The sequence below is a fragment of the Streptomyces sp. NPDC093089 genome (assembly GCF_044754405.1).
Classification (GTDB): domain Bacteria; phylum Actinomycetota; class Actinomycetes; order Streptomycetales; family Streptomycetaceae; genus Streptomyces.
In genome coordinates, this window is sequence record NZ_JBIVPA010000006.1 from 1 (window position 1) to 112,692 (window position 112,692).

The 112,692-nt window shown below is 70.7% G+C and carries 103 protein-coding genes and 13 pseudogenes (1 of these 116 only partly in view); 38 read left to right on the forward strand and 78 right to left on the reverse strand.

The features are described 5' to 3' along the window. The first annotated feature begins 79 nt into the window (after positions 1-79). From ACIQFX_RS15175 to ACIQFX_RS15190, 4 genes and pseudogenes are all read left to right on the forward strand, one after another. Positions 80-400 (forward strand): hypothetical protein, encoded by a 321-nt coding sequence (locus ACIQFX_RS15175; protein WP_402462883.1) that lies wholly within the window; start codon positions 80-82, stop codon positions 398-400. Positions 401-447: 47 nt separating this feature from the next. After that, on the forward strand, positions 448-1,140 hold the full coding sequence (locus ACIQFX_RS15180) for a hypothetical protein (protein ID WP_402462886.1): 693 nt from the start codon (positions 448-450) through the stop codon (positions 1,138-1,140). A gap of 89 nt (positions 1,141-1,229) precedes the next feature. Then, entirely contained in the window at positions 1,230-3,089 is a 1,860-nt protein-coding gene (locus ACIQFX_RS15185) for an NAD-binding protein (RefSeq protein WP_402463824.1), read from the forward strand. 278 nt (positions 3,090-3,367) lie between these two features. Next, a pseudogene (locus tag ACIQFX_RS15190) lies at positions 3,368-4,122 on the forward strand (transposase family protein). A 126-nt stretch (positions 4,123-4,248) separates the two neighbouring features. Here ACIQFX_RS15190 and ACIQFX_RS15195 read toward each other — a convergent pair. Further along, positions 4,249-5,655, reverse strand: a complete 1,407-nt coding sequence (locus ACIQFX_RS15195) for a fascin domain-containing protein (RefSeq protein WP_402462888.1) — start codon at positions 5,653-5,655, stop codon at positions 4,249-4,251. A gap of 353 nt (positions 5,656-6,008) precedes the next feature. Here ACIQFX_RS15195 and ACIQFX_RS15200 point away from each other — a divergent pair, with 353 nt between their 5' ends. After that, positions 6,009-7,385, forward strand: a complete 1,377-nt coding sequence (locus ACIQFX_RS15200) for an alpha-amylase family protein (protein ID WP_402462891.1) — start codon at positions 6,009-6,011, stop codon at positions 7,383-7,385. A gap of 493 nt (positions 7,386-7,878) precedes the next feature. Here ACIQFX_RS15200 and ACIQFX_RS15205 read toward each other — a convergent pair whose 3' ends face one another. After that, a complete protein-coding gene (locus ACIQFX_RS15205) occupies positions 7,879-9,027 on the reverse strand; it encodes a tyrosine-type recombinase/integrase (RefSeq protein ID WP_402462894.1) in 1,149 nt (382 codons plus the stop codon). 772 nt (positions 9,028-9,799) lie between these two features. On the opposite strand from ACIQFX_RS15205, the gene panB reads away from it, so the two are divergent. Further along, the gene (gene panB / locus ACIQFX_RS15210; RefSeq protein WP_402462896.1) at positions 9,800-10,648 is read left to right on the forward strand and encodes a 3-methyl-2-oxobutanoate hydroxymethyltransferase; all 849 of its coding nucleotides are present in this window, start codon (positions 9,800-9,802) and stop codon (positions 10,646-10,648) included. Positions 10,649-11,156: 508 nt separating this feature from the next. On the opposite strand, the gene ACIQFX_RS15215 is transcribed toward panB, so the two are convergent. Both ACIQFX_RS15215 and ACIQFX_RS15220 read right to left on the reverse strand, forming a co-directional pair. Continuing rightward, positions 11,157-11,534 (reverse strand): PaaI family thioesterase, encoded by a 378-nt coding sequence (locus ACIQFX_RS15215; RefSeq protein ID WP_402463826.1) that lies wholly within the window; start codon positions 11,532-11,534, stop codon positions 11,157-11,159. Between the two features lie 129 nt (positions 11,535-11,663). After that, positions 11,664-12,281, reverse strand: a complete 618-nt coding sequence (locus ACIQFX_RS15220) for a LysE family translocator (RefSeq protein ID WP_402462899.1) — start codon at positions 12,279-12,281, stop codon at positions 11,664-11,666. A 110-nt stretch (positions 12,282-12,391) separates the two neighbouring features. On the opposite strand from ACIQFX_RS15220, the gene ACIQFX_RS15225 reads away from it, so the two are divergent. Beyond that, positions 12,392-12,853: an Lrp/AsnC family transcriptional regulator gene (locus tag ACIQFX_RS15225; protein WP_402462902.1), complete on the forward strand. Its 462-nt coding sequence runs from the start codon at positions 12,392-12,394 to the stop codon at positions 12,851-12,853. A 305-nt stretch (positions 12,854-13,158) separates the two neighbouring features. On the opposite strand, the gene ACIQFX_RS15230 is transcribed toward ACIQFX_RS15225, so the two are convergent. The 8 genes from ACIQFX_RS15230 to ACIQFX_RS15265 form a co-directional block, all read right to left on the reverse strand. After that, positions 13,159-14,298, reverse strand: a complete 1,140-nt coding sequence (locus ACIQFX_RS15230; RefSeq protein WP_402462905.1) for a DUF475 domain-containing protein — start codon at positions 14,296-14,298, stop codon at positions 13,159-13,161. A 41-nt stretch (positions 14,299-14,339) separates the two neighbouring features. Further along, the gene (gene rraA / locus ACIQFX_RS15235) at positions 14,340-14,828 is read right to left on the reverse strand and encodes a ribonuclease E activity regulator RraA (RefSeq protein ID WP_402462908.1); all 489 of its coding nucleotides are present in this window, start codon (positions 14,826-14,828) and stop codon (positions 14,340-14,342) included. A gap of 57 nt (positions 14,829-14,885) precedes the next feature. Beyond that, positions 14,886-15,530 (reverse strand): 3-oxo-tetronate 4-phosphate decarboxylase, encoded by a 645-nt coding sequence (gene otnC, locus ACIQFX_RS15240; protein ID WP_402462910.1) that lies wholly within the window; start codon positions 15,528-15,530, stop codon positions 14,886-14,888. Further along, positions 15,527-16,798 (reverse strand): 3-oxo-tetronate kinase, encoded by a 1,272-nt coding sequence (gene otnK, locus ACIQFX_RS15245; protein WP_402462914.1) that lies wholly within the window; start codon positions 16,796-16,798, stop codon positions 15,527-15,529. The genes otnC and otnK overlap by 4 nt, the downstream gene beginning before the upstream one ends. Before the next feature lie 95 nt (positions 16,799-16,893). Then, on the reverse strand, positions 16,894-17,976 hold the full coding sequence (locus ACIQFX_RS15250; protein ID WP_402462916.1) for an isocitrate/isopropylmalate dehydrogenase family protein: 1,083 nt from the start codon (positions 17,974-17,976) through the stop codon (positions 16,894-16,896). 48 nt (positions 17,977-18,024) lie between these two features. Beyond that, positions 18,025-18,861: a sugar phosphate isomerase/epimerase family protein gene (locus ACIQFX_RS15255; protein WP_402462919.1), complete on the reverse strand. Its 837-nt coding sequence runs from the start codon at positions 18,859-18,861 to the stop codon at positions 18,025-18,027. Next, positions 18,858-19,556: an aspartate/glutamate racemase family protein gene (locus ACIQFX_RS15260; protein ID WP_402462923.1), complete on the reverse strand. Its 699-nt coding sequence runs from the start codon at positions 19,554-19,556 to the stop codon at positions 18,858-18,860. Before ACIQFX_RS15260 ends, ACIQFX_RS15255 begins: the two co-directional genes overlap by 4 nt. Positions 19,557-19,795: 239 nt before the next feature. Next, positions 19,796-20,509, reverse strand: a complete 714-nt coding sequence (locus ACIQFX_RS15265; RefSeq protein ID WP_402462926.1) for a FadR/GntR family transcriptional regulator — start codon at positions 20,507-20,509, stop codon at positions 19,796-19,798. 352 nt (positions 20,510-20,861) lie between these two features. Here ACIQFX_RS15265 and ACIQFX_RS15270 point away from each other — a divergent pair, with 352 nt between their 5' ends. Then, the gene (locus ACIQFX_RS15270; RefSeq protein ID WP_402462928.1) at positions 20,862-22,154 is read left to right on the forward strand and encodes a CitMHS family transporter; all 1,293 of its coding nucleotides are present in this window, start codon (positions 20,862-20,864) and stop codon (positions 22,152-22,154) included. A 460-nt stretch (positions 22,155-22,614) separates the two neighbouring features. On the opposite strand, the pseudogene ACIQFX_RS15275 reads toward ACIQFX_RS15270, so the two are convergent. Next, positions 22,615-22,925 (reverse strand): annotated as a pseudogene (locus tag ACIQFX_RS15275) (tyrosine-type recombinase/integrase); the annotation flags it as partial. Between the two features lie 949 nt (positions 22,926-23,874). Between ACIQFX_RS15275 and ACIQFX_RS15280 the strand changes: the two are divergent. The 7 genes from ACIQFX_RS15280 (at position 23,875) to ACIQFX_RS15310 (ending at position 28,225) form a co-directional block, all read left to right on the forward strand. Beyond that, positions 23,875-24,156 carry a dsRBD fold-containing protein gene (locus ACIQFX_RS15280; RefSeq protein ID WP_141297010.1) on the forward strand — a complete coding sequence of 94 codons (282 nt, stop codon included), beginning with the start codon at positions 23,875-23,877 and terminating at the stop codon, positions 24,154-24,156. A 220-nt stretch (positions 24,157-24,376) separates the two neighbouring features. Further along, positions 24,377-24,628: a hypothetical protein gene (locus ACIQFX_RS15285; RefSeq protein ID WP_402462932.1), complete on the forward strand. Its 252-nt coding sequence runs from the start codon at positions 24,377-24,379 to the stop codon at positions 24,626-24,628. 518 nt (positions 24,629-25,146) lie between these two features. Beyond that, the gene (locus ACIQFX_RS15290) at positions 25,147-25,902 is read left to right on the forward strand and encodes a PspA/IM30 family protein (RefSeq protein WP_402462935.1); all 756 of its coding nucleotides are present in this window, start codon (positions 25,147-25,149) and stop codon (positions 25,900-25,902) included. Beyond that, positions 25,899-26,177, forward strand: a complete 279-nt coding sequence (locus ACIQFX_RS15295) for a hypothetical protein (protein WP_398008757.1) — start codon at positions 25,899-25,901, stop codon at positions 26,175-26,177. Before ACIQFX_RS15290 ends, ACIQFX_RS15295 begins: the two co-directional genes overlap by 4 nt. Positions 26,178-26,184: 7 nt before the next feature. Further along, entirely contained in the window at positions 26,185-27,111 is a 927-nt protein-coding gene (htpX, locus tag ACIQFX_RS15300) for a zinc metalloprotease HtpX (protein ID WP_398008759.1), read from the forward strand. A 19-nt stretch (positions 27,112-27,130) separates the two neighbouring features. Then, entirely contained in the window at positions 27,131-27,709 is a 579-nt protein-coding gene (locus ACIQFX_RS15305; protein WP_402462938.1) for a hypothetical protein, read from the forward strand. Positions 27,710-28,018: 309 nt separating this feature from the next. Next, positions 28,019-28,225, forward strand: coding sequence for a DUF1918 domain-containing protein (locus tag ACIQFX_RS15310; RefSeq protein WP_402462940.1), 207 nt, complete (start codon positions 28,019-28,021; stop codon positions 28,223-28,225). Between the two features lie 97 nt (positions 28,226-28,322). Here ACIQFX_RS15310 and ACIQFX_RS15315 read toward each other — a convergent pair whose 3' ends face one another. Next, a complete protein-coding gene (locus ACIQFX_RS15315; RefSeq protein ID WP_402462943.1) occupies positions 28,323-28,955 on the reverse strand; it encodes a hypothetical protein in 633 nt (210 codons plus the stop codon). A gap of 99 nt (positions 28,956-29,054) precedes the next feature. Beyond that, positions 29,055-29,519 (reverse strand): Hsp20/alpha crystallin family protein, encoded by a 465-nt coding sequence (locus ACIQFX_RS15320; protein WP_402462945.1) that lies wholly within the window; start codon positions 29,517-29,519, stop codon positions 29,055-29,057. A 308-nt stretch (positions 29,520-29,827) separates the two neighbouring features. On the opposite strand from ACIQFX_RS15320, the gene ACIQFX_RS15325 reads away from it, so the two are divergent. The 4 genes from ACIQFX_RS15325 to ACIQFX_RS15340 all read left to right on the forward strand — a co-directional run bounded on the left by ACIQFX_RS15325 (position 29,828) and on the right by ACIQFX_RS15340 (position 33,025). Continuing rightward, on the forward strand, positions 29,828-30,694 hold the full coding sequence (locus tag ACIQFX_RS15325) for a universal stress protein (RefSeq protein WP_402462948.1): 867 nt from the start codon (positions 29,828-29,830) through the stop codon (positions 30,692-30,694). A 100-nt stretch (positions 30,695-30,794) separates the two neighbouring features. Next, complete coding sequence (locus ACIQFX_RS15330) at positions 30,795-32,267, forward strand: AAA family ATPase (RefSeq protein ID WP_402463828.1); 1,473 nt, start codon at positions 30,795-30,797, stop codon at positions 32,265-32,267. 93 nt (positions 32,268-32,360) lie between these two features. Then, entirely contained in the window at positions 32,361-32,555 is a 195-nt protein-coding gene (locus ACIQFX_RS15335) for a hypothetical protein (protein WP_402462951.1), read from the forward strand. A gap of 11 nt (positions 32,556-32,566) precedes the next feature. Beyond that, positions 32,567-33,025: a cyclic nucleotide-binding/CBS domain-containing protein gene (locus tag ACIQFX_RS15340; RefSeq protein ID WP_402462954.1), complete on the forward strand. Its 459-nt coding sequence runs from the start codon at positions 32,567-32,569 to the stop codon at positions 33,023-33,025. 19 nt (positions 33,026-33,044) lie between these two features. Here ACIQFX_RS15340 and ACIQFX_RS15345 read toward each other — a convergent pair. The 9 genes and pseudogenes from ACIQFX_RS15345 to ACIQFX_RS15385 all read right to left on the reverse strand — a co-directional run. Further along, positions 33,045-33,486: pseudogene (locus ACIQFX_RS15345) on the reverse strand (RtcB family protein); the annotation flags it as partial. Between the two features lie 149 nt (positions 33,487-33,635). Further along, positions 33,636-33,920 (reverse strand): annotated as a pseudogene (locus tag ACIQFX_RS15350) (RtcB family protein); the annotation flags it as partial. A 183-nt stretch (positions 33,921-34,103) separates the two neighbouring features. After that, positions 34,104-34,382 carry an archease gene (locus tag ACIQFX_RS15355; protein ID WP_402462957.1) on the reverse strand — a complete coding sequence of 93 codons (279 nt, stop codon included), beginning with the start codon at positions 34,380-34,382 and terminating at the stop codon, positions 34,104-34,106. A 192-nt stretch (positions 34,383-34,574) separates the two neighbouring features. After that, a complete protein-coding gene (locus tag ACIQFX_RS15360) occupies positions 34,575-34,808 on the reverse strand; it encodes a CBS domain-containing protein (RefSeq protein ID WP_402463831.1) in 234 nt (77 codons plus the stop codon). A 129-nt stretch (positions 34,809-34,937) separates the two neighbouring features. After that, positions 34,938-34,991 (reverse strand): annotated as a pseudogene (locus ACIQFX_RS15365) (hypothetical protein); the annotation flags it as partial. Between the two features lie 47 nt (positions 34,992-35,038). After that, a pseudogene (locus ACIQFX_RS15370) lies at positions 35,039-35,908 on the reverse strand (ATP-dependent metallopeptidase FtsH/Yme1/Tma family protein); the annotation flags it as partial. Positions 35,909-36,265: 357 nt separating this feature from the next. Then, positions 36,266-36,541: a CBS domain-containing protein gene (locus tag ACIQFX_RS15375; protein WP_402463833.1), complete on the reverse strand. Its 276-nt coding sequence runs from the start codon at positions 36,539-36,541 to the stop codon at positions 36,266-36,268. A gap of 102 nt (positions 36,542-36,643) precedes the next feature. After that, positions 36,644-36,763: pseudogene (locus ACIQFX_RS15380) on the reverse strand (CBS domain-containing protein); the annotation flags it as partial. 19 nt (positions 36,764-36,782) lie between these two features. Then, positions 36,783-37,064, reverse strand: coding sequence for a hypothetical protein (locus ACIQFX_RS15385; RefSeq protein WP_402462960.1), 282 nt, complete (start codon positions 37,062-37,064; stop codon positions 36,783-36,785). A 681-nt stretch (positions 37,065-37,745) separates the two neighbouring features. Here ACIQFX_RS15385 and ACIQFX_RS15390 point away from each other — a divergent pair. Continuing rightward, complete coding sequence (locus ACIQFX_RS15390; protein ID WP_402462963.1) at positions 37,746-38,144, forward strand: DUF302 domain-containing protein; 399 nt, start codon at positions 37,746-37,748, stop codon at positions 38,142-38,144. 62 nt (positions 38,145-38,206) lie between these two features. Here the strand turns inward: ACIQFX_RS15390 and ACIQFX_RS15395 are convergent, their stop codons facing one another. From ACIQFX_RS15395 to ACIQFX_RS15405, 3 genes are all read right to left on the reverse strand, one after another. Next, on the reverse strand, positions 38,207-38,749 hold the full coding sequence (locus tag ACIQFX_RS15395; protein ID WP_402462966.1) for a flavodoxin domain-containing protein: 543 nt from the start codon (positions 38,747-38,749) through the stop codon (positions 38,207-38,209). 264 nt (positions 38,750-39,013) lie between these two features. Next, entirely contained in the window at positions 39,014-40,168 is a 1,155-nt protein-coding gene (locus ACIQFX_RS15400; RefSeq protein ID WP_402462969.1) for a site-2 protease family protein, read from the reverse strand. 162 nt (positions 40,169-40,330) lie between these two features. After that, positions 40,331-40,609: a hypothetical protein gene (locus tag ACIQFX_RS15405; RefSeq protein ID WP_402462971.1), complete on the reverse strand. Its 279-nt coding sequence runs from the start codon at positions 40,607-40,609 to the stop codon at positions 40,331-40,333. 224 nt (positions 40,610-40,833) lie between these two features. On the opposite strand from ACIQFX_RS15405, the pseudogene ACIQFX_RS15410 reads away from it, so the two are divergent. Next, a pseudogene (locus ACIQFX_RS15410) lies at positions 40,834-41,101 on the forward strand (IS5/IS1182 family transposase); the annotation flags it as partial. Here the strand turns inward: ACIQFX_RS15410 and ACIQFX_RS15415 are convergent. The 6 genes from ACIQFX_RS15415 to ACIQFX_RS15440 form a co-directional block, all read right to left on the reverse strand. Beyond that, positions 41,049-41,876, reverse strand: a complete 828-nt coding sequence (locus ACIQFX_RS15415) for a hypothetical protein (RefSeq protein WP_402463862.1) — start codon at positions 41,874-41,876, stop codon at positions 41,049-41,051. The pseudogene ACIQFX_RS15410 and the gene ACIQFX_RS15415 overlap by 53 nt on opposite strands. Further along, positions 41,860-42,285: a hypothetical protein gene (locus ACIQFX_RS15420; protein ID WP_402462973.1), complete on the reverse strand. Its 426-nt coding sequence runs from the start codon at positions 42,283-42,285 to the stop codon at positions 41,860-41,862. The genes ACIQFX_RS15415 and ACIQFX_RS15420 overlap by 17 nt, the downstream gene beginning before the upstream one ends. Positions 42,286-42,440: 155 nt before the next feature. Continuing rightward, positions 42,441-43,325, reverse strand: coding sequence for a universal stress protein (locus tag ACIQFX_RS15425; RefSeq protein WP_402462976.1), 885 nt, complete (start codon positions 43,323-43,325; stop codon positions 42,441-42,443). Between the two features lie 318 nt (positions 43,326-43,643). After that, positions 43,644-43,856, reverse strand: a complete 213-nt coding sequence (locus ACIQFX_RS15430; RefSeq protein WP_402462979.1) for a CBS domain-containing protein — start codon at positions 43,854-43,856, stop codon at positions 43,644-43,646. A 258-nt stretch (positions 43,857-44,114) separates the two neighbouring features. Next, positions 44,115-45,635, reverse strand: a complete 1,521-nt coding sequence (locus ACIQFX_RS15435) for an ATP-binding protein (protein ID WP_402462981.1) — start codon at positions 45,633-45,635, stop codon at positions 44,115-44,117. A gap of 198 nt (positions 45,636-45,833) precedes the next feature. Then, complete coding sequence (locus ACIQFX_RS15440; protein WP_402462984.1) at positions 45,834-46,115, reverse strand: STAS domain-containing protein; 282 nt, start codon at positions 46,113-46,115, stop codon at positions 45,834-45,836. 381 nt (positions 46,116-46,496) lie between these two features. Here ACIQFX_RS15440 and ACIQFX_RS15445 point away from each other — a divergent pair. The 4 genes and pseudogenes from ACIQFX_RS15445 (at position 46,497) to ACIQFX_RS15460 (ending at position 50,527) form a co-directional block, all read left to right on the forward strand. Continuing rightward, positions 46,497-47,176 (forward strand): annotated as a pseudogene (locus ACIQFX_RS15445) (response regulator). Between the two features lie 274 nt (positions 47,177-47,450). Beyond that, complete coding sequence (locus tag ACIQFX_RS15450) at positions 47,451-48,446, forward strand: Acg family FMN-binding oxidoreductase (RefSeq protein WP_402462986.1); 996 nt, start codon at positions 47,451-47,453, stop codon at positions 48,444-48,446. 156 nt (positions 48,447-48,602) lie between these two features. Beyond that, positions 48,603-49,940, forward strand: coding sequence for a nicotinate phosphoribosyltransferase (locus ACIQFX_RS15455; protein WP_402462989.1), 1,338 nt, complete (start codon positions 48,603-48,605; stop codon positions 49,938-49,940). Beyond that, positions 49,937-50,527, forward strand: a complete 591-nt coding sequence (locus ACIQFX_RS15460; RefSeq protein ID WP_402462992.1) for a CBS domain-containing protein — start codon at positions 49,937-49,939, stop codon at positions 50,525-50,527. The genes ACIQFX_RS15455 and ACIQFX_RS15460 overlap by 4 nt, the downstream gene beginning before the upstream one ends. Positions 50,528-50,689: 162 nt before the next feature. On the opposite strand, the gene ACIQFX_RS15465 is transcribed toward ACIQFX_RS15460, so the two are convergent. The 8 genes and pseudogenes from ACIQFX_RS15465 to ACIQFX_RS15500 all read right to left on the reverse strand — a co-directional run bounded on the left by ACIQFX_RS15465 (position 50,690) and on the right by ACIQFX_RS15500 (position 55,798). Beyond that, positions 50,690-50,803 (reverse strand): PEP/pyruvate-binding domain-containing protein, encoded by a 114-nt coding sequence (locus tag ACIQFX_RS15465; RefSeq protein ID WP_402462995.1) that lies wholly within the window; start codon positions 50,801-50,803, stop codon positions 50,690-50,692. Positions 50,804-50,888: 85 nt separating this feature from the next. Next, a pseudogene (locus ACIQFX_RS15470) lies at positions 50,889-51,059 on the reverse strand (hypothetical protein); the annotation flags it as partial. A 180-nt stretch (positions 51,060-51,239) separates the two neighbouring features. After that, positions 51,240-51,398, reverse strand: a complete 159-nt coding sequence (locus tag ACIQFX_RS15475; protein ID WP_402462998.1) for a hypothetical protein — start codon at positions 51,396-51,398, stop codon at positions 51,240-51,242. Further along, positions 51,395-52,306 carry a universal stress protein gene (locus tag ACIQFX_RS15480; protein ID WP_402463000.1) on the reverse strand — a complete coding sequence of 304 codons (912 nt, stop codon included), beginning with the start codon at positions 52,304-52,306 and terminating at the stop codon, positions 51,395-51,397. The genes ACIQFX_RS15475 and ACIQFX_RS15480 overlap by 4 nt, the downstream gene beginning before the upstream one ends. A 471-nt stretch (positions 52,307-52,777) precedes the next feature. Continuing rightward, complete coding sequence (locus tag ACIQFX_RS15485) at positions 52,778-53,473, reverse strand: helix-turn-helix domain-containing protein (RefSeq protein ID WP_402463003.1); 696 nt, start codon at positions 53,471-53,473, stop codon at positions 52,778-52,780. Further along, positions 53,473-54,372: a universal stress protein gene (locus ACIQFX_RS15490; RefSeq protein WP_402463005.1), complete on the reverse strand. Its 900-nt coding sequence runs from the start codon at positions 54,370-54,372 to the stop codon at positions 53,473-53,475. The genes ACIQFX_RS15485 and ACIQFX_RS15490 overlap by 1 nt, the downstream gene beginning before the upstream one ends. A gap of 560 nt (positions 54,373-54,932) precedes the next feature. Beyond that, positions 54,933-55,205, reverse strand: coding sequence for a hypothetical protein (locus ACIQFX_RS15495; protein WP_402463008.1), 273 nt, complete (start codon positions 55,203-55,205; stop codon positions 54,933-54,935). A 302-nt stretch (positions 55,206-55,507) separates the two neighbouring features. Further along, positions 55,508-55,798, reverse strand: a complete 291-nt coding sequence (locus tag ACIQFX_RS15500; protein WP_402463011.1) for a DUF1540 domain-containing protein — start codon at positions 55,796-55,798, stop codon at positions 55,508-55,510. Between the two features lie 271 nt (positions 55,799-56,069). On the opposite strand from ACIQFX_RS15500, the gene ACIQFX_RS15505 reads away from it, so the two are divergent. The 3 genes from ACIQFX_RS15505 to ACIQFX_RS15515 all read left to right on the forward strand — a co-directional run bounded on the left by ACIQFX_RS15505 (position 56,070) and on the right by ACIQFX_RS15515 (position 57,968). Further along, positions 56,070-56,213, forward strand: a complete 144-nt coding sequence (locus ACIQFX_RS15505) for a hypothetical protein (protein WP_402463014.1) — start codon at positions 56,070-56,072, stop codon at positions 56,211-56,213. Between the two features lie 287 nt (positions 56,214-56,500). Further along, the gene (locus ACIQFX_RS15510) at positions 56,501-57,445 is read left to right on the forward strand and encodes a 1-phosphofructokinase family hexose kinase (protein WP_402463017.1); all 945 of its coding nucleotides are present in this window, start codon (positions 56,501-56,503) and stop codon (positions 57,443-57,445) included. 274 nt (positions 57,446-57,719) lie between these two features. Beyond that, complete coding sequence (locus tag ACIQFX_RS15515; protein ID WP_402463020.1) at positions 57,720-57,968, forward strand: winged helix-turn-helix domain-containing protein; 249 nt, start codon at positions 57,720-57,722, stop codon at positions 57,966-57,968. Between the two features lie 6 nt (positions 57,969-57,974). Here the strand turns inward: ACIQFX_RS15515 and ACIQFX_RS15520 are convergent, their stop codons facing one another. Further along, positions 57,975-58,829, reverse strand: a complete 855-nt coding sequence (locus ACIQFX_RS15520) for a DMT family transporter (RefSeq protein WP_402463023.1) — start codon at positions 58,827-58,829, stop codon at positions 57,975-57,977. 24 nt (positions 58,830-58,853) lie between these two features. After that, entirely contained in the window at positions 58,854-59,729 is an 876-nt protein-coding gene (locus ACIQFX_RS15525) for a universal stress protein (protein WP_402463026.1), read from the reverse strand. A 299-nt stretch (positions 59,730-60,028) separates the two neighbouring features. On the opposite strand from ACIQFX_RS15525, the gene ACIQFX_RS15530 reads away from it, so the two are divergent. Further along, complete coding sequence (locus ACIQFX_RS15530; RefSeq protein ID WP_402463028.1) at positions 60,029-60,895, forward strand: hypothetical protein; 867 nt, start codon at positions 60,029-60,031, stop codon at positions 60,893-60,895. Positions 60,896-61,087: 192 nt separating this feature from the next. Continuing rightward, entirely contained in the window at positions 61,088-62,233 is a 1,146-nt protein-coding gene (locus ACIQFX_RS15535; protein WP_402463031.1) for a CapA family protein, read from the forward strand. Between the two features lie 286 nt (positions 62,234-62,519). On the opposite strand, the gene ACIQFX_RS15540 is transcribed toward ACIQFX_RS15535, so the two are convergent. From ACIQFX_RS15540 to ACIQFX_RS15555, 4 genes and pseudogenes are all read right to left on the reverse strand, one after another. Further along, the gene (locus tag ACIQFX_RS15540; RefSeq protein ID WP_402463034.1) at positions 62,520-62,765 is read right to left on the reverse strand and encodes a tyrosine-type recombinase/integrase; all 246 of its coding nucleotides are present in this window, start codon (positions 62,763-62,765) and stop codon (positions 62,520-62,522) included. 323 nt (positions 62,766-63,088) lie between these two features. Next, entirely contained in the window at positions 63,089-63,748 is a 660-nt protein-coding gene (locus ACIQFX_RS15545) for a nucleotidyl transferase AbiEii/AbiGii toxin family protein (RefSeq protein WP_402463037.1), read from the reverse strand. Then, complete coding sequence (locus ACIQFX_RS15550; protein ID WP_402463039.1) at positions 63,745-64,107, reverse strand: hypothetical protein; 363 nt, start codon at positions 64,105-64,107, stop codon at positions 63,745-63,747. The genes ACIQFX_RS15545 and ACIQFX_RS15550 overlap by 4 nt, the downstream gene beginning before the upstream one ends. Positions 64,108-64,637: 530 nt before the next feature. Beyond that, a pseudogene (locus ACIQFX_RS15555) lies at positions 64,638-65,457 on the reverse strand (IS5 family transposase). Positions 65,458-65,737: 280 nt separating this feature from the next. Here ACIQFX_RS15555 and ACIQFX_RS15560 point away from each other — a divergent pair. Next, entirely contained in the window at positions 65,738-68,098 is a 2,361-nt protein-coding gene (locus tag ACIQFX_RS15560) for an arylsulfatase (RefSeq protein WP_402463042.1), read from the forward strand. Between the two features lie 27 nt (positions 68,099-68,125). Here ACIQFX_RS15560 and ACIQFX_RS15565 read toward each other — a convergent pair whose 3' ends face one another. The 6 genes from ACIQFX_RS15565 to ACIQFX_RS15590 form a co-directional block, all read right to left on the reverse strand. Continuing rightward, positions 68,126-68,467, reverse strand: coding sequence for a hypothetical protein (locus tag ACIQFX_RS15565; RefSeq protein ID WP_402463045.1), 342 nt, complete (start codon positions 68,465-68,467; stop codon positions 68,126-68,128). A gap of 145 nt (positions 68,468-68,612) precedes the next feature. Further along, positions 68,613-69,920, reverse strand: a complete 1,308-nt coding sequence (locus tag ACIQFX_RS15570; protein WP_402463048.1) for a cation:proton antiporter — start codon at positions 69,918-69,920, stop codon at positions 68,613-68,615. Positions 69,921-70,305: 385 nt separating this feature from the next. Then, entirely contained in the window at positions 70,306-70,770 is a 465-nt protein-coding gene (locus tag ACIQFX_RS15575; RefSeq protein ID WP_402463051.1) for a hypothetical protein, read from the reverse strand. Positions 70,771-70,905: 135 nt separating this feature from the next. Next, positions 70,906-71,118 (reverse strand): hypothetical protein, encoded by a 213-nt coding sequence (locus ACIQFX_RS15580; RefSeq protein WP_402463054.1) that lies wholly within the window; start codon positions 71,116-71,118, stop codon positions 70,906-70,908. Between the two features lie 85 nt (positions 71,119-71,203). Continuing rightward, a complete protein-coding gene (locus ACIQFX_RS15585) occupies positions 71,204-72,388 on the reverse strand; it encodes an FAD-dependent oxidoreductase (protein ID WP_402463057.1) in 1,185 nt (394 codons plus the stop codon). Beyond that, positions 72,385-72,951 (reverse strand): glycoside hydrolase family 15 protein, encoded by a 567-nt coding sequence (locus ACIQFX_RS15590; protein WP_402463061.1) that lies wholly within the window; start codon positions 72,949-72,951, stop codon positions 72,385-72,387. Before ACIQFX_RS15590 ends, ACIQFX_RS15585 begins: the two co-directional genes overlap by 4 nt. A gap of 504 nt (positions 72,952-73,455) precedes the next feature. Between ACIQFX_RS15590 and ACIQFX_RS15595 the strand changes: the two genes are divergently transcribed. Both ACIQFX_RS15595 and gntH read left to right on the forward strand, forming a co-directional pair. Continuing rightward, the gene (locus ACIQFX_RS15595) at positions 73,456-73,686 is read left to right on the forward strand and encodes a hypothetical protein (RefSeq protein ID WP_402463065.1); all 231 of its coding nucleotides are present in this window, start codon (positions 73,456-73,458) and stop codon (positions 73,684-73,686) included. A 50-nt stretch (positions 73,687-73,736) separates the two neighbouring features. Then, positions 73,737-74,894, forward strand: a complete 1,158-nt coding sequence (gntH, locus tag ACIQFX_RS15600; protein WP_402463068.1) for a guanitoxin biosynthesis MBL fold metallo-hydrolase GntH — start codon at positions 73,737-73,739, stop codon at positions 74,892-74,894. A 297-nt stretch (positions 74,895-75,191) separates the two neighbouring features. On the opposite strand, the gene ACIQFX_RS15605 is transcribed toward gntH, so the two are convergent. The 17 genes and pseudogenes from ACIQFX_RS15605 to ACIQFX_RS15685 all read right to left on the reverse strand — a co-directional run bounded on the left by ACIQFX_RS15605 (position 75,192) and on the right by ACIQFX_RS15685 (position 93,762). Further along, a complete protein-coding gene (locus ACIQFX_RS15605) occupies positions 75,192-75,623 on the reverse strand; it encodes a hypothetical protein (protein WP_402463071.1) in 432 nt (143 codons plus the stop codon). A gap of 415 nt (positions 75,624-76,038) precedes the next feature. Beyond that, positions 76,039-76,896 carry a slipin family protein gene (locus ACIQFX_RS15610; protein WP_402463074.1) on the reverse strand — a complete coding sequence of 286 codons (858 nt, stop codon included), beginning with the start codon at positions 76,894-76,896 and terminating at the stop codon, positions 76,039-76,041. A gap of 189 nt (positions 76,897-77,085) precedes the next feature. Further along, positions 77,086-77,337: pseudogene (locus ACIQFX_RS15615) on the reverse strand (ATP-dependent helicase); the annotation flags it as partial. Positions 77,338-77,378: 41 nt separating this feature from the next. Next, entirely contained in the window at positions 77,379-78,818 is a 1,440-nt protein-coding gene (locus tag ACIQFX_RS15620; protein ID WP_402463077.1) for an aldehyde dehydrogenase (NADP(+)), read from the reverse strand. A gap of 65 nt (positions 78,819-78,883) precedes the next feature. Next, positions 78,884-80,005 carry a (Fe-S)-binding protein gene (locus ACIQFX_RS15625; protein ID WP_402463080.1) on the reverse strand — a complete coding sequence of 374 codons (1,122 nt, stop codon included), beginning with the start codon at positions 80,003-80,005 and terminating at the stop codon, positions 78,884-78,886. Next, positions 80,002-81,381: an FAD-binding oxidoreductase gene (locus tag ACIQFX_RS15630; protein WP_402463083.1), complete on the reverse strand. Its 1,380-nt coding sequence runs from the start codon at positions 81,379-81,381 to the stop codon at positions 80,002-80,004. Before ACIQFX_RS15630 ends, ACIQFX_RS15625 begins: the two co-directional genes overlap by 4 nt. Positions 81,382-81,436: 55 nt before the next feature. After that, positions 81,437-83,431 carry a hypothetical protein gene (locus ACIQFX_RS15635; RefSeq protein WP_402463086.1) on the reverse strand — a complete coding sequence of 665 codons (1,995 nt, stop codon included), beginning with the start codon at positions 83,429-83,431 and terminating at the stop codon, positions 81,437-81,439. A gap of 132 nt (positions 83,432-83,563) precedes the next feature. Next, the gene (locus ACIQFX_RS15640; protein WP_402463089.1) at positions 83,564-84,301 is read right to left on the reverse strand and encodes a ribonuclease activity regulator RraA; all 738 of its coding nucleotides are present in this window, start codon (positions 84,299-84,301) and stop codon (positions 83,564-83,566) included. Positions 84,302-84,381: 80 nt separating this feature from the next. Next, positions 84,382-85,212, reverse strand: a complete 831-nt coding sequence (locus ACIQFX_RS15645) for an SDR family NAD(P)-dependent oxidoreductase (RefSeq protein WP_402463093.1) — start codon at positions 85,210-85,212, stop codon at positions 84,382-84,384. Continuing rightward, a complete protein-coding gene (locus tag ACIQFX_RS15650) occupies positions 85,209-86,372 on the reverse strand; it encodes a mandelate racemase/muconate lactonizing enzyme family protein (RefSeq protein WP_402463096.1) in 1,164 nt (387 codons plus the stop codon). The genes ACIQFX_RS15645 and ACIQFX_RS15650 overlap by 4 nt, the downstream gene beginning before the upstream one ends. Beyond that, positions 86,360-88,249: a dipeptide ABC transporter ATP-binding protein gene (locus ACIQFX_RS15655; RefSeq protein ID WP_402463099.1), complete on the reverse strand. Its 1,890-nt coding sequence runs from the start codon at positions 88,247-88,249 to the stop codon at positions 86,360-86,362. The genes ACIQFX_RS15650 and ACIQFX_RS15655 overlap by 13 nt, the downstream gene beginning before the upstream one ends. Positions 88,250-88,259: 10 nt before the next feature. Beyond that, on the reverse strand, positions 88,260-88,601 hold the full coding sequence (locus ACIQFX_RS15660; protein WP_402463102.1) for a hypothetical protein: 342 nt from the start codon (positions 88,599-88,601) through the stop codon (positions 88,260-88,262). Next, complete coding sequence (locus ACIQFX_RS15665) at positions 88,484-89,824, reverse strand: ABC transporter substrate-binding protein (protein WP_402463106.1); 1,341 nt, start codon at positions 89,822-89,824, stop codon at positions 88,484-88,486. The genes ACIQFX_RS15660 and ACIQFX_RS15665 overlap by 118 nt, the downstream gene beginning before the upstream one ends. A 54-nt stretch (positions 89,825-89,878) precedes the next feature. Then, complete coding sequence (locus ACIQFX_RS15670; protein ID WP_402463110.1) at positions 89,879-90,751, reverse strand: ABC transporter permease; 873 nt, start codon at positions 90,749-90,751, stop codon at positions 89,879-89,881. Positions 90,752-90,902: 151 nt separating this feature from the next. Further along, a complete protein-coding gene (locus ACIQFX_RS15675; RefSeq protein ID WP_402463113.1) occupies positions 90,903-91,844 on the reverse strand; it encodes an ABC transporter permease in 942 nt (313 codons plus the stop codon). Then, a complete protein-coding gene (locus tag ACIQFX_RS15680) occupies positions 91,841-93,040 on the reverse strand; it encodes a hypothetical protein (protein ID WP_402463116.1) in 1,200 nt (399 codons plus the stop codon). Before ACIQFX_RS15680 ends, ACIQFX_RS15675 begins: the two co-directional genes overlap by 4 nt. After that, entirely contained in the window at positions 93,037-93,762 is a 726-nt protein-coding gene (locus tag ACIQFX_RS15685) for a GntR family transcriptional regulator (protein WP_402463119.1), read from the reverse strand. Before ACIQFX_RS15685 ends, ACIQFX_RS15680 begins: the two co-directional genes overlap by 4 nt. Positions 93,763-94,141: 379 nt before the next feature. On the opposite strand from ACIQFX_RS15685, the gene ACIQFX_RS15690 reads away from it, so the two are divergent. Together ACIQFX_RS15690 and ACIQFX_RS15695 are read left to right on the forward strand one after the other, a co-directional pair. Then, positions 94,142-95,767 (forward strand): right-handed parallel beta-helix repeat-containing protein, encoded by a 1,626-nt coding sequence (locus tag ACIQFX_RS15690; protein ID WP_402463122.1) that lies wholly within the window; start codon positions 94,142-94,144, stop codon positions 95,765-95,767. Positions 95,768-95,910: 143 nt separating this feature from the next. Then, a complete protein-coding gene (locus ACIQFX_RS15695; protein WP_402463124.1) occupies positions 95,911-96,576 on the forward strand; it encodes a TetR family transcriptional regulator in 666 nt (221 codons plus the stop codon). Between the two features lie 590 nt (positions 96,577-97,166). Here ACIQFX_RS15695 and ACIQFX_RS15700 read toward each other — a convergent pair. Continuing rightward, positions 97,167-97,958, reverse strand: a pseudogene (locus ACIQFX_RS15700) (amino acid permease); the annotation flags it as partial. A 30-nt stretch (positions 97,959-97,988) separates the two neighbouring features. Here ACIQFX_RS15700 and ACIQFX_RS15705 point away from each other — a divergent pair. Continuing rightward, complete coding sequence (locus ACIQFX_RS15705; protein ID WP_402463127.1) at positions 97,989-98,132, forward strand: hypothetical protein; 144 nt, start codon at positions 97,989-97,991, stop codon at positions 98,130-98,132. Between the two features lie 30 nt (positions 98,133-98,162). On the opposite strand, the gene ACIQFX_RS15710 is transcribed toward ACIQFX_RS15705, so the two are convergent. After that, positions 98,163-99,361 (reverse strand): IS3 family transposase gene (locus ACIQFX_RS15710; RefSeq protein ID WP_402463130.1). Its coding sequence is split into 2 segments (ribosomal slippage): positions 98,163-99,076 and positions 99,076-99,361, totalling 1,200 coding nucleotides; the frame shifts between segments, so codons are not numbered across the junction. A gap of 265 nt (positions 99,362-99,626) precedes the next feature. Between ACIQFX_RS15710 and ACIQFX_RS15715 the strand changes: the two genes are divergently transcribed. Further along, positions 99,627-99,974, forward strand: a complete 348-nt coding sequence (locus ACIQFX_RS15715) for a hypothetical protein (RefSeq protein WP_402463133.1) — start codon at positions 99,627-99,629, stop codon at positions 99,972-99,974. A 381-nt stretch (positions 99,975-100,355) separates the two neighbouring features. Here the strand turns inward: ACIQFX_RS15715 and atzF are convergent, their stop codons facing one another. From atzF to ACIQFX_RS15735, 4 genes are read right to left on the reverse strand one after another with little or no spacing between them, the layout of a single operon-like run. Then, the gene (gene atzF, locus ACIQFX_RS15720; RefSeq protein ID WP_402463136.1) at positions 100,356-102,050 is read right to left on the reverse strand and encodes an allophanate hydrolase; all 1,695 of its coding nucleotides are present in this window, start codon (positions 102,048-102,050) and stop codon (positions 100,356-100,358) included. Then, on the reverse strand, positions 102,047-105,634 hold the full coding sequence (uca, locus tag ACIQFX_RS15725) for an urea carboxylase (protein WP_402463139.1): 3,588 nt from the start codon (positions 105,632-105,634) through the stop codon (positions 102,047-102,049). Before uca ends, atzF begins: the two co-directional genes overlap by 4 nt. Before the next feature lie 5 nt (positions 105,635-105,639). Further along, positions 105,640-106,284: an urea amidolyase associated protein UAAP2 gene (locus ACIQFX_RS15730; RefSeq protein ID WP_402463142.1), complete on the reverse strand. Its 645-nt coding sequence runs from the start codon at positions 106,282-106,284 to the stop codon at positions 105,640-105,642. Further along, on the reverse strand, positions 106,281-107,123 hold the full coding sequence (locus ACIQFX_RS15735) for an urea amidolyase associated protein UAAP1 (RefSeq protein ID WP_402463145.1): 843 nt from the start codon (positions 107,121-107,123) through the stop codon (positions 106,281-106,283). Before ACIQFX_RS15735 ends, ACIQFX_RS15730 begins: the two co-directional genes overlap by 4 nt. 156 nt (positions 107,124-107,279) lie before the next feature. On the opposite strand from ACIQFX_RS15735, the gene ACIQFX_RS15740 reads away from it, so the two are divergent. Then, on the forward strand, positions 107,280-107,966 hold the full coding sequence (locus ACIQFX_RS15740; protein ID WP_402463148.1) for a TetR/AcrR family transcriptional regulator: 687 nt from the start codon (positions 107,280-107,282) through the stop codon (positions 107,964-107,966). Positions 107,967-107,985: 19 nt separating this feature from the next. Here ACIQFX_RS15740 and ACIQFX_RS15745 read toward each other — a convergent pair whose 3' ends face one another. Together ACIQFX_RS15745 and ACIQFX_RS15750 are read right to left on the reverse strand one after the other, a co-directional pair. Further along, positions 107,986-109,545, reverse strand: a complete 1,560-nt coding sequence (locus tag ACIQFX_RS15745; protein ID WP_402463151.1) for an amino acid permease — start codon at positions 109,543-109,545, stop codon at positions 107,986-107,988. Between the two features lie 242 nt (positions 109,546-109,787). Then, a protein-coding gene (locus ACIQFX_RS15750) for a S8 family serine peptidase (RefSeq protein WP_402463154.1) crosses the window boundary here: on the reverse strand, positions 109,788-112,692 show its 3' portion. The gene runs 425 nt beyond the window's last position; the window shows 2,905 of its 3,330 coding nt (coding positions 426-3,330); the start codon falls outside the window, past its right edge — the gene reads right to left on this strand; the stop codon is at positions 109,788-109,790.

A 112,692-nucleotide genomic window follows, 5' to 3' on the forward strand; every position in this document is an offset into this window, starting at 1 on the left:
GGGAACGACGCGACGACATCCACGAAGCCTTCCTCGGCCTCGCGACCTGCCTGATCACCTACCGACACGTCCAACGCCTTTGTTAGGACCTCTAAAGGCCCTGCCGCACCGGGTGCACGCCCTGCTCGCCGTCCTGTGTCTGGCCGGAGGGCTGCTGCTCTCCGGCCTCTTCTCGGACGACTCGGGGCTCCAGGCCACCGACGCCTCCCGGGGACGGTATTTCGCCGTCGACACCACCGATCCGCTGCGCCCGGACATCGAGGTCACGAGGAGCCAGTACGAGGAGCTGAGCAAGCAGGGCCAGCGCACCATGCTCGCGATCTGCGGTCTCATCGCCGCCGGCGGCGGCGCCGTGACGCTCGTCTTCGGAAAGCTGGACGACTGGGCGGGCCGACCATGACGCGGGTCCCGCGGCACGGCAGGCCCTACGAGAGGTGGCGGCTGCGCGTGCGGGCCGCCCTCATCGGGCTCGGCGGGCTGACCGCCCTCACCGCCGGCGCGCTGTTGCTCGTGACACTCCCCCAGGCAGCGGCCGATGAGGGGGCGTTCCAGGGAGCGACCGTGTGCCGCGGTTCTGCGACGCGGGAGTGTGTGCGGGCGGCGTGGTTCGCCGTCGAGTCCGTTCGGGTCCACCGCGGAAAGGGGTCCGGCGGCTGGGTGGTGGTCTCAGGTACCGACGAGGCAGCCGGCAAGACTACGTTCACCGGCATCACCGACTTCCTTGACCAGGTACAGCCCGGCGACCGGGTCGTCGGCACCGTCTGGCGCGGCCGGATCGTCGTTCTCGGAAACGACCGGTCAGCGCAGCGCACCGATTCCCATCCGGTCGGCGACGCGCAGTTCGCCGCCGGTACCGGCACCGCGCTCCTGCTGCTGGGAGGCCTTGGTGTCCATGTGTCGCAGTGGTCGCTCCGACACCAGGAGACCTCTGCGTGGCGGCGCTCCACCGCGCTCAGCAGAAGCGCTTGGGCTGTCAGTCTGCTGAGTGCGTGGTCCTTCTTCCTGCCCATGCTCCTGCAGGGGCGGAGCACGGATCTCGACGTCTACTTCGCGCTGTGGACGCCCGCAGCACTGGCCGCGGCGACGTTCCTGGCCCGTGGGCGCCCCGGTAGCCGTACGGCGACGCGCCGCGGTGGATGATCAGGCAGAGTCACGCATCGAGTCACGGGGGCGGGAACATGGTCGCAGTGCCGAGTCAGGGGCGGACTCCGCCGGGCGCCGCCGGGCACATGGTGGTCTGCGGTGACGACGGGCTCGCACGCCGGCTCGCGGTCGAGCTGCGCGAGGTGTACCGCCGACGGGTGACCCTCGTGGTCCCCGCCGACGAGGCGGAAGAGCAGGTGGCCGACCGGAACACGGCCGAGCCCGACACCGTGAGTGGTGCCGCCGTCCTTCCCCTACAGGTGGAGACCGCCGCGTCCCCCACGACAGCGGCACTTCTCCGTGCCGGCGTGGACAGGGCCGCCGCGCTGGCCCTGCTGTACGAGGACGACGAGACGAACCTGCGGGCCGCGCTCGCCGCACGTCGGCTCAACCCGGGACTGCGCCTCGTCGTCCGCATGTACAACCGCAAGCTAGGCCACCATCTTGAGGAACTCCTCGACCAGGCCGCCCTCGTGGCCGCGCCAGGCGGCGACCGCACCGTCCTCGACGCGTCCACGACCGTCCTCTCCGACGCGGACACCGCCGCCCCCGCGCTCGTGGCCACGGCGATCGCCGGCACCAGCAAGGTCGTGCAGGCCGACGGGCTGCTCCTGCGCGCCGCCGAACGCTCGGCGCCCGGCCGGGGCGAAGTCCCCGACCCGGGCCTGTGCACCCTGGCGTTGCTCTCGTCCACCACTACCGACCCGGTCGGCAGCGAGGGCTCGGACGCGAGCGGCACGCAGGGTCCGGAACTGCTGCCCGACGACCGGGCAGTCCGGGGCTCGGCGGGTCGCGGCACCGTCGTCCTCGAAGCCGTCCGGCGCGCGAGGCGCGCGCTCCCGCCCCGCCGCCTCGCCCGGCGCGGCGCCCCACTCGGTGAGCTGTTCTCCGCCCGCCTGCGCTGGTCGCTCGCCGGGATCGTCGCCGCCGTGCTCGCCCTCACGGCCACCACGGCCGTGCTGACCGAGGCCGACCCCGTCCACGCGGCGTACCTGACCCTGCTCGACCTGTTCTCGATCAACGACCCCGCCTTGGAGGAGTCCTCCACCCGGCAGATCCTCCAGCTCCTTTCCGGCCTGGTCGGCCTCGCCCTGCTCCCCCTCCTCGTCGCCGGCGCCCTGGAAGCACTGGGCACTTTCCGCGCGACCGGCGCGCTGCGCCGCCCGCCGCGCGGCCTGTCCGGGCACATCGTGCTCCTCGGCCTCGGCAAGGTCGGCGCCCGCGTCCTCGCCCGGCTGCGGGAACTCGACATCCCCGTCGTCTGCGTCGAACAAGACCCCGACGCCCGCGGCGTCCCGCTCGCCCGCGACCTCGGCGTCCCTGTGGTCCTCGGCGACGTCACCGAGGACGGCGTCCTCGACGCGGCGCGCGTGCACCGGGCCGACGCCCTGCTCGCCCTCACCAGCTCCGACACCACCAACCTGGAAGCCACCCTCGCCGCCCGCGCCCTCAAGAACGACCTCCGCGTCGCGCTGCGCCTCTACGACGACGACTTCGCCACCGCCGTCTACCGCACCCTGCGCTCCGCCCACCCCGACGCCGTCACCCGCAGCCGCAGCGTCACCCACCTCGCCGCCCCCGCCTTCGCCGGCGCCATGATGGGCCGCCAGATCCTCGGCGCCATCTCCGTCGAACGCAAGGTCCTCCTCTTCGCCGTCCTCCTCGTCGCCGGACACCCCCAGCTAGAAGGCCGCACGGTCGCCGAGGCCTTCCGCCCCGGCGCCTGGCGCGTCCTCGCCCTCGACACCGCCCGCCCGGAATCCCGCTCCCCCGACCTCGCCAACACCGGCCACGACGGCGACCACCAGTCCCTCCTCTGGGACCTCCACCCCGGCCACGTCCTGCACCCCGCCGACCGCGTCGTCGTCGCCGCCACCCGCCGCGGACTGGCCGAACTCCTCGGCAACTCGCCGGACGGCCACACAGCGGGCACCGGGCCTCGATAACGGCGCTCGCGAACACCGCCGCGTCCTTCGGCATCTTGCCCAGGTCGGGGCACCCGTGGTTGCCAGCGCGCATGCGGTCGCTGGAGGAGGCGCGTGTTCTGAACTTGTACGGCCTGAGACATGGAAACCGATCTCGTGTCACCGGCACCGAAGCGCCAGACCTTGAGCCTTTTCCAAGCTGGCGGTGCTGGGAGCGAGTTGGACAGTCCTGCGCAACGACGAAGCTCCTGGTAGACGGGTTCTCTGCCAAGATCACCCGTGTCCACCAGGAGCTTCGCGTGCTTGTCCACCCCTCCTCGATTGATCTGTCCAGCCGTATCTTGCGGTTCCTGACCGAACGGCTGACGGCCATGCGGCAGGACGTCGGGACGCGGTGGCGGCGCCTTCCCGCCTCGCGACAGGCTCTGCTCGCCCTGGCTCACCTGCGGTGCGGTGACACCTATGCTCAGCCGGCCGCCGGGTTCGGCATCGGGATCGCAACCGTCCACCGCTACATACGTGGAGCCGTTGAGGCCCTGTCCACCCTCGCCCCGTCCCTGGCCGAAGCGATGCGGACGATCCGGGAGAAGGCGTTCGTCATCCTTGACGGCACCCTGTTGCCGATCGACCGCATCGCAGCCGACACCCCCTACTGCTCCGGGAACACAAGCGTCACGGCATGAACGTGCAGGTCCTGACCGATCCGTTCGGACGGCTGCTGTGGGCTTCGCCCGCGCTCCCCGGCTCCACTCACGACCTGACCGCCGCCCGTACCCACGGCATCGTCGACGCACTTGCCGAGGCCGGACTGAAGTGCTGGGCCGACAAGGCTTATCAGGGCGCCGGCGGTTCCATCCGGGTACCGTTTCGCGGCCGTCGCCTCAAGCGATGGAAGCGTCGTCACAACAGTACCCACGCCAAGATCCGCTGCCTCGGCGAGCAGGCCATGGCCACCCTGAAGGGCTGGCGCCTGCTCCGGAAGATCCGCTGCAGCACCAACCGCATCACCGACCTGGTGAAGGCCGTCCTCGTCCTTCACCACGCATCAGCGTGAGGTGGGAAAACGCTCCGCGCATAGGCCAGGCCAGGCCGGCGCCCGTCGCAGAAGCAGAACGTCCGACTGCTGGCACAGAGTCGCCCCGCCGGCAAGTCCCGGCGGGGCAGAAGTCCTTCAGCTGTTTCAGAGGATGGTGAGCCTGTACCGGCCCATGGAGCAGTAGACGCAGTTGCTCCAGGTGTCGCCCCACTCGATGTCGACGAAGTCGAATCCGCCGGTGTTGCCGGCAGTGAAGGTGGACCAGGAGGAGCAGGAGCCGCCGGTGTCCTTGTAGGGGCCGCGGATGACGTAGTTGGTGGTGTTGACCGTGGTGCCCGCGTCGGCCTTGTGGAAGTCGAGCTGAGCTTTCACGCCCCGCCCGTTGGCCCAGGTGTCCGTCACGCACGCCGATCCGCTCACGGATGTCCAGCGACCCGAGGAGCGGCCGCTCCAGTCGAGCCACACGTGGGTGGTGCCCGTGGTGCCGGTGGCGCCGGTTCCCGATGCGCCGGTGGTTTGGACCTGACAGTAGGTGGTGTCGGGGTCGGTCTCCTGACAGTACGACGCGAACTGCGAGGTGGGGCTCTTGCGGAACGTCTCCCACGGCCCGATGGAGGTCGCGCGAGCCCGCAGCAGGGCGTAGCGGTCGCCGGGGTAGCCGAGCTCCGCAGTCACATACCGGCCGTTCGCCCACGAGCGCAGGGCGAAGTCTCCGCCGCCCAGGTCGTGGAGCGTGAACTTCTCCCACGCCCCGATACCGGTGGCGCGCGCCCGCAGCGCGCCCGAGGTGCCTCCACGCCAGCTCGCCTCGGTGGAGACGTATCGCTGCTTGTCGATGGACCAGAGCGCGTACACCGAGCAGTTGGCGTCCACGACGTCGAAGCGGAACTGCTCCCACGGTCCGGCGCTGCCGCTTGCCGTACGGGCCCGCAACACGCCGGGGGCGTCGACGCGTGACTCCGCGGACAACAGCTGGCCGCTGGCTGCGGGCATGCCGAGGACCCCGGAGCCGGCGAAGCTGGTCGGGGTGTGGGTGCAGCGGTTGTCGGAGACCTGCGACAGCGCGGACGCGCAGGTGACCGTGTAGATGCCGCGGTCCACGCCGTCGTCGACCTTGACCCACCGGTCGCCGAGGAGGTCGGTGTTGTCGTACAGACCGCCGCTTGAGCTGGCCGCGTCCGTATCGGCCTTACAGCCCTGGTCGACCCGGAAGGCGTCCCAGTCCTCGTCGTCGGGGGTCTCCGAGCCGGGGGCCAGGTCGCTCTTCTGGCTGAACGTGTTAGCCGCGTCCGCGCAGTCGGTCTTGCCGTCGCCGTTGCGGTCCGCGGGCATCCGGGAGGAGGACGATTCCAGCGAGACCTCGAGGTCGTCGCCGCACCAGCTCCTGGCCGCCCTGACGACGGCTCCCGAAGAGCCGCTGTTGATGACCTGCCCGCACCAGCCGGGCGGGAAGCACTCCTCGCCGGCCAGCGCCGGTGACGCGTCGAGGCCGATCAGGGCGGTGGCGAGCAGCAGGAGGCTCGCCAGTCGCGCGGTGAGTGTGCGCGGCAAGGAGCGTCTTCGACGCCGCGACGGATCAGAGGACGTCGTCCGGTTCTGCATGCGCGTGCTCCTCCAACGAGAAGGGTCAGGAGAGGAAGGCCCCTCGGTGGGCAGGGGCAGCTGAGGATGCTGGCCGACCTTGAGCAGTGTCAATACGTTCGGCTGCACAAGAGCCCTGGCCGGTATCTGACTCCAGGACGCGCCCGCTCGCCGGGGCCATCTCCACAACTACTAGCGAAATCAATTGTGTTGATTGCTCCAGAGGGTTGACCGGCCCCCTGGGCGCTCGTACGGTCACGTCTGAAAACAGTTGCTGTCATTTTCGGCAACATCTTGCTAAATCGAAGCCGGCAGGAGAAGACATGGCCAGAAAGCTCGTGGCCGCTGCACTCGCCCTTGTGGCGGGAGCCGCTGTGGCCGTCACGGGACCCGCCCCGGCCCAGGCCGTACCGCCCGGGGTCAAAGACGTCACCGCGGTCCTCTTCGAGTGGAAGTTCAGCTCTGTCGCCAAGGAGTGCACCAATGTCCTCGGCCCCGCCGGCTACGGACTCGTCCAGGTCTCCCCACCCCAGGAACACATCCAGGGCAGTCAATGGTGGACCTCGTACCAGCCCGTCAGCTACAAGATCGCCGGGCGACTCGGCAGCCGCACCGACTTCCAGAACATGGTCAACACCTGCCACGCCGCTGGAGTCAAGGTCGTGGCCGATTCCGTCATCAACCACATGTCAGCGGGCTCCGGCACCGGCACCGGCGGCTCCTCGTACAACAAGTACACCTACCCGGGGGTCTATTCCGACCCCGACTTCGACAACTGCAAGTCCCAGGTAGGCAACTACCAGGACCGCTGGAACGTCCAGAACTGCGAGCTCGTCGGCCTCGCCGACCTCGACACCGGCGAGGACTACGTCCGCGGCCGTATCGCCGCGTATCTGAACGACCTGCTCTCCCTCGGCGTCGACGGCTTCCGCATCGACGCTTCCAAGCACATGGCCGCCACCGACCTCGCCAACATCAAGTCCCGACTGAGCAACCCGAACGTCTACTGGAAGCACGAAGCCATCTACGGCGCCGGCGAGACCGTCCAGCCCAGCGAGTACCTGGGCTCCGGCGACGTCCAGGAGTTCCGCTACGCGTACGATCTCAAGCGCGTCTTCAACAACGAGCGCCTCGCCTACCTGAACAACTTCGGCGAGAGCTGGGGCTACATGTCCTCCGGCAAGTCCTCCGTGTTCGTCGACAACCACGACACCGAGCGCAACGGCTCCACACTCACCTACAAGTCCGGCGCCAACTACGCCCTCGCCAACGCCTTCATGCTCGCCTGGCCCTACGGCTCTCCGGACATCCACTCCGGCTACGAGTGGAGCAGCATCGATGCCGGACCCCCCAACGGGGGTACAGTCAACGCCTGTTGGCAGGACGGCTGGAAGTGCCAGCACGCCTGGCAGGAGATCAAGGCCATGGTGGCGTTCCGCAACACCACCCGCGGCCAAGCAGTGGTCAACTGGTGGGACAACGGCTACCAGGCCATTGCTTTCGGTCGCGGCACCAAGGGCTACGTCGTGATCAACCACGAGTCCTCCGGCGTCAACCGCTCCTTCCACAGCCAGCTGCCCGCCGGCAACTACCGCAACATCCAGAACGGTGCCTGCGTGACGGTGGACGGCAACGGCTGGTTCACCGCCAACGTCGCCCCCCAAACGGCACTCGCGCTGCGCGCCGGCGCGACCTGCTGAGCAATCGCCGATCGCCTGTCGTCACCGCTCCGAACCGGCCGCCCGGGTTCCCACCGGGCGGCCGCCCCGTGGCAGCGCTTCCCCCGCCAGAGGAGCCACACCTAGAGACCTGCCCCGCAACAGCCGGTCGCAGGCGGAAGGTCCCGGCTTCGGCACGAAGTCACCCCGCAGACTTCCGACCTTCCCGGTCCCACCGCTCACGAACGGGAAATCCTCGCACCAATCAGAGGGTCCGGCCAACCGGCAGACCGGACCTGCGCAGCTCGGCCAGGAGACTCTCGTACAGCCGAAGGTCCACCGCAATCAACGATCAAGCGACCCCGCTCCGTCATCAAGCCTGGCCGGCGCACTTCCATGTCCACGGCCTTCCGTCAAACTCCGCACACGCGACCTCGGCGGCCACAAGCAGTCGAGGGTGCGCCCAGAGACCCACAAGATGATGCCGGACCACTACCAGCAGACGAAGAACCCACAGTTCTCTCGAGGTCAGAAATCAGGCGGCTTCCCAGAGGCCGGCGTCCAGGATCCGGGCAGCCTTGGTGATGCTGCCCGGCATCAGATGCCGGTACGTGCGGTACGTCTCCTCGATGGACTTGTGGCCCATCCACTCCGCCACGTCAGTGATCGGGATGCCGTTTCCCAGGGCGTTGGAGGCGAAGTAGTGCCGGAAGCCGTACATCCCGACGCCCTTCTCCGGAGGGATGTCCGTGAAGAGCTTCCTCACCCGGCGCCGCTCCATGCCTTCGGTGAAGTAGCCGCCCGGGCCGCGCAGCAGGTAGCCGTCCTTCGTGGTGCCGTGCTTCTTCGCATACCGCTCGATCGCCCCCCGCACCGACCGCGGCAGAGGCACCTCCCGGAACTCCCCCGCCTTGCGGTGCTTCAGCTTCGCCGGCCTCAGCGTGTTGGAGTGGATCTGCTCCCCCACCCGGTACACGTCCTGGGCCACGACGTTGTTGACGTTCACCGCCCGCGCCTCACCATTGCGCAGGCCACACCCCGCCATCATCACGATCTCCAGCGCCAGATCCTCATCGGCGACGGCCAGCGCTTTCGTCACGTAGGCGAGCGACGGAATGGCAACCATCGCCCGAACGTATTCGGGTTCCTGGACCCCCTTCACCGGGTCGTCCGCCATGGCCCCCTTGGTGTAGGCGTCCCGCAGGATGGTCTTGAGGACCCGGAAGATGTTGACCTGGTTCCCTCGGCCGACCCCGTCGCTCTCCATCTCGTCCAGGAAGCGTTCGACCACCATCGGCGTGACCGAGTTCAGCTCCCGCGATCCCAGGCGCGGGACGATGTGCATGTTGATCGTGCACGTTGATCGGGCTGTCGACATGCTCCCCGTGGAGTAATCCGTCATCCTGCGCTGCCGGGGCCGCCACTGCTTCGCGTACTCCTCGACCGTCAGCTGTCCCAGCTCGCGGCGGGCCGCCGCCACGGACGGCGCCGTGGTCTTCTTCTCCGCATACAGCTGCGTGAGGCGCTCGATCGCATCGTCCTGCGTGCCGTATCCGGACTCCTCGCGCTGCCTGCCGAGCGCGTCGCGGAAGCGGATCGAGGAGGGGTGAGGGCAGCGGGTGGGCTTGGCGCAGCCGCAGTCCTTGAAGAAGGACCCCATGCCGCGGGCGAGCTGTCGGGCCATGTACGCACCATCCGTTCCAGCCCAAGAACCTGCTCAGGCGCCGCACTGTCAGTCGCAAGTCAGCACGCGGGGACACGTCCGGGACGCATGCTGACCGTTTGCTGACCTGAGGGGGGCACATGATGCCCCTGACCTGTGGCGACGCCAAAGAGTCAGATCTTGGACTTGAACAGAGTACGCAGCACTTTGGACTCCTCTGAGACGGCTCCCTGCCTGCTTCGTGCAGGTCAAGGGCGGTCTCGACTGTACACCGGCACGCGCCGAACGATGTTTGCGAGGAACATCGCTCCGGTCAGACGAACGGGCCCCCACCTGGGCTTTCGCTCCGTCGCCGACGCCTGTTCAGGCAATTCTCCGGGAACGCCCGGCGGCTCATGCTGACCAGATGCTGACTTGACTGATAAGCCGTCAAGAATGCGGGAGACACCTCTGCACCCGACGCAATACAGTAGAAGGGACCGCCTCGCAGCCTTCTGCAACCCGTTTGAGGCGGGCTCGACTCCCCGCGACCCTCACTGTTGTGTCGGTGGTGGTCAGCGCCTGCCGAGGTGCTTTGAGCACCGGCATGACGTGATGGTTCCGTCAGGATCAGCCGGCTGACAAGAGGCGCAAAGTTCTTCGTCCTACCGGGCCTTCCGTAGAAGGATCTTCTCTGCATCGCAGGTGATCGGGGCTGAGTCGGCAACACCTTCGGTGTCAAGCCGCCTAACGTCTGGTGGTGAGTCCGGGGACTCCTACAGGGAGCCTCGAGAGGTGTGTCCGGAGGACATCAATGAGTGAGCAGCCCACCCCGTACGGCATCGGCGCGACCACCACCGCGCAGCCGCCGTTGAAGCGGATCCGAATCCCGCACCTGCGTGAGATGAAAGAGCGCGGGGAGAAGTGGGCGATGCTGACGGCGTACGACATGTACACCGCGGCGACCTTCGACGAGGCCGGCATTCCGGTGCTGCTGGTCGGGGACTCGGCGTCGAACAACGTGCTCGGCAACAAGACGTCGTTGCCGGTGACGGTTGACGAGCTGCTCCCGCTCGTGCGCGCGGTGTCCGGGGCCGCCCGGCGTGCGCTGGTGGTCGCGGACCTGCCGTTCGGTTCCTACGAGGCGTCCGCGGAGCAGTGTTTCCACACTGCGGTGCGGTTCATGAAGGAGGCGGGCGCGCACGCGGTGAAGCTGGAGGGTGAGCATATGGTGCCACAGGTCGAACTGCTGACCCGCTCCGGGATCCCGGTGATGGCGCACATCGGGTTCACCCCGCAGGCCGAGCACAGCATCGGTGGCTACCGAGTGCAGGGGCGCGGTGAGGACGCGCAGCGGCTGGTGTCCGCAGCGAAGTCGCTGGAGGCGGCGGGCGCGTTCGCCGTGCTGGTCGAGATGGTGCCCGGGGGCGTCGGTGCGCAGATCACGCGGAGCGTCGCGGTCCCGACCGTCGGCATCGGTGCCGGGAACGGGTGTGACGCTCAGGTGCTGGTCTGGCAGGACATGGCCGGCCTGCGCACGGGGCGGCTGCCGAGGTTCGTGAAGCAGTACGCCGATGTGCACGGCGTACTCCGCGAAGCGGCCGGGGACTTCGCGGCTGAGGTGGCGGCGGGGGCGTTCCCGGCACCGGAGCACTCCTTCTAGAACACCGCGTCGCCCGTATCACCGAGATCGCCGAAGACGCCGGGTTGCGCGCGATGTGCGACGAGGTCCACCAGGGCGTCGACGAGAACGGCTACGGCTTCACCGCCTCGATCGCCGGTCTGTACGAGCGCGGCGTCCCGTCGGCACCATGTCCAAGCCCTACTCACTCTCCGGACCGCGCCTGGGCCGGACCGTCGGCCCCGCCGACCTCCTGGCCGAGGCCACCACCGACCGGGACGTCAACACCATCACCGTCGGGCGCGTCGACGATCTCCTGGCCTGCCTTGGACGCGATTCTCGGGGGTCGGAGTGCCCGTGGGTGTTGACGACCAGGTCGATGCTTCCGGCATGCGCGCGGGACCAAGCGGCGGTCTCCTCGGCATGGCCGACGCACCCGCTGTCGGCCAACGCGGGGCGGCGGCCGTGCATGAGCAGGTGCTGGCGTTCGGGAACGGCCGTTGCCACCACGTCAGCCAGGACGGCAGCACAGGCAGGGTGGGGTGGGGTGTCACTGGGCGGGCCTGGTCACACGGATCAGGGTCTGCTGCCCGTTGGCGACGAGTTTGCGCGCCCCGTCGCTCTGGACACCGTGAACCTCCAGGTGACAGACGGTCAGGGTGCGTCCGGGCTTGAGGACGGTACCGATGGCCTCCAGGTGCTCGCCGGCGGCGGGCGCGAGGAGGTTGATCTTGTACTCGACGGTGAGGACTTCGGAGTCCTCGTCGAAGAGCGACAGCGCCGCGTAGCCGCCGGCGCTGTCCGCGATGGCGCTGGTGGCACCGGCGTGGACGTAGCCGTGCTGCTGGGTCACCTCGGGCCGGGTTGGGAGGACGATGTGGACACGGCCTGGACCGATGTGGGTGAGACGGGCTCTGAGGTGGGTCATCAGGCCCTGTCGGTCGAAGCTGTCCCGAACGCGCTTCTGGACCGACGGACTGGCCTGCTCCTGGGTCTGCTCTGCCACGTGTGTGCTCTCCTTCGTTTCCGTGCCGGTCGGAACGAGGCCGAAACCCACTCAGGCTGCCAGGCGTTCCACCAGGAGGAAGGCGCCGATGACGATCATCATGACACCGCTGGCGCGGGTGACGGCCCGGGCGGCCGAGGGCCGGGTGCTCAGCACCGTGCGCGCCAGGACACCGACGGCGAGGTAGACGACGGCGCAGGCGGTCAGGTGCACCGTGCTGAGCAGTCCGGTCTGCGCGGCGACCGGCCAGCCCGTGGACGGGTCGATGAACTGCGGGAACAGCGCGAAGTAGAGCAAAAGCGCCTTCGGGTTCAGACCGCTGATCCCGAACCCCTTGAGCATGACCTGCAGCCGAGAGGTGTCCGCGCCCTCTCCCCCGGTCGCCGGGACGGCCGGCTGCCGCAGCATCCCGCACCCCAGCCACAGCAGGTATCCGGCGCCCACCACCGTCAGACCGGTGAGCGCGGCCGGCGAGCTCGCCACGATCACCGCCAGGCCCGCGACGGCAACCAGCGCGTACGCCGCATGCCCGGCGATCAGACCGGTGACCGCCGGGCCGACCGAACGCCCCCGCACACCGGCGGAGATCGCGAAGGCCCAGTCCGCGCCCGGCGTGAAGACCAGCAGCAGGTCCACTGCCAGGAAGGCCGCCAACGTCGTCGTGTCCATCGATCTTCCCTTTCGCATTCCTTGTTCCACAGGGAAGGCTAGGCAGGATGTGCCCAAAAGTGTTTGCGTATTTGCTTCATGATCGCGATATTCAGGGGAGAATCTTCTCCATGGACACGTTGGACCGGAAAATTCTTACCGAGCTACAGCTCGACGGTCGCCTGACCGTCACCGAACTGGCTGCCCGGGTGCAGCTCAGCGTCTCGCCATGCCACCGCCGGCTGCGCGACCTCGAACGCGAAGGAGTGATCCGGGGCTACCGCGCCGTCGTCGACCCCGCTGCCGTCGGCCTGAACTTCGAGGCCGTCGTCTTCGCCACCCTGCGCTGGGAAACCCCTGACACCGTAAGCGCCTTCGAAGAAGCCGTGACCGCCGTCCCTCATGTGCTGGAGGCGCAGCGTCTCTTCGGCGAACCCGACTATCTCCTGCGGGTCGCCACCACCGACCTGGCCGCGTTCCAGCAGCTCTACGACCAGCAGCTCGCCCGCCTGCCCGGGGTCCAGCGCCTGACCTCCACCCTCGTCATGAAGAACGTCGTCCAGGACAGGCCGCTGCCCGAACAGCCTCTCTGATCACCACCGCGTACGGCACCCGGCAGGCTGATCCGACGCCTCCTGCCCCTGCGCCTGTGCCGCGACGTGGGTGTGGGCGAAGCCGCCCGGGAGCCTGGACGCCGGTGAGAACGAGCGCCGGGCACTCACGGGTCTCGCTGGGTTCTGTCCCCCTGACACTCGTCACCTACGAGGCGGCTCCTGCCTGATCGACGTTCAGCAGTTTCGTCGGCATCGCAGCGGTCGCCTTGTCCGGCCGTCACATGGCTGCGGGCGGCCGGACTCGCCGGCCGCCCGCGGGGAAGCTCTCCTCGTTGTCCCCGGCGTCACACCCCGGAGCTCACCTCGGCCTTGTCGTACGAGGAAGCGCCCTCGGCCTCTGCCAGCCGCCTGTTGCGGCGGACGGAGGACCAGAAGGACCAGGCGATCAGGGCCACGCCGATGGAACCCGTGATGATCTCGGGGATCTCGTACTGGATGGTGACCAGGAGGAGGGCGGCGAGGGCGCCGATCGCGTAGTGCGCGCCGTGCTCCAGGTAGACGTAGTCGTCGAGGGTGCCCTGGCGGACCAGGTAGACCGTCAGCGAACGGACGTACATGGCGCCGACGCCGAGGCCGAGGGCCATCAGGACGATGTCGTTGGTGATGGCGAAGGCGCCGATGACGCCGTCGAAGGAGAAGGAGGCGTCGAGGACCTCCAGGTAGAGGAACATGAAGAAGGCGGCCTTGCCGGCCAGCTGGACCGCGGAGACCTTCTTGCCGGTGCGCTTGGCCTCTTCCTCGGCCTCGTGCTCGCGCTCCTCCTCCTCCAGCTTGTTCTCGAAGTAGCCGGAGAGACCGCCGACGACGAGGTACGTGATGAGGCCGGCGATGCCGGAGATCAGGACCGTCTGGGCCTTGTCGACGTGCGTGCCGCCGTGCTGGTGGGCGTGGGTCGCGAAGGTCATGGCGCTGACGAGCAGGACGATCAGCGCGATGCAGACCGACAGCATGTCGATCTTGCCGAGCTTGGCCAGCGGGCGCTCCAGCCAGCCGAGCCACTTGATGTCACGGTCCTCGAAGATGAAGTCGAGGAAGATCATCAGCAGGAACATGCCACCGAACGCGGCGATGGACGGGTGCGCGTCCGTGACCAGTTCCTGGTAGCGGTCGGCGTCGTTCAGCGCGAGGTCGACGGCCTCGATGGGGCCGATCTTCGCGCTGACGGCGACGATGAGGACGGGGAAGACGAGCCGCATGCCGAAGACGGCGATGAGCACGCCGATCGTGAGGAAGATCTTCTGCCAGAAGGCATTCATCTTCTGCAGGATTCCGGCGTTGACCACCGCGTTGTCGAACGACAGCGAGATCTCGAGGACGCAGAGGATCGCGACGATCCCGAACGCCTCCCACCCCCCGTAGAGGACGGCTGCGACCAAGCCGAGCACAGTGATCGCGAACGACCAGCCGAAGGTTTTCAGGATCACGTGCTGCCCAATCGTCGGTGGGGATGGTGGTGCGGTGGCGGTCAGGTGGGGTCGGGAAGAAGGGCGATGCCGTCGTCGTCGGCGTGCAGGACGTCACCGGCGTGGATGGTGATGCCGCCGAAGGTCACGGGGAGGTCGATGGCTCCGGCGGAGTCCTTGGCGCTCTTGCGGGGTGTGGTGCCGAGGGCTTTGATGCCGAGCGGCAGTCCGGCGAGGGTGGCGCTGTCGCGTACGGCGCCGTTCAGGACGAGGCCGGCCCAGCCGTTGTCGTGGGCGGCGCCGGCTATGAGGTCTCCGACAAGGGCGGTGCGCAGCGATCCGCGGCCGTCGACGACGAGAACGCTGCCGTTGCCGGGGGTGCGCAGGAGGTCGCGGAGCAGTCCGTTGTCCTCGTGGCAGGTGATGGTGCGTACGGGGCCGGCGAAGGCGCGGTGTCCGCCGAACTGGCGGAATTGCAGGTCGCAGACGCGCAGGTCGGTGCCGTGCTGGTCGACGAGGTCGGCGGTGGGGATGGGGCTGTGTCCGGGCACGGGTGGCCTCTCGTGAAGAAGGGGGGGCTGCCGCGCTCGCGTTTCCTCTTCCGGCCGTCAAGCGGTTGGGGGTGCGAGCGCGGCAGCCTGCTCGGGGGTGAGGGGCCGGGTCGTGTGCCCCTGGAGCAGGAGGTGGAGCTTGGCGGTCTCTTCGAGTTCTTCGATGGCGTCCGCTGCCTGCTCGATGGAGGTTCCGGCGACGATCGGTCCGTGGTTGGCGAGCAGTACGGCGTGATGGGTACGCGCGGTGTGCTCGGCGAGCGGTTCCAGGGCGTGGTCGCCGGGGGCGTGGTAGGGCAGCAGGGGCAGGCGGCCGACGCGCATGGCGTAGTACGCGGTCAGCGGCGGAAGGACGTCGCTGGTGTCGGGTACGGCGAGGCAGGAGACGGCGGCCGCATGGGTGGAGTGCAGGTGCACGACCGCTGTCGCCGCGGGGCGGGCGCGGTAGAAAGCGGCGTGCAGGAAGGCTTCCTTGGTGGGGCGGGGGCCGTCTAGGTGGCGGCCGTGGATGTCGGTACGCGAGAGGCCGGCCGCGGTGACGGTGCCGAGGCTGGATCCGGTGGGGGTGAGCAGGAGGGCGCCGTCGGCGAGGCGCAGGGAGAGGTTGCCGGTGGAGCCGTGGGTCAGTCCGCGGGTGAACAGGGAGCGGGCGGTGCGCACGAGGAGTTCGCGAGCGGCCCGTTCGTCGGTGTAGGCGCTCACTGGTCGCCTGCGGGGTGGGTCAGGGCGCGGGTGAAGAGGTCGGGGGCGCCGAAGTTGCCGGACTTGAGCATGAGGGCGAGGGGTCCGGTCTTGGTGTCGGCGGTGGTCCAGGGGACGCCGGGGTCGGCTTCGTCCCCGACGAGGACGGCGCGGATGTCGAGTGCGGTGGTGACGGCTCCGGAGGTTTCGCCGCCGGCGACGAGGAGGCGGTTGACCCCGCGGTCGACGAGGTGGACGGCGAGGGCGCCGAGGAGTTCCTCGACCTGGGCTGCGGCTTCGGCTACGCCGAGCTGTGCCTGGACGGCGGCGAGTTCTTCGGGGGAGGCGGAGGCGTAGATCAGGACGGGGGAGGCGGGGTCCTGCGCGTCGTACCAGGTGAGGGCCTCGGTGACGATGTCGCGGCCGGTGGCGCCGGCGAGGACGTCGAGGTGGAGGGAGGGCAGCCCGGCGGCGTAGAACTGTGCGATCTGTTCGAGGGTGCGTGCCGAGCAGCTGCCGGCCAGGACGGCGGCGCGTCCTTCGGCGGGCAGCGGGACGGAGGCTGCGGTGCCGGTGGCGTGGTAGGCGTGTCCGAGTCCTTCGGCGAGGCCGGCGGCGCCGGCGACGACGGGGAGTTCGAGGGCGGCGGCACCGAGGACGGCGAGGTCGTCGTCGCTGAGGGCGTCGGCGATGACGTGGCGGACGCCGTTGCGCTGGTGGGTCAGGAGGGCGTCGCGCACGGCGGCGGGGCCGGAGCGGACGGTCGCCCAGTCGATGAGGGCCACCGGGTGGCTGGTCTGGGGGGTGAGGAGGCGGACCAGGGAGGCGTCCGTCATGGGGTTGAGGGGGTGGTGGCGCAGCGGAGAGTCGGACAGCAGCTGGTCGTGGACGAAGAGGTGGCCCTGGTAGACGGTGCGGCCGTTGGCCGGGGAAGCCGGGGTGTGCAGGGTGACGGTGGCGCCGGCGCCGTCCAGGAGGGCGTCGGTGACGGGTCCGATGTTGCCGTGGGCGGTGGAGTCGAAGGTGGAGCAGTACTTGAAGTAGATCTGTGCGGCGCCCTGGGCCCAGAGCCAGCTTTGGGCGGTGGTGGAGTCGGCGACGGCTTCGGCGGCGGGGGTGGAGCGGGACTTGAGGGCGACGACGGCGGCGTCGCAGTCCGGCGGGAGGGTGGTGGCCGCGTCCGGGGTGCCGAAGACCAGGGCGGTGCGCAGGCCGGCCCGCCGGAAGGCGGCGGCGACGTCGGTGCCGCCGGTGAAGTCGTCGGCTATGCAGCCGATGCGCAGGGTCATGGTCGGGCTTCTCCTTGGGCGCGTGCGGGTGGTACGGGGTGGGGGTCCGGGGACGGGAAGGGTCGGGGCTCTCCGTCCCCGGACGGTCTGTGGGGTCAGCCCTGGCGGGAGCCGATGGCCTTGATGACGGCGGCGGTGAAATCGGTGGTGGTCGCGGTGCCGCCGAGGTCGCGGGTGGAGGTGCCGGCGGCGATGGTGTCGGCGACGCCCTGCTCGATGATCTGCGCGGTGTTGATGAGTGCGTCGTCGCCGTGCTTGGCGCCGAGCCACTGGAAGAGCATGGCGCCGGAGAGGATCATGGCGACGGGGTTGGCGATGTCGCGGCCGGCGATGTCGGGGGCGGAGCCGTGGGACGCCTGGGCCATGGCGGTGGTGGCGGAGGCGTTGATGGACGGCGCGGTGCCCAGCGAGCCGGAGATCTCGCCGGCGAGGTCGGACAGGATGTCGCCGAACATGTTCTCGGTGACGATGACGTCGAAGTCCTGGGCGCGGCGGACCAGGTGGACGGTCATGGCGTCGATGTGGAAGTCGTCGACCTGGACGTCGGGGTAGTCCTGGGCGACTTCCTGGCACACGGTGCGGAACAGGCCCGTGGTGAGCTTGAGGACGTTGGCCTTGTGAACGATGGTGAGCTTCTTGCGGCGGGATCGGGCCAGGTCGAAGGCGACGCGGGCGACGCGCTCGGTGGCCTCGCGGGTGATGATGCCCAGCATGATCGCGGTGTCGGGGGTGGGCATGAATTCGCCGGTGCCGGCGAAGGTGTTGCGGTCGGCGTAGAAGCCCTCGGTGTTCTCGCGGACGATGACCAGGTCGGCGTTGTCGCAGACGGCCTTGGCGCCGGGGAAGGACTTGGCGGGGCGGATGTTGGCGAAGAGCTGGAAGTGCTTGCGCAGGGTGCCCGAAGGGTTGAGCGCGGACTTGTGCGGCTCGGGGTAGCTGACGGAGTCGTGCGGGCCGAGGAACCAGCCGTCCAGGTCGGCGAGGGCGTCCTTGGTCTCGTCGGGGACGGGGGTGCCGTGGCTGGTGATCGCCTCGGCGCCGAGCGGGAGGGTGACCCAGTCGATGGAGGCCCCGGCGGCCTGGGCGGCGGCGGTGGCGATCTCCACGGAGGAGGGAACGATCTCGGGGCCGATGCCGTCGCCCTGGAGGACGCCGAGACGGTAGGTGGTGGTGCTCATGGAGGGTTCCTTTCAGAACGGGGGGTGAGGATCTTCGCGGGCGACGGGTCAGGTCAGATGGGCGGCGGCGTCGGTGAGTGCGGTCCATGACCGGGCGGCGGCCTTGCGGCTGTCGCCGTCCTGGGTGTGTTCCAGCGTCAGCCAGCCGGTGAACCCGCTCGCCGCGAGGGTCTGGAGCAGCGGGACCAGGCGGTGGTCGCCGACCTGGAGTGGGCCGCGGGTGCTCGGGCCTGCCAGCTGGACGCTGCCGGTGACGGCTGCATGCTCGGCGACGCTCTGGAGCAGGTTGGTTCCCTCGGCCTCCAAATGGTGGCTGTCCAGGACGAGTCCGGCAGGGATCGCGAGGGAGTCGATCATGTCGAGGGCCTGCTCGGGGGTGTGCCACAGCGAGGTGTTGGCGCGGGACTGGGGTTCGATCAGCAGCCGGGTGCCGCCGGCTGCGGCCTCCTCTGCCAGTCGGGCGACGGCCCGTTCGGCCCAGGTCCGCTGCAGTTCCTCCAGTCCGGTCAGGAAGGTGCCGCGGGTCTGCCCGAGGGTGATCGGCACGCCGATCGCGCCGGCCAGGCGGGCGGCGCCGAGCAGCCGGTCGAGGGCGTGGCGGCGCACGTCCGGCGCCGGGTCTGTGAGTGTCAGCCCGTCCTGCGCGGCGACGGGACCGGTACCGATCCCGAGAATCTTCAGTCCGCCTGCCTCGACGGTGCGGGCAAGGTCTTCGGCGTCGCGGTCCGTGCTGTCGCGGACCTGGACCTCGACGCCGTCATAGCCGAGCTCTGCCAGGTCGCGCACGGCTCCGGCGAGCGGGGCCGCGTAGCCGAGCGGCATCAGCGCCGTGCAGTCGTCGGCGGAGACGGTGTAGGCCAGCGGCCAGGGCAGCCGGCCCGTCACGGCGTGCCGCCTGTACAGGCCGGGGCGGCGGCCAGGAGGTCGCGCAGCTCGCGGGCGGCGGCACCGGCGCCGTCGAGGACGGGCAGCCCGGTCTGTGCGGCCAGGTGGTCGCGGGCCGGGGACAGGGAGTACTGGGCGAGCAGCACCACGTCGGCGTCGGCCCCGCCGGAGGCCCGCAGGGCCTCGGCGAGGTGGTCGGCGATCGCGGCCGGGTCGTGCTCGGCCGCGGCGGCCTCGCTGAGCGCGGTGACGATCTCGACCGGGCGTTCCTGCCGGACGGCGGGGATGAGGGCTTCGAGCTGGGCGAGGGCGGCCGGGACGGCCGGCGGAGTCGAGGCGACGACGGCGATGCGCTCGTAGGGGCCGGCGAGCGCGGCTTTGAACATCGCCTCGTCGGATTTGAGCACCGGCGCCGGCCACAGGACGCGGGCGGTGTCGACGACTTCGCCGTAGGAGGAGCAGGTCAGCAGCAGACCCTGCGCTCCGCCGTCCATGGTGTGCTCGATCAGGCGGAGCATGCGGCGTCTGAGGACGTCGGTGAGGCCACCGGCGTCGCGGGCGTCGTCCAGGAGACGGTCGTCGAGGACGTTCCAGACAGTGGCCTGGGGAAACTCTCGGGCGAACGCCTCCTGCGCGATGCGGGCTCCGGCCGGCACGGCGTGGATCATGGCGACCAGGGGTCGGGGTTCGATCACCGGGGTTCTTTCCTTTTCCGGTAACGGGGCCGGCAGGGGCCCCGGCCCCCCGCGCCCGCATCGTTCCAGGTGCGGGGACGGCCTTCGCCGACAGGGCGGAAGAGCCTCGGGGGTGGGCTGGGCAGCGGGTTGTTGCGTTGCCGCGCCGCCACTGTAGGACCAACCGGTCAACCGGTCAACCGGTTGCGGGTGCGAGAGGTCCGAGGCCGCCGGGGACGCGCCCCGGCGGCCAGGGTCACTCAGGACTCGCGCTGGTCGAGGGCTTCCATCAGGCGGCGCGAGGCACCCTGCATGTGCTGCGCCATGGCTGCGCGGGCCGCGGCGGAGTCACCCTTCACGACTGCTTCGAAGATCGGGACATGGTCGGCGTAGGCGACCTCGCGGGACCGCACCGCCCCGGTGCGCTCCACCCAGCCGCGCTGGATCATCGCCCGCATGCCCTTGAGCATGTCGCGCAGCACCGCGTTGCCGGCCATCTCGCCGAGCGCGGCATGGAAGGCGGTGTCCGCCTCGGGGAACTCCTCGTCCGAGCAGTCACGCATGGCCGCCAGCCGGGTGCGCAGCAGCTCCACTCCCGCCTCGTCGCGGGCTTCGGCGGCGAGGCCTGCGACGACGACCTCCAGCTCGGCGCGCGCCTGGACCATGTCCCGCGCCCCCCGCTCACCCAGGACCAGACCCAGTTCGAAGAGCCGGTAGAGCACGTCGGAGTCGGCACCCCGGAAGTAGGTCCCGCTGGACTGGCGGATCTCCAGCAGGCCCAGGAAGCCCAGCGACTTGATCGCCTCACGCACGGTCGGCCGGTTCACCCCGAGCATCTCGGTGAGCTGCCGCTCGGAGGGGATCCGGTCGCCGGGCTGCACCTCGCCGGACATCAGGTAATCGATCAGGCGGCGGGAGACCTCCGCGGCCATCGGTTCACGCGGCTCGACCGTGATCCTGGCGAGTTCGGCCATCGAAATCCTCTTCTCGGTATTGACGTAATGGCTGGATTCTAGTTACCTACCGGCAATCCGGTTAACCGGTTGTCCGGTTCCGAAGAGCCGCCCCACCCCCGGTACATCCCGCTGGTGATTCCGGCCACGCCAGGCCCGCCTCCTGATGCATCGCACCAGGTCAAAGCCCGCCTGCCCGTGCACACCGAGCCCAGCCGTACAGGAGCCGCACGTACCATGACCGACCAGATGCGCGAGCCGAGAACCGCGGCGTGCCTGCCTGGTCGCCTCCCGACCTGACACGCCCCGCACCGAGCCGCACCGGGCCGCCCGCACGCCGGCGGCCCCCAGAGCCCTGCCCCAAGGAGCAACGATGCTCGCCGTCCTCGGCTTCGCCACCCTGGCCAGCTTCATGCTGCTGGTGATGCGCAAGTACCTCTCCGCGTTCACCGCCATCATGCTCACGCCGATCGCCGCCGCCCTCATAGCCGGCAAAGGATCCCGGCTCGGCGACATGATCATGAGCGGCCTCGAAACGGTCGCCCCCACCGCCGCCCTCCTGCTCTTCGCCGTCCTCTACTTCGGCCTGATGATGGAGATGAAGCTCTTCGAGCCCGTCTGCCAGGCCATCGTCCGCGCGTCCAAGGGCGACCCCGTCCGTATCGTCGTCGGCACAGCCATCCTGTCCATCTGCATCGCACTCGACGGCGACGGCACCACCAGCTACATGATCGTCTGCTCCGCTTTCCTGCCCATCTACCGGCGCCTGGGCATGAACCCGCTGATCCTCGCCACCCTCGCCGCCATGGCACTCGGCACCGTCTCCGGCACCACTCCCTGGGGTGGCGCCGCCACCCGCGGCATCAGCGTCCTGCACCTGAACGCCACCGAGTACTTCGTCCACATGATCGGCCCCATGGCCCTCACCAGCCTGGCCATCATCACCGTCGCCTACTGGCTCGGCCTGCGCGAACGCCGCAAGATCGACAACGACAAGCTCGCCGCCTACAAGCTGGAGATCGCTTCCGGCAACGCCTTCGAGCCCGTCAAGGCCGACTGGCGCATGTGGTTCAACGCCGCCCTCACCGCTGTCCTCATGGTCCTGCTGGTCCTGGAGATCGCCGACCTTCTCGTCCTGTTCATGGTCGGCTTCGTCATCGCGCTCCTCGTGAACGTCCGCGTGATCGCCGACCAGCAGGAACTCATCAAGCGGCAGGCCGTCAACGCCGTCCCGGTCGTCATCCTCGTCCTCGCCGCAGGCGTCTTCACCGGCATCATGACCGACTCCGGCATGATCAAGGCCATGGCGAACGCAGCCCTCGCCGTGGTCCCCGAGGGCATGGGCAACCTCATCCCCCTGGTCACCGCCATCCTCGCCCTGCCGCTCGGCTTCTTCATGTCCAACGACGCCTACTGGTTCGGTGTCATACCCGTCCTCGCCGAATCCGCCGGCCACTACGGCATCGACCCCAACGAGATCGCCCGCGCCGGCGCCATCGGCCAGATCCTCCACATGATGGGTCCGACCAGCGCCCCCCTCTGGGTCCTCCTCGGACTCATCAAGACCGAACTCGGCGACTTCCAGAAGCACGCCCTGCGCTGGGGAATCCCCGTCTCCCTCGCCTACATCGGCTTCGCCCTCATCACCGGAGCCATCAGCATCTGACCGACGACTCACCCGCGCCACGCCGTGGGCCACACGAGGTTCGTGTGGCCCACGGCCCTTGAGTTCCCAGGGCGGCGGAACTCGACCTGCCAGTGGGTATCGGGCCTGCTTGGGCAGGGGCGCGTGATGACGCGCAATCTCCTGGGCACCGCCTGAACGATGGACCTCCTGCCTCGGGGACATCGATCAGCCGTGGATGCCAAGAACGATCATCGGCGTCGGCGCACCGCCGGGGCGTCGCTGAGGTTCGTGGAAAGATCGTTGAGCGGGTCTCTGGTCATGCCGAGGAAACACCAGACCTGTCGTTGAACGGTTCCTGACATGCAAACGGCCCCCAGGGCGCCTCGATCAGAACCTCACCGCGAGAGATCAGCGACCGAGTGATCCGTAGAGCGATTCACCCAGGTCAGCCCGTTGAGGGTGACGACTTCAAGGAGATCTCCTCCCTCAGCCATTCCCCTCAGGCCGCTCTCCAAAGGCCGGCGTCCAGGATCCGGGCGGCCTTGGTGATGCTGCCCGGCATCAGATGCCGGTAGGTCCGGTACGTCTCCTCGATGGACTTGTGGCCCATCCACTCCGCGACGTCGGTGATGGGGATGCCGTTCCCGAGGGCGTTCGAAGCGAAGTAGTGCCGGAAGCCATACATTCCGACGCCGTCCTCCGGGGGAGGTTCGTGAAGAGTTTCCTCACCCGGCGTCGCTCCACGCCTTCGGTGAAGTAGCCGCCCGGGCCACGGAACAGGTAGCCGTCCTTCGTGGCACCGTGCTTCTGGTGGCCGGCTACCTGGGCGACACTCTGGACGGCGGCCCGTCCTTCTTCGACGGCAACAGCCGCGCGTTCTACGTCCCCACCCCGTTGAGCGCCCCGCTCCGGCCGGATGCCCCCGACACCGAGGTCCCGGCCTTGACTGCTTCCTCAGCGTCCCGAGACGACCATCGACAAGCCCGACCTGCAGTACGCCGCCTACTGGGCCAGCCACGACCGAAGCGGCATGCGCTCGCGTTGGGCGAGGCCCTTCGGACGCTCCGCCGTCCCTTGTCGCCGTCCCGTCGCTGATCGCGACTCACAGCAATGTCGTGGGGGCAGACGGAAACCTGCAAGGTGGGCTCCCTGCGCCGGCATTGTCCGGATCAGGTGATGGAGGTCGCCTTCCGGTCTCACAGACCTTCCAGCCTCTCAGCCCGACCGTCGACAAACGCCCCGCGCGGAGCCTCCGCCCGTCGCCCGGGGCCATCCGGCCGAACTCCCTCGCTCGCCCTGCAGGCCAATTTCCACGATACTCCCGCCACCACCCCGCACCAAGGCCGAACGGCCCCGTCACTGCCCCGACGACCAGGCTGAATGCGCCTCGGCGAATCCGCCATGTCCCCGACTGCCCGCTCGCGGTGGCCCCGGTGGCCGCTGTCCCACCGTTCCTCCGCGAGCGGGCGGAACGGGACGGGAGCGCCACTGCCGGGCCACAGCGGACGGCGGCGACCGAGTCGGCGGCGCCCACGGACCGTGTCCGACCGCCGCCCCGTGTTAGGCCGGGCGGCCCATGTCCAACAGTCTCGGCCTCGTTCACGCTGGAGATACGGACCCCGGACGAAGAAGGTGGTTCCCGTCCCCACCAGAGGTCACCACACCGACGGGCCCGGACAGCAGGCGGCTGTTCCGGCCTGACTCGTCCATCCCCCCGGGACGAAAACCTCACCGTCCCCCTCAGAGGACAGGACCGGACATGAACGATGAGACGACGAACACGCCGACGCGTACCAAGACGTGGACCCTGCGCGTGGACCTCTTCGAGGAAGGCGACGTCACGAAGGTGCACGCCGTCCTCGACACCGGTGACAACCGGCTGGAGAGCCGCACCGAAGCCCACCGCAACCCGCACGACCCTCCCGCGCCGGAGATCGGCGACGAATACGCGGCCGGACGCGCCCTGGTCGACCTCGGCCACCAGCTGCTGCGCTTCGGCACGGCCGATGCCGCCGCCAACGAACCGCCGCTACAAGGATGACCGCCATGGCTGCGCCCCTCGGCGGCCGCCTGTCCGCTCATCGCGGCGGCGTCCGGCCCTCACGGAGGGAACGGTGCTCATGAAGCACGCAGGCGGCGGGGACTGCCGATCACCGCCGGACCCGACTCGGAGACATCGGCCGACGAGTGGCCCGGCGCAGGCAACCGCCCGTCTTACTCGCAGGGACCCTGCAGACCGGGCAGCCACGGCACCAGGGGGCGTGGACTACGTGGAGTCGTCGTCCCGTGCCGTCGACGCCGTGACTCTCACCCGGCTGGCCACGGCACGCGGCGCGTCCGCTGGGGAACCGCCGGGCGGCGAGCCGCAGGTGCTGCGGTTGCTCCTGGTCCAGGCGGCTGCGCCAGTCGGCGACCTCACTGATCGCAGCGGGAAAAGGTGGATCGATCCCGTCTACGGCGAAATGCTGATCGCTGTGGCGACATCGACGAGGAGGACTACCGGCGCCGCATGAGCGGCATCGCCCGTGGGCGGCGCAGGCCAGCCGCCGGGCGGGCAGCCTCAAGGAGGACCGTCTTCACCGCCGGCTTCTTCCCCCCGAAGACAATGCGGGACTGGCAGGCCATGGGCGCCTCCAACGCCTTCCTGGTGGCACTGTTCACCGAGATACACGGCATCCCACTCACCGTGTCTTTGCTGGGCAGCTGGCTCGGGCTCCCCGTTCCCGCTGCTCATGGACACCCACGCCGACGGCCACCTGTGGAACGACCTGACCGGCTGGAGCGGCGGCCCCTGCCTGAGCGCCTTCCGCCTGGCCGGCCACGTCGCACTCGGCGTCGGCTCCTGGCTGATCGCCGTCTCCTGGAAGGTCCTCCACGAGGCCGCAGGCCGTCCCCCGGGCCGGGGGTGGGCCATGACCACCCACGACAGCCCGCACGGAACACGATCAGGCTGCCGGGACGGTGAAGCGCCCGGACAATGGAAGAGGCGTGTGCCGATGGTTGACCCGCGGCAGCGAGGAAGGCGGTCGCCATGACCAGCATCACCCAACGCATCGCCGCCCTGTTCCGGATCAAGGCGAACAAGGCGCTGGACAAGGCCGAGGACCCACGCGAGGTTCTGGACTACTCCTACGAGCAGCAGCGCGAGATGCTGCAGAGAGTGCGACGTGGCGTGGCCGATGTGGCGACCAGCCGCAAGCGGGTCGAGCTGCAGGTGAACCAGTTGCGGCAGTCCACGGGCAGGCTCCAGGGCCAGGCGGAACAGGCACTTGCCGTGGGGCGTGAGGATCTGGCCCGTGAGGCGCTGACCCGGCGTACGGCAGTGGACTCGCAGATCACCGATCTGGAGGGACAGCAGGCGTCGCTGAAGGACCAGGAGGAGAAGCTGACGCTGGCGGCGCAGCGTCTGGAGGCGAAGGTGGACGCGTTCCGTACCCGTAAGGAGACGATCAAGGCCACCTACACCGCCGCCGAGGCCCAGGCCAGCATCACCGAGGCCGTCACCGGCATCGGCGAGGAGATGGGCGATGTGGGCCTGGCCATGCAACGCGCGCAGGACAAGACCGAGCAGCTCCAGGCGCGCGCCGGTGCGCTGGACGAACTGCTCGCCTCCGGCGCGCTGGACGACGCCACGCTGCCGGCCGGCCGTGACGACATCCAGGCCGAACTCGAGCGCGTCACCGCGGGAAGCGACGTGGAGACCGAGCTGGCCCGGATGAAGGCGCAGCTCCCGGCGGCCACCGGCCCCGCAGCCGTAGAGGGCCCCGAGGGGAAGGAGAGGTCATGATCATGCGGATTCTCGGCGAGGGCCAGTACGAGATCGCCGAAGAACACCTCGATCACCTCAATGAACTGGACTCCACCCTGCAGGCGGCCGCTACCGCGGGCGACGAGGCGGCGTTCGCCTCCGCCCTGTCTGCCCTGCTGGACGCGGTGCACAGCCTCGGCACACGGGTGCCGGACGAGCGGATCACTCCGTCGGAACTGGTACTTCCCGATGAGGGCACCAGCCTCGCGCAGGTGAGCGAGTTGCTCTCCGCCGAGGGTCTGATCCCAGGGTGAGTGTGTGATGCGAAGCCGCTTCGAGCCCGACCGGCAGCTGACCGCCCGCATGGTGGTCACGATGTTCCTGCTCGGGCTGGTGTACGTGGCGTTCATCGCCGCGCTGATCGTGCTGCTCAAGTCCGTCGTCCTGGTGGTCCTCATCGCCGCGGCGCTGCTGGGCGCGCAGTTCTGGTACTCCGACCGGATCGCCCTGTACGCCATGCACGGCCGCCTCGTCACACCTGAGGAGCAGCCACGGCTGCACGGGGTCATCGACCGGCTGTGCGCCACCGCGGACATGCCCAAACCCCGGGTCGCCGTCTCCGACATGGACCTCCCCAACGCGTTCGCCACCGGCCGCAACGCCGACAACGCCGTCGTCTGCGTGACCACCGGCCTCATGCGCCGTCTGGAGACCGAAGAACTCGAGGGCGTCCTCGCCCACGAGCTCTCCCACGTCGCACACCGCGATGTCGCCGTGATCACCATCGCCTCGTTCCTGGGCGTGATCGCCGGACTCGTCGTCCGCTTCGCCTTCTACTCCCAGCTGTTCGGAGGACGCGACCAGCGCGACCAGAACACCGCCGTCGTCTTCATGGCCGTGATGACGGTCTCCGCCCTCGTCTACGCCATCAGCTTCCTGCTCATCCGGGCCCTGTCCCGGTATCGCGAACTGGCCGCCGACCGCGCCGCGGCGATGCTGACCGGAAAGCCGTCCGTCCTGGCGTCGGCGCTGACCAAGGTCAGCGGCGACATCGCCCGCATCCCCACCCGGGACCTGCGCACCGCGCAGGCGTTCAACGCGTTCTTCTTCACCCCCGCCCTCGGGCCCGGCACGACCGTGGCGCACCTGTTCTCCACCCACCCCACCCTGGAACGCCGTATCGAGGCACTCGCGGAGATCTCCGCGCAGCTGGGCGAGGCAGGCGGCGAACCGCACGCCGGGGCGTGAGGAGAAGGAGCTGGTACCCATGGGATTCCTGGACGTCCTGTTCGGCCGGTCCAAGCCGGTCAAGCCCGACCTGGACCAGCTCTTCGGCCTTCCCTCAGCGGCGATCACCCTTCAGGCAGCCGTCGGCTTCACCCCGACCGGAGCGGGCTCGGTCTGCTTCGCCGCCATCGAGGGCGGGGCGTTCGCACAGGTCCAGCAGGAGGTACGTGCCCTCCTCGGTGCGGACTTCGAACGCGGAGGCGCGCCGGTGGAGTTCAGCCGCGACGCCTACGGATATTCGTGGCTGCTCTCCCGCCGCGACCCCGGCGACCTGACCAGCCTGGTCAACGATCTGCACGCGGTGAACACCGCCCTTCAGGACAGCGGCTTCGGCCCACAACTGCTCTGCTCCCTGGTGACCTTCCACGACGCCGAGCTGCGTTCCCTCGCGCTCGTCTATCTCTACAAGCGCGGCACCTTCTACCCGTTCGCTCCGCTGCCCGGAGACAGGCGCGACAATCCGCTGGAACTCCAGGTCAAGGCCGTGGTCAAAGACGATCTACGGATCGAGAAGGACCTGACCCGCTGGTTCCCGCTCTGGGGCGCCCCCGGCCTATGAGGAGCGAGCCTGTCCGATCGAGGAAGGTGCCCACAAGGAAAGTCGCATGGTCGCTCCCGAGAGGGGCTCTCGGCGCCACCTGCCACCATGCCCGTGATGCCGCCGCACCGAGGCACGTTCGGGTTGGCGTCGCGGTTCGTTCCAACTCCAGGGTGCGCCTGCTTCACGAGCCCCGCCCGCCCTGCGGAACGAGCCGTTCGCGCCCCCCTCGTCCCCTGGAGGTACCCGAGCGGCCCTTCACCACGAGCTGCCTGCCGGGGTCGTCCTGATCAAAGACAAGGACTGCGGCAACGAACGAGGTGAGCGTTGGTGAAAGCGCACGAAGGTGACGTGCTGCGATTCACCGGCCGAACCGTAGGCACGCCCGAACACCGTGCCACCGTCGTGAAAGGGCTCGGCCCCGACGGCGAAGCGCCCCATCGAGCGCGCTACGAGGACGGCCACGACGCAGAGATCCGTCCCGGCCCAGCATGCGTGATCGAGACCCGTCCGGTACGCGATCCCTCATCCGGGTAGCCCCACCGCGAGCGGCGGTGGCCGGCTTCACCGACTGCGGCTATCAGGGTTGTCGGCTGTCGAGGACACCACACGATGGCCATGGCTCCGGCCCGGTTCAGGTACGTCGACGGTGGGTCCACAGCGGCTCCACGACCGCCCACTCGCTGTCCCATTCGTCCAGGGTGGCGGCCTCGGTGCGCCGCAGGCGCAGGCCGACCACGCCGGCGGCGGTCAGGGCGAGCGTCCCGGCGACGAGGGTGCCGCCGGCGACGGCGCTGAACTGTCCTTCGGCCGTACTGCGCGGGGCGCGGGTGACCGCCCCGGCGTCGTCGACCCAGATCGTCTTCGTGGTGCCTTCGGCGGTACGGGGCTGGACGGCGACCTTGCCGGTGCGCGGTGTGCCGTCGGGGGCGCGCCAGGAGGCGTCGACGAGCACGGGGGGTGTGGCGAAGCGGGCCGCCGTCGACGAGCCGTTGGCGCGGGCAAGGGTGGTCGCGGTGGTCTCGTGGCGGTGGCCTGCCTCGTCGCGGGCGGTTCGTGCCGCGTCGCTCCACATGCGGGCACCCGCGATCACGCCGCAGGTCAAGGGGATGAGCATGGCGAGGGCGAGGCCGACGTGCCAGCGGGTGCGGGTCCGGTCGCAGGGGCGGCGCAGGGGGTTGACGTCCGGACCGGCAGGGTCGCCGTTGCGGCCGTCGTGCCAGGGCCGCTGCGGCTGCCCGGGGGGCGGTGTCGCTCCGTCGCGCATGACGGGCCTCCAGGTGGGACGGCCCCACCGGGCCCGCACGGGCTCAGCGGGGTGCGGTGGTTTCGGCCCCGAGGGGTGGATCCGGGACCTGGCCGGGCTTCATCTGGCGGATTCCGCTTCGTCGGATCCCCCTGCACGGGTCACGGGAACGGTGCGGGCGCGGCTCTCCTGGGGCTGCCGGACGGCGATGCTGACGGTGAGGATGCCGTCGGCGTACTCGGCCTTCACGTCCTCGGGGTCGATCACCTCCGGCAGGCGCACCGCGCGCTCGAAGGAGCCGTAGCGGAACTCGGAGTGGTCCTTCGTCTCGCTGCTCTCCTCGTGCTCGGCGCTGACCTTGAGCACGTCGCCGTCCACAGTGATCGTGACGTCCTCGTCCGGGTCCACGCCGGGCAGCTCCGCCTTCAGCACGTACCGTCCCTCACCGCTCGCCACCTCGATAGGGATGGCGTGCCGGTCGAAAGCCGTGCGCCACATCGGGAAGCGGGGTAGGTCGCCGAACCAGTCCCTGACGTCGGGGAACTCGGGGAAGAAGCTGCGGCGACGTTCCATGCCAGTTGACATGATCGTTCGCTCCTTGCGTCGTGGATCCACCTGTCATCCCCACCCTGGCGCCCGTCGGCGCGCTCTCCGAGTGCCGGACGGGCCCGAGAAGGGGCCGAACGGGGCACGGCTTCCAGGGACCTACCAGCCCCTCCGGCTCACAGCTGCAACGTCACAGCGCTCCCGAGCCGGGTCACGTCGCGGCCCACATGCGCGGCAGGACGATCTGGGGTACTCCTCGAATGAGAGGAAGGGGCGTGCTTCGGCCCTCGGTCGCCGACGCTTGCGCGTCCCTTCCTGCCGCGTCGTTCGAGAGTGAGGCAGTTGCCATGGAGCCAGTCGTCACGGTCGGCCTGGACGGCTCGCCCGAGAGCCTGGCGGCCGCTCACTGGGCCGCCGACGAGGCCGAGCGGCGCAAGGTCACGCTGCGCCTGATGCATGCCTGGCCCATGCTCGCGCCCGAGCCGGTCCGCGCCGCATCGGAGATCGATCAGAACTACTGGGCGAAGCGGCTCGTGCACCACGCGCAGGCGGAACTCCAGGCCCGCCACCCGGGCCTCCTGATCGTCGGCAACCTGGTCGCCGACGACGCGCAGGACGCCCTGCTGAAGGCGGCATCGGAGTCCGAGCTGACCGTGCTGGGTTCGCTCGGCCTGACGTCCTCCGAGAGCTACTTCCTCGGCTCCGTCAGTATGGCCGTCGTGGCTCGGGCCACGCGGCCCGTGGTCCTGGTCCGTGCCGGGGCCCGTGAACAGGGCCCGTCGCCCGCCCCGCGTGGCGTCGCGGTCGCGCTGAAACTGCACGGCCAGTGTGACGACCTGCTCGCCTTCGCCTTCGATGCTGCCGCGGCCCGCGGTGTGCCCCTCCAGGTCGTCCACGGCCGAAGTTTGCCGCTCCACGCGCACACCCCTTGGGGCGTGGATCACGACGTCGCCAAGGAGATCACGGAGGATGCGCAGAAGCAGCTGGCTCAGGTCCTCCGCCCCTGGCGCGAGAAGTTCCCCGGCGTGGAGCCGGTCGACGCGATCCGCCTCGCAAGCCCCGCCGAGGCCGTCGTGCGCGCCGCCGAGGGGGCCGAACTGCTGGTCGTCGGCCGGCGCAAGCACCGTCCCGCCCTCGCACCACGCCTCGGTCCAGTGGCCCAGGCGGCCCTGCACCACGCGCGCTGCCCTGTCGCCGTCGTCCCCCATGACTGAGCCGACCCCGTTGAACGAGCTGATCGCGACGGTGCGCCAGGAGCACGCTGCCACGCCCCGGCCGGGCGCCTCTGACATCGGCGCGCTCCTGCGGGCGGAGGTGCGCGAGACCCATACCGCGGTCGTGTTCTTCGTCGGCGACCGTGCCTACAAGTTCAAGAAGCCGGTCGACCTGACGTTCCTGGACTACACCACCGTGGAGGCACGGCGGGTCGCGTGTGAGCGGGAAGTCGCGCTCAACCGCCGCTTCGCCCCGGATGTCTATCTGGGTGTGGGCGAGATCCGGGGCCCTGGCGCGGAGGCGCCCGAGCCTCTCGTGGCGATGCGCCGCATGCCGGCGGAGCGCCGCCTGTCCCGGCTCGTACGGGAGGGCGCGACTGTCGACGATGCCCTGCGGGCCGTCGCACGACTGCTTGTCACCCGCCACACGAGCGCACCCCACACGCCGGAGGTGGACGCGCAGGGCACACGCGACGCCCTGTCGTCACGCTGGGAAGCAAGCTTCGCGCAGGTCCGTGCGGTGGACGGAGAAGGCCGCGTACCCGAGGGCGTGGCGGAGATCGAGCAGCTGGTCCGCCGCTATCTCGCCGGACGTGAGCAGTTGTTCGACATGCGCATCGAGCAGGGCCGGATCGTCGACGGACACGGCGACCTGCTCGCCGACGACATCTTCTGCCTCGACGACGGTCCCCGTGTCCTGGACTGTCTGGAGTTCGACGACCACCTGCGCTTCGTCGACGGTCTCGACGACGCCGCCTTCCTCGCCATGGACCTGGAGCAGCTCGATGCCCCGGATCTGGCGGCGTTCTTCCTCGCCTGCTACAGCGAGCACTCCGGCGATCCCGCACCGCCCTCGCTGCGGCACCACTTCGTCGCCTATCGCGCGTTCGTCCGTGCCAAGGTCTCCTTGATCCAGGCACACCAAGGCGCGCCGGACGCCGGCCTCGCCGCACGGCGACTGATCACGACGACCCTGCGTCACCTGCGCACCTCCGCCGTCGGCCTGACCCTCGTCGGAGGGCTCCCCGGCAGCGGGAAGTCCACCCTCTCCGGCGCACTCGCCGACCGCCTGGGCGTCACACTCCTCAGCAGCGACCGCCTCCGCAAAGAACTCGCGGGCATCCCGGCGGAGCAGCCCGCTTCCGCCCCCTACGGCGAGGGCCTGTACACACCCGAGTGGACCGCCACCACCTACGCGGCCCTGCTGGAACGCGCAGCCACCCTGCTGTCCCGCGGCGAGTCCGTCGTCCTGGACGCCACCTGGTCGAGCGCCGGACAGCGCGAAGCGGCCCAGCGCGTGGCTGAACGCACCCATGCCGACCTCGTGGCCCTGCATTGCCAGGTCCCGGACGAGATGACGGCGGCCCGCCTGGAACACCGTGCCGCCGGACCGTCCGACGCCGGCCTCGACGTGGCCACCGCCATCGCGGCGCGAGAGCCTCCGTGGACAGGAGCCATCACGATCGACACCAGTGGTCCCTTGGAAGCCGCGGTCTCCCAAGCGCTGACGGTCGTACGCCCGCACGACACCGGCCCCCTCGTCTTCCGCCGCCCCTACATGGAGCCGGGATAGCAGCGAAGGACGCCGATGCGACCGACCCGCAGCACGACTCACCCCATCGACCGGGAGAGCCCGCTCCCCCGTTCACCGCAAGAAGGAGACGTAATGACCGAGAACATCACCCCGAACGAGCACGAGAGGCTGCGCACCCTGGAGGCCCAGGTGCAGGTCCTGGCTCAGGCTGTCAGAGCGCTCGCCGAAGGGCTGGAGCAGATCCCCTCGGAGGACACCGACAGGGAGAAGCAGGCGTCTCGCGGCGCCCGGCTGGCACACGAGCTGCTCCTGTCCCAGGGACTGTAGGAACCAGGCCGATGAAGGTCTCCGAAGCGATGAGCCATCCGGCGGTGTCCGTGCCCACGAGGACACCGCTGAGACAAGTCGCCCGAGAGATGGCCGAGTACGGGGTCGGTTCCATGATCGTCACCGAGGGCGACACACTCCGAGGCATCGTTACCGACCGCGACCTCGCGCTGGCCGCTCTCGTAAGAAGTCTCGACGCGGACGAGATGATCGATTCGGTGATGACCTCGCCCGTGATCACGGTTGACGTCACCGACGACATCCACGTGGCCTACCGAACCTTCCGCAGGTCCGGGTTCCGTCGCCTCCCCGTCCTGGACGGTCACCGGGTCGTGGGCGTCCTGACCGTGGACGACATGCTCATCGACGTCTTCCAACGGTTGGCCGACCTCCTGGGCCCGGTCGCCTGGAGCGTCCTGGAGGAACCACCCGGGCCGCCCTCCGCGGACCCCCGCCCACGCGGGGCCTGACAGCGGGACGCCTGGTTGCTCATCCCTTGACGACCCCGAGCGGTACCAGCCGGGCGAGCCCCGCGCCCTCCGTGGCGACGGCCACGGCGTCGACGTCCTTGTAGGCATCGGGCGCCTCCTCGGCAAGCGCACGCCAGGACTTCGGCCGTACAGCGATGCCGTGCGATTCCAGCTCCTCGTGCAGTTGCTCGCCGCGGACGCGGCGCCTGGTGGCGGCTCCAGACGCGGCCGGCGCCGTGGGCGGAGGACCAGAAGGCGGCGTTGCCGACGACGCCGGCCCTCACGTACGAGGCCGTGCCCATGGTGCCGGGCAGAAGCACGGGCTGCCCGACCTCCGCCAGGTCGTCCCGCAGGTCCGGGCGTCCGGGCGGCAGAGCCCGGGTGGCACCCTTGAGGTGGACGCACAACCGGCGCCGTACCCCGTCCACATCGTGCGTCTCGATCTTCGCCATGCTGTGGGAGACGTCGTAGACGAGGTCGAGGCCCGCCCCTGCGACGACGGTGAAGGCGTGGCGCGCGGCCTCGGTGAGCTATTGGGGGTTGGCGCGTCCCCGTAGTTGGCGGCGGCGGCCATCGCCCCCAGATGGGCGCTGCCCGGCGTGGAGACGGCGGGCGCGCAGGCCAACTGCCGGTCCGGCAGCTCGATGCCGAAGGAGCGCAGGGACTGGTCCATGACACGGACGTGATCGCTGCACACCTGGTGCCCCAGGCCGCGCGAACCACAGTGGATCATGACGCACACCTGACCTGTGTGCAGCCCGAAGGCGGTCTCGGTGGGCTCGTCGTACACCCGGTCCACGGCCTGCACCTCCAGGAAGTGGTTGGCGTAGCCCCGGGCGGGAGCGTGGACGGGCCCGACGCGTTCCTCGCTGGCTTCGACCGGGCGAGAAGTCACGGGTGAAGTTCGCCATCGGCACCGACGCCCACTCCGTCCCCGGCTCGCCTGACTCCGCTACGGCGTCGGCACGGCTCAACGCGGATGGCTCAGCCCCGACGACGTCGTCAACACCTGGCCGCTGCGGCGGCTGCGGTGATTCCCGCGCAAAGACCGGACGGACCGAGCGAGCTGAATGCGCACTCACACGTCGAGCGTCACCGAGCAGGTCCAGCCGTCCTGCCCACGGTTCAGCGCCAGTCCGTGCAGCGTGACGGCCTTCGGGGCGGCACCCGTCACCGGAGGCGACCCGGCGTCGGCCATCTGGAAGACGCCCTTCACGCCGCCGTCGACGGGGGCGAGTTCCACGTCGACCGGGACCTCGCCCTCCGTGTCCAGCCGGTAGACGACCTCGTCCAAGAGCGCGACCAGCACGCCCTCGTCCCGCTCCGCCCGTACTTCCACGTCCCGCCGGGCGGACACCCGCCGCCCCCGTCAAGTCCAGGAACGACGCGCAGACGCCTCGTACGGCCTGCGCCAGGCACTCCTCCCGGGTGGGGCCCATGCCTCCACCCGCAAATCCGTCGTATGCGGCACATCGCGAAACCCACTGCGGCCAGCCGCGGGGTCCGGTCCCTTCACGCCCCTGTCTCCCTCGCGCGTCGCGTCCGGCAGTCAGGGAAAGGCCGTGCCACGGTAGCCCCGCCGGGGCGGCAGCCCGGGCAACACCGTGCCGGTCTGGGGACGCCGGTCCGCCGGCTCCTCCCGCACCGGATGACCGGCCAGGGCCGCGACGATGTCGACCGCCGTCAGCACCCCGGCAAGATGCCCGTCCTCGGCAAGCGCCGGAAGGGCATCGGCGCCGGTGTACGTCATCATGTCGACCGCGTGGCGTACGGTCTGCTCCACGTGCACGAGCACCGGCCCGTGGCCCCGAAGGAGTTCATCCACCCGAACCTGCGACAGCGAAACGGCGGGAGCACCACACGCGACCGCCACATCAGCCCTCTCCAGCAAGCCGGCACAGCGACCGTCCGGACGCACCACCGGAAGGTGACGGCACCCCGACCGTTCCAACAGCTCCCACGCCACGACGGCTGCCGACGGCTGCCGTCGGCGTCGATCTCGTCGATCTCGTCGATCTCGTCGATCTCGTCGATGAAGATGATCGAGGGTGCCCGCTTGCGTGCCTCGGTGAACAGGTCGCGCACGCGGGAGGCGCCGACCCCGACGAGCATCTCCACGAACGCGGAACCGGTCACCGACAGGAACGGGACTTCCGCCTCACCGGCCACCGCGCGGGCGATGAGGGTCTTGCCGGTGCCCGGCGGACCGACCATGATCACACCCCGCGGTCCTTTGGCGCCCGCGGCGGCGTAGCGCTCGGGGTTGCGCAGGAAGTCGACGATCTCGCCGATCTCCTGCTTGACGCCCTCGTAGCCGGCGACGTCCTCGAAGCGAGTCGTCGGACGCCCGGTCTCGATGATCTTGGCGCGGGCCCGACCGGTCGCCCCGAGGCCCCCGGTCACCGCCCCGGCCGCCCTGCGGCCGGCCCAGAGGAACAGGCCGACGATGGCCAGCACGGGCAGGAACAGCACCAGCAGGGTCCCCCAGGGGCTGCCGCCGGTCCGGGAGGCGGTGATCTCCACTTTCCCGGACTGCAACTGCTGCTCCAGGCGGCTGTTGTCCAGGGCCGTGGGGATCCGGGTGGTGAACTTCCCGCCGTCCTTGAGGGTTCCGCTGATCGCGCCCGTCTCCTTGATGTCGACCGTCTTGACCTGGCCGGTGCCCACTCTGCCGAGGAAGTCGCTGTACGACAGCGTCGCGCCTTGCTGGGAGGGGACGCGCAGCAGGACCACGAGCAGGAGGACCAAGGTGGCGATGGGCAGCAGCCAGCGCGTCCACGAGGGCTTCGGCGAGGGCTCCGACGGCTTGGGCGGCTCACGCGGAGTGCCTGATTTCGCCGAGCGCGACAGATGCCGGCCTGAGAGAAGGACTGATGTGATCACCGGACGACTCCCTTGACGGAAAGACGGCCCCCAGGCGAGGCGGTTCCCGGATTCGAAGAGGAGGGCGGATCGCGGGTGAGCGTCCCGCTTCAAAAATCAACGCCCTCTCCGCCATCGGCACGAGCGAGCCACCACGTGGGCCGCTTCCCTCCTCGGGCTACCGCACGTTCCCGGCGGAGAGGCCGCCCGACCAGCAACAGGGGGACGGACACACATGGGAGAAGGGTGCGCGCACCGACGTGTGCAGGCCCCCCACCCACCGGTGCTCAGCCGTCGCGTACCGTCAACTCGTCGAGGACGTCGGTCATCGGGTCGAGCCCTTTCACCTCGGCGAGCAGCCGCCCCCTTCGTCGCCCGTCACGGAGCCACGAAGGCGGACCACTCCCTGCTGGACCGTGGCCTCCACCGTGTCGGCAACCTCGGGAAGACCTGCCTGATGCGGCCCCGCACGCCCTCGAGGATGGTCGCGTCGTCCCCGAGCAGGGCGTCCAGCAGGGTGTGCCGGTGAACGGAGCCCACCGGCCGCCCGTCCGGCTCCGCCACGGGAACGTGCTTGAGTCGGGACAGGGCCATCAGCCAGGCGGCCTCGGAGACCGTCGTGTCCGGCTGGACGGTGACGGCAGGGCTGGTCATGAGGGGCTCGGCCGTCTCCTCGCCCGGCTCGGCCGTGGGCCTGGTCTCCCGTACCTGGCTCGCCGCGCTGGGCCGGTGCGTCCGTGCGGCGACCGCGGCGAGCGGGTCGGCCTCGGACACGACACCCGTGACCCGGCCGTCGGCGACGGCGACGGGCAGCGACCCCGTCTCGTGCTCCGACAGCGCGCGGACGATGCCGGGCAGGGTGGTGTCCCCGGCGACCGGCGGCGGGGCGCGGTCATCAGATCGCGTACGAGGAGGGCGGTACGGGGGGCCTGGGCAGCGGGCCGAGACGTCTTGGCGGCGGACACGTTCGCGATCGCGCCGGCGTAGCGCAGCAGGGCGTCACGGGCCGCTCCATCGCCGGGTTCGCGTAGCGGGTCAGCTTCACCCGGGCGAAGAGCACCGGCCCCGGTGCCTGGCCGAACACGGCCCGCACCTTGTCCCGGGCATAGTCGGCGTCCTCGGCGGACACACCACCCCGGGTCTCCACCTGCACGTCCACGAGGGGTTGTGACGCCATTCGTTTCATGATGGCCTCCGCTGTGAGGAGGAGTTCGCGTGGCCTGCATGCCCCCACGTCTCCTGGTCGAGCAGGGGTTCATCAGCCGGCCGGAACGCCGGGGCTGCTTGCCCCGGGGACTTTTCATGCCATGTGCAGAGGGCCAGTGGCCCGTCGTACGCGGGTCCCTTCGATGCCACCAGGCCGGGGAGCTCGGTTCCAGCCACCAGCCCTCACTCGTCATCCGGTCTTTCTTCGATCCACGAGACTCGCAGCGGGCCGAACGGTCCTTCCCGGGGGCTACAGGTCCGCCTATCGGATCGGTGCGACGACGACTCGCAGCACGATCAGTCCTGAGAATCATCGTTTCGCGGAGGTGAACCGCGACCCGTACATCGCGGGTCCGCCGGCGGGGAAGGCGTGCGGCGGCGGTCCGGCACATCGAAAGCGGCAGCGCCGGACCACACCGTACGCCACCGATGTGCGACGCCCCTGTCGAGTCCGCGTACGGGCAGGCGGCGAACAGAAGAGCCGGAGCGAACCGCATGGCCACCGCCGGGGTGGTTCGCCTCCGGACGAGTGCGGTCAGGGCATCATGCTGTTGGTCGCGGCCCGGCCCGGGCCGCCCGTACAGCAGCACGACGACCGGGGCCGGACATGTGCCGACGAGGTCGTCATCATCGGAACAGTGAGGTGGAGAGCATGCCGTACGACCGCACCGTCAAGCCGGCAGGGACCTTCGAGGCGACCGTGGAGGCCGTTCGCCGTGCACTGGCGGAGCAGGGCTTCGGCATCCTGACCGAGATCGACGTCCAGGCCACGCTCAAGGCGAAGCTCGACCACGACATGGAGCCCTACCTGATCCTCGGGGCGTGCAATCCCCCGCTCGCCCGACAGGCGCTGGACGCCGACCGCTCGGTCGGGCTGCTCCTGCCCTGCAATGTCGTGGTCCGCACCGACGGCGACCAGGTGATCGTGCAGGCGATCGACCCCTCCACCATGGTCGCTCTCACCGGCGTCGACGCCATGGCCCCGGTCGCGGACGAGGCTACCCGCCGCCTCGACGCCGCACTCGCCTCCCTCGCGGAAGGCGGTGCGTGAGCGGGCGAACACCGTGCCGGCCGACCTGCCCTCCGCGAGGGCCTGTCGGCCGTGGGAGGCCGTCAGTCTGCGGGGCCGCGTGCGGGCAGGGCCGTGAGTTGCCTTGCGATGTCGTCCGCCCATGCCTCGACCGCCGCCCAGTCCCGGTGGTCTCCGTAACGACAGCCGAGCAGACGGAAGAGCACAGCCCCCTTGCGGTCCAGGTGTTCGCGCCGGATCACGCCCGAGAAGCGCCGATGCTCCCGGGGACGGACGACGTCGACGAGCGCGGCGACACGCGGCTGCACGGCACGGTCGGCCAGCAGGCGCAAGAGCCTGGGCAGGGCGGCGGACATCCCGACGCTGAACATCCACACCGGCTGCTCACGCAACCCCTCGGCGCCGACCCGGACGGCGGCTTCCGCCGTCGGCAGCCAGGCTCCGTCATGAACCGCGCTTCCCATGACGAACGCGTCAGCCCGCGGGAGCCCCTGCCCGCCGAGGGCGGAGGCCAGCTCCCGCACGTCGACATGGTGACCGTGAGTTCTCAGGCGAGCGCCGATCCGTGAGGCGATCTCCTGCGTGGAGTGATGCTCGGAGGCGTACAGGACGCGTACAAATACCATGGTTCTGCCTCCGTGTCTGGGATCCGCCGCGAAGGCGGCGGCACTAAGCGGAAGAAGTAGGACCCGGGAAGTCCTCTCCGGAGGGCCGCGCAGGCGGCCGCCGCATCAGCCCGGACTGCCTGCGGCTCTTCCATGATCGCCTCCTAGGTCGCATGAGTCCGGACACGCAGAGGCGGACGTCCCACGTGCGGGATCGGCGTTTCCTGATCCATCGGCAGGACAGTGCACGCGTTCGCCGGACCTCTGCACGCCGACGTAGGGGCATTACGCACCCCGGCCTCCACCGCGGCCGCGCGGGACGCTCGTCATCAGCCACGTGACCGTGCGGCTGACGTCCGACGCGGAGACGATGCCGACCAGCCTCTTCCGGTCGAGCACCAGGGCCCGATGCTCGGCGCCCGGCTGCATGCGCGGCAGCAGATCCGCCAGGGGATCGTCCGCGCCGACGACCGTGACCTCCGTCAGCGGCAGCATGACCCGCTCCACCGTCACGGCGTGCTGCCGGTCCTCCGGCACCTTCCTGGCCAAGTCCAGAGTCATGAGGCCGACGGGCGCGGAGCCGTCGCCGGTCACCGGAAAGGCCGAATGGCGAAACCGGTAGTGCGGGTCGGCCAGGAAGGCCGCCACCGTGAGGCCGACGGGAACCGTGACCGGATCCGGTGTCATGGCCTGCCGTACCGGAATGCCGGCGAGAACGGCACGCAGCTGTGCCTGCTGCCCCTCCGTGGTGGCCGCGGCAACCAGGAACCAGCCGATCATCGCCAGCCACAGTCCGCCGAAGACGTCTCCCCGCACGAACAGGAACAGTCCCACCACCGTCAGGAACCAGCCGAAAGCGCGACCGGCCGCCGTCGCGCCCGCGGTCGCGCGCAGCCGGTCTCCCGTACGCCACCACAGGAAGGCACGCAGCAGGCGCCCGCCGTCCAACGGAGCGGCCGGAACGACGTTGAACGCCGCCAGCAGGATGTTGATCGCCGCGAGCCAGGCCAGCGCCTCGACGGCCAGCCCCGGCGCGGCCGTCGTGTCGAGCAGCCACGCGGCAAGCGTGAAGAACCCGCCCAGAACGAGGCTGACCAGGGGACCGACGCCCGCGATCCGCAGCTCCGCCGCCGGGTTCGGGGCCTCCGCCTTGAGCCGTGCCACACCGCCGAGCAGCCACAGGACGATGTCGTCCACCTCGACCCCGTTACGCCGGGCGACGATCGCGTGCGCCAGCTCGTGCGCGAGCAGAGAAGCGAAGAAGACCACGGCGGTCAGGATCCCTGCCGCCCAGTACGCCGGCCAGCCGTGGCCCGGGTGCGCCTCGGGCAGACGGCCCTCCGCGAGCCCGAGGGCGATCACGGCGAGAATGAGCAGAACGCTCCAGTGGACTCCGATCCGGACCCCTGCGATCCGTCCCAGAACGAACGTCGGCCGCATGGTGCTCTCCCAACGTCAGATGCGTGACGGGTCCACAGTCGCCGCGTCCCCCTCTACGGAGGCCGACGTCTGCGGACAAACTCCTCGTGCTCGGCCTGCTCCGGGATCTGTCCGGTCCCGCCGTCGGGGGCACCGCGTGCCGTGGGTGACCGCGTGCTCGCGCTACGCAAAACGCTTGGCTTCGGCCACCTCGTCCGGTGCCGCTACGCCGGCCGGCTTGCCCAGGTCGAATGCCGATACGGGCTTGGGGGCGGGCCGCGCCGTGGCGGCGGCGGTCGCTTCGCGCGCGAGGAACCGCAGTCCGGGCTCGCCCGTGCCGATCAGCCGGCCGAACCGGAAGAGGACGCCCCGCTCGTACTGCCGGACGATACGTACCGCCATCGCGAGCGTGATCAATACCAGGACGACCAGCACCACCACGACGGTGATCAGAACGGTCATGCCCCGCTCCCAAGCAGGATGCGCTGCGGCGAGCGGCCGTCAGAACGAAGCATCGCCTGAGCCGGGCGTCTGTGGCGCAGAACCGTTTCCCGGTCCCCCTGCGAGGCTGCCCCACTGGAGCCGCCGTACGGTAGGGCCGACAGGGCCTGTATCGCCGCCGCCCGGCCCCGTGGCCGGGCGGCGGCAGGGGGCGAACTGGAAGGTCCGGGATGCGCGACGGCTGGCGAGGCGCTCGGCCGGTCCCGCGGTGGGCTGACCAGAAGGCCAACCGGGTGCGGCGCGGTCAGGCCGGCGGCAGGCCGCCGGCCTTCGACCGCGAGCTCTACAAGGCACGCAACGTGGTCGAACGCTGCTTCAACCGCCTCAAGCAGTTCCGCGATCGCCACCCGCTTCGACGAACTCGCCGACCGCTACAAGGCCGGACTCCACCTCGCCGCACTCATCCTCTGGCTCCGCGAACCCACCCAGGATCGTTTGTCAGACAGAACCTAGGGATGTGGGCACCCGGGATCATGGTGCTGGCCCCCCAGGACCGCCCACCAGCGGGCCTCCGCCCGCCCCAGGTCCCCCGGCCGTCGACGCCTTCCACGGCCCATCGGGCTCCGGCGGGCAGCCGGTCGCGGAATTCGCGGAATCCCGATGCCTTCAGAACCTGGTCTCCCAGGACGTCCGCGGCGCGGAGCCGTACCGGCGTCGGCAGGACGCGGCCACGGACGAACATCTCGCGGGCCGTCAACAGGGCGACCCTGCCCTCGGCCCACGTACGGGCGGGCCCTACCTCCGCGGTCCGCGCGGCGGCGGCGATACGCATGCCGACGGACACGGTCCAGGCGGTTCCGGCACCGGGATCGCCCCGGAGCGAGGCGGCGAGCACCCGGCGGACGGCGTCTGCGGAATCGGCCCGCTCGAGTCGTCGCCAGGCCGTGCCGAGCGCACCGAGACGGTAGGCCTGCGGAGGGGGCGACGCGCCGGAGAAGGATCTGAGGAGTGCCTCGACGTTGGCGATCTCGAAGCCTGCGGCGAGCAGGCGCGCGCCAGCGGGTGGCAGCCACCCGGCGAGGACCCGCAGATTCCACAGCAGCGCCGAGGCGACCCCGCGCTGCGCGTCGGCGAGCGAGGAGTCCGCGGCGGCGGCCTCTCGGTAGGACGAGTCGGCAAGGCCGCGCAGGGCATGGGCGAGGGATGCGCTCGCGGCCAGCTCCTGGGCGGCGGCTGCCCCAGTCGCTGGGACGTCAGAGCTCTGGCCCTGATCACACCGGCGAGCCACCCGACGCCCATGCGTCGCTCCCTGAACCGTCTGGGCGGCCGAGAGCGTACTCGGCCACGCGGTCGGCGAGACCGGGGATCCGCTCGCCGGCCCGCGTGCGCACCTGCTCCGCCGCGCTCCGGCCGGCCGCGAGAAGGGCGATCTCCTCGCGGCGGGCCGCGACCAGCGCGGAAGCCACGGCTTCCGCCCGCACCCGACCTGCCTGTTCCTGGGCGCCGGCCACGAGGTCGGCGGCCCGTCTGGCAGCCGCCCGTACGAGGGCCGCGGCCTCGTCCCCGGCTCTGGCGCGGATCTCCGACGCCTCCTCCTGGACGCCCGTGAACCGGGAAAGCACCGGACCGAGTTCCGCGGCGGGATCGACCGTCCGGTCGGCGGGCACGGCGACGACGGCCGCACCGGGCGCGCCCACAAGCCGGAACCGTGCGAGGAAGGCCCGAAGTCACATCCGGCGACCTCCTCTCTCACTTCGCTTCCAATCGCCACCCCCCGCTCCAGCTGTCGCCTCGAACCGCGACCTGGACCGGGGGCGGGTCGTCCGGACCGACGCCGGAGCGAGCCACTGGATCAGCGCGCACCGGGCTGGTGCACCACGGCGACCGGGCAGTGCGCGTGGTGCAGCACCGCCTGGCTCACCGAGCCCAGCAGCAGGCCCGCGAAACCACCGCGTCCCCGTGCGCCGACGACCAGGAGTGGCGCGGTGCCGCTTGCCTCGATCAGAGCCTCACGAGTGCCGCCGCGAGTCACCCGGAGCTCGACCGGGACGTCCGGGTACCGCTCCCGGTGACCCGCGAGCGCCTCGGCGAGCAGACGCTCCTCGGCCTGGGCGAGCATGCCCGGACCGCTCGCGTACGGTTCGACTGGATCCTGCGGCGGGGGCATAGGGGCGTTCCACGTGGTCCAGGCGTGCAGGGCCACGAGGCCCACACCGCGCAGCGCGGCCTCCGCGAACGCGAAATCCACCGCTGCCGCACCCGCCTGAGAGCCGTCGACCGCCAGCACGATCGGCCCGGTCGACTCCGACCGGTCCCGCACGACGAGCACGGGACATCGGCCGTGCGCTGCCAGGTGCACCGCCGTGGAGCCCACCAGCAGTCCCACGAACCCTCCCATGCCCCGGGACCCGACGACCACCAGCTCCGCCGCACGCGACTGTGCCTCCAGCACCGTCACCGGCTCCCCGACCACCACGGCATCGGTGACATCCACCGACGGCGCCACCGTCCTGGCCCGTTCCACCGCCTCAGCCAGCAGGCCCTCTGACATCTTCCGGATCTCGCCCTCGGCCGGCATCGGCAGGGCCTGCCACAAGGGCATACGCGCCACCGGCCAGTGGAAGGCATGGACGATCCGCAGCCCCGCATCTCGCCACCGGGCCTCCCTGGCCGCCGCCTCGACGGCGCCAAGGCTCGACGCCGAACCGTCCGCTCCCACGATCACCAGACCACTCACGGCGCTCCTCCGCTCAGCCCCCCCATGTCAAGCCTCACCCCGGCGACGCTCGACGGCCACAGAGGAAACCGACCGGCAGATCCTCCTGATGTCGTGGACCGGCGACGCGAGTCGACCCGCCGCAGCCCGGAGCCGGTGGCCGGCTGCGGGCTGCGGGCTGCGGGCTGCGGGCTGCGGGCTGCGGGCTGCGGGCTGCGGGCTGCGGGCTGCGGGCTGCGGGCTGCGGGCTGCGGCGCACGGTCGGGGCTGGTCCCCGAATCCCTCGCTCCCCCGAGGACCAGCCACGTCCCTGCCGACAGTGTCGGGGGCCGTGACCTGTCAGGCGCAGACGGCCTCGACGAACTTCCCGACCTGCTGCTCGTCCAGGTGCCTGGCGAGATCCGCCTCGCTGATCATGCCGACGAGCCGGTGGTCGTCGATCACCGGGACGCGGCGGATGCGGTGCTCCCGCATGGTCTGCAGCACCTGCTCGCTGTCGGTGTCCGCGTCGACGGTGATCGGCTTGCCCTGGGCGAGGTGGCCGGCTGTCATGTGGCGGGGGTCCTTGTCCTTGGCGAGCCCCCTGTCATGGGCGGTCGCCCGCTTCTTTCGGCGTAGTTCCGGGTCGTCAGAGGAAGAGGGCGCTCACACGAACGGTGTGCACCGGTCGCTTGGGACGTGCTCTGATCGTCTTCACCGGGGCATACGCCGCCACGCTCCGTGTGGGAAGCTCGCCGCTCGGGATCCCCCGCCGGCCGGACCGGACCTTGGCCCCGGTCTCCCGTGTGGAGGGCGGCTGTGCCCTGTCGGTCACGGACGTCCTCCTTCCTCCGCGGTGCGCGGCCACGGTCCGTCGCCGTACACCTGCTCGGGTGATACGAGGAGCACCTCCCCGTTCGCCTCGGCGTCCCTCAGCGCCGGTCCGAAGCCCGCGGCTCCGTAGCAGGCGAGGCGGGTCTGGCCGGCGTCCTCGCCGAGAGCGGCGAGGTGCGCCCGATGGTCGCGCAGCCGTTCGAGGTGGGGCGTGTCCATGGGACGCGACCAGGAGACCAAGCCGATCGACAGCAGCGGACCGGGGCGGCGGCCTGATCGGCCGCGCACCACGACGTCCATGATCGCCGCCTCACCGGTGGTATGGGGCAGGGAGCCCGACAGTGCGGATTCCGGCACGTCTCCGAAGAGCTCCGCCGCAGCGAACCGGGCCGCCCACTCCCGGCATATCTGAGCGAAATGCGGGCCCGCCACGTCTCTTTCGAACACGGACCGGGCCTGCCGCCAGATCTCGTCGATCTCCGTGGCACCCGCGTCCACGAGGTCGGAGCGGTGAGGGCGGATCACGGCGTGGTCGAAGGCCAGCAGCGGTTCGGCAATGCGGTAGTGGATCAGCCCCGGCTGGAAGGCGTCGGGTTCGCCGCGTACCAAGCCGCGCTCTTCGAGGTGGGACAGGATGTGCGGTACATCCGTCGCCGGCCGGTCGAGGAAATCGGCGATCTCGCCGGGCGTGGAGCGGCCGGCGGCGAGCGCGGCCACGGTGGAGTGGCATGCGGCGATGTCCCATCCGTCCGGTACCCGGTCGAGGATGTGCCCGGCCTTCCAGAACAGCGGCAGGCGCGGGCTGAGCACGCACTCGCGTATCCACCGGTCGAAGTCGGCGAAGCCGGCGGGGGGTCGTTCGCCTGCGGGGTCGAAGCGGAAAGCCACGCTGCCACCGACAACGGCGTGTACGCGCAGCGCGAGCGCGAGGTCGTCGATCGCCCACAGTTCTCGTGCCTGCCGGTAGTCCAGGGGGGCCATCTCCACGACCTGGTCCACCCACCTGGCGGAGGCACTGAGCAGCCGGCTCATCACCGGTGTCGTACTGCCGCAGAGCAGCAGCCGGAGCCGGGAGGAACTGTCTGGGCCGTCACCCAGCCGATGACACACCTCGTTGATCGTGGCCGGGAGCCCTGGGCTCTGCCGCACGACCTCGGGGAATCCGTCGATGACGACCAACGCGGTCGGGCCAGGCCCCGCGGCCGCCAGCGTGAGCAGCGCGTCCCTCCATCCCGTCCAGTGAGGTGCCCGTGCGAGATCGGCATGGCGCGCGTACTGCTGGGCGAGCGCGCGCAGGGTCTCGGCCTGAGCGGCCTCCTGGCCGCTGAAGTAGAACCCGCCCGTCGCACGGGCCAGGGCCTTGAGAAGGAACGACTTGCCGTGCCCTCGTGGACCGGTGACGACACCGATCGCGGGCCTGGGACGCGGATCGTCGACGAACGCGACAAGCCTGTCCCACTCGGCCTCACGGTCGTAGAGCCCCTGAGGCCGGTCGACAGGGGTGCTCAGAGCTCCCACGGTTCTCTCCCCCTTCCCAGGACACCTCTCGTGCCTGTGGACGACCCGAAGACCGGGGCGAGGAGAGGGGGTCTTCGCCCCGTGCATCTCACGATACGAGCCGGGGAACAGACCGTGAGGGCCCGATCGGCCCCTGTGGGAACCCGTTTGGCCCCTCCCCGAGCGCCGCCCGTGCATGCCGCCCTGGCTGCCGGCCGCTCACGAGACGCTCGCGTCCAGGAGTCGCTGGGCGTCGGCACCGAGCCCGGTGAGCACGAAGTCGACGCCGACATTCCTGCACATACGGTGGGTGCGGACGAGGGCACTCAGAGTAGCGGGTGAGGGCTCGGTCAGCGGGACGTCCACGAGCACCTGCGTGGGACGGTGCGCCTGGACCAAGCCCTGGAGCGCACGCGCGACCGCAGCGCGGTTGGTGATGTCCAGGTCGCGACGGAGCGTGACCCGGAGGGTGTCTCCGTCCACGCTGTGACTGATGATCACGAGGTCCTCCCTTCCGTGGCGGAACGACGCCACTCGGCCATGCCGATCGGATGGCCCCTCGGCTGTCCCGGAGTCGAGCCGCGGGGCTCACGGAGATCCGGTGCGCGCGCGGTGAGCGGAGACAGACGCCCTCCAAGAGTGGCCCCCGACGAAGACGAACGCACCCGCGCCCGTCGGGTTCGTTCACAGCCCGACGGCACGGGCGGGCCGCACCACACGGTCGATGACCTGGGCATCAGGGGGCATCTTGGTGGCGCCCCTCGCTCCGACCACTGCTGCCGGGCGACGACGGCCGAGCGGGCCGCTTCCGCCGTGGGCGCGACCGATGCTCCTGAGACAATCGGGGCACAGCTTCTCGCCGTCCGTCGACTGGGGTCCGGCATGGCCGGCGTCCTCACTCCACCCGCCCGGGTCTTCCTCGTGGACGACCACGAGGTCGTACTCCGAGGCGTGCGTGACCTGATCAACGACGAGCCGGACATGGAGGTGGTCGGGGAGGCTTCGTCGGCCGAGCAGGCACTGGCCCGCGGGCCTGCACTGCGACCCGATGTCGCCGTTCTCGACGTACGGCTGCCGGACGGGAACGGTGTCTCGGTGTGCCGCGAACTGCGTTGCCGGGTACCGGGACTCGCCTGTCTGATGCTGACCTCGTTCGACGACGAGGAGGCTCTGCTGGACGCGATCATGGCGGGGGCCTCCGGCTACGTCCTCAAGCAGATCAAAGGCTCCGACCTGGTCGCGGCGATACGGACGGTGGCCGCGGGCGCGTCGAAGTTGGATCCAGCCACTACGGCTCGCCTCATGAGCACCCTGCGCGGCCCTCAGGCCGGGAAGCCGCCGGAGGACGAACACCTGGCCGTGCTGAGGAGCGCGAACACACGGTGCTCGACCTGGTCGGCGAGGGACCGACCAATCATGAGATCGCCAAGCGTCTGCACCTGTCGGAAAAGACGGTCAAGAACCACATCTCACGCCTCCTCGGCAAGCTGGGCGTCGAGCGGCGCGTGCAAGCCGCGGTGATCGCCGCCGGGGCACACGAGCACGACGCGCCACACCTCTGACGCAGACAGTCACCGTGGCGGCATCGCCTACCGTCCAGCCGGGTGCCGGACGGCTTTCTCGGCTACACCGGCAGCTCACCGCCCAAGAATTGCCGTGCGCTCGGCAAGGTTCCTCAGACCTCTGCACCTGCCACCCTCCGGAACGCCGGCACCGTTCGGCCACGGCCCAGGACCGTTCGGCCCTGTTCCAGCGGCAGCAGCCGCGCGGAAGGTGAGGGGTGGTGACCACCTCGCCGGTTCCGTAGCGAACCACCACTGGAGAGGACGAACCGCCATGACGCTCCACCGTCCCGACGCGGCGCTGGTGACCTCGCTCGTCGAGGACTCGGTGACCGCCCCCTCCCTGCAGAACGCCCAGCCGTGGCGATTCCTCCACCGGGTGAACGGCGAGACCATCGAGGTGTACGGCGACCCCGCGCGTACGCTGCCAGAAGCCGACCCTCAGCACCGCGCCCTCCACCTGGGGTGTGGTGCCGCCGTCCTCAACATGCGGGTGGGGGCGGCCTGGCGGGGCTGGGGGACGTCCGTACGGCACTTGCCCGACCCCGACAGCCCCTTGTTCCTCGCGGAGGTGACGCTCCACAAGGCCACCGACCCCGTCATGGACGACGCCCTCGCCGTCCTTCAGCCGGTGCTGCGCCGCCGCCGCACCAGCCGCTTCCCTTACACCGACGAACGCGTCCCGCAGGCGGTTCTCGACGCACTGCGGTCCGCTGCCCTGCTCGAAGGCAGCCGGCTGCTCACACCCGGCCCTTGGCACACCGACACCGTGCTCGACCTCGTACACGACTCCGAGCTGTTCGAGGCCATGGACACGGGTCTGCGTGCCGAGCTCGCCTCCTGGGTCCACACCGGGGCCGGCAGGCCCGGCTCGGTGCCCGAAGGAATCCCGCCTTATGCCATCGGGCCACGGAAACACGGGACGAGTGCCCCCGTGCGGGAGTTCGACGCACCACGGCGCGTCACGGGCCGCGAGTCGGCGCGGTTCGAGGAGCGGCCGCAGATCCTCCTGCTCGGCACCGAGGACGACCGGCCCGCGGACTGGCTACGGGCCGGCCAGGCCATGCAGCGCGTACTGCTCCAGGCCGCCTTGGACGGCCTCGCCACATCCGTGATCTCCCAGCCACTGGAGTGGCCGGAGCTGCGGGCGGTCACGCGGGATCCGCGCTCGACGGTGGGCTACGTGCACATGATCATCCGCATCGGATACGGCCCCGCCGGCCAGGCCACGCCCCGCAGACCCGTGGCAGACGTGCTCGACTTCGTCTGAGCGAAATCCCTCCTCCGGTCGACGGAGCCGGAGGGTCAGCCCCAGGAGGCACGCCTTGAACACCCCGAGAACGGCACGAAGTGAGCCAGGGGTGGACGGCCCCGTCGATGTGCGGTGCCGCCCCGCAACTTACGGACACGACAGGAGCTGAGTGGCGTGTCGAACGTGACGACTGTGGACCTCTACGAGGTCACCATGGCCCTCTCCTACCTCCGCGAGGGCATGCGATCACCTGCCACGTTCAGCCTCTTCGTACGGGATCTCCCGCCGGGGCGGGGATTTCTCGTCGCCGCCGGCCTGGAGCCCGCGCTCGACTACCTCTCGGGCTTCACGGTCGGCCCGGCGGACGTCAGGGACTTCGCCGAAGTGCTGCACCGCCGGGAGCAGGACCTGCACCCGCTCGTCGGGCTCCGTTTCGACGGCGAGGTGCGGGCCCTACCGGAGGGAACGATCGTCCTCGCCGACGAGCCGCTCCTCGAGGTGACCGCACCGCTGCCGCAGGCACAGCTCGTCGAGACGTATCTCCTCTCACTGATCTGCCACCAGACCGCCGTCGCCTCGAAGGCCGCGCGCTGCGTGCTCGCGGCCTCGGGACGTCCGGTGGTCGACTTCTCGCTGCGCCGCAGCCACGGCCCGCAGGCCGGCCTGGCCTCGGCACGCCTCGGAGCACTGGTGGGGTTCGCGGGCACGAGCAACGTGGCCGCAGCCATCCGTTATGGAATCCCGGCGTCCGGCACGATGGCCCACTCGTACGTCGAGGCGTTCCCGAACGAGCTCGACGCCTTCCGCGCCTTCGCCCGGGCACACCCCGGGCCCGTCACGCTGCTCGTCGACACCTACGACACCGAGCGCGGCACCCGGACCGCCGCGCGCGTCCTGAACGAGCTGGGCGCTGCGGACGGATGCGCGATCCGCCTCGACAGCGGCGACCTCGGCACGCTCGCCCGGCGCGCCCGCGCCATTCTCGACGAGGCGGGACTGCCGCGGGTGCGGATCATCGCCAGCGGCGGCCTCGACGAATACGCGGTCGACGCCCTCGTACGGTCCGGCGCGCCGATCGACGTGTACGCCGTCGGCACGAAGATGGGCGTTTCCGCCGACGCCCCGTACCTCGACGCGGCCTACAAGCTCGTCGCGTACGACGGACGCCCGGTCATGAAGCTGTCGTCCCACAAGGTCACCGCTCCCGCGCCCAAGCAGGTCTTCCGCCGACCGGACCTCCAGGACGTCGTCGGACTGCGCGACGAGCCGGTCCCTGCCGGCGCGGAGCCACTGCTGCGGACCGTGATGCGAAACGGTCGCAGGATCGGGCCGCGCCCCTCCCTCGCCACCGCGCGCTCCCATTGCGAGAAGGACCTCGAACAGGTACCGGAGGCGGCGCGCCGCATCGACAAACCGCTGGCACCGGTGGCCTCCGTGTCGCCGCGTCTGGCGGCCCTGACGGACAAGGTGAGGCGGCGCATCGCCACAACGACCGGGAGTGACACTTCATGAGGCACCGCAGCGTCGCCGATCTGATGACCCCCACCTCGGTGAGCGTCCGCCCCGACACCTCCCTGAAGGAGATCGCCCGGCTGCTCGACGAGTTCGATATCACCGCCGTGTGCGTCGTCGACGAGGCGAACCACCCGCTCGGCGTGGTCTCCGAACGCGATCTCGTCCGCCGCCAGGCGGACGGCGGTGGAGGAAGCACCGCCGGGGAACTCATGACGAGCCCCGCCGTGGTGGCACGGCCCGAGTGGAGCGTGGTGCGCGCGGTCCGGATCATGGAGCGGCAGGGCGTCAAGCGGCTGCCGGTCGTGGACGAAGAGGGAGCGGTCCTGGGCGTTCTGAGCCGCAGTGACGTGGTTCAGCTGTTTCTGCGCCGCGATCGCGCGATCCAGGAGGAAATCGTCGAGGACGTCCTCACCCACACCCTGCGCCTGCCTCCCTCCGCCGTGAACGTCGAGGTCGCCGACGGCATAGTGACCCTCAGCGGCGTTCTGCCGCGCCGCGGTCTGACACCGGCAGTGGTCATGCGGCTGTGCGGCAGCGTGGACGGCGTCGCGGGTGTCGTCGACCGGCTGCGGTACGACGACTGAGGGCGGCGACGGCGGGGCCGGCACCGTTGGACGCACTGGCGAGGACGTCGCCGTGGCGGATAACCGTCACGTATGGCCACGATGCCCAGAGGTGTCTGGTGAGCGAACTCGCCTCGCCGACGGCGATGCCCTCGACGAGCGGGCTGGGCACGGGGGTGGCGATCAGGCGCAGCGGCACAGGGTGGTGGCGCGGCGGCGGGACTGCACGGTCTCGGGGCGGGCTTGGACGATCCAGAGCTCGCCGGTGAGGCAGTCCTCGGCCCATTCGAGGTCCATGGGGGCAGTCGTAGTGTTGCTCGACGGCGGCCGACTCGGCCAGGACGCGCGCGCCGCGTTCCGCGTCGGGAGTGTCGACAGTCCGGGTCGGACCGTCCTCGGCGTAGACGGCCTGGCGTCGCTGGGCCCCGATCCGCAGGTCGACGAGCGGATCGAGCACGGGCTCCTTGAGGCTCGGCTTGAAGGCCGTGTACTCGTCGGGGTCGACTTGGCCGCTGACGACGATCTCCCCCAGAGCCCTCGCTGAGGACCTCAGCGGCCCTGCCGAGGTGCCGTGAGCCGACCACGGCCAGGTCGGCGTGGGGCGTCCTGGCTGTGAGGACCGCCGCCGGGGTCCCGTCGGCGAGTTCCGCCTGGGTCGGCAGCCCGGGGCGCAGCTCGCGCACCAGGTCCTCGGCGTCGGCGAGTGCCGACTCGGCCCGGAGTCGGCGTGCGCTCAGGTGACCGCCCACGTCGTAACGCAGCCGGTCGTGGACCGGGGAACGGCGACGGCGAGGCGCAGCGGCAGTCCGCGGCGTACGGCTTCGTCGGCGGCCCAGACGAGCGCGGGGACCGACGGATCGCGCCGATCGACTCCATGCACGATCTCGTTCACTGCTCCTCCCGGCGTTCCCAGGACGTGAAGCCGGACGGAACGATCTGCACGGGGCAGTGGGCGTGGTGCAGAACGACGTGTGTGACCCGTCCGAGGGCCGGTGCCACGCCCAGGGCACGGTGCTCGCTGCCCATGACGAGGAGATCCGTGTGGGCGCTGGCGTCGACCAGGATGCCCGGGGTGCTGGTGCCCGTCTCCACGTGGTGGCTGACGGACAGGTCCGGGGAGGAGTGCCGGACCTGATCCGCGATCTCCCTCACTTCCCGGACTCGCGTCTGAGCGATCTCGTCCAGGTCGTCGAGCATGGTCGCGACGCTGCCGACATGGGTGAACACGTTCCACACGCTCAAAAGCCTCAGCGAGGCCTTGCGTACCTCGGCCTCGGCCGCCGCGACGCGCAGCCAGTTGAGGTCGGACGCACCGTGCACGGCGGCGGTCACCACACCTGTCTCCGGCCGGTCGCCGTGGTCGCGCACGACGATCACCGGAACGGTGGCTCGGGCGGCGACACCCAGTCCGACCGATCCGAGCATCAGCGCGGCGAACCCGCCGAGGCCCCGGTTTCCCACCACGATCGTGCCCCGGCGGCCGGCGGTGGAGGCGAGTCCGGCCACCGGCTCCAGTTTGCTGAGTTCCTTGACCACGGCCAGATCGGGGTGACCTTTCTGGACTGCGGCGGCCGTCTCGTCGAGCAGGTCGCGACCCGCCGCCCGTATCGCTTGAAGGGTCTCCGCGCGGACGAACAGGGCGCGCCTGTCGGTGTCGGCGGCGTGCACGAGGCACAGGGACTGGCCGCGCCGCGCCGCCTCCTCGGCGGCCCACAGGGCGGCTGTCCGAGCGGACGGGGAGCCGTCGACCCCCACGACGACGGTGCCGAGCTCCGGGTGGGCGGGAAAGTCACTGCTCATCGCTCCTCCTCGGCAGTACGTCCCGGGACCGGGGGATACGCCCGCCCCCAGGTGCGGCACCTTCCACGCCGGCACCACTCCGGCATGCCCGCGAAGGGGACCTTCGGTTCCTTCGAGCCCTGTCAGCCCCCTGATCGCGGACCGGCCTGCGGGACGCAGAACCCCGGACGCGTCAGTACCCCCGCAGGGAGGCCCGCCATGGCACCCCAGGGCGGCGTCGGTCTTGACGGCTGGCTCACCGGAAAGCATCGCCGCGGCGGTCGGGGCCGCACGGGGCGCGGTCCTGCGCGAGCTTCCGCTCCGCCTCGTCCGCGTAGACGAATGGCCGAGCGCGCCCCCTCTCGCGTTCGTACGCGAACCGGCGGGCGTACCGAACGGTTGCTGCGGGGCACGGCGGACGCCTCCAGGCATCGTGGCCTCCCCACCCCGGCGTCTCGCCCCGCCTCGCCCGGCGCCGCCTCGCCGGGCCGTCTACGCCGGGCCGTCCGAACGACCCTCGACTCCGGGAGCGCCCTCCACGACAATGCGTCGGCCGGTGACACGACGCGGCGCCAGGGCCATGACCACGTCCCGCCCCTCCCCCGCCCACGGGCCGGTGTACATCGCATTCTGCAGCCGTCGGGTGGCGAACGCTTCGGTGACGCGGCGGACCCGGCCCACGACGAGCACGCTCCAGCCCTGGCTGAAGGCCTCGTCCACGTGGTCGGCCTCGAAGGCGATCTCCTTCCCGTCCGTACGGACCACCGCCGCGCCCGGCGCCGTCATGAAGACGACCTCCCCGTGATCGATCTGGTAGTTGACGGGGAAGGCCGCAGGTCCGTCCTCGGTGGTGAAGACGATCCGCCCGACGCCGTGGGTGCCGAGCAGGCGCCGGCACTCCGGCTCGTCCAGCTCGGCGAGCCGCGCATCGCGTCCTGCTCGGCCGGCGCCGTCCGGTAGTTCGGCCGTATACCCGGTCAGGTCCTGGACGGTGCACTCCAGGGCGTTGGCGAGGCGGGTCATGAAGGCGATGCCAGGCGTGGCCAACCGCTCCTCCACGTACTGGATGTAGCTCGGTGCCGAACCGGCGCGTTCGGCCACCTCTTCCCTGGTCAGGCCGAGAGCCTCACGCCGGGCGGCGACCCGGCGGCCGATGTCGCCGCGAGCGTGCGGGGTGGCGCCGGCCATCACCGTTCACCCCTGGTCGAAGCGCCGTGGCCCTGCGGGACGACGGCGACCGGGCAGGCGGCGTGGTGGAGGGCCCGATGGGCGACCCGGCCCAGCTCCATGCCGACGTGGCCCTCGCGGCGCCGTGCTCCGACGACCAGCAGGTCCGCCGCCACCGACCGCTCGACGAGCGTCTTGTGCGCCGGGCCCTCGACCGTGGTGCGTCGCAGCCGCACCTCCGGACAGGCCCGGACAGCGGCCTCCACGGCCTTGTCGAGGAGCACGGTCGCCTGCTGCTCCTCGTAGTGCGAGGCACTCCCGGTGAGCAAGGGATGATCGACCGGTTCGTGGGCCGGGCGCCGCCAGGCGTGGACGACGTCGAGTTCGACCTGCCGGAAAGCGGCCTCACGGAAGGCGAAGCGGACGGCCGGCGAGTCCACGTCGTGCTCGCCGATACCGAGCAGGACTCTCCGGTGGCGCGCTTCCAGGGCATGCCGATCGCCGCGCACGACGATGACAGGACCGTGGGAGCGGGCCGCCACGATGAGTCCGACGGAGCCGAGCAGGAGATCGGCGAGCTCACTGCGGCCCCGGGATCCGACGACGACCGCCGCGGCCGAGCGTCCTTCTTTCACCAGAGCGCTCGCCGCGTCTTCGACGAGGACGTCCGTCGTGACCTTCAGGCCCGGGGCGCGACGCCGGGCACGTTCGGCCGCAGTGGCGGCGATGTTCTCGGCGAGCACCTGGCCGGAAGGGCGATTCAGGCTCCAGGCCGGCACAGAGCCCTCGTACCACTCCCACCGCGAGGCGTTCACGATACGCAACGGGACTCCCAGACGGACGGCTTCGTCCGCAGCCCAGTCGGTCGCCGTGAGGCTGGCGTCGGAACCGTCGACTCCGACCACGAGGGGCGTCTCCATGGCCCCCACCGCCTTTCGGGATGTGGGATGCCTTGCTGCCACGCTCACACGGGAGGGGGAGGCGTGGTAGGGCCGGTCGGTCCCGGCCGTGGTCCGCCCGGACGTCACTACGCGGGAACGACGGGAGGAGGGGCCCATCCGCTTCTCGCGGATCCTGATTGCGCGGTGCGCGGCTCGAAAGTCCGCTCCTCCGCGTCTTTCCAGGAGGACCTCTCCTCACCTTCAGGAAAGCACGCGCCGAGTGCTCCGGCCAGGGCCGTCCGGGCCCCGACGGCCCCCTCTCGGCCCTTGCCGTACGGGAAACGGCGGCGGCACCATCGGATCGTCGGGACCCAGAGGGCGCAGCAGCAACGGAGGGCCGCGGGCGGCGGGCACCTCAAGCGGCCGATGGTCGACGAGGACTGGCCTTTCGAGCGACGCCGTTCCGCCCGCACTGCGCCGGCCGCGGAGGGAGTGTCGCGTCCCGTGCGGGCGGAACAGCCGCACACGGAGATCGCTGACACGCATGCAGAGCCTGCTCGACGGCTCCGGGAAATCGGCCCGCCGCCATCCTCCCCGGATCATCGCCTTGCGCAGATCGCTGACACGGCATTCTCTCGCTCCTCCTGCTTGCGGTCGACGGGATAGGGCGCCCGGACCGTGCCGCACGTGCACTCGACGACGGGAGCCCCGCTCGCGTCGGGCCCCAGCGAGTCGATCCGGCCGGCGTGGACCGGTCCCGTGCTGTACTCGGACGCCGGGAACCGGACCCCCGGCAGCGCCTCCGTGTTCGCCTCGACGAGGCGCTGCACGTCAGTCTCCGCCTTGGCCAGCCGCGGCGTGACCTCGGTCATGCCGCCATTCGTGTTGTAGTGCCTCAGCTCCGAACACCACCCTTCCGCGCACCCGGTGTGGGGAGGCGTCGGCCACGGAGGCAGAGACCTCGCTTCCAGGACGCCGCAGGTCCGGCCCGGACGAACACGGGAAGGTGCACTTCAGGCAAGCTGACCAGAGAGGGACATTTCCAGATCACAGGGCATGCGCGGGATCGAGTCACCGGCATGGCGTCAGGGAGGACACCGCCCGAGGAGAACGCCGGAAAGCTCGGGAGCCGTGCACGCGGGTACGGCGTCGTCCATGCGCCCACGACCGCCGCTCAGGCGGGTGCGTAGGTCAGGCAGTCGACATCGGTCTGCTGGTAGCCGACGGTGATACCCGGGGCACGGCATTCGAGGTCGGCGTTGTGCCGGCAGTCGGACATCTTGCAGGCACCGACACGGCCGGTGGCGGTCGGGTCTCCGCCCTTGGACGGTGCGGTGAAGAAGGTGTCGCAGTGTGCGTGCCCGGGCCCGGGGTCTCCCACGGTGATGGCCAGGGCGTGGCAGGCGTGATCCCGGTTGTAGGCGCAGTCCTCGACCGCGCACTCGTTCACGACAGGCATGTCCATGAAGGTGTCCTCCTGGTTCGCGTCTCGTCCCGCTGGTCGGCGGTGAGCTGTAGGTGAGCGGCTTCGACGCTGCTCCCCCACCCGTGTCGAGCGTGACCGCACATGGCGTCGGCGGACAGCGGGCTTCCACCGGTCGGCGCAATCCGCTGCCGGACGCCGGGGCCCCGCGGTCATGGGGAAGACGTCACAGGAAACACGACCCCCAGTTCGGACATCTGTGCGCCGTCAAGCCGAGGGCCATTCGCTCGGCCGGGCCGCAGGGTAGGGGTGTATGGCCCACGCGCTGCTCTGGTTCCCCATCAACGACCGCATCAATCTGACCGCCTACCGCTGGCTCGGCCACCACCCCCGCACCAGCCCGGCGACAGCCCGGTCGAACGTCCGAACGCGACCCGTCCGGACGACAGCCCGCTAAGGTCCGCCTTCCCAGCGCCGGGGTCGGGGCTCTCAGTACCGGATACGGGGCGGTGCGGGCCGGTATGCGGGTGACTTCGCGCTGCCCCAGCATGGGAAGCGAGTTGTCTCCCTGTCCGCGGAGGTGGGCACGATGACGCAAGGCCATGTCCAGCAGACGGCACGCCGAACCCGGATGGGCGCGACCGCCCGGGCACAGCGATGAGCGCCCCCGCAACACCGACCCCCACCCCAGCCAGGAAGACCGACGATGCAAGGGGCTCGCGAAGTACGGCCGCCGGGCCGTCAGTGCTCACCCTCACGATCAACCCCACCGTCGATCTCGCCTGGGAGGTCGGGCACCTGACGGGCATCGGCAAGAACCGTGCCCGGGTCCGGTCGGTGGCCGCCGGAGGCGGAGGGATCAACGTCGCCCGTGGTGTCGTACGGCTCGGAGGACGGGCCACCGCCGTCCATACCTCCGGAGGCGAGGTCGGCCAGCGCCTGAACCGTCTGCTGGACGAAGAAGGCGTCGACCACGTCGCCGTCGACATCGACGACGAGACCCGCGAAGCACTCGTACTGTTCGACACCGCATCGCGCCACAGCTACCACATCGTGCCGCCCGGCCCACGACTGCGCGAGCACGAGGGACTGCGGTGCCTCGACGCCCTGGAGCAGGCCGCCGGCGATTGCCCGTACGTCGTGGCCAGCGGCAGCCTGCCCGGCGGCTTGCCCGCCGACTTCTACGCGGTCGTCGCCCGCCGCATCAGGCAAGTCGGCGCCCGGCTGATTCTGGACACCTCCGGGCCGGCCCTCAGCGAAGCACTCGCGGAAGGCGTCTTCCTCCTCAGGTGCAACCGGACAGAGGCCGCGAGCCTGACAGGCCGGGACATCCTCAGCCTCGACGACGCCCGAGCCGTCAACGAGCGCCTGCTCACCACAGGAGCCGCCGAAGTCGCCGTCACCACGGTGGGAGCGCTGGGCGCGGTGTGCTCGACCGGCCACGGTCATACCGAGCTGCACGCGCCACCGCTGCCCGGCGATCCGTTGAGCGATGCCGGGGCGGGCGACGGCATGGTGGCCGCCATCGCCACACGGCTGACCGCCGGCGACGATCCCGTCAGCGCCAGCGCGCTGGGGGTGGCCGTGGCCGCCGCAGCGATGCTCACCCCCAGCACCGAGCCCTTCGACCCGGAAGTGGCCCGATCACTCCGCCCAGAGGTGAAGACCAAGTTCCAGACCCGTGCATGAGAACTCGCCGCGTGCCATGAGTGCCGTACCGGCCCGCGGTCGTCCCCGGTGCCCCGCACGCCTTCCCGTAAATGGGCGTACCAGCTGGCCACCACCTTCGTCAGCACCCTGACCAGCCTCGCACCAGGGTGACGGGCAGTACCGGCAGCAACGTCTCCGGCGCGATGGGCAGGCGGCGCGCGGGGACGAGCGAGGACGGAGGCCAGGAGTGGACGCGGGGCCTGCCTCTGCGGCTTGGGTCGCCCCCAGGCTGGATGATGTCCAGGTCGAGCGGGTGCGGACCGCCCTGGAGCAGGGTGCCCAGGCACATGGCTTCGAGGCCGATCTGTGGACACTGGAACGGGTCGGTGCGGTCGTCACGCGGGAGACGGGGGTGATGCTGTCGAAGGCCTCGGTGTGGCGGTTGCTGGCTGACCGGCCGACTCGGATGGAGTCTGCAGCGGCCCGAGCGGCGGGCGGTCGAGCGGGAGCCGCCCCGGAGCGAACGCCCATGGGGACGAACAGTGACGACATCGACGACTGAGGCGCGTCAGTCCGTCGCCAGCGGCGATCGTCCCAGGAGCACGATCCCGATCACCGCCGCCGCTGCCCCCGCCATCTGCACCGCCAGGGCCCACACCGTGACGGCGAGCTGCTCGTCGAAGACAGCCACGCCGATGGCCACGGCGCAGATCGGCTCCAGGGTGTCGATGATCGGCAGGCTGATGGCCAAGGAACCCGCCTGGAAGGCACTTTGCGAGAGCACCAGAGCCGTCACTCCGACGGCCATCAGCGCATACAGTTCCCAGTGGAAAAGCGCCCCGAAGCCGTCTGTCCGCACCAGGTCGGCCGTGCTCCTGGTCAGAGCGTCGAGAAGAGCCAGCATCGCGGCCGCGCAGACGGCGTACGAGGCCGTCCGCACCGGACCCGGCCGGCTCGCTCCCACGGCGGCCAGCAGTACGACCACGCCGACGACAGCCACGAGCACCAGCGCCCAGTCGCGTACGGCCGCGGCCGAGGTTCCCGAGGGGGCGTGCGGGAGCGCCACGAGGAACACCGCCACGCCTCCCGCCGTGCAGACGATTCCGGTCACCTCGGAACGGCTCAGTCGTTCCCCGCGCCGCAGAGCCAGCAACGGCAGGGCGAAGACGAGATCGGTCGCCGCAAGCGGCAGCACCAGGACCAACGGCCCGAAGGCCAGAGCCAGAGCCAGGAAAGCGAACGAGGAGATGGACAGTACCGTCCCCACCAGCCACATCGGCCGACGCACCAGGTCGAACAGAAGCCGCAGACGCAGGGCCTTCTGCGGGGGTGCTCGTCGTGCCGCCTCGTGCTGGAGCACCGACCCGACCCCGAAGCACAGGGCTGCCATCAGGGCGCTCGGCACCGCCACCAGGGTGTTCACGGGCCCGGCATCCTGGCCGCCTGATCACTCATGAGCGATGACCGCAACCGGTACGGCGCAGTGGTGGATCACCGCATGAGCGACGGACCCGACGTGCGCGCCCAGGGCCCCCCCGCGCACACGCCGACCCACAACCACGAGTTCCGCGTTCTCCGCCGCCTGCAACAACAGTTGCGCGGGGCCGCCCACGCACGATCGCTCCACGAGGTCCACGGAGGGGAACTTCAGCCGCCAGGGCCGCAGATCCGCCGCAAGGCGACGCGCGATGTCGGGCCCCATCTCCCGCTCCGCCGCCACAAGGGCCGAGGCATCGCGGACCACGGGCGGAATCGACCATCCATACAGCGCGACCAGGCGGGCGCCCCGGCCGGCGGCCTCGTGGAATCCGAAGTCGAGCAGCGGGTCGAAGAACTGATCGATGTCCACCCCCACGACCACGTCCCGCGAGGAACCGGCCACGGCGGACCGCACGGGAACGGTGAACCGTTCCGGCACCCGTACGAGCACGACGGGACGCGGAGTGGCGATGATCGCCGCCATGCCGACCGAGCCGAGGAGAAAGCCTCTGAGACCGCTCAGGCCGCGTGAACCGAGCACCAAGAGGTCTGCCTCCGCACCCGCACCGGCCAGGGCTGTCGCGGGCGGTCCGGCAAGCTGCCGCGTATCGATCTCAAGAGCGGGATGCTGCCGTCGCACGCACTCCGCGGTCTCGGCCAGCAGCTCGTCGGCCCGGCGGCACCGCGCATCGGGGCCGACGCCCGGCGACGCCGCTCCCGCCCACTCGTCCGCGTGCACGATGAGCAGCGGCGCGCCGCGGATTTCCGATTCGTGTGCAGCCCATTCCGCGGCTGCGATGCTCTCGGGCGACCCGTCCACACCGACGGTCACCGGGAGGGACATGCGGTGCCCTCCCCTCGGAGAGACAGCGGGCCGTAACCAGTGTCTCAGACCATTCCAGGCCGGCGCTCGCCGCGCGTGTCGGAGGAAGTGGGACTCGAGCGTGCCACGGTGACGGATGTCGAGCGCGGCGCGGTGGAACGAACCGCCGAGGGGCGCGTGGCGCAGCAGGGTCGAGGACCGTCGGAACGCGGTGGACTCGTCCTCCCGTATCGGCCTGCCGCTGGCGACGGTGCCGGCGGCGGCCCTGCCGCCACGCCTCCTCCGGAGTCTGCGCCTCGGCAGGCCGGAACGGGGACAGCGTGAGCGGCACCGGACCCGCCGTCGGCGCCGTACCGTCCGTCGTGCAGCCGCAGTCCGGACCGGACGCGGCCTTTGGCGCCGGGCCGGAAAGCACCGTGTGGACCCCGGCGAGGCGAGCGAAGAAAGGCCGCAGCTCCGCGGCCCGACCGTCCGTGTCCCGGATCCGGTCCGCGATCAGCGGCAGCATCCGCGCCCGCACCGAGGCACACACACCCTCCTCACGTACGTCGAGCAACTCGCGGATCTCCTCCAGAGCCAGGCCCGGCAGCTTCGCGGAAGAGCGGATCTCCTCCAGAGCCAGGCCCGGCAGCTTCGCGGAAGAGGTGGATGCCAGCCGGTTCACCGCCTCCTCGCGGCCGGGTTTTTCCCTCCGCGCCGTCTGCCGGGATGCCGACGAGAAGATCCTCGCCGACACACCGCTCCCCGACGGCAACCTGCAGCGGGTCGGCACCCTGCCGGAAGGTGTCGACCAGGCCGCTCTGCACAGCGTCGAGATCGCCGGTACCTTCACCACGCGCGAGAGCGGTGCACACCGGTTTGGCGCGGGCGGGGTCGGCGAGCTCACCCTCACCATCGCGGGCCGGACCCTCTTCGAAGGAACGAGGGCGGCCGCGACGACCTCTTCCACGGCCCGGACTGTCAGCCCGGCCGCACCGACCGCAGCCTTTTCTCGGGCGACTTCGCATGCCGCTTGGGAACGCTCAGCCATGACCCACCGTGTCCACTGCGCGAAAGCTGCGCCAGAACCATCGCCCGTGAAGAGAGCCATGCAGCCGACCGGCGAGAGCCAGCTGCTGCAGCAGCTGACGAAGCGGCTTGGTGGAGCCCGTCCTGGGGGGCGAGATCACCGACCACCTCGGCCATGACAAGCAAGATCCGGCGGGGAAGGACGGCGGCACCACCCCGCGCCACATCAGCCACCTCCTGCTCACGACCCCGGAAACCTACGTCCGAAGGAAACGACCCTGTGGGAGAGATCGCCGCGGCCTGTCCGGGGATGACCACACTCGCCGATCGGTTCCCGTGACATCCCGGTGGCAGGGTTCTAGCCTGGACGGATGCAGGGTGATCTGATCACGCTGTGCCTCGCCGGCGACGTGATGCTCGGGCGGGGTGTCGACCAGATACTTCCGCACCCCGGTGATCCCGCGCTGGCGGAGACGTACGTTCGTGACGCCCGGTCCTACGTCGAGCTGGCGGAGGCCGCGAACGGCCCGATTCCCCGCCCGGTCGACTTTTCCTGGCCCTGGGGCGACACACTGCGGATCCTCGACCGGGCCGCGCCCGACGCCGTGGTGATCAACCTGGAGACCAGCATCACGCGGAGCAACGACTTCGCACCGGGCAAGGCGGTCCACTACCGCATGCATCCCGCCAACCTGCCCTGCCTGACCCCCGCCCGTCCCGACGTGTGCGTCCTGGCGAACAACCACGTCCTCGACTTCGGCCGCCGCGGGCTCGCGGAGACCCTCGACGCACTGGCGGGCGCCGGATTCGCCTCAGCGGGGGCAGGACGCGACGCGGAGGGGGCCCACCGGCCGGCGAGCGTCCCCGTCGAGGGCGGTCGGCGGATCCTGGTCCACTCCTTCGGCATGCCGTCCAGCGGAATCCCGCCGAGCTGGGCCGCCACGGCCGACCGAAGCGGGATCGACTACGTGCCCGAGGCCTCGGACACCGCGGCGGCCGCGGTGGTCGCCCGGATCCGGCAGGTGCAACGACCGGGCGACATCGTCGTCGCCTCGATCCACTGGGGTTCCAACTGGGGCTACACCGTCCCCCGCGACCAGGTCCGCTTCGCGCACGCGCTCGTCGACGGCGGCGCGGACGTGGTCCACGGGCATTCCTCGCACCATCCCCGGCCGCTGGAGCTGTACCGGGGCAGACTCATCGCCTACGGCTGCGGCGACCTGGTCAACGACTACGAGGGCATCACCGGATACGAGAACTACCGGGACGACCTGCGGCTGCTCTACTTCCCCTCGCTCGAGCCCGACACCGGCAGGCTCCGCGAACTGCGCATCGCGCCCCTCCAGAGCCGGCGAATGCGGCTTCGAAGGGCGTCGGTGGAAGACTGCCAGTGGCTTCAGAAGATCCTGGGCCGGCTCGGCCGCGGTTTCGGCTCGCGTGTCGCGTACGACCCGGACGGCACCCTCACCCTCGACGTCGACGGTCCGCCCGCCCACAAGGGCGCCCGGCCGGCATAAGTCCGCGAGGGAGAGCGGCGTACGGCTCACCGCCCGGCCCAGCGCAGCTGCCGCCCGGCCGAACCCGGAGCAGGCGGTGTCGATGCGGTAGCGCAGGCAGTCGTGGCGTTTGTGGGGTTTCGAGTTCCGGGGTGCAACCCCTCGCCCTGCCGGACCAAGATCCGGACCATACGCGGACCAGCCGCCTGCAGCTTGGCCGAATCGTGGCCGTTTCCGCTGTTCAGCGGCCATACGAGGCGTGTACCACCAGCACACGAAGAACCTGCTGTTACCTCAAAGCCGAGAATCAGGCTGCTTCCCAGAGGCCGGCGTCCAGGATCCGGGCGACCTTGATGATCATGCCCGGCATCAGGTGCCGGTAGGTGCGGTACGTCTCCTCGATGGACTTGTGCCCCATCCACTCCACCACGTCGGTGATGGGGGTGTCGTTGCCGAGGGCGTTGGAGGCGAAGTAGTGCCGGAAGCCGTACATCCCCACGCCCTGCTCCGGCGGGAGGTCCACGAAGAGCTTCCTCGCCCTGCGCCGTTCCATGCCTTCGATGAAGCAGCCGCCCGGGCCACGCAGCAGGCAGCCGTCCTGCGTGGTGCCGCGCCTCGCCGTCGCACAGGCCGTGCCCGGCCAATCATGACGATCTCCAACGCCAGAGCCTCGTCATCGGCCGTCAGCGCCTTCGTCATAGAGGCAAGAGACGGGATACGGAACACGACCTCTTCGGCCATCAGCCGGTCGGCAGTCGACCGCTCCGCCGTGCAGGGCAGCCTCCCACCGTGGACGGCTCCGGGTTGAAACTTGCCGGCTACACCGCATCCTCTCGTTGCACCGACGGTGGAGCAGATGGACGCGACGACCGCCTCTCAGGCGTTCTCGTCATGGATCCGTGCACCCAGGTCCTCCGCCCACTCCAGCGCCCACGCCTTGAGTTCTTCGATCTGCCGGGGGGTGAGCCCGTAGGCGGTGTAGTCCTCGTCCTCGTACCAGTCCGCGCCGATCAGCCGGTCCCGGAGGTCTTCGAGGCTGAACTCATCGTGGGCGCGACGGCGACCCAGGGATTCGAGGTCGGCGGTGGAGCGGTGGCGGGAGGCAGCCTGGACGTCGATGAGGTCGCGGACGGTGCCGCGGTCGGCGAGGGCACGGACCTTGGTGCCGATCACGTCGTCGAGGGAAAGAACGGGGCCGTAGGGGGTCTGGGCAGGCGGAGCCCAGAACGCCTCCTTGAGGACGTCGACCTCGCACTCCTCGCCGGTGTCCGGATCGATGACGAGGAACCGGCCACTGAGCGGATCGGTCTGGACGTGCGTGGTCCGCCATCCGCGCGCGCTGAGGCCTGCTGTGAGTGAGGCGACGATCTCCTGCATCGGAGCGGGGTTCTCGGTGGCGACGTCGAGATCACGGCTGAAGCGTTCGACCAGGCCGTGGGCCTGCACGGCGTATCCGCCGGTGAGGACCAGAGGGTAGGGGGAGCCGAGGTCGAGAATGTCGGCGAGGAGACGCTCGTGGAGCGGAGTGAGCTTCACGCGGCGGTCGTGTCGGCCGGAGCGCTGCGGAGCAGCTCGGGGAAGGCGTCCTCCCAGACCTCGCGGATGTAGGGACTGATCAAGCGCCGCAGCACGGGCCACTGCTCGGCGAGCAGTCGGTGGTGCAGGAGGGTCACCAGGTCCTCGCGCAGTCCTTCGGCGAGGACGGTCCGGTAGAGCGTCATGCGGGACTTCGGACGGTCCAGGCTGTAGCTCGTCCGGCCGGACCAGACAATGTGGAGCGGCAGGTCCACGTCGTCCTCGACGGGGCCGGCCAGCTCCTGCAAGCGCTCGGGCAGTCGGCTGCGGTAGCGGTCCCGCAGCACCTCGGCGCGAGGGGCGGTGATCGTCGTGTCCATGCATCCAGTATCGCTGCCGGGAGGCGGCGGCATGGCGGATACGGGGGTCCCTGTCGTACGTACGGGTCGGGCGGCCGCCCGCCTTTCACTCGGACATCTGGCCCAGTGGGCGCTTGGCGCAACATCGCCTACCCGCGCCGGCCCCCAGGTGGCGCGGCAACCGGCGGCCCTGCAGACCCGGTACCAGCCCCGGTCGTGGGCGCGGGCGATCATGACGCAGCAGGTCACGCGGAGTGCCTCCGCGGTGGGACCGGCTGCGGCCTTGGCGGGAGCCAGAGACCTGTCGAGGTCACCCGTCATGGCGGCCACCTGGTCAGCATGCTGGGACGCTCCCGCGCCCGATGCTGACCGTTTGCTGACCCGAGCGAGGCCACCAAACCGCTGACCTGCAAAAAACCCAAACGCTAGATCTTGGACTTGAACATGGTGCGCATCATCGAGGCACTCCCGGAGCTAGGCTCCCGCCTGCGTTTTTGCAGGTCAAGGACAGTTTCCCTACCTTGAAGCTCGTAACACGATCATGAATCGTGTTACGAGCTCCAACAAAGGTGTTGGACGTGGCGGTGGGTGATGAGGCAGGTGGCGAGGCCGAGGAAGGCTTCGTGGATGTCGTCGCGTCGTTCCCAGCGGACGCACAGGCGCCGGAAGCCGTGGAGCCGGGCGATGGCCCGTTCGACGACCCACCGGTGAACGCCCAGGCCGGAGCCGTGCGGAACGCCCCGGCGGGCAATCAACGGCTTGACGCCCTGGGCCCGGACGAGGCGACGGTACCTGTCGTGGTCGTAGCCGCGGTCGGCCAGCAACATGTCGGGGCGTCGTCGCGGTCGGCCGACCAGGCCGGCGACGGACGGAATCTTCGCGAGCAAGGGCGGCAGCTGCGTGACGTCGTTGCGGTTTCCGCCGGTCAGCGACACGGCGAGCGGGATGCCCTGCCCGTCGACGAGGACGTGGCGCTTGCTGCCCGGACGTGCTCGGTCGACCGGGCCGGGCCCGCTTTGGGGCCCCGTCGAGCAGCCCTGACGTGACTGGAGTCGATCACCGCCCGGGACCAGTCCAGCCGTTTCGCCGACCGCGGCCTCGTCAGCAGGACGGGATGAAGCCGGTCCCACACCCCGGCCTCGTTCCACGCAGCCATCCGAAGCCGAGCTCCTGGGGCAGGCACTCCCACTGGATCCCGGTGTGGAGCACGAACAGGATTCCGCACAGAGCCTGCCGATCAGGCACCCGCGGCCGGCGCGTCACCAGCTTCGATGCCGGGACCGGCAGTAACGGCTCGACCAGCAGCCACAGTTCATCGGACACAATCCACGGCCGAGAATTCCCCTTCACCACGAACGAACCAACGAGCATCCAAGCCGACAGTCACACCATTCACGGCTTTTGCCAGGGCCTCTTAAACGCTTCTTGTCCGTACTGCGCCTTTCGTTCCTGGCGCCTAGCGTGGAATAGGGGTTGTGGGTACGCAGGGCAGCTTCGGCTGTGGCACAGGTCCTGCATGCATCGTGAGCGACCGAACGCGGGCACAGTCCTCGCAGGTGGTGACTCTCGGTGATCTGGCTCGGCTCAGTGCCTCAGCGACAACCAGTGCCGGCCGGAAGGAACCATCCCGCCGGTGGATCGGAGGCCGGGTATGCCGCAGGCATCCTGGAGCGAGTACAAGCCGGGACGGTCGTTCCCCGGCATGATCGGCAGGACAACCGATGAGTCCGAGCCGGCCTGGCCACAGCCGGTCCGGGCGGTGCCCGGTTCGCCGAACGTGCTGTTCATCGTGCTGGACGACACCGGGTTCGGTCAGTTCGGCTGCTACGGCAGCCCGATCGGGACGCCGAACCTGGACGCACTGGCAGCGGGCGGGCTGCTGTACACCAACATGCACACCACGGCCCTGTGCTCGCCGTCGCGTTCGTGCATCGTGACCGGCCGCAACCATCACGCCAACGGCATGGCGGCGATCACCGAGGCTGCGACCGGATACCCCGGCTACAACGGCCAGATCCCGTTCGAGAACGGTTTCCTGTCCGAGATGCTGCTCCAGCACGGCTACAACACGTACATGGTGGGGAAGTGGCACCTGGTGCCCTCGGAGCACGAGTCCGCGGCGGGACCCTACGACCGGTGGCCGCTGGGGCGCGGCTTCGAGCGGTTCTACGGCTTCCTGGGCGGGGACTCCAGTCAGTGGTACCCGGACCTGGTGTACGACAACCACCAGGTCGAGCCGCCGGCGACGCCGGAAGAGGGCTACCACCTCACCGAGGACCTGGCCGAGCGGGCGATGTCGTTCATCGCGGACGCCAAGCAGGTAGCCCCGGACAAGCCGTTCCTCCTGAACTTCTGCCCCGGCGCGACGCATGCTCCGCACCATGTGTCCAAGGAGTGGGCGGACCGGTACCGGGGGCGGTTCGACGAGGGCTGGGACGCCTACCGTGTCGGCACCTTCGACCGGCAGAAGCAGCTGGGCATCGTCCCGCCGGACGCCGAGCTCTCCCCGCGTGACCCGGACGTGCCGGCCTGGGAGTCCCTGTCGCCGGACGCTCGCCGCCTGGCGGCGCGGATGATGGAGGTGTTCGCCGGATTCCTCTCCCACACCGATCACCAGATCGGACGCCTGCTGGACTTCCTGAAGGAGAGCGGCGAGCTCGACGACACGCTGGTCATGGTGGTTTCCGACAACGGGGCGAGTGCCGAGGGCGGGGTCACCGGCACCACCAACGAGCTGCAGTTCTTCAACAACGCGCCCGAGTCGCTGGAGGAGAGCCTGGCGCGGATCGACGAGATCGGCGGCCCGGAGACGTTCAACCACTACCCGTGGGGCTGGACGTGGGCGGGCAACACGCCGTTCAGGCGGTGGAAGCGGGAGACCTACCGCGGCGGTGTCAGCGACCCGTTCCTGGTCCACTGGCCCCGTGGTATCCAGGCCCGCGGCGAGATCCGCCATCAGTTCGCCCACATCATCGACATGGTCCCCACCGTGCTCGACGTACTGGGCGTTGAGCCGCCCGCCACCATCCGCGGGGTCACCCAGTCGCCCCTGCACGGGGTCAGCTTCGCCCACACCTTCGACGATCCTGCCGCCCCGACCCGCCACCGCACTCAGTACTACGAGATGCTCGGCCACCGGGCGATCGACCACGACGGCTGGCGCGCGGTCTGCCCCTGGCCCGGCCCCTCGTTCGCCGAGGCCGGGCGTCCGTTCGGCGCCCCGATCACGATGGCGGACCTGGACGACCTCGACGCCCACCACTGGGAGCTCTACCACGTCGCCGAGGACGTCGCCGAGACCCGCGACGTCGCCGAGGAGCACCGCAGCAAACTGATCGAGATGATCACCCTGTGGTACGTCGAGGCCGGCAAGTACAACGTGCTGCCGATCGACGGCAGCGTCCTGGAACGCATGATGGTCGAGCGTCCGCAGATCACCCAGGCACGGACCAGCCACACCTTCCGCCCCGGCACCCAGGTCCTGCCCGCCGCCGTCGCCCCCCGAGTCCTCAACCGCCCGCACAGCGTCACCGCCGCCGTCGAGATCCCGCCCGGCGGCGCCGAAGGAGTCCTGTTGTGTCAGGGCACCAACGCCGGCGGCTGGACCCTGTACGTCAAGGACGGCCACCTGCACTACGCCCACAACTATGTCCGCCGCGCTCTGCACCACGTGGTGTCCGCCGAGCCGCTGGCCGAGGGCCGGCACGCCCTGCGCTTCGAGTTCGAGCCCACCGGGAAGCCGGACATCGCCCACGGCAAGGGCGCGCCCGGTCGCGCCCAGCTCTACGTCGACGGCCGCCTCGTCGGCGAGATCGAGATGCCGTACACCACCCCGGTCGCCTTCAACCCCGGCGGCATGTCCTGCGGCGCGAACCCCGGATCGGCCGTCACCGCCGACTACCGGGCGCCGTTCCGGTTCACCGGCATCCTGCACAGCGTCACGGTCGACATGTCCGGCGACCTGATCGTCGACGCCCCCAGCGAGATGCGCATGCACATGGCCCGCCAGTAAGAGCCCGCAGACCGGGCCTGCCGCTGGTCAGCCGACGCCGTCCAGCAGCAGGCCCAGCCGGATGTCGAACCAGGTGCGCTCCTGGCGCCACTCCTGCGCGGCGCCGACCAGCAGCCGGCTCAGACCGCCGACGGTGAGCGACCGCCACCGGCATCCGTTCAGGACTTCAACCAGCGCCTCGGAGCATTCTTCCTGTGGGCTCAGTCTGTTTCGTGACCCACGGGGGCGGGGGAATGCCTGCGCGCCGTCCATGGCGGCCACTGCGCGGAGGCAGACCAGCTCGGCGGTGAACGACTGCCAGGCGAACGGCTGCAGTGCGGCACGGACCGCAACGGCTCGGGCATCGCCCGCCGCTACCGTCACCGCCATCGGAATCACCTCACTCGCACAGCACCAGTCGATGCCGATTCCGATTGTCACATGGTGCAGATGCCGCGTGAACAGGCGATTCGCCGGAAGGCGAGAACGTGGGGCGACCTCCGGAGGACGGTCTCGCGCTGCCGTGCCGGCGACGCTAGGCGGCGTCCGGGCCGCCCCGAGGTGGGCGGACACCGTCCCCGGGCACATCCGCGTGTTCTCGGAGAGCGGGGTTGCCGGCGCGGGCTCTGGCGTACCAGGCGCCATAGCGGCCTCCCAGCGCAGGAGCGGTGGCTCCGTGGAGGCACACGCTCAGGGCGACCGTCATCGCCACCGCGCCGCCGAGGACCTGGTTGCCGGGGAGGTGTTCTTCCACGGCGAGCAGGCCGAACACGAGCGAGGCGAGCCCCCGGGGTCCGAACCAGCCGATGTAGGCGACGGTCGGCGGGCGCAGGCCGGTACCCAGCAGGGCCGCCGCGACGGGAACCATGCGGATGACGGTCAGGCTGAGCACCGCGTAGACGAACATCTGCCACGTCAAGTGCTCCAGCACCGGGCCGAGGACGGCCGCTCCGAAGGCCAGGAAGCTCAAGGACGCGAGCAGCAGTCCCAGACGTTCGGTGAACGCCGTCGCCCCCTCTCCCACGTCCGAGACACCAGCGCCTGCTGAGGTCTCAGGCTTTCGCAGCACGCTGCCGAACGCCAATCCGGCAACCCAGACGGAAATGAACCCACTCCCCTGGGCTTCCACAGCCAAGGGGTAGGCGACGAGCGGGACGGCCAGAGATGCCAGCTGGCGCCACCCGTGAGCGGTCCATGCGCGCGCGGCCGACCACCGCAGAAGCCGCGCGACCGCCCAGCCCACGGCAAAGCCGATCGCCGAACTCAGCAACAAGGCCCGCAGGAACGTCTCACCGACCCCCTGTTCCCCGGGGCCGCCACCCGCCGCCGCCAGCACCAGCACGAAGAACGGCAGTGCCAACCCGTCGTTCAGCCCGGACTCGACGTCCAGGCCGTGCCGTACCAGCGCGGGCACCCTGCGGTCCGAGATCGCCTGCTGGCCGAGCGCCGCGTCCGTAGGCCCCAGGATGATCGCGACCAGCGCCAGTTCCCACATCCCGAGTCCGGGCAGCAGCGGCCAAGCCAGGAGCCACCCCGATGCCATCGTCAACGGCAGGCCCACAGCCAGCAGCCGCAGCGGGAGAAACCTCTCCCTGCGCAGCTCGCTTCCCTTGATCGCGGCCGCGTCGGTGAACAGCACCACGGCCAGCGCGCTCTCCAGCAGCGCCCGGACCGGCTCCACGCCGCCGTCTTCCTCGACCAGTCCCAGGCCGAGGGGGCCGATGGCCAGTCCGACCGCCACGAACACCAATGGCCCGGACACCACGGTGTGGGACATCCGTCGTGACAGTGCCGCGTAGCAGGCGACCACCGCGCCCGCCGCCACCCATGCCCACGGGTCCACGTGATGCCTCCCGATAGCGACGACAGAAGCGACGACCTGGCGCGTCGTACGCAACCCATGAGGTAGCGGGAGGCTGGAAGCGGCGGACTCAGATCGCTTGCCATCTTCCGTCGAGGGTGGGGAGTGCACCGGTGAGGCTCGGGGCGAGTCGGACGACCGTCGTCCTAAAGGACGCGCCAAGCGCGAAATCCACCAGCACCGGCGGTCCTGAGCGCGTCGGTGACGAAGCCGCGCAACCAGCGGCCGGGGACGGAGGCCGGGGCGGTACAGCTGCCACAGAGAGCGACCGGGCCGGACCCCGCACGAGACACGGACAGATACCCGCATCCCCCGAAGCACGGGCTCCGGCGGACAGAGGCATCCTCAGGAAACGAAACCCCGTGGATCAGCCGGACGGTCCTGGCGGCAAGGTGCCGGCCCGATACCCCTGCATCGGTGCGTCGGCGTCCGCCCATGTCTTGGCGACGGGGCCGATGATGCGCCACGCCTCTTCGGTCTCGTCACCTCGGATGAACAGGGTCGCATCGCCCCGCAGCATTTCGAGGAACAGGTTGGCGTACGGGGTTCGTCCGGACTCGGCCGAGTGCAGGGTGAACGGTGTTCCGTTCCGGCGTGCGTTGTCGACCTGGACTGTGAGGGACGCGTACGTCTCGGTGTGGCGGGCGGGGGCGACTCCGGGTTCGTCGATGTAGGACGGTATCCGGCGGTCTCCGACGGTGTCGGCGGAGCCGGTGATCGTGAGCCCGGCCGGGAGGAGTCCGGCTTCGGCAAGCTGGGCGAGTGCCGGCATGATCAGTCGGCTGGTGAGGTCTCCGGAAGCTCCGAACAGGGCTATGCGTCGGATCGTCATGGGGCGCCTCGATCGGGTCGAGCAGGAAGTGTCAGGTGCGTGGTGACGGCATCCCGGAGCGGGCACTCCGCCTGCTGGGCCGGTACGTGAGGAGCCGTGCCAGCAAAACGTCTTCCCTCGCATGACCTCCTGCGGTCAGACGGCTGTGAGGGCGCCGGGGAGCTGGGCCAGTCCGTCCTCGGCGTGGGTCACGACCGGCATGCCGGCCACACCGGTCGCCAGTGGTGTCTTGTGGAAGCCGTGGTATGTCATCGTCCCGCCGGAGAGGAACGCTGTCTCCCAGCCGGCTTGGCGCAGCACACAGTGGGCGATGCAGTTGCGGAAGCCGGAGCGGCAGTACGTGTACACGGGGCGGTCGCGCGGGGATCTCGGACAGCCGCTCGCGCAGCTCGGTGTACGGGATGAGGACGGCGCCGGGAATGTGCCACGCCTCCTACTCGGCCGGGGTGCGGGTGTCGAGGATCAGCGCCCGATCGGCGCACTCCGGGTACCAGAGGCGGATGTCTCCGCGCAGGAGGTTCGCGGCCAGGAAGCCGACCCTGTCGACCGGATCCTTCGCCGATCCGTAGGGCGGGGCGTAGGCGAGTTCGAGGTGCTCGAGATCGTAGACGGTCATTCCGGCACGCTGCGCGACCGCGAGGACGTCAATGCGCTTGTCGACGCCGTCCCGGCCCAGCACTCGCGCGCCGAGCAGCTTGCCCTCGGCGGGGTCGAGCAGCACTTTCATGAACAGCGGAGCGGTGCCGGGGTAGTAGGCGGCGTGCCCGCTCGGGTGGGCATACACCTTGCGGTAGGGGATGCCGGCAGTGTGCAGTTGGGCCTCGGTCAGGCCCGTGCCGTCGGCCGTCATGGCGAGGACCTTGACGACGGCCGTTCCCTGCGTCGCGCGGTAGGCGCTGTCATGTCCGGCGATGGCGTCGGCGGAGGTGGAGAGGCGGACGTCCACATCGTGACTGTTGACGTGGTGGTGCAGGATCCGGGTCATCTCGTGGTCGAGCCACTGCATGAGCCGGTCCGTCCGTTCGACGACGGTCGTCTCCAGCCCGCGGGACCGCAGCGCCTCAGCGAGTTCCAGGCCGATGCAACTGCCGCCGACGACGACGGCACGTGCGGCGCCCTTCTCCAGGTGGGCGATGATCCGGTCCATGTCCGCGATGCCGCGCTGGACGTCGACACGGGGGTCGCTCTCCCCCGGAATCGGTGGGCGGATCGCACCGGCGCCCGGACACAGGACGAGGGTGTCGTACGACTCCCGGTAGACGCGGTCTGCGTCGAGGTCGCGTACCTCGACCTCCTTGGCCTGGCGGTCGATGCTCAGCACCTCGTGCGCGGTACGGACATCGAGCGCGAGGCTTCGGGCGAGACTCTCGGGGTCTGCAGCGGCAGGCTGTCCCGCTCGGGGATGGCTCCGCCGATGTGGTACGGCAGGCCGCAGTTGGCAAACGACACGAAGTGGCCGCGCTCGAGAAGGATGATCTCGGCCGACTCGTCGAGCCGCCTCAGACGCGCGCCGGTCGAGGCGCCTGCCGCGACGCCTCCGACGATGACGGTCTCGTGGAAGGCCCCTTCCGGACTGGTGACGCGAGCGGCCTTTGGAGCCCGGGGCCGTGGCGGTCATGGCGCGCGCCGACTCTCTCCGGGGAGGGCACCGAGGGTGCCGACGCCGTGGTCGATCAGCGGCATGTAGAGCAGCGCCGCGTCCAGGACCTGCGTGTCGTAGTGCTGGACGAAGGCCCCGCGCCCCGGATCCCATCCGCGCTCCATGATCTGGAGCAGGATCGCATCCCGCGTACTGACCCAGCGTGCCAGGTCTGCAGGTCTGGCGTGGTCGGTGGCCAGACGCACCGCCCTGTCGAGCGCGACCCAGGACATGAGACGGCCGTACGTGAAGTCCTCGCGACCACCACGGGTCTCCCAGATGCCGTCGTCCGGCTCCTCCCAGTGGTCGCACGACCAGTCGACGAGCCGGGTGAGCCGCTGCCAGCCGCGCCAGGCCAGCGGCATACCGCGCGCGTCACCGAGCCGGATCGAGTCCATGGCTTCGCCGTAGATGTCGAGTTGGAGCTGGTCGGAGGCTCCGTTGCCGATCCGCACGGGGCGCGAGTCGCGCCACCCCTCGAAGTGGTCGAGCACCTCCTCGGTCAGGTCCGACGAGCCGTCCGCCCGGTGCGTGCTCTTCACCGGCGACGTGTCCCGGTCGGTCGGTCGGTCGCCGAGGCGGCGGCATCGTCGACCCTGGCCGCGAGCCAGCGTAGGAAGCCGTCCGCCTCCTCGGTGCAGCCGAGCCCCAGCAGGGCGGCATGGCTGCAATGAGGCGCCGCGCCGAGTGGTCATGGCGGGCACATAGATGCGCGCCTATTCTGATGAGTAAGCCAGGCGGATGAGGTGTTGTCCTGAGCTTGCTTCTCTCGGCGTTCGATTGTCGCTGTGCGTGATCGCCATCTTCACGCGGGCGTACCGCAACCGCACGATACGTGGGCGCCATGGCGACATTCCGGTCCGGGGGCTGCGTACCGGCAGGGCTCGGTGGGCCGGAGGTCACGTCTTGTGCGTCTCCGACGTCTTCGCCTGGCGTGGGAGTCCCGCGGCGTGGAAGGAGGATCTGGACGGATCGCGAGCGTGAGCATGCAAAGAGCCACCCATGAGGAGCAGCACGGCTTGCGCGGCCTGGGTGACCACCCGGCAGTGGCAGAGCTGAAGGCAGAGCTGAAGACCGACCGGGGGCGGTTTCTTCGGGTCGCCACCACGGCGGAGCACCAGCAGGATTCGGCTGGGTCGTTCGCGCAGGCGTCCTCGGCCCGCCACGCCTGTCGAGAGCTCCGGGGCGATGCCCCGGACGCCCCGCGGGACCGCGCGGCCACGTTCGACGCGGCCTGCGAAGTGGCCAGGGCGAGGAACCTCCCGGTCGAGTTCTGACGGGACCGCCCCGGCAACGGCCCGGCCGTTCTCAGGAAGGAGCGGACCCCATGAGCGGAGAGGACCGCGCGGCACTGCCCGATCTGACCTACATGGGCGGAACGCTGGCGATCACCACCACACCCGTCGTGGGCACGCCCGCGCAGCCCTATCCCGACGTGTTCGTCCCCTTGTGGGAGGAGCTGCGGGAAGGGGAGATACGGGTCACGGTACTCGGGAGCGGCAACCCGCCACCGACCCGCGCCCAGGCGTCGGGCAGCGTACTCGTCGAAGTGGGCAACGCCGAGCGCGACATGTTCCTCTTCGACGCCGGCAGCGGATCCCTGGCGAACTTCCTGTGCCTGAAGCTCCCCGTGAACGGGCTGGACAAGGTCTTCCTGAGCCATCTGCACGCCGACCACACGGCCGACCTGATCACGCTGTTCGGAAGCTTCCGCAAGGCCGGAAGAGCGGGCCCGCTCCACGTCTGGGGCCCCAGCGGTTCGGAACCGCGGTTCGGCACCGCCCGCGCAGTCGAATGCATCGCCGAGTCGTGCGCCTGGGACACCGAGTCGACACGTGGGTTCACGAGCAACGAGAGCGCGCAGATGCACGTGACGGAGTTCCCCACAGCGAAGACGCACACCGTCTACGAGGACCACGGCGTCACGATCACCGCGTTCCCGGTGGTGCACGCGCTCGACGGCGCCGTCGGCTATCGGATCGACTACGCCGGCTTGAGCGTCGTGCACTCCGGTGACACCCGCCCCTGCTGGCCCCTGGTCCGGGCCGCCGAGAACGGCGTGGACCTGCTGATCCACGAGTGCTTCCCCTCCGCGGACCTGCTGGCCGCCCTCACAGGAAGGCCGATCGACAAGTTCGAGACGGTCATGGGCATCCACACGGTGCCGCGGATGGCCGGCAAGGTGTTCTCGCTCGTCGAACCGCGCATGGCGGCCCTGTGGCACACCATGCTCGTACCACCGCTGGTCGAAGGCATGTTCCGGCAACTGCGCACCACCTACGAAGGACCGGTTACCCAGACGCAGGACCTCACGGTGTTCAACATCACGAAGGAAGCGGTCGTCGCCCGCCAGACGGAAACGGTCGCACAGGCGATGGTCGTCGAGGGCGAACCCACCGTCCGGCCGACCTTCGGGGAGCGGCCCACTCCTCCCAGCTGGTGGAAGGACGCACTGATCCCCGAAGACGCGCCGACCGTCGCGTGAGTCAAGGGTTCAGCGATCCGAGAAGACCGTGCCCGGTGACGCCGCTCGCAGCGCTTGCACGGCCGAAGCGAGCGGCTCGGGGCCGCGGTTCGTGCTCGGCATGCTCGGGGAGCGCTCAGGAGCCGCCCGCCGCCGAGAATCTCGCCACTCGCGCATGCCGGTGCCGGCGATCGAGCCAGGCTGCCGGAGGTCTCCAGGCCGATGAACGTCGTCCTCCTGAGTGGCGGCGTGGGGGGCGTGCTTTCTCCTGCCTCTGCACGCTCTTCAGCGGAGGCGCGGCGGTGCCGCGTGATCCCCCTACGGGTGCGTGGCGTCGGGGAGTTCGTCGCCTTGTCCGTGTGGGTCCATGCCGGCGTCCTTGAGGACGGCTCGGTGGACGTCGTGGATGAGGTGTTGTTGCGCTTCGGTGAGACCGCAGGTGAGCGCTGGTCCTGAGCCGGGCTCATCGCGTTCCCCCCAGATGACCAGGCTGTCGAGGAGGCTCTGGTCGGGTCCTCCCAGCACTGCCGCGACGGACGAGGCGACGCGGTTGAAGCGGTGGGCGCCGACGGGGCCGTGAGCGGCGGTGGTGTGGCCGTGGAGGCCGGGTCCGCCCCAGCCGGCGTGCTGGATGCTGAAGGTGGCGGGAGTCGTGTGGGGCGGGTCGCCGGCCTGGGCCGACGTGCCGGGGATGCCGTCGTGGAAGTGCAGGAGTCCGTCGGGACTGATCAGCGCGTAGGTGCCGGCCATGGAACGCCTGGTCTCGTGCGTCCGGTGGGCATGAGTCGCGAGCGGCAGGCTGCCGCGGCGGTGCCGGGACGGGACGGAACGGGGAACGCACCTGTCTGCCCGCCGAGGGGCTACTGCCATTGTCCCTCGTCTCCGGCCGGAGAACCACTGTCCGAGGTGCCGGGACAGAGTGCAGGGCCGGAAGTCGCTGCCCGTTCCTCTCAGGTCCCCGTACCGGCGGACGGCACGGTGTCCGGGCGTGGATCACCGTGGCGGAGGAGTGCGATGTCACCGTCGTGGACCGGGCTTCTGCCGGCCCGCGCGCATTGCGGGCGACCGGTGGCGGACACGCTACTGGCAGACGCCGTCCCTGGGCCTCGCCCTCCTCGCCGCGGGCGGCGAGGAGGGCGAGGCCCAGGGACGGCTGCTTCGGCTGTCACGAGGGCTTGGCGGCCCCGTTGACCGGGGGCGGGAGGGCCACGGCCTTGGTGATGTCCGCCGGAGTGTTGTCCCGCTGCGCGGCGGCGGCTGTCTCGCGGGCGAGGAAGGTGCCGAGCTCGCCGATGGTGCTCATGAGAGGGGCGGGGAAGACGACAGTACTGTTCTTGTCCACTCCGATCTCGACCAGGCTCTGCAGGTTGCGCAGCTGGAGGGCGAGCGGGTGGGCCATCATGGTGTCGGAGGCGTCGCCGAGTGCCGCGGCGGCCATCGATTCGCCCTCGGCGCTGATGATCTTCGCCCTCTTCTCCCGCTCGGCCTCTGCCTGGCGGGCCATGGCACGCTTCATGCTCTCGGGCAGCTGGATGTCCTTCAGCTCGACCAGGGTGACCTCGACGCCCCAGTCGGCGGTGGTGACGTCGAGGATCTCGCGGATGTCGACGTTGATGCGGTCGGTCTCCGACAGGGTCTCGTCCAGGGTGTGCTGTCCGACGACCTTGCGCAGGGTGGTCTGCGCGATCTGGTTGATGGCCGCACTGACGTTCTCGACGGCGATGACCGACTTCACGGCGTCGACGACACGGTAGTAGGCGACCGCGGAGACGTCGACGCTGACGTTGTCGCGGGTGATGATGCCCTGGGACTGGATGGGCATGGTGACGATCCGCAGCGACACCCGGTGCAGGACGTCCACGAACGGCACGATCAGCCGCAGCCCCGGCTCCCGGACACCGATCAGCCGGCCGAAACGGAACAGCACACCCTTCTCGTACTGCCTGACGATCTTGACGGCCATCGCCAGCCCCACCAGGGCAAGCACGGCCAGCACGATCAGAACCACGATCAGCACGCCCACGACACCGCTCCTCAGAACGAGGACCACGTCACGCCCGCGCGAGGCCCGTCAACAGCGGCGACAAGAAGAGAACTTCTCCAGGTCACCCGGAGGACTGCGCGGATCGTGCACATGCGACGATGCCTCCTCCTTCCCAGCATCGCGCAGGTTCCCGGCGCGGGGCAGGGGCCGAACGGTCCCATGCGCCGGTTTGGCGATGCCGCCGTCTTCGACGGTTCGACGAAGGCGCGGCATCGGGCCCAGTACATGAAGGTGACCTGCCAGCTGCGGCCGGCCGGGAGCAGACGGCGGGCCTGGGCGTTCCTCGGTGAGGACGGTGGGGTCGGCGGTCCCGATCTCCGTGCGTCCGGCAAGCACGGTGAACTCGGGCGGTGTCGTGAAGGAAGCGGTCAGCTCCATGAAGTGGCGGCGACCGAAGTGTTCCTCCGCCTCGGTTCCGAGGCCTTTCATGCTCGGTGGACCGTGCGGAGAGGTCCGCCTTGTCACGCCCCTGTGCGCTGCGGTACCCGCCATGGGTTGGCGGTCCGCAACGGGTACGGCAACAAGGCCTCGGGCATGTTCTGGTAGGCGACCGGGCGCAGCCACCGGGCGACGGCTGTGCCGCCCACGCTGGTGTGCAGCGGGTTGGTCGTGGCCGGCCAGGGGCCGCCGTGGTGCATGGCGCGGGTGACCGCCACTCCTGTCGGCCAGTCGTTCCAGATCAGGCGGCCTGCCCGCAGGGCGGACCAGATCTCGCGGGACAGTTCCCCGTCCGCCTCCTCCTGGCCGTGCACCGTGGCCGTGAGGCTGCCCGGGAGCTCACGGAGGGTGGTGAGCAAATCCTCGGTGGAGGCATAGGTGACGACGGTCGATGCCGGGCCGAAGCATTCCCGGAGGAGTTCGGGATGGGCGCGCAGGTCGCGGGCCGTGACGGTGAGGAGCGCCGCCGAGGGACCGTCGGCTGGTCGTTCGGTGCGGTGGGGGCCGGTCGGTGCGGTCGCGATCCGCCGGACGGCGGGGTGGGTGGCCAGCTCGTCGAGGGTCGTGCGGTAGGCCTCGGCGATCCAGGATCCCAGCATCGGCGCGGGAGAGGTCTGGGTGACAGCCAGGCGGAGAAGTTCGTCCAGGTCGTGCCGTTCGGGCAGGAAGAGCAGACCCGGCTTGGTGCACAGCTGGCCCTGGCTGCGGGTGACGGACGCGATGTACTCGCTCACGAGGACGGGTCCGCGTGCGGCGAGGGCGTGGGGAGTGACCACCACGGGGTTGAGCGAGCCCAGTTCTCCGTAGAACGGGATCGGGTCGGGGCGGGCGGAGGCGAGGTCGAAGAGCGCCCGGCCGCCGGTGGTGGAGCCGGTGAAGCCCACGGCCTGGACTGCGGGGTCGGTGACGAGGGCGCGGCCCGCCTCGCGGCCGTGGACGACGGAAAGCGCTCCCGGTGGCAGGACTTCGGCCGCGAGGGCGGCGGTGCGGTCGCTGAGACGGGGGTGGCCCTCGTGGGCCTTGACCACGACCGGGCAGCCGGCGGCGAGCGCGCTGGCGGTGTCACCGCCGAGGACCGAGAAGGCGAAGGGGAAGTTGGAAGCGGCGAAGACGGCGACCGGGCCGAGCGGGACGAGCATGCGCCGTACGTCCGGGCGCGGGGCGGGAACAGCGGTGTCGTCCGCCTCGTCGATCATGACGTCCAGGTGCCCGCCGTCTTCGGTGATCTCGGCGAGCATCTCCAGCTGTGCGCAGGTGCGCACTACCTCGCTCCGCAGTCTGACGTCGCCGAGGCGGGTCTCCTCCTCCGCGAGGCCGACCAGTTCGTCGGTGTGCTCGCGGAGCACGTCGGCGAGGTCTCGGAGGAGTGAGCCGACCTCGGACGGGGTGAGTGCGGCGAGAGCGGGAGCGGCGGCGCGGGCGGCTTCGATGGCCAGGGGGTCGAGCGGGGAGCGGGAGGGCATGTCTTCTCTCAGTGGTGTGGCGGGGGGTGCTGAAGTCGGTTTCCCGGGCGGAGTGCTGGGTGTCCCTAGGCGCTCGGAAGGCTGTTCTCTCCTGCCATGAGCAGGAGTTCGGCCAGGTGCACGGCCTTGACCCGTGAGCGTCTGCGGCGCAGGCCGGTACGGAGCTGACGCAGACAGCCCGGATTGACCGCAGCGACGAAGTCGACGCCGGCGGCCTCGATCTCGTCGATCTTGGCGGTGAGGATGCGGCGCGATTCCCGGGGGCGCAGCAGGGAGTACGTGCCGGCGGCACCGCAGCAGGTGCCTGCCGAGGGAAGTTCGACGTAGTGGGCGATCTCGGCGAGCAGATCACGGGGGGCGGTCCTTACTCCGAGGCCGTTGCGCAGGTGACAGGAGTCCTGGAGGGCGACACGGGCTGGGCGGCCGTCGACCCGGAGTTCGCCGAGGGGGCGGTACGCGGAGCCGTTGGCCAGGTGGTCGGAGAGTTCGCGGACGCGGGCCGTGCCGAGGACCGAGGCGAGGTGGGCGGCGCAGCCGCCGGAGGTGGTGACGATGGTGCCGGGAAGGTCCTCGCCCACCCGGTGGGCGAGGCGTGCGCCGGTGGCGGTGTCGCCGTTGTGGGCGTGCAGCGCGCCGCAGCAGCCCTGGGAAGCGGGGGCGGTCAGTCCGGGGACGAGGGCGCGGGCTGCGCGGCCGACGCGCGGGAAGAGGACGCGCTCGAAACATCCGAGCATGAGCGATGCCCCGCCGGACGCGCCGGCCGAGGTCTCGGCGACGGTCGTGGGCCGGGTTCCTCGCAGTCGTCCCAGCAGGCGGAAGAGGACCCGCCGGCCGGCGGCGAGCATGAGGGCACGGGCGAGAACGGGCATCCGGCGTCCGCGCCACTGGTGGTCGCGCCACTGCTCCAGAAGCTGCCCGTACTCGACGCCGGCCGGACAGACCGGTTCGCAGGCGCGGCATCCCAGGCACTGCGAGGACTGTTCCTTCAGGGTGGGGTCGTCGGGTTCGAGATCGCCGTTCTGCAGGGCCCGCATGAGGTTGATCCGGCCCCGGGGCGAGGACGCCTCGTCACCGGTCTCGGCGTAGGTGGGACAGGCGGGGAGGCAGAAGCCGCAGGAGATGCAGCGGGAGAGGAGGTCCGGGTCGAAGACGGGCTTCGGCAGGGGGGCGCCTGTGCGGTCGGTCATGAGCCCAGCTTTCCGGGGTTGAGGATGCCGGCCGGGTCGAAGGCCGTCTTCAGTCGGCGCAGGAGGGCGATCTGGTCGGCGCCCAGCTGTGCGGACAGATGGGGGAGCTTGGCCGCGCCGACGCCGTGTTCGCCGGTGATGGTGCCGCCCAGGTCGATCGCGGCGGCGAAGATGTCGGCGAAGGCCCGCTCCGCGCGGGCGATGGCGTCCGTGTCGTCCTGGGACTTCACCACGCAGGTGGGGTGGAGGTTGCCGTCGCCGGCGTGGCCGAAGGTGGCGATCGTGACGCCGTGGCGGGCTCCGATCGCGTCGATGCGGTCGACCATCTCCGCGATGCGGGGCCGGGGCACGGTGGCGTCCTCCAGGATGGTCAGCTCACCCAGCCTGGAGAGGGCGGGAAGAGCGCATCGCCGGGCGGCGAGCAGCGCCTCGGCGTCCGCCACTTCGGCGGCGGTCGTGACGTCGAGGGCGTGGTGGGCCGTGCAGACGTCGCTCATGCGCTCCAGTGCGTGGGCGACCGTGTCGCTTGCGCCGTCGTCGCCGAAGAGGAGCAGTGCCCCGGCGTCGGTGCGCAGTCCGAGACGGGCGAATTCCTCCACCGCCCGGATGCAGGACCGGTCGAGGAATTCGAGGGTGGCGGGCAGGATGCCGTCGGCGATGATCGCGGTGACGGCCCGGCCCGCGGCGGCCAGGTCGGGGAAGTAGGCGACTCCGGTACCGGCCGTCGTGGGGGTGGGCCGCAGGGCGAGGGTGGCTTCGGTGATGACGGCGAGGGTGCCTTCGGAGCCGGTGAGGAGCCGGGTGAGGTCGTATCCGGCGACGTCCTTGCGGAGGCGGCCTCCGGTGCGGATCGCCTCTCCCGTGGGCAGGACCGCTTCCAGGCCGAGGACGTGGTCGCGGGTGACGCCGTATTTGAGGCCGCGCAGGCCGCCGGCGTTGGTGGCGATCGTGCCGCCGATGGTGGCCACCGTGCGGCTGCCGGGGTCGGGGGCCCACAAGAGGCCGTCGCGGGAGGCGGCTTCGGCCAGGGTAGCGCTGGTGACGCCGGGCTGGACCCGGGCCAGGAGTTCGGCCGGAGCGATCTCGAGGATCCGGTTCAGGCGGGTCAGGACCAGGACGATGCCTCCTCGGGAGGCGACGGTGGCGGCGCACAGGTTGGAGCCGGCGCCGCGTGGGATCACGGGGACGGCGTAGCGGGTGGCGATGTCGAGGACGGCGGCGACCTCGGCGGTGTCCGCGGGAAAGACGACGGCGTCGGGCCGGGCGTGGAACAGCGGGGTCGCGTCCCGGCTGTAGGGGACGAGTTCGCCGTCCGTCTCCCGGAAGTGACCGGGTCCGACGACCGACCGCAGGGCCGCTCGTGCGGTGGCGTGCATGGGGGTCTCCTCGGAGCCGGGCCCCGCCCGGGGAGGGGGCGGGACCCGGCGGTTTCTAGAGCCTGATCGCGGAGCGGTCGGCGATGAGGACGGGCGAGTCGTACACCGGCACGTTGCGGAAGGTGTGGGTGCCACCCGATACCGTCCAGTCGGCGGCGGGGATGCCGAAGACGGCGCCGGTCCGTACGTCGACGTAGACGGGGTCGGTGAAGTCGCCGTCGGGGAGGGTCAGACGGACCGGGGTGCGGGTGGTGCTGTCGCCCGGAGTGGTGGTGCCGTTCCAGACGCCGACGATCTGGCGTCCGGTGTCGCGCTTGGCGAAGCCCTGGACGGTCAGGGTGGTGGCGGAGTCGGTGGTGAACGCGTAGGCCGGCAGCGCCGTCACCGTGCTGTCGATGACGGCGGCGAGGGTCTGGACCGCGTAGTAGGACGGCTTGGCGTAGCGGATCGACTTGTCGCTGTTCGTCTGGAGCAGGCCCTTGCTGTTGATCTTCGAGGGGTAGTGGAGGTCGGAGATGCTGAAGGCGCTGGTGCTGATGCCCTGGCCGAGGTCGTGTGTGAGGCGGCGCAGGAACCACTTGGTCTGGCTCAGTTCGGTCCAGTCGAGGTCGCCGAGCGCGCCGAAGCTGTTGGGCGCGCTGGGGGCACCGTTCTCACCCTGCCTCAGTACGGCTCCGGGGGCGTACTGGTCGATCAGGGCCCGGAGCTTGTCGACCTGCTGATAGGTCCAGACGTCGTCGGGGTTGGGGTTGTAGGGGTGGTAGCTGATGCCGTCGAGCAGGTGGCTGTGGCCCTGTCCGGAGAGCCGGACGAGGAAGTCTTTCGTGTACGGGACGTCGATGCCGGCCTCGCCCGGCCCGTAGATGACGGATTCGGGCTGTTCGGCGCGGACGCGGGCCGCGGTGCGGGCGAAGAAGTCGGCGTACGTGGCTGCCGGGATGCCGGCGAGGTTGGGCTCGTTCCAGATCTCCCACTCGGTGACCCGGTTCTCGTACCGCTTGACCATGGCGGTCACCCAGGCGTCCCAGGCGGCCAGGGCTTCGGTGGACGTCGGGATCCGGCCGCCGAGGCCGGCGCCTCCGCCGCCCGTGTAGATGCCGTTGCCGTAGGAGAGTTGGAGCCAGGGCCTGACGCCGCGAGCCGTGGCGTCGTCGACGATGCGGTCGAGCCATGTCCAGTCGTAGACCCCCTTCGTCTTCTCGGTCTTGGCCCAGCCGCCCTGCAGGCGGACCCCTGTCGCTCCCAGCCGCCCCAGGTAGGGGGCGTACGCCTGGTAGTTCGTGTAGTCGCGGTCGAGGGTCTCCGCTCCGACGAGCAGCTTGGAGGCACCCACCTGCGCGGCCGTGCGGGGGGCGATCGTGCCGAGGTGCGGCCAGCCCGTCGGGGATGCCTCGACAGTGGTGCGGACGTCGTCGAGGTAAGCGGTGCCGGTGTCGCCTACGGAGACCCCGGCCTGCAGGCTGCCCAGATCGGTGGTGGAGGTGCGGAAGTCCAGCCCGGCGGCACGGCGTTCGCCGTCGATGTGGAGGTCGGCGCCGGCGGTGCCGGGGCGGGCGACGAGACGGATGTCGTACCAGCGGTTGGGGACATAGGCGCCGAGATCGACCTGGGTGGCGCCGTCGTAGGTGTAGAGACGGCCGGTGGGGCTCATGGCAACCGTGACGCTGTGGCCGCCCGAGCCGTCGAGGTGCACGCCGACCGTGGCGGTGGACTGGGCGGCTCGCAGCCGGAATCCGGCGACGACGGTCGATGTCGTGGTTCCGAACGTGGCCGTGGCGGTGGTGTTGGCGGTCGTGGAGGCGTCTCGCAGGCGAAGGCTGCGGTCGACGGTGCCGGTCACGTCCTGCACGGTGACGTCGCCGCTGGTCGTCCAGCCGGGAGCGGGAGAGCCGGGGGCGACGGTGTCGAAGGTGCTGGAGAGGTTTGCCGCGGCGGCCGGGCCTGCCGAGGCGACGGAGATCAGGGCGCCGACCAGAGCGCCGGAGAGGAGGAGCGGGACGGTCCTCCCGGTACGGGAACGTACAGAGCCGGGTGGGGCGGGGTTGACCATGATTCCTGCCTTCTGCGGGGGAGGGCGAATCGATCGGTGAACGGGATGTGGGTCGTGCTGCCGGAGCGCCGGTTGCCGGCGCTCCGGAGACCGGGCCGCCGGCACGGTCGGAGGGCGCCGGGCGGACGGGGGTCAGTCGGTCGCCGGCAGCGCGCCGCGCGACTCGTCGTAGGCGCGGCGGGTCGCCGCGTCCGGGGGGTAGGTGCCGCGCAGGGGGGCGCCGCCTGCGACGCGGGCGACGATGAACGCCTCCTGCAGTTCCTGTTCCCGGGCCGCCCTGGCGATGACCGGGACGAGGTGGCGGGGTACGCAGACCACACCGTCGGCGTCGCCGACCATGACGTCCCCGGGGTAGACGGCGACGCCGGCGCACCCGATGGGCACTTGCAGGTCGACCGCGTGGTGCTGGGCGAGGTTGGTCATGGCGGCCGCCCCGGTGGCGAAGACGGGCAGGGGCAGGCGGCTGATCTCCTCGATGTCGCGCAGGGTGCCGTCGGTGACCACGCCGGCGGCGCCGTTGACCGCCATGCGGGTCAGCAGGATGTTGCCCGCGGCGGCGGCGCGTCCCTGGCCGCGGCAGTCCACGACGAGAACCTGGCCGGGGCCGGCCTGCTCGACCGCCAGGCGCTGCGGGTGGTCGTAGTCGTCGTAGACCTCAAGGGTGTCGATGTCCTCGCGGGCCGGGATGTAGCGCAGGGTGAAGGCTTCGCCGACCATGCGCCTGGCGTCGGGCGTGACACAGGTCAGGCCCGCCAGGAAGGTGTTGCGCAGGCCGTGCTTGAAGAGTTGGGTGGTGATGGTGGCGGTGCTTGCCTCGCCCAGGGCGGCCAGATCATCGGGGTCGAGGGGCTGCCGGGGGGTCTGGGTCATGTCGAGCTTCCTTCGGTGCGGCAGAACGGCCGACGGGTACGGACCGGGACGGTGGTGCGGCCGGTCAGGGGACGGGACGGTCAGGGGACGGGACGGTCGAGAGCGGGGTCGGCCCCCGGCGGCCTGAGCTGCGCGCTCAGTCCCCCGTCGACGTTCAGCACCTGTCCGGTGATGAAGGACGCGTCCGCCGAGGCGAGGAACGCGACGGCCCCGGCGACATCGGATCCGTCGCCGACCCGGCCGAGTGGGACCGGCTGCGCGCGGGTCTGCTGCTGGGCCGGATCGAGGAGGGCGAAGCGGTCGTTGATGACAGGGCCGGGGGCGACCGCGTTGACGCGGATCCCTCGGGGCGCGAGCTCCAGGGCCATCGCACGGGTCGCCGCGTCGACGGCGCCCTTGCTGGCGTCGTAGGCGACGGCGGCCCGGTGGGCACGGGTGGCCCCGACCGAGGAGATGTTCACGACCGAGGAGCCGGCCGACATCACCCGGGCGGCTGCCACCGTGCACAGGAACACCCCGCGCGCGTTGACGGCGAAACTGCGGTCCCAGTCGGCGACGTCGATGTCGAGCAGCGGACCACGCCCCAGCATGGGTGCGGCCGCGTTGTTGACCAGCAGGTCGAGTCCGCCGAGGACATCGACCGTACGGTTGAGGCAGGCGTCGACCTGACGGGCGTCGGATACGTCGCCGGGGCAGGCCACCGCGGACATGCCCCTGTCGCGCATGGCTGCGGCCGCGGCTTCGGTCTCGGTCGGGTCGGGGCCGTTGAGGGCGACCGCCGCGCCTTCCTGGGCGAGCCTCCATGCGATGGCCAGACCGATGTTGCGTGCGCCTCCGGTGACCAGCGCGACACGGCCGGTGAAGCGGCCTTCGGCACGGGCGTCACCCGTCGGCTGCGGTGTGTCGCTCACGTGGCGGCCACCTGCCGGTCGACGACAGCGGCGGCGCTGGTGGCCGCCCAGGTCAGCGGTCCGGCGGAAGCCGACAGCCGCTGCGGGTCGAGAGTCATGCCGAGGCCGGGGCCCTGCGGCACGGACAGCAGGCCGCCGGTGTAACGGACGGGGTCGGTGACGACGTCCCGTGTGTAGAGGAGCGGTCCGACCGGGTCGCTCGGGACGGTGACGGCCGACATCGCCATCGCGATGTGGGCGGCGGCCGCCGTGCCGATGGACAGCTCCTGCGTGGTGCCGACCAGGCACGCCTTGCCGGCGGCGTCGGCTATCGCGAAGATCCGGCGGGCCGGTGTGATCCCGCCGATCGCGATCACACTGACGTTGAACACGTCCACCGCGTCCGCGGCAACGAGGTCCAGAGCCCACCGGAAGCTGTAGACGTGCTCGCTGATCGGGACGGCGAGCCGGTCGCGAGCCTGGACCAGACCGCGGATGTCGTGGTGCGGGGCGGGCGACTCGACGAGGTCGTAGCCGACGTCGGCCACCCGCTCGGCGAAGGCGCAGGCCGCCTTGGCGTCGAGGAGGTTGGAGAAGTCCAGGGACTTGATGGTGATGCGGTCGCCGAACCGTTCGCGGGCGGTGCGCAGGAATCGCTCGTCCAGGTCGAGGCGGCGTCCGACGTAGACGCGGAAGTAGGTGAAGCCCTCTTCCAGGCGCTGTCCCACCATGGCGAGATTGCGTTCGACGTCCTCCTCGTGCTGCTGGCGGAAGATCGGATACGCGATGGGCACGGACTCGCGGACCGCGCCGCCGAGCAGGTCGCACACCCGGAGACCGAGCTGTTTCGCGGCCAGGTCCCAGAAGGCGATGTCGACCCCGCACTTGATGGCGCGGCTCTTGTCGTAGATGTATCCGGCCTGGGGGAAGTTCGCTTCCAGGCGGCGTTCCATCTCGGTGGTCTGGAGTGCGTCGAGGCCCACGAGGATCTCGTTGAGGGTGGCTTCCAGTTCCGGTACGTCGAGGTGGTAGCGCGGGAGGTGCTGGAGGTCGGACATCTCACCGATGCCCGTCAGTGCGTCGTCGTCGGTGAGGAGTTCGACGACGATGTGCCCGCAGGTGATGCTGTTGTGCCGCGGCGTGTTGATCGAGGTCAGGCGGACTCGGGTCACTTCGGCCATGTGATGCTCCGTTCCTTGTCGGTGCCGGGAGTGCTCTCCGCGCCGGCGAGGCGGGGCGCGGTGCGCCCCGGGGCCATCGAGAGCAGTGCGCGGGTGTACGGGTGGGAGGGGGTCTCGTAGATCCGGTCGGCCGGCCCTTCCTCGACGATCCGGCCCTGCCGCATGACGGCGATGCGATGGGCGACCGATCTGACGACGGCGAGGTCGTGGGTGATGAAGAGGTAGGCCATGCCGTGGGCGGCCTGGAGGTCGGCGAGCAGGTTGAGGATCTGGGCCTGGACGGAGACGTCCAGGGCGCTGACGGCCTCGTCGCAGACGATCAGCCGCGGCTGCAGGGACAGTGCCCGGGCGATCGCGATGCGCTGGCGCTGTCCGCCGGAGAAGGCGGAGGGGAAGCGGTCCAGCGCGTACGCGTCGAGGCCGACGTCCTGGAGAAGGCGTACGAGCTCGGGTTCCGCGGTGTCCAGCCCGTGGACCCGCATCGGCTCGGCGAGGATCTCTCGGACCGTCATACGGGGATCGAGGCTGGCGTACGGGTTCTGGAAGACGACCTGGACCTCCCGCTGGAGCCGCCGCAGCTCCGACGCGGACGGCCGTCGGACGTCGATGCCGTCGTAGCGGACGGTCCCCCCGGAGGGGGTCTCCAGCCTGAGCAGCATCTTGGTCAGGCTGGTCTTGCCCGAGCCGGACTCCCCCACGAGAGCGAGCGTCCGTCCCGGCTCGACCTTCAGGCTCACCTGCTGGACGGCGTCGACGTGCCCGGTGATACGGCGCAGCGCTCCGGTGCGGACCGGATAGCGCAGGTCGGCGGCATCGAACTCGACGAGCGGCGTGCCGCCCTCCTGTTCGGCGTCCTGGGGCAGGTCGTCGGTCGTCAGGGGCAGCGCCAGGGGCCGTTCGCGTGGTGCGTCGGCGAACAGGCATGCCGCCGCGTGGTTCTCGCCGACGGTGAGCAGCGGGGGCACGGCACTTTCGCAGCTCTCCGTGCGAACCGGGCAGCGTGGTGCGAAGGAGCAGCCGGGAGGGCGTTCGCTGAGCCGGGGTGGCCGGCCCTCGATGGAGGCGAGGCGGGTGCGGGCGGGTGCGTCCAGACGCGGGGTCGCTGCCAGGAGTGCCTGGGTGTAGGGCATGCGGGGATCGGCCAGGACCTGGGCGGTGGGTCCGCTCTCGACGATCCGCCCGGCGTACATGACCGCGACCCGGTCGGCCTGTTCGGCGACCACGCCGAGGTCGTGGGTGATGAGGATCAGGCCCATGCCGAGGTCGTCGCACAGCGAGCGGAGCATGGTCATGATCTCGGCCTGGACGGCGGCGTCGAGGGCGGTGGTGGGTTCGTCGGCGATGAGGAGTCGTGGGCGGGCGGCGATCGCCAGGGCGATGGCGGCGCGCTGGCGCATGCCTCCGGACAGTTCGTGGACGTACTGGGTCAGGCGCTTCTCGGGCTCGGGCATGCGGGCCTGGGTCAACGCCTCGACCGCCCGTTTCCGCGCCTGCTCGCGGTTCATGCGTTCGTGCGCGCGGACGGCGTCCATGATCTGTGTGCCGATGGTCAGCAGCGGGTTGAGGGCGGTGCCGGGGTCCTGGAAGACCATGGCGACCCGGTTGCCGCGTACCTCCCGCCAGGAGCGCCGGTCCATGCCTCGCAGGTCGGTGCCGTCCAGCAGGATCGACCCGGTGGTCTCGCACAGGGGCGGGGGCGGGTTGAGACCGAGCAGGCTCAGGGCGGTGACGGTCTTGCCGGAACCGGACTCGCCCACGATGGCGAGGGTCTCACCGGTGGCGAGGTGCAGGCTGACCTCGTCCACAGCGCGCACGGGCGGCTCGTCGGAAGCGGTGTGGAAGGTGACGGCGAGCCGGCTGATGTCGAGGAGGGTCATCGCAGGCCCTTCAGGAGCCGAGCCGGGCACGCTCGAGGCGCCACTGACCGTCGACGTCGAGAGCGACGCCCTTGAGGTTGCTGCTCTGGATCAGCGGCGACTTGGCCTGGTGCAGGAAGACCCAGTAGTTGTTCTCCAGGATGCGGCGCTGCACGTCGACGTACGCCTGCTTGCGCACGGCGCGGTCGTCCGTGCTCAGCCCCTTGTCGAGCAGGGCGTCGAGGGCGGAGTCCTTCAGGCCCGACCAGTTGCTCGGGCCGTCACTGGCGAAGTACGGGTCGAAGGTGAGGGAGGGGTCCAGACGGGGGATGTCGACGACGAGGATCGCCGCGTCGAAGTCCTGCTTCCGCATGCGCTCCAGCTGGGGAACTCGAGGATCTCCACCTTGGGGGCGAATCCCACGGCGGTGAGCTGGCTCTGGAGCAGCTCCGCGACGGTGGGGTCGGGGGCGCGACGGCGGGCGAGGAGGGTGATGGGTACCTTTCCGCGCAGTCCCGCCTTGTCCAGGGTGGCGCGGGCCTTCTCGGGGTCGTACGGCAGGGGGGCGAGGGCGTCGTCGTGGAACCAGTCGCCGGCGGTGGCGAAGGAGGGGGCGATGTCGAAGTCGCCGCCGGCGGCGGCCTTGCCGACGGACCTGCGCTCGACGGCCATCGCGAAGGCCGCGCGTACCTGCGGGTCGCGGAAGGGTCCCTTGGTGACGTTGAGCGAGGCGTAGTAGTTGCGGCGTACGCCCTCGTCCTTGATGGTGATCCGTGGGGCGTCGGCCAGCTGCTTGTACTCCTCCGGTGGCAGGGCGCGCACCAGGTGCACTCCGCCGGTGGACAGTTCGGCGCGCAGGACCTTGGCCTCGGTGACGAAGCGCAGGACCACCTTGTCGAGGAGCGGAAGCGCGTCGCCTTCCTCGGTCCTGGCCCAGTACGTCTTGTTGCGCTCGGCGGTCAGCTGGACCTTGGTCCTCCACTGGCGGAGGGTGAAGGGGCCGGTTCCGACCGGCCTGCGGCCGAACTCCTCGGCCCCTTTGGCGAGCGCGGTGGGCGAGGCGATCATTCCGGGCTCGTGGGCGAGCTGGGTGAGCAGCAGCGGATCGGCCGCCTTCAGGGTGACCGTGACGGTCCGCGGGCCGGTTGCCCTCACCTCGCGGATGGAGGCCAGCGCGGCCTTCTTGGTGGAGCGGGTCGCGGGATCGGATATCCGCTTCAGGTTGAGGACGACCGCGTCGGCGTCGAAGGGGGTTCCGTCGTGGAACTTCACGCCCTGGCGGAGCTCGAAGGTGATCTCGGTGCCCGTGTCGGTCCATTGGGTGGCGAGGGCCGGCTCGAAGGTTCCGTCGCGGCGCTGACGCAGCAGGGTGTCGAAGAACAGGTTGAGGACGTTGCGGTCGGAGGAGATGGCGGAGCTCAGCGCCGGGTCGAGGGTGACGGGCTCGTTGTCGAAGCCGGCGGTGAGCGTTCCCCCGGAGGTTCCGTCGGAGGAGTCCGAGGAGCCGCATCCGGCCAGGGTGGCGAGGGCCGCGGTGGCTGCGGCACCGGCCAGGACGGTGCGACGTGGTATCCGTGGCGGCGTGGAGTTGGGCATGACGAAGTACTTCCTCTGTACGGGGGGGAACGGGGTGAAGGGGTGTGAGACGGCTCAGCGCGCGGGTGCGAGGTCCGGGCGGTGGGCGTCCAGCGCGTCGCGCAGGGCGTCGGCGAGCAGGTTGAACGCGGCGACGGTGAGGAGGATCGCGAGTCCGGGGAAGACGCTGAGCGACCAGCTCGCGCTCAGGTGGTCGGTGCCACTGGCGACGATCGCGCCCCAACTCGGTTGCGGGGGCTGGACGCTCAGCCCCAGGAAGCTCAGCGCGGCCTCGGCCATGATCGCGGTGGACACCTGGAGGGCGGCGAACACCAGCAGGGTGCCGGCGAGGTGGGGCAGCAGGTGACGGCGCATGATCGTCGTCCGTGTGACGCCCACGATACGTGCGGCGGACACCCATTCGCGGGTGCGCAGGGAGAGCACCTCGCCCCGGACCACGCGGGCGAAACGCGGGGTGGTGACGACGGCGATGGCGATCAGGGCGTTGCGCAGCCCGGGGCCGAGGGCCGCGACCACGGTGAGGGCGAGGACGAGGAGGGGAAAGGCGAGCAGTCCGTCGGAGACGCGCATGACGAGGGTGTCCACCCAGCCGCCGCGGTATCCGGCGATCAGACCGAGCGCCGTGCCGGCGATCAGGGCGGCGCCCACGGTGATGGTGGCCACCCCTAAGGTGACCACGGCTCCGGCGACGATCCGGGCCAGGACGTCCCGCCCGATCTCGTCGGTGCCGAGCAGGTGCCGGGAACTGGGACCGGTCAGGAGCCGGCCGGTGTCCGTGGCGCTGACCGAGTCCGACATGAAGGGTGCGGCGGCGGCGGCCACGAGCAGGAGGAACAGCAGGGGTACGGCGATGTGGGCGCGGCGGTCACGGCGCAGCCGGTCGAGAACCGGTCTGTGGGGGACTTTCGGCGCGAGGTCTAGGGCCATCAGCGCTCCAGAAGGTGCGTGCGGGACGTGCGGTGCGGGACGTGCGGGACGTGCGGTGCGGGACGTGCAGTGCGGGACGTGCGGGACGTGCGGTGCGGGACGTGCTGATCGGCGGCGCGGATCGGGTGACTCTGTGGGCGCGAGGGCCGAGTCAGTACGTGATGCGCGGGTCGAGCCAGGCGTAGACCAGGTCTGCCAGAAGGTTCACCAGGAGGACGAGGACCACGACCATCAGCACGGCGCCCTGGACTACGGGGAGATCCCGGCTGAAGATGCCGTCGACGATCAAGGTGCCCATGCCGGGGACGGTGAAGACGGTCTCGGTGACGACGGTGGCACTCATCAGCGCCCCGATCTGGAGGGCGATCACGGTCACGACCGGCACGATGGCGTTCCGCAGGGCGTAGACGCCCACGATCCGGCCACGTGAGAGACCTGATGCCTCGGCTGTGCGGATGTAGTCCTCGTTGAACGCGGCGAGGAGAGCGGCGCGGGTCTGGCGCATGGTGACCGCGGCGATGGTGGAGCCGATCGTGAGAGCCGGGAGGACCATGCCTCGCAGGTTCTCGACGGGGTCCTCGGTGAAGGGAACGTATCCCGAGGGCGGGAGGACCTTGAGCCACAGGGCGAAGACGAGGATGAGCAGTGCGGCGAGGTAGAAGTGAGGGGCGGACAGGGCGAGCAGACCGACGGAGTTCAGCGCGGTGTCCGTGCGGCTGCGACGGCGGACGGCGGCGAGGATGCCCGCGGGGATCCCGACGAGGACGGCGAAGACCATCGCGATGACTCCGAGCTCGACCGTGGCGGCGAACCGGTCGGAGATGACCGTGCCCACCTTCTCGTCGGTGAGCCATGAGCTGCCCAGGTCGCCGCGGACCAGATCGCCGAGCCACTGGGTGAACTGCTGCCACAGCGGTGCATCGAGGCCGAGGTCCCCTCGGAGTACCGCTCGGTCCTGCTCGGTGGCCTCCTGGCCGAGGATGGCGAGGGTGGGGTCGCCCGGCATCAGCCGCAGGAGCATGAAGAGCACCAGGGAGACGACGAGGGCGACCGGAATCAGTTGGAAGAGTCTGCGTACGAGGTATCCGGTCATTTCACCGGCTCCGGTATAGGGGTCGAGGGTGCGGGCTCGGCCGTGTCAGGACAGCCGGCGAGGCGGGAGAGGCCACTCAGCCACGCGAGGCGCTGTGCTGGGGCCAGGTCGTAGGCGTACAGGGCCAGGGAGCGGGCTCCGGCCGCGTACGCGTCCCGGGCGACATCCGCGAGTTGCTGCTCGCCGGTGGTCCGGCCGACGGCCAGGTTCCATCCGACGGTCACCTGTGCGCCGGTCCGGGCCGCTGAGGCGAGTTCGCGGCGCAGCGCGTCATGATTCCCCGACAGGTCGGTGACGGTGAGGGCGCCCGCTGCGGCGGCGAGGGCGCTCGTGTCGGCGGCGGACTTGCCGTCGCAGGCATACGGGTCACTGGTGGTGCGTATGGAGACGGGCAGTCCGTCGGCTGCGGCGACGGCGTCCCGCACGAGGGCCACGGTGGTTCGCGAGCGCACGGCGAGAACGGTGTCGTGCAGGTCGGAGCCCAGGGCGGTGCGTGCGTCGGCGTCGAGGTCGCCGGCTTCGCGCGGCTCGGCGAGTTGGGCGAGCAGTGCCGCGCGGACGTTCTCGGCGAAGGCGGGCACGTCGATGCCCGCGTCGGTGAAGCGTTCCGCGCAGGCGGAGCAGAAGCACAGTGAGAGCAGCCAGCGGTCCACCGGGCGCAGGGCCGCGCCGAGTTTGTCATGGGCGCTCTGGTGCTGCCAGCCCAGGTAGCCGAAGGCTTCGAGTTCGAGGCCGGTGACACCGGGCCGACGGGCGGTTCGGGCGACAAGATCGGTGGCATAGGCGCGGACCTCGGGCCGTGCCGGGCACAGTGCGTGCCGGTAGTGGTGGCCGAAGGCATTACGCAGCGCCGATTCGGGATGCCGGGTGGCGGGTCCGGACTGGTGGAGCCCGACGAGCCAGGCGGTCACACCGAGGCCGGCCCGCAGCAAGGCGGTCGTGGCGGTGGTCGCGTCGTCACCGAGCGCCGGCAGGGCGAGGTCGTTCCCGTTGACGGGGACGGCTTCGTCGCGGAACCACTGCCCGGCCCGGAAGTCGGCCACGGCACACGGGTCGCTGGTCGTCAGCAGCCACCGCCCGCCGTGATAGCTGAACGCCAGGTGGACACCGTCGACGCCATGGGCGGCCAGTCGGTCCGCCTGGACCTGCGGGTGCCGGCGGAAGGAGAGCGGGTGGGCGAACAGCTCGACGTTCACCGGTCGTCGCCGAGGCCGTCGCCGAGCGCGCGGGAGATGGTCTGTTTGGCCTTCTCGATGTGAGCGCGGGTCAACCGTTCGACGAGCGGACCGTCGCCCTGCTCCATCGCCTCCAGGATCGCCGCGTGTTCGGCGGCCTCTTCCTCCCAGGTGGCACGCAGCCGCCAGCCGAGACCGGCCACGAAGGCCGTGAGGTCCTGGAGCTGGTCCAGGAAGCCGCAGAGGAAGCTGTTGCCGCAGGCGCTGTAGAGCTCGCGGTGAAAACGCCGGTTGGCGATGCCCAGACCGCGCGTCTCGCCCGAGCCGATCAGCGTGGTCGCGTCCTGGAGCGCCTGGCGGGCGGCCGCGTGGGCGGTCGCACCGAGACGGACCGCGCCCAGGCGTACGGCCTCGGGTTCCGCTGCACAGCGGGCGGCGTACAGCTCTTGCACGAGACGGTTGTCGGGGCGGCGGACACTGACTCCCTGGTAGGCGTTGATCTCCACCAGGCCGGTGGAGTGGAGCTGCTTCAGGGCCTCGCGCACCGGGGTCTTGGACACCCCGTACACCTCCGCGAGTTCCCGCTCCACCAAGGGCTTTCCGGGCTGAAGCGCACCTTCGAGGATCGCCTGCCGTAGCGCCTCCCGCACCCGGTCGGTTCGGGAGACGGCCTGGCGCAGCGGCGGTAGCGAGCCGGGAGGCAGGGCTTCGGCGCTGTTCACTGGATAGTCGATCTGTGGCATGGCGGCATGCTGATATACCAGCATGCCAACTCGCAACCCCCGTACAGAGGTTCTTCGAAACGGCCGCTGCCGGAACTCGGCACCGCCCCTCTGAACTGACAGGGCGTCAGAATGTTTACAGGCGGTACAGGGTTGCGTTCATTTTCCACTTCTGTAACTGTCGTTCACGCAACACCACACCCCCACAACGGACTTCGGAGCGCAGCCATGGGTCGCGCACCGCCCCGGGGCAGCACTCTGACATGGCGTGACGCCCTTGCCCTGTCCTTCCCGGCACACTCCTTCCTGTGCACGGTCTCGACCGAGAGAAGACACGGCCCGCTTCAGTCCGGATGACTTCGGAGACCAGGCACCAATGAAACGCACGCACACCTTCGCCGTGACCGCAGCACTGCTCGCGTCATCCGCCCCGCTCGGCATCGTCACCGTCGGAGCCGGTACAGCCCATGCGGCAGACCGCACCTACTTCGTGAGCCCCGAAGGCAGCGACAGCAATCCGGGAACCTCTACCGGAGCGCCCTTCCGCACCCTCCAGAAGGCCGCCGACAGCGCCGGCCCCGGCGACACCGTCTCGATCATGAACGGCACGTACTCGGAACGCTCCGCAGGATCCAATGTGCTGACCATCAAGCGCTCGGGCCGCCCCGGCGCACCGATCACCTTCACCGCGCACCCCGGCCACAAGCCGGTGATCCACCCGGTGAAGGCATGGAACGGCATCAGCGTCCACGGCGCGTCCTACATCTCCATCAAGAATCTGGAGATCAAGGGCAACAACGCCGCCCTCAACCTGGCCGGGGCCGAACGCGGATCGAAGAAGGGCGACCCCACCTACAACACCAACTGCATCTCGATCGAACGAGACAGAGCCACGGGTGCCGCGTCGCACCACATCGAGGTGACCGGCAACGAGGTGCACGCGTGCGCGGGCGGCGGCATATCGGCGATCGAATCCGACCACGTGACCATCTCCGCGAACCACGTGTACTCCAACTCGTGGTACACGGTCTATGCCACCAGCGGCATCTCCGTCCTCACTCCGCGCGACGTGGGGAGCTCCGACACCAGGACGTACAAGATCCGCATCACCGGTAATCGCGTCCACGACAACGAGACCAAGATCAAGTGGGAGAGGTGCCGCTGCTACTCCGACGGCAACGGCATCATCATCGACACGCTCAAGGGCGACGCTGGCCACCCCGCTTACGGAGGCCGCGTCCTGGTCGCCGGCAACCTGTCCTACGACAACGGCGGCTCGGGAATCCACTCCTACAAGAGCCAGCACGTCGACATCGTGCACAACACGGCGTACCTGAACGGCCGAAGCACCCGCATGAAGAGCTACGCCAACATCTTCGCCCACGACAGCACCGACGTCCGGCTGCTCAACAACATCGCGTACGGCCGGCCCGGCCAGGCGACGAACAGCAAGTCCCGCAACGTGGACGTGACCTACGACTACAACGTCTACTTCGGCGGCAAGGCTCCTGAGGTCAAGGGTCCGCACGACATCGTCGCCGACCCGGAGTTCGCCGACGCCGGCACCACGTCGGACACGGCCTTCCGGCTGCGAGACAGCTCCCCAGCCATCGGGTCAGGCATTCCGTTCGCCGCCGTCACCACCGGCACCCGCCGGGCCGGCGGCGCGCCCGACCGCGGCGCCTACGGATTCGGTACCGGTGACATGACGCAGGGGGCTTCCGATTCCGACCTCGACGATTCCGGCTCCAACGGTCGGCAGGATGAGGCCCAGCCCGGGGAGGAGCAGCCCGGCGAGCCCGGCACCGGGGCCTCGCCCGGCACAAGCGGCACCACCGCCTCGCCCAGCACGGAAGGGCTGAGCGCCAGTAAGGGTGACGGCGGTTCCAGCCTTGACGCGGACGGCGGAAACGGTCCGCTCGCACAGACCGGTGGATCCGATCCCCTGGTCCCCATCGGCATGGCGGCGGCCGCTCTCGCCCTCGGTGGCGGTCTCGTCCTGGTCGCCCGTCGCAAGCGTTCCTGACAGTCCGGTTCACCCGGACTCCCTGGCGTGGTGTCGGCCCCATCCCCCGTACCAAGGGGCCGACACCACCGCATGCTCATACGGCCGCATGCTCGCGGAGCTACTCGTGGTCCGGCGGCCCAACTCGCGAACAGACATGTGCCATGGCAACAGAACAGCGACGCACGACGAATTGGCTCGCAGGTGAAGAACCTCCCGACTCCCCGCGGATCGCCTGGCGCAAGCGGATGAGGATAAGCGTCCTCGATGCCGCTCGCGACCTGACCTGCGAAGCCGGATGGGACCAGGTCAGTCTTTCGGCCGTCGCAGCACGAGCTCAGGTCTCCCGCCCCTCCGTCTACAAGGAGTTCGGCAATCGGGCCGGTCTGGGACGCGCGCTGGTGATCCGTGAGACCCGGCAGTTCCTCGCCGGGGTGGCCGACACGCTCCATCCCGGCCTGCCCGACTCCCAAGCCTGCCTCGAAGCCGCCATCCGGTACGTACTCGAGGAAGCTCACACCCAGCCCCTCATACGGGCTGTCATCGCAGCCGCCCGCCATGGCTCCGACAGTCTGCTCCCCTACCTCACCGCCCGAGCGGACCCGATCTTCGACGCGGGCCAGCACCTGGTGCGGGAATGGTTGGGCACACGCTACCCGGAGCAGCACACGGAGACTCTCGAGATGACAGCGGACGTCATCGTCCGCATGACCATCAGCCATCTCATCCTGCCCGCCGCCGAACCGCACGTCACCGCCCGAAGGCTTGCCACGGCCGCACTGAAACTGCTGCAGGGTTCGGCGTCAGCCAGAAGCTGTTGCGACCAATAGCCCTATCGGATCGACTGTGCCTCACGCACGGTGGCCGGCCGCCGGTCATCACGGACGACATGCTCCACACCGTCCTGCGCCGCAGCGCGGGCGGCGAGACGATCGAGGAGATCCAGCCCGATTCACTCGCCGCGCTCCCGGAGCTGCCGGGCCGTCAGCGTGGTTGGGCCCCGGTCCGGCAGCCCGCCAGTCCACCACCCAAGGCGGGGACCGCACGAGGCGGCGCCCGGCAGCACGAAGGTCCCGACCGCTCGGGGAGACCCTTGTGCCAATTCGGCTTTGACTGCTCCGCCCTATCGCGGGGGCGGTGCGTGCACTGGCTTCGGCCGCACAGCGAGCCAGTGGAGTCCGTGGCGACGACTTCCGGCCAGGGTGTCCTGGACCAGGTTCCCCCGCTTCGACTACGCCCCGTCCGAACGCCTCCGCTGCGTCCTCAGGGACGGCCGGCCGCACAGGCGGAGCGAATGGGCCGACACCCCGGGCCACTCCCTCAGAGACCAGCTCGCCGAGATCGCGCAGGAGGTCACGCTTCGCGGCGAAGCCGCCGAACGCAGACGCCTCGACGAGATCGAAGCAGCGCGTCAGAAACGCAGCAGCACACCCAGCGCCGCCTCCGCCCGCATCGCCCGGCGGGCGGCCGGCGCCCGGAAGGACGGCACCGCGTGGGCTATCGCCTCCACACCGGTCAGCGCGGAGCAGCCGGATGCGAACGCCTTGAGGAGGAGCAGGGTGCCGACGGTGGTGGCGTTGTCGGCGAGGACGGAGGCGCGGCCGTCGGATACCGCGGTGGAGACGGGCGCGTCGCGGAACAGGCCGACGGCGATCACGACGAGGATCGCGCCGACGAAGACGGCGGTCGGGACGATGAAGGCGCGGGCCGAGTCGACGATCCCGCGCAGGTTCACGGCTGTGATGAGCACCAGGACGCCGAGGCAGATCACCAGCCGGTCGCCGTACAGGCCCGGGAAGGCGGACGTCAGCGCGGCCACCCCGGCGGTGACGGCGACGGCCACGTTGAGGACGTGGTCGAGGACCAGCGAACCGGCCGCGACCAGGCTCGTACGACGCCCCAGGTGCGCCTTGGCGACGGCGTAGGAACCGCCGCCGTCCGGGAACGCGGCGATGACCTGCCGGTGCGAGGCGACCAGCACCGCGAGCAGCCCCGCGATGGCGAGCGTCACCGGCAGAGTGAATCCCAGCCCGTACCCGCCGGCGGCCGCAAGGACCAGCACGATGGCCTCGGGCCCGTACGCCACCGACGCCATCGCGTCCAGCGACAGGGCCGCGAGCCCGGTGACGGCGGTCAGCTTGTGCCGCGCGCCGGTATCGGGCGGTTCCTCGGCGCCGGGTACGGCGCCCTTCTCGGCGGTCACGGTGATCATGCGGACGGACGCCTGCCCTCGGACCACCGCGTGCGCCGCCTCTCCCGCACGCTCTTCGTCGGCGCATCCCTCACGAGCGCCGTCGGGCTGGCCCTCGACAGCATGTGGCTGCTCGCCGCCGGCGCGTGGCAACTCATCGCAGCCATCCTCCTGGAACTGCTCTACCGCCCGTGACGGGCCTTGACCCCGGATGTTGGACACGGGCTATGCGGCTTCGGCCAGGGGGGTCGATCGGGTGGCGAGGGCGGTCTCGTAGGTGAGGGGGCTGCGTTGTCCGAGGCGGGAGTGGCGGCGGACGGTGTTGTAGCGATGGCACCAGCGGAAGACCGCCGGACGGGCCTCGCGTTCGTCGGCGAAGCCCTTTCGGCCCTGCAGCAGCTCCCGCTTGAGGGTCGCGTCGAAGCTCTCCGCGGCGGCGTTGTCCGCCGAGCTGCCGATCGCGCCCATGGACTGGGCGACTCCGGCCTGCCGGCAGGCGTCGGCGAACGCCTTGCTGGTGTACTGCGATCCGTGGTCGGTGTGCATGATCGCACCGTGCAGGCTGCCGCGGGTGCGTTCGGCCGCGGCGAGGGCGTCGATGACGAGGTCGGCGCGCATGTGGTCGGCCAGCGCCCAGCCGGCCAGGCGGCGCGAGGCGAGGTCGAGGACGGTGGCCAGGTAGAGGAACTTGCCCGCCCCGATGCGCAGGTAGGTGATGTCGCCGACGTACTTCGTGTTCGGCTCGGTTGCGGTGAAGGTGCGGCCGAGCAGGTCCGGCGCCTTGGCCGCGGCCGGGTCGGCGACGGTGGTGCGCTTGCGGCGCAGTCGCCGACCGGTGATGGTGGCGGCCTTCATCAGCCGGGCGATCTTCTTGTGGTTCACGCGCTCGCCGCCGTCGCGGAGCTCGGCGGTGATCCCCGGAAGGCCGTAGGTGCCGTCCGAATCCCGGTCGATCCGGCGTATCCGGGCTGTGAGTCCCGCATCGGCCGCCTGCCGGGCGGCCCGGTCCGGGGCGGTGCGGCGCCAGTGATAGAAGCTCGAGCGGGCCAACCCGAGAACCCGGCATAACCGCTTCACGCCGTAACGGCGCTGATGGTCGGCGACGAACTGGAAGCGGTTCACCAGCGCGTCTCTCCGGCGAAATACTTGGCCGCCCGGCGCAGGATCTCCCGCTCCTGCCTGAGCTCGGCGTTCTCCCGGCGCAGGGCGGCGTTCTCCGCCTCCAGCGACGCGCTGCCCGCAGCCGCAACTGCCGACGTCGCGGCCCGGGGCGTGCGCCGACCGGCCGCCCGAATCCAGTTGCGCAGCGTCTCCGGATTGACCCCGAGATCCTCGGCAACCTGCTTGATCGTCGATCCCGGCCGCGACTCGTACAGCGCGACCGCGTCCGCCTTGAACTCCGGCGGGTAGCGCTTCATCACCATCGGTGCAGGACTCCTGTCCACCCGGACTGTCAAGGTCCGAGTGTCTCTGGTGTCCAACATCCAGGGTCAAGCCCCGATCGCCCAGGGTAAACACCACGCCCAGGCCCTGCTCTGCCTCGCCCGACGACGAGCCGACGTCCTCTTCGCGATGCTCCGCGACGGAACCTTCCACGAATCCCGGACCGCCGCGGCGACTTGAGAGCTACTTGCTCTGCGGATGAGCGCGTGATCAGCTTCGGAGATGGGGGCCGAGGATTCCGAGCGCATGAAGGTCGTCCACCGCTGGCCCGCCGGCGAGGTGGTCAGCAGCACCGTCGGCGTCAAGCTGACCGGCGGCCCGTTCAACGGACGGACCAAAATCGTCCAGCTCGATCAAGACGGACTTCCGCCCGCACGCCTCCGTGCTCGCGGCGGCCGGGGACAGGGGCCTTGGAACCCTGCCGCCCGGCACACCCACACACCGGTCGCAGCCCCCGACACTCCCGCCGGCTGGGCCTACGAGGTCAGACGAACGGGTCTCCACCTGGGCTTTCCCGCCGTCATCGACGCTTGTTCCGTCAATACCTTTGGGAACGCCCGGCGACTCGCGCTGACCGAATGCCGACTTACCTGATGAGCCATCAATCCTGCGGGAAACCCTTCCGCACACACTGACGACGTGCGTGCACGCGTCACCGACCTGTCGGGCGCCGACCTCACTCTGTTTCGTGCAGAAGGGTCCCTTTGGCCGTCGGCCGGACGTCGCCGGGCCGCCCCGGAAGTCGGCTCGCCGCCTGCCGCCCGCCTGAGACCACTCAACGGGCGGCCTCGCGAGCCGGAGGTGGGGTACGAAGCCGCCGTCGATCGGCGGCGCACGGGCTGAGCGTCTTCGGCGCGGCGCGGCGCGCCAGGTGGCTACGGCCTCCGACGGTGGCGGGATCCCTGTCCGGAGCACTCAGCGGGCACAGGGAATCACGAACTCGTCTCCGCCCGAGGGCGGCCGGAGGAAGCGCTCTTACCCTGCGGACGCCGCGCCACGGCCGGCGCGGGCCTCGTCCTCGATGGACCGGAGGGCGGCGCGCCAGCCGCCGTACGTGGTGATCTCGCGGGCGCCGTCGATGGCCTCCGGCTCGCAGAGGAAGCCGGGCACGAAGCTGCCGTCCGCGAGTTCCACACTGCCCAGCGCCATCGGGCGGGGCAGAGACGAGAGGAGTGTGCCCAGCCCTTCGGCGGGGAGCCGCCACACCTCGGCCTCGATCGCGGCACCGCCTTCGCGGACCCGGACGAGTCCCGGCTTGGGCGGGACCGTGTCCAGCGCGTACAGCCGGTAGGCGGACGCGGTGGTGGTGGTGCGTTCCAGACGGCCGCCCAGGGCGAGCAGTTGCCCGTTCAACGGCTGCCCGGACAGATGCGCGCCGACCACCGCGAGACGCGCCGGCGGGGCGGTGAGCAGGCCGGCGACGCGCGCGAGCCGCTCGTCCGTGAATGCCCGGCCGATCAGCATGACGCCGAACGGCCGCCCCTTCACCTCGCCGGCGGGGACGGCGACCGCCGCCATGTCGAACAGGTTCGTCGAGTTGGTGAACCGGCCGAGGCGGGCGTTCGCGCCCAGGGGGTCGGCGGCGACCTCGTCGAGGGTCGGGTGCCCTGGTGTCGTCGGCAGGAGGAGCGCGTCCGCGTCGCCCAGGGCCGCCAGCGCCCTGGCGCGGAGGACGGACAGCGTCGCGCGGTCCGCGTAGAGCCGGTGGGCCGGGATGTCGCGGGCCCGGGAGATGATCCCGGCCACGGTCGGGTCGAGGTCCGCCGCGCCCGCGTGTCCGTCGAGGAAGGCGCCGACGGCGGTGTAGCGCTCGGCGACGAACGCGCCCTCGTACAGCATCGAGGCCGCCTCGGTGAACGGTGCCAGGTCGACGGGCCGGAGTTCGGCGCCCGCTTCGGCGAGCCGGGCCGCGGCCGCCTCGAACGCCTCGGCCCAGCCCTCGTCCAGCTCGCCCAGGTGCCCCGGCTCGGGCACGGCGATCCGCCACGGACCCGGTCGGCGCTGCTCCAGCGCGGGGAGCTCGCGACCCGTCGGTGCCACCATGGAGGACAGCGCCCGCTCGGCCTCCGGGAGGGTGCGGGCGAAGACGGTCACGCAGTCGAGCGACGCGCAGGCGGGGACGACACCCTCGGTCGGGACCAGGCCGAAGGTCGGTTTGATGCCGACGACGCCGTTGAAGGCGGCCGGGACCCGGCCGGAGCCCGCGGTGTCCGTGCCGAGGGCGAAGTCCGCGATGCCGAGGGCGACCGCGACCGCCGAGCCGGACGAGGAGCCGCCGGAGACGTACGCGGGGTCGACGGCGTTGCGGACGGCGCCGTACGGGCTGCGCGTGCCGACCAGGCCGGTCGCGAACTGGTCGAGGTTGGTGGTGCCGAGGAGCACGGCGCCCGACGCCTTCAGGCGCGCCACCGCCGGGGCGTCGGCCTTCGGCGCGTAGGCGTACGAGGGGCAGCCGGCGGTGGTGGGGAGCCCGGCCACGTCGATGTTGCCCTTGACCGCGAACACCGTGCCGGCGAGCGGCAGCCGCTCGCCGGCCGCGACTCTCGCGTCGACCGCGGCGGCGTCCGCCTCCGCTTCCCGCCGGGGGCGCAGATCGATCCACACCTCGGGCCGGTCCATCTGGGCGACACGGGTGTACGCGGCGCGTACCCGCTCCACTGTCGTGATCATGCTGCTGCCTCCGCGAGCTCGACGGGAGCGAGGACGACGAGCGCGGTGCCCGCCTCCACCTGGCTGCCCGGCTTGATCAGGACCTCCACGACGATCCCGTCGGCGGGTGCCGGTACCGGCGCCTCCATCTTCATCGCCTCCAGCGCCACCAGCTGCTGACCCGCCGACACCCGGTCCCCGATCCGGACGTCGACCTGCCAGACGCAGGCGGTGAACTCGGCCTCGACCAGTCGGCCGCCCTCGGGCACGGTGATGTCGGCGGTCGGCGGCGCGACCTCGGCGGCGGCCTCGGCGCGGGCGAACTCGCCGGCGGCCTCCCAGGCGTCGCGCTCGGCGCCGAACGCCCGGCTCTGCCGGTCGCGGAAGGCGGTGATCGACTCGGCGTTCTCGTCGAGGAAGGCCTGGTACTCGGCGAGCGAGAAGGTGCCCTCCTCGGTCTTCGGGACGAACCGGCCGGAGATGATGTCCGCGCGCAGCTCCAGGAGTTCGTCGGCGCCGACCGGGTACCACCTGATCCGGTCGAAGAAGCGCATCAGCCAGGGCCTGCCCGGTTCGAAGGCGCCGCGCTGCCGCCAGCCCGACCACACCTGCGTGGTGCGGCCGACGAACTGGTAGCCGCCCGGCCCCTCCATGCCGTAGACGCACAGGTACGCGCCGCCGATGCCGACCGAGTTCTCCGCGGTCCAGGTGCGGGCCGGGTTGTACTTGGTGGTGACCAGACGGTGCCGCGGGTCGAGAGGGGTGGCCACGGGCGCTCCGAGGTACACGTCGCCCAGGCCGAGGACCAGGTACTCGGCGTCGAAGACGGTCCGGTACACGTCGTCGGCCGTGTCCAGGCCGTTGACGCGGCGGATGAACTCGATGTTCGACGGGCACCACGGGGCGTCGTCGCGCACGCCGGCCGTGTAGCGGGCGATGGCCTCGCGGGTCGCCGGGTCGTCCCAGGACAGCGGCAGGTGCACGGTCCGGCTGGGTACCACCAGCTCGTCGGTGGCCGGGAGTTCCTCCTCCACGCGCAGCACGGCGTCGAGGAGCGCCTGAGGGGACAGCACGTCGGGGTTCGTCTGGATCTGGAGCGAGCGGATGCCCGGGGTGAGGTCGACGACGCCCGGGAGGCCCCGCGCGGCCAGCGCCTCCGCGAGCGCGTGGACGCGCATGCGCAGGGCCAGGTCGAGTTGCATGGGCCCGTATTCGATGAGGAGGTTGTCGTCACCGCTGCGCCGGTACGTGACCGCCGGGCGGCCTCCACTCTCGTCCAGGCGCGCGAGGACGCCCCCGTCGACGATGGCCTCGCGGTCGGCCCGCGGCTCCGACGCGGGGTTGCGCCGCAGCTCCCCCGCCGCCGCCGTGGTGACCGGGACGAAGCGGACGGTGTCGCCGGGGCGTAGCTGGCCGAGCTTCCAGCGCTGTCCGGTGACGACCGTCGCCGGACAGACGAAGCCTCCGAGGGAGGGGCCGTCGGGGCCGAGGAGGACGGGCATGTCGCCGGTGTAGTCGACGGCGCCGACGGAGTACGGCGTGTCGTGGATGTTGGAGGGGTGCAGCCCCGCCTCGCCGCCGTCCGGGCGTGCCCAGCGCGGCTTGGGGCCGACGAGGCGGACGCCGGTGCGCGCCGAGTTGAAGTGGACCTTCCAGTCCGCGGCGTAGAAGTCGCGTATGTCGTCCTCGGTGAAGAACTCCGGTGCGGCGTGCGGTCCTTCGACCGCGCCGACCCGCCACACGGTGTCGAAGGAGGGCCGCTCGTCGACGGGGACGACGGCGGTCTCCGTACGCGCCTCGCCGCCGTGCAGTACGTCGCCCGCGCGCAGGGCGCGGCCACCGTGCCCGCCGAACCGGCCGAGGGTGAAGGTGGCCGCGCTGCCCAGGAACCCCGGTACGTCCAGGCCGCCCGCGAACAGCACGTAGGTGCGCAGTCCCCGTTCGTCGGGGGTGCCGACGGCGAGCGTCTGTCCGGCGTCGACGGTGATCGGCTCCCACTGCGGCACGGGAAGGCCGTCGATCGTCACACTCGCCGGGGCTCCGGTGACACAGACCGTCGTCGGGTGGGTGAAGCGCAGGGAGGGGCCCTGGAGGGTGCACTCCAGACCGGGTGCGCCCGCATCGTTGCCGAGCGCGGTGTTGCCGAGCCGGAAGGAGAGGTCGTCCATCGGGCCGCCCGGGGGGACACCGATCTGCCAGTAGCCGGTACGGCCGGGCCAGTCCTGCACGGTGGTCAGGGTGCCCGGCGCGACGACCTCGATGCGCGGCGTGGGGTCGGTGATCGCCGCGAGCGAGGCGGTCGAGTGGCCGGCGGCGCGTACGTCGCCGTGGCGGAGCGCGGCCCGCACCAGGCCGAGGTTGGTCTCGATGCCGTCGACGCGGGTCGCGGCGAGCGCCGCGTCCAGCCGGTCGAGCGCCTCGGCGCGGTCGGCGCCGTGCGCGATCACCTTGGCGAGCATCGGGTCGTACGCGGTGGTGACCTCCGTGCCGGTCTCCACCCAGGCGTCCACGCGGACGTCCTCGGGGAAGGACACGCGGGTGAGCAGGCCTGCGCTGGGGCGGTGGTCGCGGGAGGGGTCCTCCGCGTAGATCCGGGCCTCGACGGCGTGGCCGGTGGGCGTCGGAGGCTCGGTGACGACCGCGGTGTCACCCTGCGCGAGCCGCAGCATCCACTCGACGAGGTCGACGCCGTAGATCTCCTCGGTGACCGGGTGCTCGACCTGGAGGCGGGTGTTGACCTCCAGGAAGTAGGCCTCCTCGCGGGCGGCGTCGTACACGAACTCGACCGTGCCGGCGGAGCGGTAGTCCACCGACGCGCAGAGATCCCGTGCGGCCTCGGCGAGCCGGTGCCGGACGTGGTCCGGGAGGCCTGGTGCCGGGGCCTCCTCCAGGACCTTCTGGTTGCGGCGCTGGAGAGAGCAGTCGCGGTCGCCGAAGGTGACGACCCTGCCCTGTCCGTCGCCGAAGACCTGCACCTCGACGTGCCGGGCCCGCTCCACGAGCCGTTCCAGGAAGACACCGGCGGAGGAGAAGGAGGCCGCGGCCACGCGCTGGACCCGCTCCCAGGCGTCGGCGAGGTCCGCCGCGCCGTGGCACGCCTGCATGCCGATGCCGCCTCCGCCTCCGGTCGCCTTGAGCATCACCGGGTAGCCGGTCTCCTCGGCCGCCGCGAGGGCGGCGGCCACGTCGGGGAGGAGCCCGGTCCCCGGGGCGAGGGGCACGCCCGCCGCCCGTGCGGCGGCGCGCGCGGTGTGCTTGGCCCCGAAGAGCTCCAGCTGTTCGGGGGTGGGGCCGACGAAGACGATGCCGGCGTCGGCGCAGCGGCGTGCGAAGTCGGCGTCCTCGGACAGGAAGCCGTAGCCGGGATGGATCGCGCCCGCGCCGGTGTCCTTGGCGGCCTTGAGGACCAGATCGGCGTCGAGGTAGGACTCCTTGGCGGGCGCCGGACCGAGCCGGACGGCCTCGTCGGCCAGCCGTACGTGCTCGGTGGCACGGTCGGTGTCGGAGTACACCGCGACGGTGCGCAGGCCGAGTCGGCGGGCGGTGCGGATGACGCGTGCCGCGATCTCGCCGCGGTTGGCGACCAGCAGGGTGTCGAACGTCATCGTGGTCAGACCTCGTCGCTGTCGTCGGGGCCGGTGATCGTCATCCGTACGGCCGTCGGGTCGAATCCGTTGCAGGGGTTGTTGACCTGCGGGCAGTTGGACAGCAGCGCGAGGACGTCGGTCTCGGCGCGCAGCACGACCCGCAGGCCGGGCGCCGAGATGCCGTCGACGATGCCCAGGGTGCCGTCCTTCTCGACCGGCACGTTCATGAACCAGTTGATGTTGGAGACCAGGTCGCGCTTGCCGAGTCCGTGCTTGCTGCCCTCGGCGAGGAAGTTCTCCGCGCAGGCGTGCTGCGACCAGGTGTGGTGGCCGTAGCGGAGGGTGTTGGACTCCTTGGAGCAGGCGCCGCCGATGGTGTCGTGCCGTCCGCAGGTGTCCTCGACGACGGTCATCAGCGGGGTGTGCTCGTTGGACAGCAGCACGGAGCCGGTGGTCAGGAAGACGGTGCCCTGCGCCTGGATCGTGTCGGGGGCGCTGTAGCGGACGGAGGTGTCGTGCGCGTCGTACAGCAGGAAGTCGGCGGCCTGGTTGCCGTGCAGGTCGGTGACGGTCAGCAGCTCGCCCTTGCGGACGACCCCGGACCAGGCGGCGCGGGCGGGGACGGTGTCGTCGGAGACGACGCGGCCCCGCGTACGGGTGGCGGTCATGCGATCCCCCGGGCGGTGAGGTGGTCGACGGTGTTCAGGAAGGCGCGGCGCCCTTCGGGCGTGGCGTCCCACAGCGAGTCGCCGGGGGCGGTCGGGCGGGCGCGGTACGCGAGGACGCCGAGGTTCCCGCAGCGGTACTCGGGGCGTGGGTCCAGGGGGTGCGGGACGTTGACGACGAGGACGACGACGTCCTGTTCGGCGCGGAGCGTGACGGTCCCGCCGGGACCGGCGGATCCGGTGAACTCGGTGGAGCCGTCCTCGGCGATCCGTACGCCCTGGAAGAAGGAGACGGACGGGGGGAGGTCGCGCGGGGCGAGGCCGTTCTTGAGGGCGGCGAGCTTGAACAGCTCGCGGCCCGCCGGCGAGGCGGACTGCGGGGTGCCGTCGCCGTACCGGGCGGTGTTGCGCGCGAGGCTGGAGGTGCCGGTGAGGGCGTCGTGCCGGCCGGAGGTGTCCTCGACCACGGAGGCGAGCACCCGGCCCTGGTCGGAGAGGAGCAGGTGCCCCTCGCCCAGGTACGCGTTCCAGAGCACCTTGACGGTGTCGGCCGTGTTCAGCCGCTCCCAGGGGCGGTCGGCGCAGTGGAGCAGCAGGTGCGCGCAGGCGTCGCCCGTGAGGTCGGTCAGCCGGAGTTCGGTGCCCCGGGCGAGGACCTTGTGGGTGTAGGAGCCGCCCGCCACCGTCTCGGCCCACACGACGTCCCCGGCGGCCACGCCCTCGGGAGGCTTCGGCCAGTTGCTCGCGGGCAGGACGGGCATGGTGTCGACCTGTGTGCCCTCCTGGGCGCGGGCATGGTCGCGCGCGCCGTGCGTCGACGCTGTCGCTGACGGTGTCGCCATGGATCGACCTCCGGTGGGAACTGATTTCTGTCGCTTGACAGAAATTAGGGAGGGGTCGCTTCGCCTCCATTGCCCGTGCGTTTCGCCTCGGTTACCGGAAACTCACCCGGGAGCTCGGCCCGGAGGGAGGCTCCGGCCCTGTGCGAGGATCACGGAGTGACCACGCCCACCAGCAGAAAAGTCGGCCGCCCGAGGGTGCAGGAGCGTCCCGCCAGCGGACTGGAGCCGCGCGACGAGGTCCTGGCGGCAGCGGCCGAGCTGTTCACCGCCCGTGGCTACACCGCGACCTCCACCCGCACGATCGCCGAGCGGGCCGGGCTGCGGCAGGCGTCTCTCTACCACTACTTCGACGGCAAGGAGGCGATCCTCGCGGAGCTGCTCGAAGGCACCGTCCGGCCCTCCCTGGAGGTGGCGCGCCGCCTGGTGTCCGAAGCGGAGGCGGCCCCGGAGGCACGACTGTGGGCCCTGTGCCACTCCGACGCGGCGCTGCTGTGCGGCGGACCGCACAACCTCGGGGCGCTCTATCTGCTGCCCGAGGTGCGGACGGACCACTTCGCGGTCTTCCACCGGATCCGCGCCGAACTCAAACGGTGCTACACGGAGCTGCTCGCCGCCACGGAGCCGGGAGCGGCGCTCGACGCGGACGGCCTGGCGCTCCGCACGGACCTCCTCTTCGGCCTGACCGAGAGCGTCATCCTCATCCGGCGCGCCGACCCGGACCGCGATCAGCGGGCCCTGGCGACGGCGACGGCCGACGCGGCGCTCCGGGTGGCGGGCGTGCCGCAACGCTCCCTGGCACGGCTGCGCCGCGAGGGGCAACGGCTCCTCGCGGCGGACGGCTGACCGGACGTCGGGCGGTGGATCACACCAGGACGGGCGAGCCCTCCTCCTTCGCCTGACCGGCACCCCCGCGGCGGCGGTACCAGCGGTACGCCGCGCCCGCCGCGACCGTCGCGCCGACGACCAGGACGGTGAACCACTGGAAGTACCAGTGGCCGCCCTCGGGGTCGTACACCTCGGCGCGCGGCCAGGAGAGGTTGACCGTCATGAGGAGGCCGTAGCCGACCGCGAGGACGTTGACGGGCAGTCCCCAGCGGCCGAGGGAGAACAGCGGCCTGCCGAGTTCGTCGCGGTCGCCGTCGGCGGGCGGCGGCCACTCACCCCTCAGACGCCGGACCAGCATCGGCACGGTGACCATCGCGTACGCCAGGTACACCATCGCGATGCACGTGGTGCCGATGGCCAGGAATGCCTGCGGCGAGGCGAGGTTGAGCAGGAGCAGCAGCCCCGCGCAGACTCCGACCACCACCGCGGCAGTGCCGGGCATCCCGGTCCGCGCCGGCACCCGGGCCAGCCGCGCCGAGCGGGGAAGGACGCCGTCGCGGGCCATGGAGTACAGCATGCGGGTCGCCGAGGTCTGGATCGCGAGGGTGGCCGCGCAGATGGCCACGGCCACGTCGGCGAGCAGGACCCGGCCGAGGCCGTCGCCGAGGGTGCTGGTCAGCACGTATCCCAGGCCCTCGGTCGCGAGGCGCCCGTCGGTGAGGCTGGGCGCGGCGAGCAGGCCGCCGAGCAGCAGGAGGCCGCCGCAGACGCCGGACGTGGTGAGGGCGCTCAGCGTCGTACGGGGCGCGGTGCGCCGGGGGTTGACGGTCTCCTCGCTCATCTCGCTCGCGCTCTCGAAGCCGATGAGGACGTACGCGGCGGTGAACGAGCCCACCAGGAGCGACGCGATCAGGCCGCCCTGGCCACCGGCGTGCAGGGTGATCCCGGGATCCCGCTCCGCGTGGGTGGCGAGGAGGGTGACGATGAGGGCGACTCCGGCGATCTCGGCGGTGACGCCGACGGTGTTGACGGCCGAGAGCGCCCGGTTGTCCAGGACGTTGAGGAGCGTGGTGAGCGCCAGCAGGGCGAGGCCGAGGACGGCGGCGTTGGCGGCGCCGCTCGTCGTCGTCGGCGAGGGGTCCCCGCCGACGAGCTGGAAGCCCGGCCAGACCGCGGGGAGGACGACCTGGAGCGCGAGGGCGGCGGCCGCCACGACGACGATCCGCCCGATCACCATGATCCACCCCGCGTACCAGCCGAAGGCCGGGGTGCCGAGCCGGCTCGCCCACTGGTAGATCGCCCCCGCGATGGGCATCCGGGCCGCGAGTTCGGCGAAGCAGGCGGCGACGAGGAGCTGGCCGGCGAGGACGACGGGCCAGGTCCAGAAGAAGCCCGGGCCCCCGAAGGAGTAGCCGAGGGAGAAGAACTGGAAGACCGTGGTCAGTACGGAGATGAAGGAGAACCCGGCGGCGAAGGAGGCGTACCTCCCCATCCGGCGCCGCAACTCCTGGGGGTAGCCGAACGCGGCGAGCGAGCCGTCGCCCGCGGCGCCCGGGGAGGGAGGTGCCGGCCGGGCGGGATCGGTGGTGACGGTCATGGCGGTCCCCTGTCGCGTAGGCGAGTTCCTGCGAATACCTGTCGGGTGACAGAAATTAGGGACGGCCGGTTTCCGCCGCGTGTCGCGACCGTGTCTCCGCCGTTAGTGACTCCTCTCCTGACGCCCCGTCCGGCCCGAGGACCGGAGCGCGGCGGCGGCCATCCCCGGCACTCTCTCCCCGGGAACGCGACGGTGCCACCGCCCCGAGGGAGCGGTGGCACCGTCATGTCGTCAGTGCGGGTTCACCCGACGGGAATCGCCCTGGGGAGCGCCGTGTCCACGGTGTTGCCGCTCCGGTCCTCCGCCGCGACGCGGACGCCCAGGAAGCCACCGGACCTCATCGCCGTGTGCGGAACGAGGAACCGGTACGCGCCGTCCTCGCCGAGGACGGGGACCCGCTGCCAGGTCACGCCGTTGTCGGCGGTGACCCAGGCGCGCACCTCGCGCAGGCCATCGACGGCGCCCGTCACATCGGCCTTCACCAGCAGCGGAAGGCCGGCCCGCGCCTGGTTCAGGTCGTTCAGCGGGGCGTCGAGCGCGACGTTGAGCAGCTTCACCGGAGTCACCGCGTCACCCGTGCCGCCGGCGGTGAAGGTCCACCTGGACGTCGCCTCGCCGCCCATCGGGAAGATGCCGGCGGAGGTGTATGTGCGGCTCAGCTCGTACGAGGCCTTGCCGGCGTCGGCGAAGGTCCTGTCGATCGACGAGCCCCGGTCGGCGACCAGGGTCCCGTCGCGGTACAGCCGTGTCGTGGTCTGGACGCGCTGGGGGAAGGTGAAGTCGCCGTTCTGCCCGACACGCCCCTCCGGATCGACGCTGTCGTCCATCTTCAACTGGAGACGGGCCCCGGTGGCCTGGCCCGTGGCGCGCACGGACAACGGGCCGGTGAACCAAGTGTACTTCGTGCTGCTGCCCGGCCGGTAGGTGAAGGGGGCCGGCGCGTAGTTCATCGACACCCCGCTCTGGTTGCGGTAGCTGAACCGCAGCCAGGTCCGGTCCTCGGCCTGGATGTACTCCGTGCGCTCCCGGGGAACGGTCAGGTAGGACGGCGAGGACACGTTGAGGCCGTTCAGACCGGTCCCGTAGACCGTACTGCCCTCCTGGTAGCGGAGCTTCTCGTTCATTCCCCGGTACGTCATGCGGACCTTGGCGAACGTCTCGACCTCGTCGCGCGTCAGCCGTCGCTCGGGATCGTCGCCGACCTCGGTCCGGGCATAGGCCGCGTCGTAGAGGACACTCGTGTCGCCCACGGTGGTGTCGCTGTCCGCGTCGGCGAGGCGCCAGCGCTCGTTGAAGGCGACCTTGCCGAGGTGGGCGTCCGTGGTGGGCGTGATCCAGAGCGCGTCGCGCGGGAAGGCTCCGTACGCGCCGCCGGCCAGCATGCTGTGCCGGATGCCGAACCGGCCGTCGTCGGTCGTACGGGTCAGGTTGCCCGCCATGAACTCCGGCCGGGTGTCCGCGCCCTCCACGGAGGCGGTCCAGCGGCGGGCCCTGCGGGCGTCGAAGACGATCTCGTTCGAGCCGGCCGTGAGATCGGCGCTGACGATGGCGATCTGACGCAGCCCGTCGACGGTCATCCCGATCATCCCCAGGCCCATGTAGCGCCCCTCGGGAACCCGCAGGTCACGGGTGCCCGCGGCGCTGACCTCCGCGTTCAGCGAAGCACCGCTGTCCGCGTTGAGCAGGGAGATCTGGGCGGGTGCGGGCTTGCCGGCGCGGTCCAGGACGGTGACCTTGACGGACTGTGCCCGGTCCAGGAGCAGCGGGACCCGCAGGACCTGGCCGCCACCGGCGGGAAGGACCGTCAGCGCGCCGGTGTAGGTACCGGTGGGCGTGCCCGTGGCGTCGACGGTGAGGGTGACGTCGGTGGACTCACCGGCGGCCAGCGTGACCGTGGGGGTGGAGAGCCTCAGCAGGCCGGCCGGAGGGGTCGACCCGGTCGCGGCCAAGGTGCCCGTGAGGTCCAGGGTGACCGTCGCGTCGCCCTTGTTGGTGAGCTTCACGGAGCGGGTCGCGGTGCCGTCGGTCACGTCGAGGCGCCCGAAGTCGAGGGCGCCCGTGTCGGCCACGACGGTCTGCTTCAGCGCGGCGGGGAGGTTCACCACACCGGTGCCGACGTCGTACAGGGACTGGCCGTTCTGCGGAGCCGTCGTGGTGCCCATCAAGGTGTGCTTGAGCTGTTCGGGGGTCCAGTCCGGGTGCTCCTCTGCCAGGACGGCCGCGGCGCCGGCGATGTGCGGGGCGGCCATCGACGTACCGGAGAGCGCCGTGTACGCCGGGTCGGACTGCACGGTGCCGAGGTTCGTGCCGGTGGCGCGGGCCGCGACGACGTTGACGCCGGGGGCGGCTATCTCGGGCTTGACCGTTCCGTTGAAGGAGGGACCGCGGCTGGAGAACGAGGCGGTGCCGCCTGCGAAGTCCACCGCGGCGACCGACAGGGCGTGCGGGGCGATCGAGGGGGCGGACACGGTGCTGATGTTCGGACCGTTGTTGCCCGCCGACACCACGAAGAGGGTGTCGGACGAGGTGGCCAGCGCTTCGAGCGACTGGGTGACCGGGTCCTTGCCGTTGGTCGGGCCGCTGCCCAGCGACATGTTGACGACCTTCGCGCCCTGCGCGACCGCCCACTCCATGCCGGCGATGACCTGCGAGTCCGATCCGGACCCGTCGTCGCCGAGTACCTTGCCGATGATCAGGTCGGCGTCCGGTGCGACGCCGGACCGCAGGCCCGGCGCCCCGGCGCCGCTGCCCGCCACGGTCGCCGCGACATGGGTTCCGTGGCCCTGCTTGTCGAGCGTGCCGCCACTGCCCGAGAAGTCCTTGGTCGCACTGATCCGGCCCATGAGGTCGGGATGGGTCTGGTCGGCCCCGGTGTCGAGCACGGCGACCTTGACGCCCTTGCCGGTACGGCCGGACCGCCAGGCGGTGTCGGCGCCGATCTGGGTGAGGTTGCGGTCCAGCGCGTCGGCGTGGACCTTGCCGTCGAGCCAGATGCTCTCGACGCCCTTCAGCGCGCCCTTGGTGTCGAGGGCGTCGCCGAGCTCGGCCGCGTCGTCCTTGTCGAGGACGGCCGTGCTCGCCTGCAGCGAGCGGAAGTCGCGCTGGGCGGGCAGCAGACCGTCGCCGGCCAGCGCCTCCGGCCGCTCC

Excerpts from the sequence above, each read along its gene's own strand:
- ACIQFX_RS15665 (WP_402463106.1), bottom strand. The coding sequence starts at position 89,824 with ATGCCCAACTCCACGCCGCCACGGATACCACGTCGCACCGTCCTGGCC.
- ACIQFX_RS15270 (WP_402462928.1), top strand. The coding sequence starts at position 20,862 with ATGCTCGCCGTCCTCGGCTTCGCCACCCTGGCCAGCTTCATGCTGCTG.
- ACIQFX_RS15430 (WP_402462979.1), bottom strand. The coding sequence starts at position 43,856 with ATGACAGCCGGCCACCTCGCCCAGGGCAAGCCGATCACCGTCGACGCG.
- ACIQFX_RS15495 (WP_402463008.1), bottom strand. The coding sequence starts at position 55,205 with ATGACCGAGGTCACGCCGCGGCTGGCCAAGGCGGAGACTGACGTGCAG.
- ACIQFX_RS15295 (WP_398008757.1), top strand. The coding sequence starts at position 25,899 with ATGATCATGCGGATTCTCGGCGAGGGCCAGTACGAGATCGCCGAAGAA.
- ACIQFX_RS15320 (WP_402462945.1), bottom strand. The coding sequence starts at position 29,519 with ATGTCAACTGGCATGGAACGTCGCCGCAGCTTCTTCCCCGAGTTCCCC.
- ACIQFX_RS15315 (WP_402462943.1), bottom strand. The coding sequence starts at position 28,955 with ATGCGCGACGGAGCGACACCGCCCCCCGGGCAGCCGCAGCGGCCCTGG.
- ACIQFX_RS15565 (WP_402463045.1), bottom strand. The coding sequence starts at position 68,467 with ATGGCGGTGACGGTAGCGGCGGGCGATGCCCGAGCCGTTGCGGTCCGT.
- ACIQFX_RS15660 (WP_402463102.1), bottom strand. The coding sequence starts at position 88,601 with ATGCGGAAGCAGGACTTCGACGCGGCGATCCTCGTCGTCGACATCCCC.
- ACIQFX_RS15550 (WP_402463039.1), bottom strand. The coding sequence starts at position 64,107 with ATGGACACGACGATCACCGCCCCTCGCGCCGAGGTGCTGCGGGACCGC.
- ACIQFX_RS15485 (WP_402463003.1), bottom strand. The coding sequence starts at position 53,473 with ATGGCCGGCGCCACCCCGCACGCTCGCGGCGACATCGGCCGCCGGGTC.
- atzF (WP_402463136.1), bottom strand. The coding sequence starts at position 102,050 with ATGATCACGACAGTGGAGCGGGTACGCGCCGCGTACACCCGTGTCGCC.
- ACIQFX_RS15480 (WP_402463000.1), bottom strand. The coding sequence starts at position 52,306 with ATGAGCAGTGACTTTCCCGCCCACCCGGAGCTCGGCACCGTCGTCGTG.
- ACIQFX_RS15500 (WP_402463011.1), bottom strand. The coding sequence starts at position 55,798 with ATGGACATGCCTGTCGTGAACGAGTGCGCGGTCGAGGACTGCGCCTAC.
- ACIQFX_RS15620 (WP_402463077.1), bottom strand. The coding sequence starts at position 78,818 with ATGCCCTCCCGCTCCCCGCTCGACCCCCTGGCCATCGAAGCCGCCCGC.
- ACIQFX_RS15205 (WP_402462894.1), bottom strand. The coding sequence starts at position 9,027 with ATGGCCCGACAGCTCGCCCGCGGCATGGGGTCCTTCTTCAAGGACTGC.
- ACIQFX_RS15735 (WP_402463145.1), bottom strand. The coding sequence starts at position 107,123 with ATGGCGACACCGTCAGCGACAGCGTCGACGCACGGCGCGCGCGACCAT.
- ACIQFX_RS15215 (WP_402463826.1), bottom strand. The coding sequence starts at position 11,534 with ATGACCCACCTCAGAGCCCGTCTCACCCACATCGGTCCAGGCCGTGTC.
- otnK (WP_402462914.1), bottom strand. The coding sequence starts at position 16,798 with ATGACCCTGCGCATCGGCTGCATAGCCGACGACTTCACCGGCGGCACC.
- ACIQFX_RS15305 (WP_402462938.1), top strand. The coding sequence starts at position 27,131 with ATGGGATTCCTGGACGTCCTGTTCGGCCGGTCCAAGCCGGTCAAGCCC.
- ACIQFX_RS15460 (WP_402462992.1), top strand. The coding sequence starts at position 49,937 with ATGAGGCACCGCAGCGTCGCCGATCTGATGACCCCCACCTCGGTGAGC.
- ACIQFX_RS15405 (WP_402462971.1), bottom strand. The coding sequence starts at position 40,609 with ATGACCGTTCTGATCACCGTCGTGGTGGTGCTGGTCGTCCTGGTATTG.
- ACIQFX_RS15385 (WP_402462960.1), bottom strand. The coding sequence starts at position 37,064 with ATGGCGTCACAACCCCTCGTGGACGTGCAGGTGGAGACCCGGGGTGGT.
- ACIQFX_RS15185 (WP_402463824.1), top strand. The coding sequence starts at position 1,230 with ATGGTGGTCTGCGGTGACGACGGGCTCGCACGCCGGCTCGCGGTCGAG.
- ACIQFX_RS15560 (WP_402463042.1), top strand. The coding sequence starts at position 65,738 with ATGCCGCAGGCATCCTGGAGCGAGTACAAGCCGGGACGGTCGTTCCCC.
- htpX (WP_398008759.1), top strand. The coding sequence starts at position 26,185 with ATGCGAAGCCGCTTCGAGCCCGACCGGCAGCTGACCGCCCGCATGGTG.
- ACIQFX_RS15695 (WP_402463124.1), top strand. The coding sequence starts at position 95,911 with ATGGCAACAGAACAGCGACGCACGACGAATTGGCTCGCAGGTGAAGAA.
- ACIQFX_RS15375 (WP_402463833.1), bottom strand. The coding sequence starts at position 36,541 with ATGACCAGCCCTGCCGTCACCGTCCAGCCGGACACGACGGTCTCCGAG.
- ACIQFX_RS15400 (WP_402462969.1), bottom strand. The coding sequence starts at position 40,168 with ATGCGGCCGACGTTCGTTCTGGGACGGATCGCAGGGGTCCGGATCGGA.
- ACIQFX_RS15630 (WP_402463083.1), bottom strand. The coding sequence starts at position 81,381 with ATGCACGCCACCGCACGAGCGGCCCTGCGGTCGGTCGTCGGACCCGGT.
- ACIQFX_RS15200 (WP_402462891.1), top strand. The coding sequence starts at position 6,009 with ATGGCCAGAAAGCTCGTGGCCGCTGCACTCGCCCTTGTGGCGGGAGCC.
- ACIQFX_RS15745 (WP_402463151.1), bottom strand. The coding sequence starts at position 109,545 with ATGACCGTCACCACCGATCCCGCCCGGCCGGCACCTCCCTCCCCGGGC.
- ACIQFX_RS15670 (WP_402463110.1), bottom strand. The coding sequence starts at position 90,751 with ATGGCCCTAGACCTCGCGCCGAAAGTCCCCCACAGACCGGTTCTCGAC.
- ACIQFX_RS15265 (WP_402462926.1), bottom strand. The coding sequence starts at position 20,509 with ATGGCCGAACTCGCCAGGATCACGGTCGAGCCGCGTGAACCGATGGCC.
- ACIQFX_RS15450 (WP_402462986.1), top strand. The coding sequence starts at position 47,451 with ATGACGCTCCACCGTCCCGACGCGGCGCTGGTGACCTCGCTCGTCGAG.
- ACIQFX_RS15585 (WP_402463057.1), bottom strand. The coding sequence starts at position 72,388 with ATGACCGCCACGGCCCCGGGCTCCAAAGGCCGCTCGCGTCACCAGTCC.
- ACIQFX_RS15335 (WP_402462951.1), top strand. The coding sequence starts at position 32,361 with ATGACCGAGAACATCACCCCGAACGAGCACGAGAGGCTGCGCACCCTG.
- ACIQFX_RS15715 (WP_402463133.1), top strand. The coding sequence starts at position 99,627 with ATGAAGGTCGTCCACCGCTGGCCCGCCGGCGAGGTGGTCAGCAGCACC.
- ACIQFX_RS15535 (WP_402463031.1), top strand. The coding sequence starts at position 61,088 with ATGCAGGGTGATCTGATCACGCTGTGCCTCGCCGGCGACGTGATGCTC.
- ACIQFX_RS15685 (WP_402463119.1), bottom strand. The coding sequence starts at position 93,762 with ATGCCACAGATCGACTATCCAGTGAACAGCGCCGAAGCCCTGCCTCCC.
- ACIQFX_RS15505 (WP_402463014.1), top strand. The coding sequence starts at position 56,070 with ATGGCCCACGCGCTGCTCTGGTTCCCCATCAACGACCGCATCAATCTG.
- ACIQFX_RS15220 (WP_402462899.1), bottom strand. The coding sequence starts at position 12,281 with ATGGACACGACGACGTTGGCGGCCTTCCTGGCAGTGGACCTGCTGCTG.
- ACIQFX_RS15575 (WP_402463051.1), bottom strand. The coding sequence starts at position 70,770 with ATGACGATCCGACGCATAGCCCTGTTCGGAGCTTCCGGAGACCTCACC.
- ACIQFX_RS15650 (WP_402463096.1), bottom strand. The coding sequence starts at position 86,372 with ATGGCCGAAGTGACCCGAGTCCGCCTGACCTCGATCAACACGCCGCGG.
- gntH (WP_402463068.1), top strand. The coding sequence starts at position 73,737 with ATGAGCGGAGAGGACCGCGCGGCACTGCCCGATCTGACCTACATGGGC.
- ACIQFX_RS15490 (WP_402463005.1), bottom strand. The coding sequence starts at position 54,372 with ATGGAGACGCCCCTCGTGGTCGGAGTCGACGGTTCCGACGCCAGCCTC.
- ACIQFX_RS15340 (WP_402462954.1), top strand. The coding sequence starts at position 32,567 with ATGAAGGTCTCCGAAGCGATGAGCCATCCGGCGGTGTCCGTGCCCACG.
- ACIQFX_RS15635 (WP_402463086.1), bottom strand. The coding sequence starts at position 83,431 with ATGGTCAACCCCGCCCCACCCGGCTCTGTACGTTCCCGTACCGGGAGG.
- ACIQFX_RS15730 (WP_402463142.1), bottom strand. The coding sequence starts at position 106,284 with ATGACCGCCACCCGTACGCGGGGCCGCGTCGTCTCCGACGACACCGTC.
- ACIQFX_RS15540 (WP_402463034.1), bottom strand. The coding sequence starts at position 62,765 with ATGGAACGGCGCAGGGCGAGGAAGCTCTTCGTGGACCTCCCGCCGGAG.
- ACIQFX_RS15280 (WP_141297010.1), top strand. The coding sequence starts at position 23,875 with ATGAACGATGAGACGACGAACACGCCGACGCGTACCAAGACGTGGACC.
- ACIQFX_RS15250 (WP_402462916.1), bottom strand. The coding sequence starts at position 17,976 with ATGAGCACCACCACCTACCGTCTCGGCGTCCTCCAGGGCGACGGCATC.
- ACIQFX_RS15655 (WP_402463099.1), bottom strand. The coding sequence starts at position 88,249 with ATGACCCTCCTCGACATCAGCCGGCTCGCCGTCACCTTCCACACCGCT.
- ACIQFX_RS15675 (WP_402463113.1), bottom strand. The coding sequence starts at position 91,844 with ATGACCGGATACCTCGTACGCAGACTCTTCCAACTGATTCCGGTCGCC.
- ACIQFX_RS15225 (WP_402462902.1), top strand. The coding sequence starts at position 12,392 with ATGGACACGTTGGACCGGAAAATTCTTACCGAGCTACAGCTCGACGGT.
- ACIQFX_RS15325 (WP_402462948.1), top strand. The coding sequence starts at position 29,828 with ATGGAGCCAGTCGTCACGGTCGGCCTGGACGGCTCGCCCGAGAGCCTG.
- ACIQFX_RS15625 (WP_402463080.1), bottom strand. The coding sequence starts at position 80,005 with ATGACCGACCGCACAGGCGCCCCCCTGCCGAAGCCCGTCTTCGACCCG.
- ACIQFX_RS15395 (WP_402462966.1), bottom strand. The coding sequence starts at position 38,749 with ATGGTATTTGTACGCGTCCTGTACGCCTCCGAGCATCACTCCACGCAG.
- ACIQFX_RS15640 (WP_402463089.1), bottom strand. The coding sequence starts at position 84,301 with ATGACCCAGACCCCCCGGCAGCCCCTCGACCCCGATGATCTGGCCGCC.
- ACIQFX_RS15605 (WP_402463071.1), bottom strand. The coding sequence starts at position 75,623 with ATGGCCGGCACCTACGCGCTGATCAGTCCCGACGGACTCCTGCACTTC.
- panB (WP_402462896.1), top strand. The coding sequence starts at position 9,800 with ATGAGTGAGCAGCCCACCCCGTACGGCATCGGCGCGACCACCACCGCG.
- ACIQFX_RS15290 (WP_402462935.1), top strand. The coding sequence starts at position 25,147 with ATGACCAGCATCACCCAACGCATCGCCGCCCTGTTCCGGATCAAGGCG.
- ACIQFX_RS15525 (WP_402463026.1), bottom strand. The coding sequence starts at position 59,729 with ATGTCCCTCCCGGTGACCGTCGGTGTGGACGGGTCGCCCGAGAGCATC.
- ACIQFX_RS15465 (WP_402462995.1), bottom strand. The coding sequence starts at position 50,803 with ATGGACCTCGAATGGGCCGAGGACTGCCTCACCGGCGAGCTCTGGATC.
- uca (WP_402463139.1), bottom strand. The coding sequence starts at position 105,634 with ATGACGTTCGACACCCTGCTGGTCGCCAACCGCGGCGAGATCGCGGCA.
- ACIQFX_RS15390 (WP_402462963.1), top strand. The coding sequence starts at position 37,746 with ATGCCGTACGACCGCACCGTCAAGCCGGCAGGGACCTTCGAGGCGACC.